The 113,354-nt window shown below is 63.0% G+C and carries 107 protein-coding genes and 1 pseudogene (1 of these 108 cut by a window edge); 60 read left to right on the top strand and 48 right to left on the bottom strand.

Annotated features, from left to right (window positions below; translation table 11 throughout):
• The 3 genes from ASD99_RS01680 to infC form a co-directional block, all read right to left on the bottom strand.
• Positions 1-206 carry the start of a hypothetical protein gene (locus ASD99_RS01680; RefSeq protein ID WP_162256672.1) on the bottom strand. Its footprint begins 529 nt before the window's first position, so the window shows 206 of its 735 coding nt (coding positions 1-206); its start codon is at positions 204-206; the stop codon falls past the left edge of the window.
• Positions 207-324: 118 nt separating this feature from the next.
• Positions 325-951, bottom strand: coding sequence for a methyltransferase family protein (locus ASD99_RS01675; RefSeq protein ID WP_057142509.1), 627 nt, complete (start codon positions 949-951; stop codon positions 325-327).
• Positions 952-1,118: 167 nt separating this feature from the next.
• Positions 1,119-1,655: a translation initiation factor IF-3 gene (gene infC / locus ASD99_RS01670; protein WP_013528312.1), complete on the bottom strand. Its 537-nt coding sequence runs from the start codon at positions 1,653-1,655 to the stop codon at positions 1,119-1,121.
• A 207-nt stretch (positions 1,656-1,862) separates the two neighbouring features.
• Between infC and ASD99_RS01665 the strand changes: the two genes are divergently transcribed.
• The 4 genes from ASD99_RS01665 (at position 1,863) to ASD99_RS01650 (ending at position 5,249) form a co-directional block, all read left to right on the top strand.
• Entirely contained in the window at positions 1,863-2,651 is a 789-nt protein-coding gene (locus ASD99_RS01665) for an alpha/beta hydrolase (RefSeq protein WP_057142508.1), read from the top strand.
• A complete protein-coding gene (locus ASD99_RS01660; RefSeq protein WP_056589363.1) occupies positions 2,651-3,793 on the top strand; it encodes a benzoate/H(+) symporter BenE family transporter in 1,143 nt (380 codons plus the stop codon). Before ASD99_RS01665 ends, ASD99_RS01660 begins: the two co-directional genes overlap by 1 nt.
• Before the next feature lie 117 nt (positions 3,794-3,910).
• Positions 3,911-4,390, top strand: a complete 480-nt coding sequence (locus tag ASD99_RS01655; protein ID WP_057142507.1) for a DUF2852 domain-containing protein — start codon at positions 3,911-3,913, stop codon at positions 4,388-4,390.
• A 100-nt stretch (positions 4,391-4,490) separates the two neighbouring features.
• A complete protein-coding gene (locus ASD99_RS01650) occupies positions 4,491-5,249 on the top strand; it encodes a M48 family metallopeptidase (protein ID WP_056589356.1) in 759 nt (252 codons plus the stop codon).
• A 3-nt stretch (positions 5,250-5,252) separates the two neighbouring features.
• Here the strand turns inward: ASD99_RS01650 and ASD99_RS01645 are convergent, their stop codons facing one another.
• Complete coding sequence (locus ASD99_RS01645; protein ID WP_056589353.1) at positions 5,253-5,471, bottom strand: hypothetical protein; 219 nt, start codon at positions 5,469-5,471, stop codon at positions 5,253-5,255.
• Between the two features lie 112 nt (positions 5,472-5,583).
• On the opposite strand from ASD99_RS01645, the gene ASD99_RS01640 reads away from it, so the two are divergent.
• The 6 genes from ASD99_RS01640 to ASD99_RS01615 all read left to right on the top strand — a co-directional run bounded on the left by ASD99_RS01640 (position 5,584) and on the right by ASD99_RS01615 (position 11,317).
• Positions 5,584-6,243 carry a phosphoribosylanthranilate isomerase gene (locus ASD99_RS01640; RefSeq protein ID WP_057142506.1) on the top strand — a complete coding sequence of 220 codons (660 nt, stop codon included), beginning with the start codon at positions 5,584-5,586 and terminating at the stop codon, positions 6,241-6,243.
• An 89-nt stretch (positions 6,244-6,332) separates the two neighbouring features.
• The gene (gene trpB / locus ASD99_RS01635; protein WP_057142505.1) at positions 6,333-7,553 is read left to right on the top strand and encodes a tryptophan synthase subunit beta; all 1,221 of its coding nucleotides are present in this window, start codon (positions 6,333-6,335) and stop codon (positions 7,551-7,553) included.
• A 2-nt stretch (positions 7,554-7,555) separates the two neighbouring features.
• Positions 7,556-8,395, top strand: coding sequence for a tryptophan synthase subunit alpha (gene trpA / locus ASD99_RS01630; protein WP_056589344.1), 840 nt, complete (start codon positions 7,556-7,558; stop codon positions 8,393-8,395).
• 98 nt (positions 8,396-8,493) lie between these two features.
• Positions 8,494-9,420, top strand: a complete 927-nt coding sequence (accD, locus tag ASD99_RS01625) for an acetyl-CoA carboxylase, carboxyltransferase subunit beta (protein WP_056589341.1) — start codon at positions 8,494-8,496, stop codon at positions 9,418-9,420.
• Between the two features lie 124 nt (positions 9,421-9,544).
• Entirely contained in the window at positions 9,545-10,870 is a 1,326-nt protein-coding gene (locus ASD99_RS01620) for a bifunctional folylpolyglutamate synthase/dihydrofolate synthase (protein ID WP_057142679.1), read from the top strand.
• A 27-nt stretch (positions 10,871-10,897) separates the two neighbouring features.
• Positions 10,898-11,317, top strand: a complete 420-nt coding sequence (locus ASD99_RS01615; protein WP_056589337.1) for a VOC family protein — start codon at positions 10,898-10,900, stop codon at positions 11,315-11,317.
• A gap of 14 nt (positions 11,318-11,331) precedes the next feature.
• On the opposite strand, the gene ASD99_RS01610 is transcribed toward ASD99_RS01615, so the two are convergent.
• The 13 genes from ASD99_RS01610 to ASD99_RS01550 all read right to left on the bottom strand — a co-directional run bounded on the left by ASD99_RS01610 (position 11,332) and on the right by ASD99_RS01550 (position 29,438).
• A complete protein-coding gene (locus ASD99_RS01610) occupies positions 11,332-11,613 on the bottom strand; it encodes a cupin domain-containing protein (RefSeq protein ID WP_013528325.1) in 282 nt (93 codons plus the stop codon).
• A gap of 161 nt (positions 11,614-11,774) precedes the next feature.
• Positions 11,775-12,098 (bottom strand): thioredoxin, encoded by a 324-nt coding sequence (trxA, locus tag ASD99_RS01605; RefSeq protein ID WP_056589334.1) that lies wholly within the window; start codon positions 12,096-12,098, stop codon positions 11,775-11,777.
• Between the two features lie 76 nt (positions 12,099-12,174).
• On the bottom strand, positions 12,175-15,693 hold the full coding sequence (gene addA, locus ASD99_RS01600; RefSeq protein WP_057142504.1) for a double-strand break repair helicase AddA: 3,519 nt from the start codon (positions 15,691-15,693) through the stop codon (positions 12,175-12,177).
• Positions 15,690-18,824, bottom strand: coding sequence for a double-strand break repair protein AddB (addB, locus tag ASD99_RS01595; RefSeq protein WP_057142503.1), 3,135 nt, complete (start codon positions 18,822-18,824; stop codon positions 15,690-15,692). Before addB ends, addA begins: the two co-directional genes overlap by 4 nt.
• The gene (locus tag ASD99_RS01590; protein ID WP_056589324.1) at positions 18,821-19,549 is read right to left on the bottom strand and encodes a nucleotidyltransferase family protein; all 729 of its coding nucleotides are present in this window, start codon (positions 19,547-19,549) and stop codon (positions 18,821-18,823) included. Before ASD99_RS01590 ends, addB begins: the two co-directional genes overlap by 4 nt.
• Complete coding sequence (gene tsaE / locus ASD99_RS01585) at positions 19,546-21,057, bottom strand: tRNA (adenosine(37)-N6)-threonylcarbamoyltransferase complex ATPase subunit type 1 TsaE (protein WP_056589321.1); 1,512 nt, start codon at positions 21,055-21,057, stop codon at positions 19,546-19,548. The genes ASD99_RS01590 and tsaE overlap by 4 nt, the downstream gene beginning before the upstream one ends.
• 8 nt (positions 21,058-21,065) lie before the next feature.
• On the bottom strand, positions 21,066-23,621 hold the full coding sequence (locus ASD99_RS01580; RefSeq protein ID WP_057142502.1) for a sensor histidine kinase: 2,556 nt from the start codon (positions 23,619-23,621) through the stop codon (positions 21,066-21,068).
• 198 nt (positions 23,622-23,819) lie between these two features.
• Positions 23,820-25,220: an adenosylhomocysteinase gene (gene ahcY, locus ASD99_RS01575; protein ID WP_056589315.1), complete on the bottom strand. Its 1,401-nt coding sequence runs from the start codon at positions 25,218-25,220 to the stop codon at positions 23,820-23,822.
• A 180-nt stretch (positions 25,221-25,400) separates the two neighbouring features.
• On the bottom strand, positions 25,401-25,712 hold the full coding sequence (locus ASD99_RS01570; protein WP_056589312.1) for an HPr family phosphocarrier protein: 312 nt from the start codon (positions 25,710-25,712) through the stop codon (positions 25,401-25,403).
• Complete coding sequence (locus ASD99_RS01565) at positions 25,709-26,110, bottom strand: PTS sugar transporter subunit IIA (RefSeq protein ID WP_056589309.1); 402 nt, start codon at positions 26,108-26,110, stop codon at positions 25,709-25,711. Before ASD99_RS01565 ends, ASD99_RS01570 begins: the two co-directional genes overlap by 4 nt.
• Before the next feature lie 164 nt (positions 26,111-26,274).
• Positions 26,275-26,736, bottom strand: coding sequence for an HPr kinase/phosphorylase (locus ASD99_RS01560; RefSeq protein ID WP_056589306.1), 462 nt, complete (start codon positions 26,734-26,736; stop codon positions 26,275-26,277).
• An 89-nt stretch (positions 26,737-26,825) separates the two neighbouring features.
• On the bottom strand, positions 26,826-28,610 hold the full coding sequence (locus ASD99_RS01555; protein WP_056589303.1) for a sensor histidine kinase: 1,785 nt from the start codon (positions 28,608-28,610) through the stop codon (positions 26,826-26,828).
• 126 nt (positions 28,611-28,736) lie between these two features.
• The gene (locus ASD99_RS01550) at positions 28,737-29,438 is read right to left on the bottom strand and encodes a response regulator transcription factor (RefSeq protein WP_013528337.1); all 702 of its coding nucleotides are present in this window, start codon (positions 29,436-29,438) and stop codon (positions 28,737-28,739) included.
• A gap of 343 nt (positions 29,439-29,781) precedes the next feature.
• On the opposite strand from ASD99_RS01550, the gene ASD99_RS01545 reads away from it, so the two are divergent.
• From ASD99_RS01545 to ASD99_RS01535, 3 genes are all read left to right on the top strand, one after another.
• Positions 29,782-31,392, top strand: coding sequence for a phosphoenolpyruvate carboxykinase (locus ASD99_RS01545; RefSeq protein WP_057142501.1), 1,611 nt, complete (start codon positions 29,782-29,784; stop codon positions 31,390-31,392).
• Positions 31,393-31,478: 86 nt separating this feature from the next.
• Complete coding sequence (gene arfB / locus ASD99_RS01540; RefSeq protein ID WP_023810634.1) at positions 31,479-31,916, top strand: alternative ribosome rescue aminoacyl-tRNA hydrolase ArfB; 438 nt, start codon at positions 31,479-31,481, stop codon at positions 31,914-31,916.
• A gap of 99 nt (positions 31,917-32,015) precedes the next feature.
• Positions 32,016-32,645, top strand: coding sequence for an alpha-ketoglutarate-dependent dioxygenase AlkB family protein (locus tag ASD99_RS01535; RefSeq protein ID WP_057142500.1), 630 nt, complete (start codon positions 32,016-32,018; stop codon positions 32,643-32,645).
• Here ASD99_RS01535 and coaA read toward each other — a convergent pair.
• From coaA to hisB, 9 genes are all read right to left on the bottom strand, one after another.
• On the bottom strand, positions 32,632-33,591 hold the full coding sequence (coaA, locus tag ASD99_RS01530) for a type I pantothenate kinase (protein WP_056589294.1): 960 nt from the start codon (positions 33,589-33,591) through the stop codon (positions 32,632-32,634). The genes ASD99_RS01535 and coaA overlap by 14 nt on opposite strands.
• Positions 33,592-33,614: 23 nt before the next feature.
• A complete protein-coding gene (locus ASD99_RS01525; protein ID WP_056589290.1) occupies positions 33,615-33,938 on the bottom strand; it encodes a phosphoribosyl-ATP diphosphatase in 324 nt (107 codons plus the stop codon).
• 9 nt (positions 33,939-33,947) lie between these two features.
• Positions 33,948-34,742, bottom strand: coding sequence for an imidazole glycerol phosphate synthase subunit HisF (gene hisF / locus ASD99_RS01520; protein WP_056590098.1), 795 nt, complete (start codon positions 34,740-34,742; stop codon positions 33,948-33,950).
• The gene (locus ASD99_RS01515; RefSeq protein ID WP_057142678.1) at positions 34,739-35,575 is read right to left on the bottom strand and encodes an arginase family protein; all 837 of its coding nucleotides are present in this window, start codon (positions 35,573-35,575) and stop codon (positions 34,739-34,741) included. The genes hisF and ASD99_RS01515 overlap by 4 nt, the downstream gene beginning before the upstream one ends.
• Positions 35,572-36,321 carry a 1-(5-phosphoribosyl)-5-[(5-phosphoribosylamino)methylideneamino]imidazole-4-carboxamide isomerase gene (gene hisA, locus ASD99_RS01510; protein WP_056589287.1) on the bottom strand — a complete coding sequence of 250 codons (750 nt, stop codon included), beginning with the start codon at positions 36,319-36,321 and terminating at the stop codon, positions 35,572-35,574. The genes ASD99_RS01515 and hisA overlap by 4 nt, the downstream gene beginning before the upstream one ends.
• A gap of 4 nt (positions 36,322-36,325) precedes the next feature.
• A complete protein-coding gene (locus tag ASD99_RS01505; protein ID WP_056589284.1) occupies positions 36,326-36,616 on the bottom strand; it encodes a DUF1330 domain-containing protein in 291 nt (96 codons plus the stop codon).
• An 86-nt stretch (positions 36,617-36,702) separates the two neighbouring features.
• Positions 36,703-37,353: an imidazole glycerol phosphate synthase subunit HisH gene (gene hisH, locus ASD99_RS01500; protein ID WP_057142499.1), complete on the bottom strand. Its 651-nt coding sequence runs from the start codon at positions 37,351-37,353 to the stop codon at positions 36,703-36,705.
• Between the two features lies 1 nt (position 37,354).
• Complete coding sequence (locus tag ASD99_RS01495) at positions 37,355-37,834, bottom strand: DUF2628 domain-containing protein (RefSeq protein ID WP_057142498.1); 480 nt, start codon at positions 37,832-37,834, stop codon at positions 37,355-37,357.
• A 4-nt stretch (positions 37,835-37,838) separates the two neighbouring features.
• Complete coding sequence (gene hisB / locus ASD99_RS01490; protein ID WP_057142497.1) at positions 37,839-38,438, bottom strand: imidazoleglycerol-phosphate dehydratase HisB; 600 nt, start codon at positions 38,436-38,438, stop codon at positions 37,839-37,841.
• A gap of 231 nt (positions 38,439-38,669) precedes the next feature.
• Here hisB and hslV point away from each other — a divergent pair, with 231 nt between their 5' ends.
• The 5 genes from hslV to ASD99_RS01465 all read left to right on the top strand — a co-directional run bounded on the left by hslV (position 38,670) and on the right by ASD99_RS01465 (position 42,950).
• Complete coding sequence (gene hslV, locus ASD99_RS01485) at positions 38,670-39,221, top strand: ATP-dependent protease subunit HslV (protein ID WP_056589273.1); 552 nt, start codon at positions 38,670-38,672, stop codon at positions 39,219-39,221.
• Positions 39,222-39,271: 50 nt separating this feature from the next.
• Entirely contained in the window at positions 39,272-39,835 is a 564-nt protein-coding gene (locus ASD99_RS01480; RefSeq protein ID WP_057142677.1) for a GNAT family N-acetyltransferase, read from the top strand.
• A gap of 4 nt (positions 39,836-39,839) precedes the next feature.
• Positions 39,840-40,439 carry a DUF2585 domain-containing protein gene (locus tag ASD99_RS01475; protein ID WP_056589270.1) on the top strand — a complete coding sequence of 200 codons (600 nt, stop codon included), beginning with the start codon at positions 39,840-39,842 and terminating at the stop codon, positions 40,437-40,439.
• 4 nt (positions 40,440-40,443) lie between these two features.
• Positions 40,444-41,757 carry an ATP-dependent protease ATPase subunit HslU gene (gene hslU, locus ASD99_RS01470; protein ID WP_056589267.1) on the top strand — a complete coding sequence of 438 codons (1,314 nt, stop codon included), beginning with the start codon at positions 40,444-40,446 and terminating at the stop codon, positions 41,755-41,757.
• 233 nt (positions 41,758-41,990) lie between these two features.
• Positions 41,991-42,950 (top strand): DUF1402 family protein, encoded by a 960-nt coding sequence (locus ASD99_RS01465; protein WP_056590089.1) that lies wholly within the window; start codon positions 41,991-41,993, stop codon positions 42,948-42,950.
• 43 nt (positions 42,951-42,993) lie between these two features.
• Here ASD99_RS01465 and ASD99_RS01460 read toward each other — a convergent pair whose 3' ends face one another.
• The 3 genes from ASD99_RS01460 to ASD99_RS01450 are packed head-to-tail and all read right to left on the bottom strand — an operon-like array spanning position 42,994 to position 45,669.
• Positions 42,994-44,232, bottom strand: coding sequence for an NAD(P)/FAD-dependent oxidoreductase (locus tag ASD99_RS01460; RefSeq protein WP_056589264.1), 1,239 nt, complete (start codon positions 44,230-44,232; stop codon positions 42,994-42,996).
• Entirely contained in the window at positions 44,229-44,543 is a 315-nt protein-coding gene (locus tag ASD99_RS01455; protein ID WP_056589261.1) for a MocE family 2Fe-2S type ferredoxin, read from the bottom strand. Before ASD99_RS01455 ends, ASD99_RS01460 begins: the two co-directional genes overlap by 4 nt.
• A gap of 34 nt (positions 44,544-44,577) precedes the next feature.
• Complete coding sequence (locus ASD99_RS01450) at positions 44,578-45,669, bottom strand: fatty acid desaturase family protein (RefSeq protein ID WP_057142496.1); 1,092 nt, start codon at positions 45,667-45,669, stop codon at positions 44,578-44,580.
• A 165-nt stretch (positions 45,670-45,834) separates the two neighbouring features.
• Here ASD99_RS01450 and ASD99_RS01445 point away from each other — a divergent pair, with 165 nt between their 5' ends.
• The 7 genes from ASD99_RS01445 to ASD99_RS01415 all read left to right on the top strand — a co-directional run bounded on the left by ASD99_RS01445 (position 45,835) and on the right by ASD99_RS01415 (position 53,340).
• A complete protein-coding gene (locus ASD99_RS01445; protein ID WP_057142495.1) occupies positions 45,835-46,866 on the top strand; it encodes a LacI family DNA-binding transcriptional regulator in 1,032 nt (343 codons plus the stop codon).
• 337 nt (positions 46,867-47,203) lie between these two features.
• On the top strand, positions 47,204-48,145 hold the full coding sequence (locus ASD99_RS01440; RefSeq protein ID WP_056589252.1) for a sugar ABC transporter substrate-binding protein: 942 nt from the start codon (positions 47,204-47,206) through the stop codon (positions 48,143-48,145).
• A 98-nt stretch (positions 48,146-48,243) separates the two neighbouring features.
• Positions 48,244-49,320: an ABC transporter permease gene (locus ASD99_RS01435; protein ID WP_056589249.1), complete on the top strand. Its 1,077-nt coding sequence runs from the start codon at positions 48,244-48,246 to the stop codon at positions 49,318-49,320.
• A gap of 2 nt (positions 49,321-49,322) precedes the next feature.
• Positions 49,323-50,090 (top strand): ATP-binding cassette domain-containing protein, encoded by a 768-nt coding sequence (locus tag ASD99_RS01430; protein ID WP_056589246.1) that lies wholly within the window; start codon positions 49,323-49,325, stop codon positions 50,088-50,090.
• Positions 50,091-50,199: 109 nt separating this feature from the next.
• Positions 50,200-51,195: an inositol 2-dehydrogenase gene (gene iolG, locus ASD99_RS01425; RefSeq protein ID WP_057142494.1), complete on the top strand. Its 996-nt coding sequence runs from the start codon at positions 50,200-50,202 to the stop codon at positions 51,193-51,195.
• A gap of 33 nt (positions 51,196-51,228) precedes the next feature.
• Positions 51,229-52,023: an SDR family oxidoreductase gene (locus ASD99_RS01420; RefSeq protein ID WP_057142493.1), complete on the top strand. Its 795-nt coding sequence runs from the start codon at positions 51,229-51,231 to the stop codon at positions 52,021-52,023.
• A gap of 225 nt (positions 52,024-52,248) precedes the next feature.
• The gene (locus ASD99_RS01415; protein WP_057142676.1) at positions 52,249-53,340 is read left to right on the top strand and encodes a 3-deoxy-7-phosphoheptulonate synthase; all 1,092 of its coding nucleotides are present in this window, start codon (positions 52,249-52,251) and stop codon (positions 53,338-53,340) included.
• A gap of 38 nt (positions 53,341-53,378) precedes the next feature.
• Here ASD99_RS01415 and ASD99_RS01410 read toward each other — a convergent pair whose 3' ends face one another.
• Entirely contained in the window at positions 53,379-54,014 is a 636-nt protein-coding gene (locus ASD99_RS01410) for a LysE family translocator (protein WP_057142492.1), read from the bottom strand.
• A 128-nt stretch (positions 54,015-54,142) separates the two neighbouring features.
• Between ASD99_RS01410 and ASD99_RS01405 the strand changes: the two genes are divergently transcribed.
• Positions 54,143-54,841: a helix-turn-helix transcriptional regulator gene (locus ASD99_RS01405; RefSeq protein ID WP_057142491.1), complete on the top strand. Its 699-nt coding sequence runs from the start codon at positions 54,143-54,145 to the stop codon at positions 54,839-54,841.
• A 33-nt stretch (positions 54,842-54,874) separates the two neighbouring features.
• Here ASD99_RS01405 and ASD99_RS01400 read toward each other — a convergent pair whose 3' ends face one another.
• Positions 54,875-55,984 (bottom strand): Gfo/Idh/MocA family protein, encoded by a 1,110-nt coding sequence (locus ASD99_RS01400; protein WP_057142675.1) that lies wholly within the window; start codon positions 55,982-55,984, stop codon positions 54,875-54,877.
• A 154-nt stretch (positions 55,985-56,138) separates the two neighbouring features.
• Between ASD99_RS01400 and ASD99_RS01395 the strand changes: the two genes are divergently transcribed.
• From ASD99_RS01395 to ASD99_RS01345, 11 genes are all read left to right on the top strand, one after another.
• Positions 56,139-56,984: a MurR/RpiR family transcriptional regulator gene (locus ASD99_RS01395; protein ID WP_056589225.1), complete on the top strand. Its 846-nt coding sequence runs from the start codon at positions 56,139-56,141 to the stop codon at positions 56,982-56,984.
• A 142-nt stretch (positions 56,985-57,126) separates the two neighbouring features.
• A complete protein-coding gene (locus ASD99_RS01390) occupies positions 57,127-59,061 on the top strand; it encodes a bifunctional 5-dehydro-2-deoxygluconokinase/5-dehydro-2-deoxyphosphogluconate aldolase (protein ID WP_057142490.1) in 1,935 nt (644 codons plus the stop codon).
• Between the two features lie 35 nt (positions 59,062-59,096).
• Positions 59,097-60,947 carry a 3D-(3,5/4)-trihydroxycyclohexane-1,2-dione acylhydrolase (decyclizing) gene (gene iolD / locus ASD99_RS01385; RefSeq protein ID WP_057142489.1) on the top strand — a complete coding sequence of 617 codons (1,851 nt, stop codon included), beginning with the start codon at positions 59,097-59,099 and terminating at the stop codon, positions 60,945-60,947.
• A gap of 145 nt (positions 60,948-61,092) precedes the next feature.
• A complete protein-coding gene (gene iolE / locus ASD99_RS01380; protein ID WP_057142488.1) occupies positions 61,093-62,010 on the top strand; it encodes a myo-inosose-2 dehydratase in 918 nt (305 codons plus the stop codon).
• 58 nt (positions 62,011-62,068) lie between these two features.
• Entirely contained in the window at positions 62,069-62,287 is a 219-nt protein-coding gene (locus tag ASD99_RS01375) for a hypothetical protein (protein WP_056589211.1), read from the top strand.
• A gap of 4 nt (positions 62,288-62,291) precedes the next feature.
• Positions 62,292-63,104: a 5-deoxy-glucuronate isomerase gene (gene iolB / locus ASD99_RS01370; protein ID WP_057142487.1), complete on the top strand. Its 813-nt coding sequence runs from the start codon at positions 62,292-62,294 to the stop codon at positions 63,102-63,104.
• A gap of 152 nt (positions 63,105-63,256) precedes the next feature.
• Positions 63,257-63,964, top strand: a complete 708-nt coding sequence (locus tag ASD99_RS01365) for a DUF1045 domain-containing protein (RefSeq protein ID WP_057142486.1) — start codon at positions 63,257-63,259, stop codon at positions 63,962-63,964.
• Between the two features lie 47 nt (positions 63,965-64,011).
• Complete coding sequence (locus ASD99_RS01360; protein ID WP_056589203.1) at positions 64,012-65,166, top strand: alpha-D-ribose 1-methylphosphonate 5-triphosphate diphosphatase; 1,155 nt, start codon at positions 64,012-64,014, stop codon at positions 65,164-65,166.
• Positions 65,163-65,792, top strand: coding sequence for a phosphonate metabolism protein/1,5-bisphosphokinase (PRPP-forming) PhnN (phnN, locus tag ASD99_RS01355; protein WP_057142485.1), 630 nt, complete (start codon positions 65,163-65,165; stop codon positions 65,790-65,792). Before ASD99_RS01360 ends, phnN begins: the two co-directional genes overlap by 4 nt.
• A 226-nt stretch (positions 65,793-66,018) precedes the next feature.
• Positions 66,019-66,774: a COG4280 domain-containing protein gene (locus tag ASD99_RS01350; protein ID WP_057142484.1), complete on the top strand. Its 756-nt coding sequence runs from the start codon at positions 66,019-66,021 to the stop codon at positions 66,772-66,774.
• Positions 66,771-66,986 (top strand): hypothetical protein, encoded by a 216-nt coding sequence (locus ASD99_RS01345; RefSeq protein ID WP_056589194.1) that lies wholly within the window; start codon positions 66,771-66,773, stop codon positions 66,984-66,986. Before ASD99_RS01350 ends, ASD99_RS01345 begins: the two co-directional genes overlap by 4 nt.
• Before the next feature lie 25 nt (positions 66,987-67,011).
• Here the strand turns inward: ASD99_RS01345 and ASD99_RS01340 are convergent, their stop codons facing one another.
• The 3 genes from ASD99_RS01340 to ASD99_RS01330 all read right to left on the bottom strand — a co-directional run bounded on the left by ASD99_RS01340 (position 67,012) and on the right by ASD99_RS01330 (position 70,697).
• Positions 67,012-68,007 (bottom strand): ABC transporter permease, encoded by a 996-nt coding sequence (locus ASD99_RS01340; RefSeq protein WP_056589192.1) that lies wholly within the window; start codon positions 68,005-68,007, stop codon positions 67,012-67,014.
• Between the two features lie 61 nt (positions 68,008-68,068).
• Positions 68,069-69,613, bottom strand: a complete 1,545-nt coding sequence (locus ASD99_RS01335) for a sugar ABC transporter ATP-binding protein (protein WP_082525559.1) — start codon at positions 69,611-69,613, stop codon at positions 68,069-68,071.
• Between the two features lie 121 nt (positions 69,614-69,734).
• Complete coding sequence (locus ASD99_RS01330; protein ID WP_057142674.1) at positions 69,735-70,697, bottom strand: sugar-binding protein; 963 nt, start codon at positions 70,695-70,697, stop codon at positions 69,735-69,737.
• Between the two features lie 570 nt (positions 70,698-71,267).
• Here ASD99_RS01330 and ASD99_RS01325 point away from each other — a divergent pair.
• A complete protein-coding gene (locus ASD99_RS01325) occupies positions 71,268-72,404 on the top strand; it encodes a LacI family DNA-binding transcriptional regulator (protein WP_056589185.1) in 1,137 nt (378 codons plus the stop codon).
• Between the two features lie 24 nt (positions 72,405-72,428).
• Here the strand turns inward: ASD99_RS01325 and ASD99_RS31695 are convergent.
• The 3 genes and pseudogenes from ASD99_RS31695 to ASD99_RS01310 form a co-directional block, all read right to left on the bottom strand.
• Positions 72,429-72,749: pseudogene (locus ASD99_RS31695) on the bottom strand (ATP-binding cassette domain-containing protein); the annotation flags it as partial.
• A 280-nt stretch (positions 72,750-73,029) separates the two neighbouring features.
• Entirely contained in the window at positions 73,030-73,380 is a 351-nt protein-coding gene (locus ASD99_RS01315) for a DUF1330 domain-containing protein (protein ID WP_056589182.1), read from the bottom strand.
• A gap of 210 nt (positions 73,381-73,590) precedes the next feature.
• Positions 73,591-73,989 (bottom strand): BA14K family protein, encoded by a 399-nt coding sequence (locus ASD99_RS01310; protein WP_156388901.1) that lies wholly within the window; start codon positions 73,987-73,989, stop codon positions 73,591-73,593.
• Positions 73,990-74,529: 540 nt separating this feature from the next.
• On the opposite strand from ASD99_RS01310, the gene ASD99_RS01300 reads away from it, so the two are divergent.
• The 11 genes from ASD99_RS01300 to ASD99_RS01250 all read left to right on the top strand — a co-directional run bounded on the left by ASD99_RS01300 (position 74,530) and on the right by ASD99_RS01250 (position 83,709).
• Positions 74,530-74,802 (top strand): hypothetical protein, encoded by a 273-nt coding sequence (locus ASD99_RS01300; protein WP_056589176.1) that lies wholly within the window; start codon positions 74,530-74,532, stop codon positions 74,800-74,802.
• Between the two features lie 400 nt (positions 74,803-75,202).
• Positions 75,203-76,873 carry a malonate decarboxylase subunit alpha gene (gene mdcA, locus ASD99_RS01295; protein ID WP_057142481.1) on the top strand — a complete coding sequence of 557 codons (1,671 nt, stop codon included), beginning with the start codon at positions 75,203-75,205 and terminating at the stop codon, positions 76,871-76,873.
• An 11-nt stretch (positions 76,874-76,884) separates the two neighbouring features.
• The gene (mdcC, locus tag ASD99_RS01290; protein WP_057142480.1) at positions 76,885-77,202 is read left to right on the top strand and encodes a malonate decarboxylase acyl carrier protein; all 318 of its coding nucleotides are present in this window, start codon (positions 76,885-76,887) and stop codon (positions 77,200-77,202) included.
• Positions 77,195-78,124, top strand: coding sequence for a biotin-independent malonate decarboxylase subunit beta (locus tag ASD99_RS01285; protein WP_056589166.1), 930 nt, complete (start codon positions 77,195-77,197; stop codon positions 78,122-78,124). Before mdcC ends, ASD99_RS01285 begins: the two co-directional genes overlap by 8 nt.
• On the top strand, positions 78,111-78,842 hold the full coding sequence (locus tag ASD99_RS01280; RefSeq protein WP_056589163.1) for a biotin-independent malonate decarboxylase subunit gamma: 732 nt from the start codon (positions 78,111-78,113) through the stop codon (positions 78,840-78,842). Before ASD99_RS01285 ends, ASD99_RS01280 begins: the two co-directional genes overlap by 14 nt.
• Positions 78,835-79,497 carry a malonate decarboxylase holo-[acyl-carrier-protein] synthase gene (mdcG, locus tag ASD99_RS01275; RefSeq protein ID WP_413813916.1) on the top strand — a complete coding sequence of 221 codons (663 nt, stop codon included), beginning with the start codon at positions 78,835-78,837 and terminating at the stop codon, positions 79,495-79,497. The genes ASD99_RS01280 and mdcG overlap by 8 nt, the downstream gene beginning before the upstream one ends.
• Positions 79,473-80,363, top strand: coding sequence for a triphosphoribosyl-dephospho-CoA synthase MdcB (gene mdcB, locus ASD99_RS01270; RefSeq protein ID WP_082583111.1), 891 nt, complete (start codon positions 79,473-79,475; stop codon positions 80,361-80,363). Before mdcG ends, mdcB begins: the two co-directional genes overlap by 25 nt.
• On the top strand, positions 80,360-81,289 hold the full coding sequence (locus tag ASD99_RS01265; protein ID WP_274533676.1) for an acyltransferase domain-containing protein: 930 nt from the start codon (positions 80,360-80,362) through the stop codon (positions 81,287-81,289). Before mdcB ends, ASD99_RS01265 begins: the two co-directional genes overlap by 4 nt.
• Before the next feature lie 48 nt (positions 81,290-81,337).
• Complete coding sequence (locus ASD99_RS01260; RefSeq protein ID WP_057142477.1) at positions 81,338-81,763, top strand: organic hydroperoxide resistance protein; 426 nt, start codon at positions 81,338-81,340, stop codon at positions 81,761-81,763.
• Between the two features lie 202 nt (positions 81,764-81,965).
• The gene (locus ASD99_RS01255; RefSeq protein WP_056589152.1) at positions 81,966-82,808 is read left to right on the top strand and encodes a formate/nitrite transporter family protein; all 843 of its coding nucleotides are present in this window, start codon (positions 81,966-81,968) and stop codon (positions 82,806-82,808) included.
• A 298-nt stretch (positions 82,809-83,106) separates the two neighbouring features.
• Positions 83,107-83,709 (top strand): sigma-70 family RNA polymerase sigma factor, encoded by a 603-nt coding sequence (locus tag ASD99_RS01250; protein WP_244482896.1) that lies wholly within the window; start codon positions 83,107-83,109, stop codon positions 83,707-83,709.
• Between the two features lie 200 nt (positions 83,710-83,909).
• On the opposite strand, the gene ASD99_RS01245 is transcribed toward ASD99_RS01250, so the two are convergent.
• Together ASD99_RS01245 and ASD99_RS01240 are read right to left on the bottom strand one after the other, a co-directional pair.
• Positions 83,910-84,563, bottom strand: coding sequence for a response regulator transcription factor (locus tag ASD99_RS01245; protein ID WP_056589148.1), 654 nt, complete (start codon positions 84,561-84,563; stop codon positions 83,910-83,912).
• Between the two features lie 357 nt (positions 84,564-84,920).
• Complete coding sequence (locus ASD99_RS01240) at positions 84,921-85,295, bottom strand: response regulator transcription factor (RefSeq protein ID WP_057142476.1); 375 nt, start codon at positions 85,293-85,295, stop codon at positions 84,921-84,923.
• Between the two features lie 434 nt (positions 85,296-85,729).
• Between ASD99_RS01240 and ASD99_RS01235 the strand changes: the two genes are divergently transcribed.
• The 6 genes from ASD99_RS01235 (at position 85,730) to ASD99_RS01205 (ending at position 96,372) form a co-directional block, all read left to right on the top strand.
• A complete protein-coding gene (locus ASD99_RS01235; protein ID WP_244497574.1) occupies positions 85,730-86,806 on the top strand; it encodes an AraC family transcriptional regulator in 1,077 nt (358 codons plus the stop codon).
• Between the two features lie 100 nt (positions 86,807-86,906).
• Positions 86,907-89,195, top strand: coding sequence for an FdhF/YdeP family oxidoreductase (locus tag ASD99_RS01230; protein WP_082583110.1), 2,289 nt, complete (start codon positions 86,907-86,909; stop codon positions 89,193-89,195).
• A gap of 1,137 nt (positions 89,196-90,332) precedes the next feature.
• On the top strand, positions 90,333-91,058 hold the full coding sequence (locus tag ASD99_RS01220; RefSeq protein ID WP_057142671.1) for an alpha/beta fold hydrolase: 726 nt from the start codon (positions 90,333-90,335) through the stop codon (positions 91,056-91,058).
• 373 nt (positions 91,059-91,431) lie between these two features.
• Positions 91,432-94,605, top strand: coding sequence for an efflux RND transporter permease subunit (locus tag ASD99_RS01215; protein WP_057142473.1), 3,174 nt, complete (start codon positions 91,432-91,434; stop codon positions 94,603-94,605).
• Positions 94,602-95,852 (top strand): efflux RND transporter periplasmic adaptor subunit, encoded by a 1,251-nt coding sequence (locus ASD99_RS01210; RefSeq protein ID WP_057142472.1) that lies wholly within the window; start codon positions 94,602-94,604, stop codon positions 95,850-95,852. Before ASD99_RS01215 ends, ASD99_RS01210 begins: the two co-directional genes overlap by 4 nt.
• A gap of 283 nt (positions 95,853-96,135) precedes the next feature.
• Complete coding sequence (locus ASD99_RS01205; protein ID WP_056593372.1) at positions 96,136-96,372, top strand: hypothetical protein; 237 nt, start codon at positions 96,136-96,138, stop codon at positions 96,370-96,372.
• A 103-nt stretch (positions 96,373-96,475) separates the two neighbouring features.
• On the opposite strand, the gene ASD99_RS01200 is transcribed toward ASD99_RS01205, so the two are convergent.
• Positions 96,476-97,327, bottom strand: a complete 852-nt coding sequence (locus tag ASD99_RS01200; RefSeq protein WP_056593369.1) for a sensor histidine kinase — start codon at positions 97,325-97,327, stop codon at positions 96,476-96,478.
• A gap of 386 nt (positions 97,328-97,713) precedes the next feature.
• Complete coding sequence (locus tag ASD99_RS01195) at positions 97,714-100,503, bottom strand: ATP-binding protein (RefSeq protein ID WP_162256671.1); 2,790 nt, start codon at positions 100,501-100,503, stop codon at positions 97,714-97,716.
• Between the two features lie 272 nt (positions 100,504-100,775).
• On the opposite strand from ASD99_RS01195, the gene ASD99_RS01190 reads away from it, so the two are divergent.
• On the top strand, positions 100,776-100,994 hold the full coding sequence (locus ASD99_RS01190; protein WP_056593362.1) for a hypothetical protein: 219 nt from the start codon (positions 100,776-100,778) through the stop codon (positions 100,992-100,994).
• 304 nt (positions 100,995-101,298) lie between these two features.
• Here the strand turns inward: ASD99_RS01190 and ASD99_RS01185 are convergent, their stop codons facing one another.
• From ASD99_RS01185 to ASD99_RS01170, 4 genes are read right to left on the bottom strand one after another with little or no spacing between them, the layout of a single operon-like run.
• Complete coding sequence (locus tag ASD99_RS01185; protein ID WP_244497572.1) at positions 101,299-102,036, bottom strand: response regulator transcription factor; 738 nt, start codon at positions 102,034-102,036, stop codon at positions 101,299-101,301.
• Positions 102,037-102,038: 2 nt separating this feature from the next.
• A complete protein-coding gene (locus ASD99_RS01180; protein WP_056593359.1) occupies positions 102,039-102,428 on the bottom strand; it encodes a response regulator in 390 nt (129 codons plus the stop codon).
• The gene (locus tag ASD99_RS01175) at positions 102,425-103,072 is read right to left on the bottom strand and encodes a response regulator transcription factor (protein WP_056593357.1); all 648 of its coding nucleotides are present in this window, start codon (positions 103,070-103,072) and stop codon (positions 102,425-102,427) included. Before ASD99_RS01175 ends, ASD99_RS01180 begins: the two co-directional genes overlap by 4 nt.
• Entirely contained in the window at positions 103,069-105,513 is a 2,445-nt protein-coding gene (locus tag ASD99_RS01170; RefSeq protein ID WP_056593354.1) for a PAS domain-containing protein, read from the bottom strand. The genes ASD99_RS01175 and ASD99_RS01170 overlap by 4 nt, the downstream gene beginning before the upstream one ends.
• A 636-nt stretch (positions 105,514-106,149) precedes the next feature.
• Between ASD99_RS01170 and ASD99_RS33040 the strand changes: the two genes are divergently transcribed.
• The 3 genes from ASD99_RS33040 to ASD99_RS01155 all read left to right on the top strand — a co-directional run bounded on the left by ASD99_RS33040 (position 106,150) and on the right by ASD99_RS01155 (position 109,476).
• Complete coding sequence (locus ASD99_RS33040) at positions 106,150-106,446, top strand: hypothetical protein (RefSeq protein WP_156388900.1); 297 nt, start codon at positions 106,150-106,152, stop codon at positions 106,444-106,446.
• A gap of 267 nt (positions 106,447-106,713) precedes the next feature.
• Complete coding sequence (locus ASD99_RS01160; protein WP_057142468.1) at positions 106,714-108,240, top strand: Do family serine endopeptidase; 1,527 nt, start codon at positions 106,714-106,716, stop codon at positions 108,238-108,240.
• Positions 108,241-108,537: 297 nt separating this feature from the next.
• Complete coding sequence (locus tag ASD99_RS01155) at positions 108,538-109,476, top strand: 2-hydroxyacid dehydrogenase (RefSeq protein WP_056593345.1); 939 nt, start codon at positions 108,538-108,540, stop codon at positions 109,474-109,476.
• Positions 109,477-109,501: 25 nt separating this feature from the next.
• Here ASD99_RS01155 and ASD99_RS01150 read toward each other — a convergent pair whose 3' ends face one another.
• The gene (locus ASD99_RS01150; protein WP_056593343.1) at positions 109,502-110,560 is read right to left on the bottom strand and encodes an AraC family transcriptional regulator; all 1,059 of its coding nucleotides are present in this window, start codon (positions 110,558-110,560) and stop codon (positions 109,502-109,504) included.
• A gap of 271 nt (positions 110,561-110,831) precedes the next feature.
• On the opposite strand from ASD99_RS01150, the gene ASD99_RS01145 reads away from it, so the two are divergent.
• Positions 110,832-111,005, top strand: a complete 174-nt coding sequence (locus ASD99_RS01145; RefSeq protein ID WP_156388899.1) for a hypothetical protein — start codon at positions 110,832-110,834, stop codon at positions 111,003-111,005.
• 410 nt (positions 111,006-111,415) lie between these two features.
• Here the strand turns inward: ASD99_RS01145 and ASD99_RS01140 are convergent, their stop codons facing one another.
• Together ASD99_RS01140 and ASD99_RS01135 are read right to left on the bottom strand one after the other, a co-directional pair.
• Positions 111,416-111,748, bottom strand: coding sequence for a hypothetical protein (locus tag ASD99_RS01140; protein WP_156388898.1), 333 nt, complete (start codon positions 111,746-111,748; stop codon positions 111,416-111,418).
• 237 nt (positions 111,749-111,985) lie between these two features.
• Positions 111,986-112,894, bottom strand: coding sequence for a hypothetical protein (locus ASD99_RS01135; RefSeq protein ID WP_156388897.1), 909 nt, complete (start codon positions 112,892-112,894; stop codon positions 111,986-111,988).
• Positions 112,895-113,354 lie beyond the last annotated feature (460 nt).

The raw sequence follows: 113,354 nt of genomic DNA, 5'->3' as shown, positions 1-113,354 counted from the left end.
CCAGAGACTATCTGGCCGTCAACGAGCACCTCGACCGTCAACTTCTGGTTCCATTCCCATACATCGGCGAAGAGGCCGCAAGAGGTGAGGAACAGCGAAGAGATAAGAGCCAGGATACGCAATAGAGGCCGGGCCAACCGGGCGGCTAATCCACACCTGGAGACATTCGCAGATATAGCAATGCCTGGCCCGGCGTTCGACACCATGAATTTCTCCGCCGCGTTCATTCGCGGCGGTTATCGCTACACGATCTCGGAAGACAAATTATTAAGACATCGAAGACCGCGACCTGCAGAGTGGCACTAGCTGCCTGCCTATCCACGTCTAGGGCAGCGTAAACCACACGGGCAGCATGCCTGACTGCTGGGCGCCATCGATCAGTTCGAAGGCAGGCAGCGCGACCAGGAACACCAGGCCGTCGAGCAGCGTGGTCAGCAGCAGGCGCGGCTTGAAGCTGCCCGTATCGCCCTCCTGGTAAAGCGACAATTTCGGGAAGAAGCGCGGCACCCGCTCCAGATAGGCCTGATATGTGGCACCGAGCGCTTCCTTGAGGAATTTCTCCTCGCGCAGGATGACGATGTGGAAGGCGCCCGCGCACAGAAGCGCGAAGAGAATGATGCCGGTGAACGAGCCGATCTGCGCGCCGACGCCGGCCGCGGCTACGGTCGAGAACACATAGAGCGGGTTGCGGGTGATCGAGTAAGGCCCGCCGGTCACCACCTCGGACGATTTGCGTCCGCCTATGTAGAGTGTCGCCCAGAGGCGCCCGACGATGCCGAGGAAAATCAGCAGCACGCCAAACATTTCGATCGACTCATGCACCGGTGTGTCGGGCGGAAACGTCGATTGGCCAAATAGCAGCGCTGCGAACAGCACGGCCACGAGCCCGGCAAGCACCATCCTGCGCGTATGCTGGTAGTTACCCAGCCCGTATTTGAGTTCTTTGTCCAAGGTGGAATCCGATCGTCGAGGAACTTGGCCAGCGATCGCAGCCTTGGCCAAGAAAACAGGCGTCCCGCCGATCGCCGGGACGCCTTGGAATGTGATTCAGGCGGATTTAAGCGCGACAGCCAAGCCTGACGTCATCGTGATCTCAGGTATGTTGGTGTTCGGCAGCCTTAGCGCGGCGACAGCACCATCATCATCTGGCGGCCTTCGAGCTTCGGTTCCGCCTCGACCTTGGCGATGGTCGCCACTTCCTCGCGGACCTTGTTCAGAAGCTGCATGCCGAGTTCCATATGCGCCATTTCACGGCCACGGAAGCGCAGCGTCAGCTTGACCTTGTCGCCTTCCTCGAAGAAGCGGCGAACCGCCTTCATCTTGGTCTCGTAGTCATGGCTGTCGATGTTCGGGCGCATCTTGATCTCCTTGATCTCGATGACCTTCTGGTTTTTGCGCGCCTCGGCCGCCTTCTTCTGGTTGGCGTATTTCAACTTGCCGAGATCGAGGATCTTGACGACGGGGGGCACCGCATTGGGCGATATCTCGACGAGATCGAGCCCAGCCTCTTCGGCGAGCAGCAATGCGTCGTTGATGGAAACATCGCCGCGGTTCTGGCCTTCGGCGTCGATAAGCTGGACCCGGGGAACCCGGATGTCACGGTTGGAGCGCGGGCCATCCTTGGTCGGCGCCGCTGCTTTGAAAGGTCTGCGAATGGTCGTGGTCTCCTTGGCCGTTTCGTTCAGGGTTTGTCAGTGTTGATGCGTGGACGCGCCAATGTGGTGAGCGCGCGGGCGGAGTCAATAGCACAGCATTGACAGAAAATCACCCTGATCGCTGCCCTGCACCAAACAAAGAAACATCGCGAGCACTTTCCGCCCCGCCGCCGGCTGTGCCACAAGACCGACGTTGAGGAAAAAGCCATGACTGTCACGCCCCCAATCTCTCTGGAAGTCCCAATCTTTCTGGATGTTGGGGGATCGCGCATCGCGGTGCGCCATACGACAGGTGCTGCGCCGGGCATCGTCTGGCTCGGCGGCTACAAGTCGGACATGCTGGGCACGAAGGCCGAGACGCTGTCGGACTGGGCGGCAAGAGAAGGCCGCGCCTTCCTGCGCCATGATTATTCAGGCCATGGCGAATCCGGCGGCGCCTTTGCGGACGGCACGATTTCGACATGGCTTGCGCAGAGCCTTGCCGTGTTCCGGCATTTCACCAAGGGCAAGCAGATCCTGGTCGGCTCCTCGATGGGCGCCTGGATCGCGCTGCGCATGGTGCAAGAGCTGCGCAAGGCAGGCGACAGCAACGTCGCCGGCCTGGTGCTGCTGGCGCCGGCGCCGGATTTTACCGCCGAACTGGTCGAACCGGTGCTGACGCAGGCGCAGAAGCGCGACCTCACGGAGAAAGGCTTCTTCGAGGAACCTTCCGACTATTCCGCCGAGCCTTACATCTACACACGCGCGCTGATCGAGGACGGGCGCGACAACAGGGTGATGACAGGTCCGATCGACACGCATTGCCCGGTGCACATCCTGCAGGGACTGGCCGATGCGGACGTGCCGGCAAGCCACGCGCTGAAGCTGGTCAGTCTGTTGCCAGCCGACGACGTGACCTTGTCGCTGATACCAGACGGCGACCACCGCCTGTCGCGGCCGCAGGATCTCGACATGCTGGTGCGGGCCGTCGACGCGATGGCGCAGCGGGGAAACTGATGCGCCTTTCCATTCCGATACACGCGTTCGTCGCCGCCATCGTCGGCTTCGGCGGCACGCTGGCCATCGTCATCGCCGCCGCCAACGCAGTCGGCGCGACGCAGATCGAGACGGCAAGCTGGGTGACGACGATCTGCCTGGCCATGGCGATCGAGAGCCTGTGGCTGTCCTGGCGCACGAAGATGCCTGTTATCACCGCCTGGTCGACGCCGGGCCTGGCGCTGATCGCGGCATCGAGCGGCTTTTCGATGGGCGAGGCCGTCGCCGCCTTCATCGTCACCGGTATCCTTCTGATCGTCACCGGGCTGTTCCGGCCCCTGACGAAGCTGATCTCGAGGATACCGCCCTCGGTCGCCTCGGGCATGCTGGCAGGCATCGTCGTCACCTTCGCGCTCAATGCGGTGAAGACCATTCCTGTAGACCCGTGGCTGATCCTGCCGTTGATCGCGGCCTTCTTCGTCATCCGGCTCTTCAATCCGGCCCTGTCGGTGCTGGCGGTGCTGATCGGCGGTGGCCTTGCCGCCTTCCTGACCGGCCGTGTCGGCGGACTGCCGACACCGGAACTGTCGACGCTGACGCTGATTGCGCCTGATTTCACCGCCAAGGCGATGATCGGCCTGGCACTGCCGCTCTACCTCGTAACCATGGCTTCGCAGAATCTGTCCGGCCTGGCCGTGCTGCGCGCCGCCGGCTACCATCCAGAGCCAGGCCCGCTGATCGGCGTCACCGGCCTGTTTTCGCTGCTGTCGGCACCGTTCGGCGGCTCGACCACGAATCTGGCGGCGATCTCGGCGGCGATCTGCACCGGGCCGGACGTCCATCCCGATCCCGCCGAGCGCTGGAAGACCGGACCGTTCTATGCGCTCGCTTATCTCGGCTTCGCGATTTTCGGCGCTTCGCTGGTGGCGATCTTCGCTGTGCTGCCGCAGAGCCTGATCGTGCTGGTGGCAGGGCTCGCGCTGATGGCATCGCTCGCCAACGCGCTGTCGATCGCGCTCAAGGACGAGGGCGACCGCATGGCCGCCACGGTCACCTTTGTGGTCACCGCATCAGGGCTGACGCTGTTCGGCGTTGGCGCAGCATTCTGGGGACTTGTTGCCGGCCTGGTCGTGCTTTTCCTTGACAGGCTCAAAAAGCGATAATCATTTCAGATGCTTGTCCGGTTTTGGCGGACATTGTCTTGAATCGCCGTTTTTCTCTTCCCATTTCGATTCCACGCAGCCGGGTTTGGCTGTCTCCAACCGAAGGAATGGGAGAAAATGAACACATCTGCATTGATCCGTCCGGCCTGGACGCCGGCGACCATCGCGTTGATGGTTGTGGGTTTCATGGTGTTCTGGCCACTCGGCTTCGCCATGCTTGCCTATATCATCTGGGGCGACCGCCTCGACGGCTTCAAGCGTGACGTCAACCGCGCGACCGACGGCATTTTCGCCGGCTGCCGCCGCGGTTCCGACAAGGCCGCGCGCTGGGGCAATGGTTCGGCTCGCACCGGCAACGTCGCTTTCGACGACTGGCGCGAAAAGGAACTTGAGCGCCTGAACGAAGAACGCCGCAAGCTCGACGAGATGCTGACCCAGTTCGACGAGTATGCCCGCGAATTGCGCCGCGCCAAGGACCAGGAGGAGTTCGATCGCTTCATGGCTAACCGCAACAAGTCGGCGCCGACGAAGACCGATCCGAGCACTGGAACGACGACCACCAAGCGTGGCAAGGGCTCGAACCTGCTTGACGACTGAGGCCAAGCGACAGGCCACATCGTGAAAAAACGGCGTCGCGCGAGCGGCGCCGTTTCTTTTTTGTTCTATTCGTTTTCCTCGAATCACGTATCGTTGCGCCATGTCATTCGGCTTCTTCCGCAATCTGACAAAGCCCAAGCCCGCGCCAGTCGAAGAGCGCGAGCATGTCGTTGCCGGGCGCTCATTGCCGCTCAAGATCGTCGAGAACGACCGCGCAAGGCGACTGACGCTGCGCATCGATTCCGGTGGCCGCGGCTTGCGCATCACCGTGCCGCCCGGCCTGCGCCGGGGCGAGGTGGAAAAGTTCCTCGACCGCCATCAGGACTGGCTGGAACAGCGGCTGGCCAAGGTTCCGGCGCGGCCGCAGGTGCGGCCGGGCATCAAGATTCCGGTGCGCGGCGTGGCGCACCGCATCGTCCATGAGCCCTCGAAACGCGGCACCGTCACCGTATCGCTCGACGAGCGCGGTCCGCTGCTGATCGTGCATGGCGATCGCATACACCTACCGCGCCGCATCGCCGATTTCCTCAAGCGCGAGGCCAAGCGCGAGATCGAGAAGCTGGTGGTCAAGCACACCGAGGCGCTGGGCAAGCGCGCCAAGGCGATCCGCTTCAAGGACACGTCGAGCCGCTGGGGCTCGTGCACCTCCGACGGCAATCTGTCGTTTTCCTGGCGCATCATGATGGCGCCGTCGCCGGTCATCAATTACCTCGTCGCGCATGAAGTGGCGCATCTCAAGGAGATGAACCACGGTCCGAAATTCTGGAAGCTGTGCGAGCAACTCTGTCCGGACACCGAACGCTGCAAGGCATGGCTGAAGCGCAATGGCGGCGCCCTGCAGGCGATTGCGTTCGAGTAACCCTCAATCATCATTCGCCGCGTTGAGATCCTCCGGACGCAAGCCTTCGTCACCATGATGCGGCCACGGCAAAAAATTGCCGTCGAAGGCATCGCTGCCGAAATAGTCGAGCGCGCGGTGCGCCTCGGCGCCGTTGAAGGCGGCCTTGTCTATCAGGTGCGCAATGACCTCGCGCGCCTGCGTGATTTTCTGCCTGAGTTCGGCAACGGTTCTGTCGGCCATGATCGTGCTCCCGCTTTGCATCCTGTCCATCCATAGGTAGCGCCTTTGGCCTTGCCGGCAAACAGCATGCTTTTTCTCGACTCTTTTCGTTTTTCATGCCAATTCCCGCGCCATGGCACTCGACATCAAGATCTGCGGCTTGAAGACCGACGCGGCAATGGCGGCGGCGCTGTCCGGCGGTGCCAGCCATGTCGGGTTTATTTTCTTCGCCAAAAGCCCTCGCTATGTCGACCCGGCGGAAGCTGGCCGTTTGCGCGAAGCGGCGCGTGGCAAGGCGATGGCGGTCGCCGTCACCGTTGATGCCAGCGACGCCTTCCTGGATGAGATCGTTGCCAAGATGCAGCCTGACATGCTGCAGCTGCACGGCGCGGAAACGCCCGAGCGCGTGGCCGAGGTCAAAGCCCGCTATGGCCTGCCGGTGATGAAGGCGCTGCCGCTCGGCGAGGCTGCCGATCTCGAACGGATAAAACCATTCATCGGCATTGCCGATCGCTTCCTGTTCGACGCCAAGCCGCCGAAAGGCTCGGAACTGCCGGGCGGCAATGGTGTCGCCTTCGACTGGCGCGTTCTTGTCGACCTTGACGGCGGCGTCGATTACATGCTTTCCGGTGGGCTCAACGCCGTCAATATCGGCGATGCCCTTCGGCTTGCCAACCCGCCCGGAATAGACATTTCCTCAGGCGTGGAAAGCGCGACGGGCGTCAAGGATCCGGCGCTGATCGAACAGTTTTTCCGGGCCGTCAGGGCAGCACGCGACAACCGCGCCGCCTGACCGGCTCAAACCAGAGCATGTTCCGGAAAGTGGAATCCGGTTTTCCGACAAGGACATGCTCAAGAAATCAAGATGCCAGGAGATCGGCGATGAACAAGCCGGCGACACCCAATTCCTTCCGCACCGGACCCGACGAACAGGGTATGTTCGGCATTTTCGGCGGTCGTTTCGTTGCCGAAACGCTAATGCCGCTGATCCTCGACCTGGAACGGCATTGGAACGAGGTCAAGAACGATGCGGATTTCAGGGCCGAACTGACTGACCTCTCGACCCACTATGCCGGGCGGCCTTCAAAACTCTATTTCGCCGAGGGGCTGACCAAACATCTCGGTGGCGCAAAGGTCTATTTCAAGCGCGAGGATCTGAACCACACCGGTTCGCACAAGATCAACAACTGCCTCGGCCAGATCCTGCTGGCCAAGCGCATGGGCAAGAAGCGCATCATCGCCGAGACCGGCGCCGGCCAGCATGGCGTGGCGTCGGCCACGGTCGCGGCCCGTTTCGGCTTTCCCTGCGTCGTCTATATGGGCGCCACCGACGTCGCCCGGCAAAGCCCCAACGTCTTCCGCATGAAGCTGCTCGGCGCCGAAGTGCGGCCGGTGACCGCCGGTCACGGCACGCTGAAGGACGCCATGAACGAGGCGTTGCGCGACTGGGTGACCAATGTCGAGGACACTTATTACCTGATCGGCACCGCCGCCGGCCCGCATCCCTATCCGGAACTGGTGCGCGACTTCCAGTCGGTGATCGGCATCGAGGCGCGGGCGCAGATCCTCGAACGGGAAGGCCGGTTGCCGGACACGATCATCGCCGCTGTCGGCGGCGGTTCGAACGCCATCGGCCTGTTCCATCCCTTCCTCGATGACAGGCAAGTTCGCATCATCGGCATCGAGGCCGGCGGACGCGGCCTCGACGGCATCGAGCATTGCGCCTCGATGAATGCAGGAAAACCCGGCGTGCTGCACGGCAACCGCACCTATCTCCTGCAGAATGCCGACGGCCAGATCATGGACGGGCATTCGATCTCGGCCGGCCTCGACTATCCCGGCGTCGGGCCGGAACATTCCTGGCTGCGTGATTCAGGCCGCGTCGAGTATGTGCCGATCCTCGACGACGAGGCGCTGGAGGCCTTCAAGCTGACGACGCGCGTCGAAGGCATCATCCCTGCGCTGGAATCGGCGCATGCCATCGCGCATGCGGTGAAGATCGTGCCTGCCATGGACAAGGACCAGATCGTCATCGTCAACCTGTCCGGCCGTGGCGACAAGGACGTGCACACGGTGGCCAGCATGCTGGGCATGGAGATCTGATCATGGCCACCCGCATCGACCGCCGCATGGCGAAGCTGAAGACCGAGGGCCGCCCGGCGCTCGTCACCTATTTCATGGGCGGCGACCCTGACTACGACACCTCTTTGTCGATCATGAAGGCGCTGCCCGGCGCGGGCTCCGACATCATCGAGCTCGGCATGCCGTTCTCCGATCCGATGGCCGACGGCCCGGCGATCCAGGCAGCGGGCCTCAGGGCGCTGAAAGGCGGCCAGACGCTGGTCAAGACGCTGAAGATGGCGTCGGAGTTCCGCACCGGCGACGATGAGACGCCGATCGTGCTGATGGGCTACTACAATCCGATCTACATCTATGGCGTCGACCGCTTCCTCAAGGACGCTATCGCCAGCGGCATCGACGGGCTGATCGTCGTCGACCTGCCGCCGGAGATGGACGAGGAGCTGTGCATTCCGGCGCTGAAAGCCGGCATCAACTTCATCCGGCTGGCGACACCGACCACCGACGACAAGCGCCTGCCCAAGGTGCTGCAGAACACGTCCGGCTTCGTCTACTACGTGTCGATGACCGGCATCACCGGCTCGGCGCTGGCCGACACCGGCAAGGTGGCGGCGGCGGTCAAGCGCATCAAGGGCCACACCGACCTGCCGGTCTGCGTCGGCTTCGGCGTCAAGACCGCCGAGCAGGCGCGCGTGATCGGCGCCAATGCCGATGGCGTCGTCGTCGGCACCGCGATCGTCAATGCGGTGGCCAATGTGCTTGGGCCGAAGGGTGAGAAGACCGCCGACCCGGCCGAAGCCGTCGCCACACTGGTCAGCGGCCTTGCGCAAGGTGTGCGCTCGGCCCGCCTTGCTGCCGCCGAATAGTTCTCCTACGTCAGCTTTTGCGCATGTCGTTATCCCAAAACCGGTTTCCACTTTTGGGCGACATGCACTAACTCTTCGTCAGGACAGGAGCCGAAGCGATGAACTGGATCACCAATTACGTTCGCCCGAAGATCAATTCGATGCTCGGCCGGCGCACCGACATGCCCGAGAATCTTTGGATCAAGGATCCGGAGACCGGCGAGATGGTGTTCCACAAGGATCTGGAGTCCAACCAGTTCGTCATTCCGTCGTCCGGCCATCACATGAAGATCTCGGCCAAGGAACGGCTGAGATTCTTCTTCGATGACGGCAAATACGAGACCCTGGACAACCCCAAGGTGATGCAGGATCCGCTGAAATTCCGCGACGAGAAGCGCTATATCGACCGGTTGAAGGACGCCAAGGCCAAGACCGGCCTGGAAGACGCGATCATCAATGCGCTTGGAACCGTCGAGGGCCTGCCGGTTGTGGTCACGGTGCAAGATTTCGCCTTCATGGGCGGCTCACTCGGCATGGCCGCCGGTGACGCCATCGTGCATGGTTTCGAAGTCGCCCTGCAGCGCAAGCGGCCGCTGATCCTGTTTGCCGCCTCCGGCGGCGCCCGCATGCAGGAAGGTATTTTGTCCCTCATGCAGCTGCCGAGGACAACGGTCGGCGTCGACAGGCTGAAGGAAGCCGGCCTTCCCTACATCGTCGTGCTCACCAACCCGACCACCGGCGGCGTCACCGCCTCCTACGCCATGCTGGGCGACGTGCACATCGCCGAGCCCGGCGCGCTGATCGGCTTTGCGGGCCCGCGCGTCATCGAACAGACCATCCGGGAAAAACTGCCCGACGGCTTCCAGCGCTCCGAATATCTGATGGAGCACGGCATGGTCGACATGGTGGTGTCGCGGCTGGAGTTGCGCGAAACCATTGCGCGGCTGCTCAAGATGCTGCTCAAGCTGCCGGAAGAGCAAAAGCCGCTCGAGCCGGAAATCCTGCCGCCGGCAACAATTCCGGCCGAGGCACGTCCGCAGGCTTGACGCGACAAGAAGCGCCGCGGACAGCGATTGCGCCATGTCCCTGGCGCGCTGTAGCTTTTTTGAATTGCCATGGCCCTTTGCGAAACCGATTCTGGTTTTCGGGGTCATGGGCCAGGATTGCGCCATGACAACGCTTGCCGCCGACCGCGAAATCGAAGCCCTGATGGCGCTTCACCCGAAAGGCTTCGACCTTTCGCTCGACCGCATTTCGCGGCTCCTGGAGCGGCTTGATAATCCGCAGGACCGGATGCCGCCGGTCATCCACATCGCCGGCACCAATGGCAAGGGTTCGTGCGCTGCCTTTTCACGCGCCCTGCTCGAGGCGGCGGACTACCGGGTCCATGTCCACACCTCGCCGCATCTGGTCAACTGGCACGAGCGCTACCGGTTGGCCGCCGATGGCGGCGGCAGGCTGGTCGAGGACAGGGTTTTCGCCGATGCCATCGCCCGTGTCGCCAGGGCCAATGAAGGCGAGACGATCACCGTCTTCGAGATCCTCACCGCCGTCACCTTCCTCCTGTTTTCCGAACATCAGGCCGATGCCGCGATCATCGAGGTCGGGCTCGGCGGCCGCTTCGACGCGACCAACGTCGTCAAGGAGCCGGCCGTGTCGGTGATCATGCCGGTGTCGCTCGACCACGAGGCCTATCTTGGCGACCGTGTCGAACTGATCGCGGCGGAAAAGGCCGGCATCATCAAGCGTGGCTGCCCGGTGGTCATCGGCGCACAGGAAAGCGAGACGGCGCTGCAGGTGCTGATCGAAACCGCCGAGCGGCTCGAATGCCCGACCTTCGTCTACGGCCAGGATTTCCTTGCCTTCGAGGAAAACGGCCGCATGGTCTATCAGGACGAGGACGGCTTGATGGACCTGCCGCCGCCCAGGCTGCCCGGACGCCACCAGTTCGCCAATGCAGCGGCGGCGATCGCCGCGGTCAAGGCGGCCGGTTTCGAGATCAGCCATCGCGCCGCCGAGAAGGCGATGATCAATGTTACCTGGCCCGGCCGCATGCAGAAACTGGCGCAGGGCCGGCTGGCCGACCTGGCGCCGAAGGGCGCCGACATCTGGCTCGACGGCGGCCACAATCCGGGCGCCGGCGTGGTCGTCGCCGAGGCGCTGGCCGAGCAGGAAGAAAAGAACCCGCGTCCGCTCTTCCTCATCTCGGGCATGATCAATACCAAGGACCAGAGCGGCTATTTCCGTGCCTTCAAGGGCCTCGCCCGGCATGTCTACACGGTGCCGGTGAGCCTGAGCGACGCCGGCGTGCCGAACGACGAACTGGCGGTCCGGGCGACGGAAGCGGGGCTGACGGCCGAGCCGGTGAGTTCCGTTGCCAATGCGCTGATGCTGCTGCGCGACACCTGGGACGGCCCAGCGCCGCGCATCCTGATCGGCGGGTCATTGTACCTGGCCGGCGCGGTGCTGGCCGAGAACGGCACGCCGCCGACCTGAGGTCGGATTTTCTGCGAGGAACCCGTCATGATCAAGGTCAAGCAGCTCGCTCACGCCTGCATCTTCGCGCATGACCTGGAGGCGACGCGAAGCTTCTATCGCGACGTCCTCGGCATGGACACGCAATTCAATTTCCTGCGCGATGGCAGGATTTTCGGATTCTACCTCAATTGCGGCGGTCGCAGCCATATCGAGGTGTTCCAGAAGGACGGAGCTCACTACAGCGACCTGAACCAGATCAATCATTTCTGTCTCGAGGTGGAAAATATTGATGCGGCGATCGCCCATATCAGGTCGAAGGGGATAGACATCACGTCAAAGAAACTGGCCTGCGACGACACCTGGCAGGCCTGGGTTCGCGACCCCAACGACGTGAAGATCGAGCTGTTCGAATATACCGAAGAAAGTGCGCAATTCGCCGGAGGCGATCGCATTGTCGACTGGTAATCGCGCCTGACGGCTTACTTCAATTCGATCTCGATGAAAGCATATTCGCCTTCATTGGCGTTGATGACGTCATGCTCGACGCCCTCCTTGCGGAAATAGGGCGCACCCTTCTTCATCTCGGCAAAGGATTCGCCGTCCTTGGTCAACAGCTTCACCTTGCCGTCCATCAGCGGCACGACGACATAGTCGTGGCCATGTCGGTGCCAGCCGGTGTTCTCGCCCGGCGCGAAGCGGTACTCGGTAACGATGACGCGCTCATTGTCGATGAAGACGGTGGCCTTGGCGGATCCGGTCATGTCGTTTCTCCCTGCTTCTGCTGCCAACAGAAGACATGGAGCGGCCGGACGTCAGGGCCAGAGCGACCCAGCGCATGACCCAAGGACGCGCGGCGCTGGAGGTGGGCGCAACAAAAAGCCCGGCACGAGGCCGGGCCTGATGGTCATGGATTTCAGATGGATCAGGCGAGGTTGCCGTTGATCCAGTGCGACAGCGCGGTCTTGGGCGCCGCACCGACCTTCATGTCGGCCATTTCGCCGCCCTTGAAGATCATCAGCGTCGGGATCGAGCGCACGCCGAACTGGGCGGCAAGCTCTGGATTCTCGTCAATGTTGAGCTTGGCGATCTTGACCTTGGCGCCAAGTTCGGTGGCGATGTCTTCGAGCGCCGGCGCGATCATCTTGCAGGGACCGCACCATTCCGCCCAGAAATCGACGACGACCGGTACGCTGGCGTCAAGCACATCGGTCTGGAAGTTACTCTTGTCGACCTTGACGGTTGCCATATGGAAAAATCCTTTCGAAAGTTTTTGTCCCACCAAATGTGGTGGTGATCGCGCCCTTCTTCAAGCAGGTGTTGTGTCACGCTCCCGTGAGTCGAGCAAGGGCGTCATCCATGGCGCTGGCCGGCAGTTCGATCAGCCGCGGCGCCTCGATGAACAGCAAGGCCGCCTTGACCGTGCGGCCGGGATAGAGCGGTTGCAGCAAGGCGCGATAGAGCGCGAGCTGGAGCAGGTAGGCCGGCGGCACCTCGGCCAAAGTGGCTGGCGCCGGCCGGTTGGTCTTGTAGTCGACGATCGACACCGCATTCGATGTCACGGCCAACCGGTCGATCTTGCCGGAAATCGAGCGCTTTTTGCCCTTTACCTCCAGGCTGCCCATGATCGCCACCTCGGCACGCGACGATGGCGCAAACAGCTGGCCGAAGCCGGGGGCCGCAAGGATTGATGTGACCGACGCCAAGGTCTTTTCACGCTCTAATGGAGGCCAGTCCGCACCCGTCCGTGCGAGATAGCGTTCCGCCGCCGCCTGGCGTTCGGGCTCGGCAATGCCGGGCAACATCTGCAGCAGTTTGTGAAGGGCAAGCCCACGCAGCACCGCAAAGCCCGGCTCGGCATCGGCGTCGAGCACCGGCGACGCCTTGTCGACCAGGGCTTCCTTGCCCTCGTCGATGAGCGTCGAGGCGCCGGATGGCGACAGCGGGCGCGGTAAATCCTCGAAAGGCGGCAGAGGCCGGAACAGGGTCGCCGGCAATGGTCCGAAAGCATCGGCCTGCCGTACCTGCTCAGCGGAGCTTGGCGCGACGGGCGGCAGCTTAGTCACATGGAAACGATGCACCGGCTCGCCGCCGGTGGGATGCGGATGCTGCTCGCTCTCGGGAGCGCCGATCAGCGCGCGGCTGACGATCGAGTGCCAGGTGCCGGCGTTCGGGGCCCGCTTGCCATGATAGCCGCAGACGATCAGCCGGTCCTCGGCACGGGTCATGCCGACATAAAGCAACCGGCGGTATTCGTCGTCGGCAAGTTCTCGTGCCCGCGCTGCCGCTGCCTTGGAAAAGCCGTTGGCGACGTCGCTGGCCGAGCGCCAGAGATAACCCTTGCCTTCCCAGTTTGCGCCCGAGCCATCGAAGGACATCAGGCGCGGCAGATGCTGGTCGCTGAACGGGGCGGAACCACCATCGACCAGGAACACGACCGGCGCTTCCAGGCCCTTGGCGGCATGCACGGTCATGACCCGGACCTCGTCGCGGGTCTGGTCCATCTCGCGCTTGATCTCGGGACCGGCATTTTCCAGCGTCGACAGGAAGGCTTCTAGTCCCGGCAGGCCGGTTCGCTCCTCGGCGAGGCAGAAACTCAGGAACTCGTCGAGAATGTCGCCGGCCTCAGGGCCAAGCCGCGCGATCATCTTCCGGCGCACGCCATCGCGCGCAAGCAGGGCGGCATAGAATTCGAACACCGGTTTGAAGGCGGCCTCGTTCGTCCAGATGTCGACTTGGGCGACGATCTTCGCAAGTCTCTGGCTTTCGCTGGCGTGCTGTCGCAGCGACGCGATCAGCGACAGGCCCGACGGCCGCTCCGCGGCGAGCGTGAAAAGCGTCTCTTCAGGCAGATCGAAGATCGGGCTGCGCAGCACGGCGGCGAGCGACAGGTCGTCCTGCGGCTGGATGAGGAGATGACCGAGCGCGATCAGGTCCTTGACCGCGATGTGTCCGGGCAGGCTCAACCGGTCGGCGCCGGCGATCGGAATGTCGCGGCGTTTGAGCGCCCGGGTCAGCGCATGGACGAAGCGATCGCGCTTGCGCACCAGCACCAGCACGTCGCCTGGCCGCAGTCGCTTGCCGCGGCCTTCGATGATCTCGCCAGCGCCGATCCAGCCGGCAATGGTGGCGGCGACGTTCTCGGCAACGCGTACCGCCGGTGCATGCGCGTGATCGATGGCTTGCGTCCAGTCGTCGGGCTCGTCGACGACGTCGGCGCCGACCGACGGCCACACTTCGACATAGCCCGGCGCATCGGTGCGGATCGCCTGGTGGCGTAGCGGATCGGGATCATGGCTGATACCGCGCCGCACGCTTGCGTCGGCGAAGACGCGGTCGACGGCGGTAAGAACGTCGTCGGTCGAGCGGAACGACCAGGTCAGCTTGAGGTCGGCGAAGGACGCCTCGGCGTCACGCACTCGTCCCGCGAACAACAGCCGGCTGTCGGCGAAGGAGTCCGGGGCGGCACCCTGGAACGAATAGATCGACTGCTTCTCGTCGCCGACGGCAAAGACCGTGCGATGGACCCTATCGCGCGCGCCGAAGCCGGCAAAGAATTCTTCCGCCAGGTGCTTCACCACTTCCCATTGATCCGGGCTGGTGTCCTGCGCCTCGTCGAGCAGGATATGGTCGATGCCCTGGTCGAGCTTGTATTGTACCCAGGGGCCGGCATCGGGCCGTGCCAGAAGGTTGACCGTGCGGGTGATCAGGTCGTTGAAGTCGAGAAATCCACGGCTGCGCTTCAGCACTTCATAACGGGCGATCAGCCAGTCAGCGATGGTCAGCGCGGCGCTTGTGCCTTCCAGCATCCGGAACAAAGCCAGCCGGTCGACTGTTTCGATGATGGCTTTGGTCGCCGAGAGATAACGCTCCGCCAGATCCGGCAGCCGATCGACCAGAGCCTTCTTGAAGGCCTTTGCCGGATCGTAGGCATCGCCATCGGTCTTGAGGAAGGCTCTCGCCAGCAGTTGCAGGCGGCGAATGGGATCGCCCTCGGCGAAAGCCTGGCGCGCATAGGGCAGGATGTTGTTCAGCACCGATCTGGCGTCGGCGGCTTCAGCGGCATGGGCAAAGCCGGCAAAATAGTCGGGCAGGAAGCCCGGCAAAGGCCACACCGAAGCCGCTATGCCTTCGGCGGTCTGGCCGGGGCGAAAATCGAACTCATCGAACAGCGCCTGGAAGCGCGTGCCGTCGCGTCCAACCGCGTCGATGAAATTGCGCAAGCCGTCGCGCTTGCGCACGATCTCGCCCAGCAAGGCGTCGAGCCCCGCTTCGCCGCCACGATCGAGAATGGTGGCAAAGGCTTCGGCCAAATCCGCCTCGCCGGCGGCAGTGCCGGAGATCATGTCGCGGCGCGCGGCGGCAAACAGCGACGCCTCCATCTGGCCATCGAGCATCTCGAAGTGGGCAGGGATGTTGGCCTCCAGCGGGAACTGGTGCAGCACCGATTCGCAGAAGGCATGGATGGTCTGGATCTTCAGCCCACCGGGCGTTTCCAGCGCCTCGGCGAACAGGCGCCGCGCCCGGCGCATGGTCTCGAGATCCGGCCGGCGGCCTTCCAGCGCCTCGACCTTTGCCGCCAGGTCCGCGTCACCGAGGGTGGTCCATTCCGACAGTGTCGAGAACACCCGGTTCGACATGTTGGCGGCGGCGGCGCGCGTGTAGGTCAGGCACAGGATTTTCGACGGGTCAGTACCGCGCAGCAGCAGCCGGATGACGCGCTGGGCGAGCACATGGGTCTTGCCGGAGCCGGCGTTCGCCGACACCCAGGCGGAATTGCCTGGATCGGCGGCGCGGGTCTGGCTGGTCGCGGTGTCGCTGGGGATCGGATAGGCTTTCTTCATGCCTCCCCTCCCTCGTCACCGGCATCGCCGCCTGCCGACCATTCGAGCACGCGGGCAAGATGGTCGTAGTCGCCATCGGTCTCGCCTTCGCGAAACGGCAGCGCGCGCGACAGATAGCCGGTCGCCGGGTCGGCATAGTGGATGAGCAGCTTTTCCAGCCGCGCCCAGGCCTCTTCGGCGAGATCGGTGGCGGTTCGCGGCTGGCGGTTGTGTTCGAGGATCGATTCCTCGAACACCTCGCCATTCGGCTTCAAGCGCACGAAAGCCAGTTGCGAGGGCTCGCGCGCGCCCAAATCCTTGAAAGCGCCGCGCCTGAGCAGCGCGCCCTCCAGCGCCAGTTGCGGCGCCAGCAGCGTGTGCGCCTGCGCCTTGGACGGCGAGGAGCCCGTCTTGTAGTCCAGTATGTCGGCCATGCCGCCGGCCAGAAGATCGACGCGATCGGCGTAGCCGGATAGCGTCACGCCGGACTGACCGACGACGGTCTTGCCGGCGCGCTCCTCGGCATGCCGCCGGATCACCGCGTCGGCGCGTGTGCGCTCCCACTCGATGATGTTTGCGGCGAGCTTTTCGAAACGCGGCCACCACACCGCCTCGACATCGGCCGGGAGTGCGGCTTCGGCAAAACAGGCGCGGCCGGCGGCGATGAGGCCGGCGAGCGCATCGGGTGCGCGCGGATCGGCGACGCGCGCCGAGAAGAGGTGCAGGATGGCGTGAAACAGCGTGCCGCGCTCGGCCGCACCGGGATCGCGAATGACCGGATCGAGCGGCATCAGGCCAAGGATCCGTCTTGCATAGACGGCGTAGGGATCCCGGCGCAGCGTCTCGATCTCGGTGACCGAGAAATGCCCTGGGCGCACTGACAAAGGCGGTTTCGGCTGCGGCCGGGGTGCAAAATCCTGCCTTGGACCGGTATCGAGCGCGCGCGCCCAGGCGAGCAGTTCGTCGCCACGGCGACGGAGTTGCGCTGCCTGGTCGTTGCCGATGAAGGTGAGCAGGCGTTGCAGCCAGCGCGACGGCACGGCGGGGGCGTCGCCGGCGCGTGCCGAGCGGGCCAGCACCACCTTCCTGGCACCCATCGCCATCTGGAAATCATGCGCGGCAAGGCCGATACGCCGCTCCGGCGGTTCGAGGTCGATGCCGGTCTTCATCAGCCGCGACATGAAGCGGTCGCTCTCCGGCTTGCGTGGCCATATGCCCTCGTTGAGCCCGCCGATGACCAGCGTATCGACAGTCTGCAGCCGCGCTTCCAGCGCGCCCCAGATGGCGATGTTCCTGTCAGTGCCTTGCGCCGGCTTGACCGTTTCGGCCGCAATCAGCGCCGCCATCACGTCGGGCCACTCGTTGCCCGCGAACGACAAGGACGCCGAAGCCGCGACCAGCCCGCGCAGCAGTTCGGCAAGCTTCTCACCGGCGTCACCGGCATAGAGCTCGCCAAGGCCGCCATCGGCGGTGCGGCCGAGATTTTCGAGGGCGACGACGCTGGCCCTGACCAGCGCGGCAAGGTCGGCGTCCCCTTGGTCACGGAAAGCCGCGAGCGGCGCCAGAGCTTGTGTGAGGCGTCCAAGAAAATCCCGCGCGCCTTCGATGGCACGCACCGTCAACCGGGAGAACCAGAAGGGCGGCCGGCCGCCGCTGCCGAGGCCGGTGAGGCGGGCCTCGAACAGTTCCGGCAGCGAAACGATGTCGGGGCGGCCTGTGCCACCGCGCAGCGCCACCAGTTCGACAAGTTCCGCCGCGTGGCGCACATCAGCCCGTTCGAGGCCGAGGCCAAGCAGCGGATGTTTGAGCAGCGACAGCAGGCCGACCGGATCGCCTGGCCGGAACAACGCCTCAAGCGCCAGCCTGAGCAGGCTGGCCGCCGGGGTGTTGGCGAGCGGCGTGCCGCCGGAATCGTCGGCAACGACGCCGAAGCGCTGGAGCTCGATCGAGACGCGACGCGCCAGGGCGCGGTCGCCGGTGACGAGAGCCGCCCTTTGGCCGGGCTGTTCGACCGCGCGCTTGAGTGCAACGGCGATGGCGACGGCTTCATCGCGTTCGCTGGCAGCTTCGAGCAAGGTCACTTCGGCGAAGGCGCCGGCAATGTCGGATGCCGAGAAACCGGCGCGTGTCTCGGCCCAGAGTTCGGTGGTCTCGGCCGGCCGCAATGCTTCGCCGACAAGGGCGGCGCGAAGCGCAAGTTGCGATTCGCCCACGCCGATCTCCTCGACATCGTCACGCAGCACGCCGATCTTGGCGATCAACCTGGCGAGGCCATATTGCGGGTGGCCGAGCACGGCCGGACGTGCCCCGGGCGCGGCGATTGCCTGGAACGACGCTTCGTCCAGCGTCCGGTCGAGACCGGGCAGCACGATGGCTCCGCCGGGCAAGCGGGCGATCGCGGCAAGCAGTTCTGCCGTGGCGGGGATCGAGCCGGTGGAACCCGCGGCGATGACCGGCCCAGCAGGCGGATTGCGCTGCAGGCGCGTCGCCTCGGCGCGGATCAGCGCGCTGCGATGCGCGGCCGGATTGGAGCGGTCGCTCTCTTCAAGGAATTTCGGCCAGGCGTCGGTGACGATGCCGAGGAATTCGAGCGTCACCTGCCACCATCCGGCAAGGTTGCCGGTCACCAGATCGGTGAGCTTGGCCCAGTCCGTGCCTTCCGTCTCGATCTCGTCCATCAGCCGGGCGAGATCGCGCGCCAGCCAGATCGCATCGGCGGTGGAGGCCGGGATAACAATCTCCTCGGCAAAAAGGGCAGCGACATGCGCCGGCAGCCGGCGTTTCCAGGCGCGCACCAGCGGCGTCAGCAGCAACAGGCGTTCGGTTGCTGCGATCGGTGGTGCGAGATCGATGGCCGCCGATGCCTCGGTCTCGAATGCCGCCTCATCCTCATCGAACTCGCCAAGTGGCCGGATGACCGGCAGGATCGCCGAACCGCCGCCGCCGCGCGCCGCCAGGCTGTCGACGAAGACACCCCGCAAGGCACGCGCGGCGCGGCGCGTCTGCACATAGATGGTGACATCGGCCAAAGCGAGCGGATCGCCGTCAAAGCGAAACCCCGGAACGAGACGGCCGGCAAGCAGCGCCTCGGCAAGCGTCGGCAGAAACGGCGCTCCGGGCGGAATTGAGAAAACGCGGCTTGAGCCGCTCATTGCGACTCGGTCAGTGCGCCGGCAACCGCCGCTTCCGCGAGCGCAATGGCGTCGGGCGTACCGACGGTGATCCAATGGCCATGCATCGGCATGCCGAACAGGCGCCCTGCGGCGATGGCCGAATCGAAATAGGCATTGAGCGAGTGCGGCCCGGCCGGTGCGCCCTTGAACAGGCGCGGATGGACGATCGCCGCCCCGGCATAGATCAGGCCCGCTGGATCCCCCTTTGAGCGCCGCAAGCCTCCGTCCGGCGCCACCAGGAAATCGGTGCTGCCGCAGTGTCCGGTCGCCTGATGGAGATCCGCCAGCATCAGCAGAATATCCATTTTCGCCGCGTCCCATGCAAGGGCGAGGCGGCCGAGATTGAGGGGACCGTCGTCGATCCAGAATGTATCGGCGTTGAGGATATAGAAGGGCTGCTCGCCCAGTTCCGGCAATGCCTTGACAATACCCCCGGCGGAATCGAGCAGTTGTTTGCTCTCATCGGAAATGACGATCCGTGGCGCGCGGCGCGCGGCGACATGGGCGACGATCTGTTCGGGAAAGTAATGGACGTTGACGACTGCCTTGGTGATACCGGCGGCGGCCAGGCTGTCCAGGCTCCAGTCCAGCAACGTCTTGCCGGCGATCCTGACCAGCGGCTTGGGAATGGTGTCGGTGATCGGCCGCATGCGTTTGCCCAGCCCGGCGGCAAGTACGATGGCGGTGTCCGGTCTTGCTGTCACAGCGTTCGCTCCTCCAGCAAACCGTTGGCATCGTAGAAATCCCGCAGGCTTGCCAGCGCCGGATGAGACAAGGCCCGGCGCAGATAGTCGCGAATGCGCGGCAGGTGTTTCAGATAATAGGGCTTGCCGTCGCGCTTTTCGAGGCGGACGAAGATGCCGAGGATCTTGGAATTCCGCTGCGCCGCCATGATTGCGTAGGATTCCAGGAAGGTTGCTTCGTCGAAAGCACCGGCTGCGTGGCGCGCGGCGACATAGGCATCAAGTGTCTGTTTCTCGATCTCGGGCGACATGGTCACGCGAGCGTCCATGGCGAGCGAGGCGACGTCATAGGCGGACGGGCCGATCAGAGCATCCTGGAAATCGACGATGCCCAGCCGATCATGGCCGGCGCGATCGCCGCGCCAGATGATGTTGGGCGAATGGAAATCACGCAGCATCAGCGTGACTTCGCGGCCTTGCAGCCGGTCGAGAAGCGCGTTCCATTCCCTGCGGTAACCGGCGCGCAAGCTGTCGCTTGCCAGGCTGCCCGATATCGCCGGCACGTACCAGTCGACCAGCAGGTCGGCTTCGATCATCATGGCGTCACGGTCGAAACGCGGCACGTCGTGGAAGCCGCCCGACCCTGTTTCCAGGCGCTGCGGCCAAATCCTGCCGTGCATCATGGCCAGCAGTTCGGCCGCCGCCACGTAGCGCTCGGCCAGAGGCTGGCCATTGCTGCCGAGGAACCCTTCCGAACCGAGATGTTCGAGCAGCAGGAACCCCTGCTCCTGGTCCTCGGCATGGATTTCCGGAACGCTGACGCCGCCGGTTTTCAAGACGCGGTCGATGGCGACGAAGGCGGAGACCGACTGGGCGGTGTGCGCGATCTCGGCATAGGGCTTGCCATCGCGAACCGGCGGGCCGAGCACCAGCCGTGGTGAGTTCATCAACACTTGCGGCTTTCGGTCCGGTAGCGAAACGATCTCATAGGAGCGGGCCGAAGCATCGCCGATGAAATGGCGGCGCTGCGCTTCCCCCCAGCCTGCATTTTCGAGAAAGTCGCGCATGGCCAGCGATCGTGCCGCCCGATCGAAGGCAGCGCCCTGCCCCGACAATCGTGCCAACCGGCCGGCGCCATGCTGGACGAGTTCGATCAGGACCGTGGCTTTCGGCAGATAGGCCTCCGCCCGTTCCGGCCATTCGACCAAAGCAGCGCCTTGCGTCAGTGCTTCGTCGAAACCAAGCTCATCGATCTCGGCCGCCGAGGACAAGCGGTAGAGATCGAAATGATGGACCGGAATGCGCGTGTCGTAGCTCTGCACCAGCGTGAAGGTCGGGCTCGGAACGTCGAGGCCGGCATCATCGGCCAACGCCCTGATCAAGGCCCGTGCCAGCGTCGACTTGCCGGCGCCGAGATCGCCCTTGAGGGCCAGCACATCACCCGGGCGCAGCGACAGCGCCAGATCCTCGCCCAGCCGTGCTGTCTGTGTCTCGTCGGCGAGTGAACGCTCCAGCACCAATCCCGTCATCGAGCGCGCTACTCGGCCGCGACGCGGATGCCCGGCATGTCGGGAAAGGTGCAGATGACGGTCGTGCCCTTGTCCTTGCCGGTTTCGATGCGAACGCTGCCGCCATGCAGCTCGACAAAGCTCTTGACGATCGACAGGCCGAGACCGGCGCCGCGCCGGCGGCCGCCATTGGCGCGCGGCTCGAAACGACGGAACACCGAATCGAGCAGGTCCGGAGGCATGCCGGGGCCGTCGTCATGAACCGAGAATTCCACCCCGTCCGCCAGATGGCGGCAGGTGAGCCGGATGGTGCTGGCTTCCGGCGCGTAATTGGCGGCGTTGCTGAGCAGGTTGTAGAGGATCTGGCGAACGCGGATCTCATCGCCGTGGAACGTCTTCGGTGCAGCGGTGGCGTCGACCTCGAGCCTGATCGAATGCTCTTCCAGCCGGTCGGCCACCAGTTCGGCCGCGGCCGCGATGGTGCGATCGACCTGCACCTCGGAAATGTCGAGCTGCATGATGCCGGCGTCCACCGTCGCCAGGTCGAGGATGTCGTTGACTATGGTGAGCAGGACCGAGGAGGACGAGCTGACATGCTCGACATATTCACGCTGCTTCTGCGTCAGCGGACCGGTCGCCGGCAGCGACAGCAATTCGGTGAAGCCGATGATGTTGGTCAGCGGCGAGCGCAATTCGTAGGAGACGTGCTGGACGAATTCGTTCTTGAGCTGATCGGATTTTTGCAGCGCCTCGTTCTTGTCCTTCAGCGCCCGTTCGACGTTGACGCTGTCGGTGACGTCCACGAAGGTCATCATCACTTGCCCGTTGGGCAATGGGATGATGGCGTAGCTCAGCACATTGCCGTTGTTGAGCTCGGTCTGGCCGTGGCGATCGCGGCGCTCGTCGTCGAAGCCGGTGATGGCGGCAACGAAGCCTGGCCAAGGGCTGTCCGCCGCCTGCCGGTCGCAAAGGTCGCGGATCGTGGAAACGTGGACATTGGGTTTGGCGGCTTCGGCGCTCAACCCCCAGAGTTTGGCAAAAGCCGGGTTCGACAGCCGGAGCTTGCCATCGGAACCGAACACCGCCACGCCTTCGGCAAGATTGTCGAGCGTCTCGCCCTGGACCCGCACCGCGGTATGGTAACGGCTCTCGAGGTCCATCTTCTCGGTCAGGTTCTCGAACACCCAGGTCACGCCGCCCTTGGGCTGCGGGTTGGCGACGACGCGGATGGTCTTGCCGTCCGGCAGATGCCACCAATGTTCCTGCGATTCGACGGCGCGATAGGCGCCGAGCAGGCCTTCCTTCCAGCGGCGCCATTCAGGTTGCTCGGCGATCTTGCCCTCGCTGCGCAACCGGTCGAGCAGCAAGGCGTTGTCGGGAGCGCTGTGCAGGAAGCCTGCGTCGAGACCCCATAGTTTCTGGAAGGCCTGGTTGAAGAACCGCAGCTTCTCGTCGGTGTCGAAAATGGCTACCGCCGTGTTGAGCTGGTCGAGCGTGTCGGCGTGGCTCCTGACGGTCCGTTCGTATTCGCCGCGAACCGCCTCGATGGCGCTGGTGTCGCAAGCAAGGCCGGCCGAGCCGTGGCTGCCGGCGAAATCGGTGACCGCAAACACACGGCGATCACCTTCGATCACGGTGGAAAGCGACTGTTCGAAGACCGGATGCGTCTTGTGCTGGGCGGCAATCGCATCGCGTGCCTGGCCGCCGAGGAACTCTTTTGCCTCCCGAACCGCGGCTTCGGCATTTTCGGCTTCGACCCCATCGGCATAGGCCCGGTTGACCCACTTCAGCCGCCCATCCTCACTGCGAAGCCATGCCGGCATGTTCAGCGCGTCGAGCAGGCCGATCATCGTGTCATGGTCGGCGGCCAGCCGCTGGTTCTCGATCTTCAGCCTGGCCTGGCTGCGCTGCGTCTCCGAGAGCGAGACGAAACGCACGAGCACATGCGCCGCGCTCTTACGGCCATGCACTTCGAGCGGCGCGCCGGCCTGCGATTCGATGACGAGGTCGAAGGGTCTGGCCTTTTCGCGTAATCCCGCAACAGCATGTTCAAGCGCCGCCGCCGAACGCGGCATCAGCCAGCGGCCGAAAGCGAGGAAAGCGGCCCGGTCCTCCGGAGCGCCGCTTTCGACGGGCAACGTGCCGATGAGTTCGGGCTTCTTGTTTTCCGCGGCCCAGACGACCACGCGCTGGTCGCGCAGATTGAGCAGCGCCTCCGAGCGGCGCAGCGCCGCGTTGATGTCGGCGAGGCGGCTCCTGAGTTCGACATTCTCGGACGAGGTGCGGGCTCTTTCGCGGATGAGGACGATGGCCGACAGAAGTGCGGCACCCGTCACGCCGACAAACACGGCAAGCTGCATGACATCGACGGCGCTCACCGACAATCCGGCCACAGCGGCACCAGCGGTTTCGGCATGCGCGGCAGCACTGGCCAAGGGGCCGGCCAGCGCGGAGGTGGCAAGGAAGATTGACGCGCGGACGCGCCACGACAGGCCTCCGCTTTGCAAGGCGGAGCCGGTGATCCCCGAATCGTCATGGCCGCCGGAAACGGCCCGTCCCGCTCTGTGCGGGTGTTGCCCCGGCATGTCTTGGTCCTCTCCGCCGCCTGAATGCAAGACCGCCCTGATGCGCACCTCTCGAGCCCCTCTCGGGATGGAAGCGTCGCGAATCACCTGACAATAACCCCTCGCCGAATCGCCGTGAAGGCTAATGGCGCGCAAAAATAAAGCCGGGCGAAAAGTCAATCGCCCGGCCTCAATATCTGGTAGTAATTTTAGCTTTGGTTAATAGCGGTAGTGTTCCGGCTTGAATGGCCCCTGCGGCGTGACGCCGATATAGGCGGCCTGCTCACCGGACAGTTCGGTCAGGCGGGCGCCGAGTTTGTCGAGATGCAGGCGCGCGACCTTTTCGTCGAGATGCTTGGGCAGGACATAGACCTGATTCTCGTACTGACCGGGCTTGGTGTACAGCTCGATCTGGGCCAGCACCTGGTTGGTGAAGGATGCCGACATGACGAAGCTCGGGTGGCCGGTGGCGTTGCCGAGATTGAGCAGCCGGCCTTCCGACAAGAGGATCATCCGCTTGCCGTCCGGGAAGGTGATCATGTCGACCTGCGGCTTGACGTTGGTCCATTTCAAATTGCGCAGCGACGCCACCTGGATCTCGTTGTCGAAGTGGCCGATGTTGCCGACGATGACCATGTCCTTCATCGAACGCATATGGTCGAGGGTGACGACATCCTTGTTGCCGGTGGTGGTGATGACGATGTCGGCGGTGGGCGCCGCATCTTCCAGCGTGACGACTTCAAAACCGTCCATGGCCGCCTGCAGGGCGCAGATCGGATCGACCTCGGTGACCTTGACGCGGGCGCCGGCGCCCTTGAGCGAGGCCGACGAGCCCTTGCCGACGTCGCCATAGCCGCAGACGACCGCGACCTTGCCGGCCATCATCGTGTCGGTGCCACGGCGGATGCCGTCGACCAGCGATTCCTTGCAGCCATATTTGTTGTCGAACTTCGACTTGGTGACCGAGTCGTTGACGTTGATGGCGGGGAAGGGCAGCAGGCCCTTCTTCTGCAGCTGGTAGAGCCGGTTGACGCCGGTGGTCGTCTCTTCAGTGACGCCGCGGATCGCCGCCTTCTGCTTGCTGAAGAAGCCGGGCGAAGCCTTCAGGCGCTTCTTGACCTGGGCGTAGAAGTATTCCTCTTCCTCGCTCTGCGGGTTGGACAGCACGTCCTCGCCGGCTTCGGCGCGGGCGCCGATCAAGATGTACATGGTGGCGTCGCCGCCATCATCGAGGATCATGTTGGAGGTGCCGCCGTCGGCCCACTGGAAAATCCGGTCGGTATAATCCCAGTACTGCTCGAGGCTCTCGCCCTTGACGGCAAACACCGGGATGCCAGCTTCGGCGATGGCCGCGGCCGCATGGTCCTGGGTCGAGAAGATGTTGCAGGAAGCCCAGCGGATATCGGCACCGAGCGCCTTCAGCGTCTCGATCAGCACCGCTGTCTGGATGGTCATGTGCAGCGAGCCGGTGATGCGCGCGCCCTTGAGCGGCTTCTTGGAACCGAATTCCTCACGGCAGGCCATCAGGCCCGGCATTTCGGTTTCGGCGATCTCGAGTTCCTTGCGGCCCCAGCCGGCAAGCGAGATGTCGGCGACCACATAGTCCTTGCTACCCGTCATGGCAGTGCTCCGATGCAGATGTTGTGCTGCGAATTGGTTGCGGATGCGCCCGCGCCGGTCGGCGCGTCGAAGGGCGCGAATAGGCGGCCTGACTAGCAGATCGGCGCGAAGACGACAATGGGATATAAAGAAATCTTTATCCCTGCATGTCTCTTGGACATCCATTGGCGGTGTAGCGGATCAGCTTTCCTCGCCGAAGCGGGACGCCACCAGCTGCTCCAGCGCGTCGATGACCTGCCGGGCCTCCGGGCCGCTGGCGGTGACGCGGATCGAGTAGCCGGGGCTTGCCGCCAGCATCATCAGGCCCATGATCGACGTGCCGCCGACCTTGACGCCGTCCTTCTCGACATGCACCGAGGCGTCGAAGCCGCTGGCCAGCTGGACGAATTTCGCCGAGGCGCGCGCGTGCAGGCCGCGCTGGTTGATGATGGGAAAGTCCCTGGTGATCGGATCTTTGGCGATATGATCTTTTTCGGGGGACAGCGCGTTCATTTGCTGCTCAAGAGCTGGCTGGCGACGTTGATGTATTTGCGCCCCGCGGCCTGGGCCTCGTCGAGGGCGGCGGCCATATTGTCGCCCTTGCGGATCGAGGAGAGCTTGATCAGCATCGGCAGGTTCATGCCGGCGATCACTTCGGTGCGGCCGGATTCCATCACCGAAATGGCAAGATTGGACGGCGTGCCGCCGAACATGTCGGTCAGCACGATGACGCCCGTCCCGGTATCGACACGGGCAACCGCATCGACGATGTCGCGGCGACGCTGCTCCATATCGTCGTCGGCGCCGATCGCCACGGTTTCGAAATTGTCTTGTGGCCCGACGACATGTTCCACGGCATGTCGAAACTCGGCGGCCAGTTGACCGTGCGTTACAAGCACGAGTCCGATCATTCTTTGGTGGCTCCCGTCATCGCCGCTTCACAGGCGCATTTTATGCTCGCCGGCCATTCCAGGCGGCGGGAGCGCTATCTTGTCGACGCGCGGCCCGTTGACAAGCCCAAAATTGCGCAGGCCCATGCCATTTTGACGCATTGCAGCACAAAAGCCGGGGCGGATCATAGAAAAGGCGCGATCGACAGCCGCGCCATCACGGCGGGCAAGGCCGTGGCGGCGTTACGCTCGGCAAGGTCGATACGCGGCACTGGGCAGCCTGCGACCGGCGCGCTGATTTCCTCTTGGAAACGGGCCATCTCTGCCTTTGGCACCAGGCTCACATGCAGGTCGATCACTCCGCCCGGCTCGAACGGCAGCGGGCGCGGCATGAACCCAGGCACTTCGGCGAGACCGGCGATGGTCGCCGGCACGCGACAGACCAGTCGCCCGGCGCTGGCCGCGGCAAGCAACCTGTCGTCACCGATCAGCCGTGAGAACAGCCCGCGCGCGCGGCAATGGTCCAGGAGTGTCAGCGCCAGCGTCGTCTTGCCGGCGCCGGACGGCCCGGTGATAAGGACGCCGCGCTCGCCGATCAGGATCGCGGTTCCGTGAATGTTTTCAGGCGGCGCAACTGGATCATGCACGATCTTGCCCGATCATGTTTTTGGATGAAGCATGATCTCTGGACGAACGGAACCGTTCGTCCGAGAAAACCGGTTCCCACTTTGCGGGATCATGCTTCGGCCGGCAAGGTCACGACAAACCGCGCGCCCTTGATCTCGCCGGGCTTGGTACCGGGGATATTCTCGGCGGTCAGCGTGCCGCCATGGGCCTCGACGATCTGCCTGGATATCGACAGGCCAAGGCCCGAATTCTGGCCGAATGCCTCGCCGGCGGGACGGTCGGTGTAGAAGCGTTCGAAGATGCGGTCGATGTTGTCGGCGCGGATGCCGGGACCATTGTCGTCGACGGTGACGATATTGAACTTGCCGGCGCGTGCCAGCGACAGGGTGATGTGGCCATGGTCCTCGGGTACGAAGGAACGGGCGTTCTCGATCAAATTGGTGATGACCTGGCCGATGCGCAGATCATGGCCTACGACGACATAGCCTTTGACGCCCTGCGGCAGTTTGGCGACCTTGAACTCGATTTCGACCGCCTTCTTGTTGCGCGTGGCTTCACGCGAAACGGCGATCAGATCGGTGATGAATTTCTTCAGATCGACCGTCCCGGCATCCTCGCGCGCCAGTTCAGCGTCCAGGCGTGAAGCGTCGGAAATATCGGTGATGAGCCGGTCCAGCCGCCTGACATCGTGCTGGATGATGTCCATCAACCGGCCGCGCGAATTGTCGTTCTTGGCCAGCGGCAGGGTTTCCACCGCGCTGCGCAGCGACGTCAGCGGGTTCTTCAGTTCGTGCGACACGTCGGCCGCAAAGCTTTCGATCGCCTCGATGCGGGCGTAGAGCGCGTTGGTCATGTCGCGTATGGCGATCGACAGATTGCCGATCTCGTCCTGACGATCGGAGAAGTCGGGAATCTCCTCACGGCTCTTAACGCCGCGCCGCACCCGCACCGCCGCCGCCGACAGCCGGCGCAGCGGATTGGCAATGGTGGAGGCGAGCAGCATCGACAGGATGGCGGTGACCAGCGCCGCGATGCCGAAGACGCGCAGGATCGCCTTGCGTTCGGCAGCGACGATCTTGTCGATGTCGCCACCTTCGGTCGACAGCATCAGCACGCCGAGAACGGCGCGGAAGCGCTGGATAGGCACGGCCACGGAAACGATCTGCTCGCCCTGTTCCGAGATGCGCACGATGGTCGACGGGCTGCCGGTGAGCGCCTTGACCACTTCCGGGAAAGCGGCGCCATTGCCGCCCGGCTGCTCGTGATAGACCGGCAGCTCGGTGTTGCGGAAGAAGTCGAAGACGAATTTCTGGATGCGCTCGACCAGATCGGGCTCTTCCTCGTCGACCGGCGGCAGGTCGTAGCGCAGGATCTGGCCGCGCGAATAGAGATGGCGCGAATCGAGCAGCAGATTGGCGTCGCGGTCATAGATGCGAGCACGCGTGCGGGTCGGCGATATCAGCCTTCTCAGCACCGGCGCTACGCGCTCCGGGTTGATCGGGAAGTCGAGATTGTCGAGCTGGTCGGAGCCTGGTCCCAGGCTTTCGCCGGCCTGCAGCTCGAGCAGCTTTTCCGGGTCGATGCTGATCGAATCCGTCTCGACCGTCGCCGAGGCGGCGATCGCACCGGCGATGATCTCGCCCTGGGTCATCAGGCTTTCGACGCGGGCGTCGATCAGCCCGTCGCGGAAGGTGTTGAGATAGAGGATGCCGGTCACCAGGACGGCAAGGCCGGCAAGGTTGAGGAAGAGGATACGCCGCGTCAGGCTGGAAAAGATATGATGGCCGAGGAAGCGGCGCATCGGCACCGTGATCTTCGACACGAAGGACGGCATGATCCGCGGCGGCCGCCTCGAGGCGCCCGCCGGTCTTGTTCGCTGTGCCTCGACTGCCATCGAATAGCAGCTCCCGCCTAGTCTTTGGTTAGATGCATGTCGTTGTTTTGGGCGACATGCACTACCTTGTTTTGATGCAAGTCGTTGTCCCAAAACCGGGACCACTTTTGGGCGACATGCATCAACTCACGCCTCGCGGAACCGGTATCCGACTCCGTAAAGGGTTTCGATCATCTCGAAGTCGTCGTCGACGGCCTTGAACTTCTTGCGCAGCCGCTTGATGTGGCTGTCGATGGTGCGGTCGTCGACATAGACCTGTTCATCATAGGCCGAATCCATCAGCGCATCACGGCTTTTTACGACACCGGGACGTTGTGCCAGCGAATGCAGGATCAGGAACTCGGTGACGGTGAGCGTCACCGGCTCGCCCTTCCAGGTGCAGGTGTGGCGCTCCTGGTCCATGACAAGCTGGCCGCGCTCTAGTGAGCGGGCCTGCTGGCTGGGAGTCTTGGCAGCGGCCTCGCGGGCACTGGCACGGCGCAGCACGGCGCGCACCCGCTCGACCAGCAGACGCTGCGAGAACGGTTTGCGGATGAAGTCGTCGGCGCCCATCTTGAGGCCGAACAATTCGTCGATCTCGTCATCCTTGGAGGTCAGGAAGATCACCGGAAGGTCGGACTTCTGGCGCATCCGGCGCAGCAGTTCCATGCCGTCCATGCGCGGCATCTTGATGTCGAGGATGGCAAGATTCGGCGGGCGTGCCGCCAGTCCTTCCAGCGCTGACGCACCATCCGTGTAGGTCTCGACGCGATACCCCTCGGATTCGAGGGCGATCGACACCGATGTCAGAATGTTGCGGTCGTCATCGACAAGCGCGATTGTTGCCATTTCAAGCGGCTCCCTCATGAGCTGTCCCTTCTTTCGTAGAGAAGGGGCTTTTGCAGGACAAATTAGGTACAAAATGTGGCATAGGCCTTGTCCGCTGTCACGCGCGGCATGCCGGCGGCCACAATCCTACCTTGATATGGATTGGACGAACGAACATCGCCAATCCTTTGGGCAACCGCGAAACTTTTTGCACATATAAACGATTTAAACAACTTTCAAAATATTTAAATCGATTAATGATTTGATATCATTTGACTTTTCTGGTTCTGACCATCTCAGCCTGTGGTGCGGGCATGCCGGAAACGTACCGGCAAAGATGCGGCAAATCCAAGAAGGGAAACCCATGTCGGAAGTCGGCAAACGCAATTCCGCCTGCGCGATCGATCATATCGGCCTGAAAACCACCGGCGTGGTGCGCTATAATTTCGGCGCGGCTGCCCTTTATGAGGAATCGATCCGGTGCGGTGAAGCCCGGCTGACCGCCCATGGCGCGCTGGTCGCCGAGACCGGCCAGCACACCGGCCGCTCGCCCAAGGACAAGTTCGTCGTCCGCGACGACGCCACCGAACCGCATATCTGGTGGGACAACAACAAGGCGATGTCGCCGGCCCAGTTCGACACGCTGCTTGCCGATTTCCAGGCGCATGCCGCGGACAAGGATCTTTACGTCCAGGATCTGATCGGCGGCGCCGATGAGAAACTGAAACTGCCCACCAGGGTGATCACCGAACTTGCCTGGCACTCGCTGTTCATCCGCAATCTGCTCATCCGCCCGGATGCCGCCGAACTCGAGCATTTCGTGCCTGACATGACGATCATCGATCTGCCGTCCTTCCGCGCCGATCCCGTCCGCCACGGCAGCCGCACCGAAACGGTGGTCGCCGTGGACCTTTCGCGCAAGATCGTGCTGATCGGCGGCACCTCCTATGCCGGCGAAATGAAGAAGTCGGTGTTCACCATGCTCAACTATCTGTTGCCGGCGAAAAGCGTGATGCCGATGCATTGCTCGGCCAATGAGGGTGCGGCCGGCGACGCCGCCATCTTCTTCGGCCTGTCGGGCACAGGCAAGACAACGCTCTCGGCCGATCCCTCGCGCACGCTGATCGGCGATGACGAGCATGGCTGGGGGCCGCACGGAATCTTCAATTTCGAAGGCGGCTGCTACGCCAAGACGATCAAGCTGTCAGCGGAAGCCGAGCCGGAAATCTTTGCCACCACGCAGCGCTTCGGCACCGTGCTGGAAAATGTCGTGCTCGACGTCGATGGTGTGCCGGATTTCAACGACGCAAGGCTGACTGAGAACACACGCTGCGCCTACCCGCTGGACTTCATCCCCAATGCCAGCAAGACCGGGCGCGCCAATCATCCGAAGAACATCATCATGCTGACAGCCGATGCGTTCGGCGTGATGCCGCCGATCGTGCGGCTGACCCCGGCGCAGGCGATGTATCATTTCCTGTCCGGCTACACCGCCAAGGTGGCCGGAACCGAAAAGGGCGTTACCGAGCCCGAAGCGACGTTTTCGACCTGTTTCGGCGCCCCGTTCATGCCGCGCCATCCATCGGAATACGGCAATCTGCTGCGCGAACTGATTGCCCGCCATGACGCTGATTGCTGGCTGGTCAACACCGGCTGGACCGGCGGCGCCTACGGCACCGGCCAGCGCATGCCGATCAAGGCGACGCGAGCCTTGCTTGCCGCCGCACTCGACGGCTCGCTGAAGACGGCCGAGTTCCGCACCGACCCTCATTTCGGTTTCGAAGTGCCAGTGGCGGTTCGAGGTGTCGACAGCGCCATTCTCGACCCACGGTCGACTTGGGCCGACAAGGCCGGCTATGACCGGCAGGCGGCAAGGCTGGTCGGCATGTTCGCCGTCAACTTCGAGAAATTCGAAAGCCATGTCGACGCCGTGGTGCTGGGTGCGGCCCCGCGCATGCAGGAAGCCGCGGAGTAATCTCGCGATCGGGCTCGGCCTATCGTTGAAGGGCCCGGTTTCGATCGGGCCTTTTCTTTTTTGATCCGCCGCGCCATGACTGCGGCATGGCGAGCGACGACAACATCATCATATCAGGCGATGCGGTGATCCACCCGGGCGACCTGCACGAGGACTTCATCCGCTCGTCGGGTCCCGGCGGCCAGAACGTCAACAAGGTGGCGACGGCGGTGCAGTTGCGCTTCGACGCGGCCAACGCCACGGGTCTGTCGGAGCGCGTGCGCGAGCGCACCATCAAGCTTGCCGGCCAGCGCGCCACCAAGGACGGTGTCATCGTCATCGAAGCGGGCCGCTTCCGCACCCAGGAACAGAACCGGGCGGACGCTCGAGCACGGCTTACGGCACTGGTCGCCAAGGCCGCCGAACCGCCGCCGCCGCCGCGCAAGAAGACACGGCCGTCGAAAGGCGCTGTGGAGCGGCGGCTGAAGAGCAAGGCCGGACGCGGCACGATCAAGAAACTGCGCGGCCGGGTGGAGAACGATTAGCACCACACCAATCGCGCGCACAAAACGACTTCCGGGTCGCCGTTTTCATTTGGCGATGGCATGCTGGGCTTTTGATGAACGGATCAAGCGACCAACCTGATGCTCGTCCTGCCCAAAGGCGTCCGCCACATGCCGGCCTACCTGTCACGCACCGTACAGGAAGCGCTGGTCGAGGAGGTGAGAAGCATCGTGCAGCAGGCGCCGCTGTTCGTACCGGCCATGCCGCGCACGGGCAAGGAGATGAGCGTGCGCATGACCAATTGCGGCCCGCTCGGCTGGGTCACCGACAAGGAACAGGGCTACCGCTACCAGCCGGCGCACCCGGTGACCGGCTCACCATGGCCGCCAATCCCGGAGGCGCTGCTCGATCTGTGGCGGCAAGTCTCGGGCTATCCGCACCCGCCGGAAGCGTGCCTGATCAATTTCTACACGCCGGAGGCAAAAATGGGCCTGCACCAGGACCGCGACGAGGCCGATTTTTCGGCGCCGGTGGTCTCCGTCTCACTGGGCGACGATTGCCTGTTCCGGGTCGGCCAGACGACGCGTGACGGCGCCACGAAGTCGTTCAGGCTGCAAAGCGGTGACGTCGTGGTGCTCGGCGGCGAGGGCCGCCTGTGCTTCCACGGCGTCGATCGAATCTACCCGTCGACCTCGGCGCTGCTGAAAAATGGCGGGCGGATCAATCTGACGCTGCGACGGGTGACGAAGCCGGCCGTCACAGCTTCCTGAGCGCCACTTCCTCGATCAGGTGGTCGGCGCCCTTGCGCAGGATGAGGTCGGCGCGGGCTCGTGTCGGCAGGATGTTCTCGCGCAGATTCTTCAGGTTGATGTTGGTCCACAGACCTTCGGCGATGGCGCGGGCCGAATCCTCCGAAAGCTGCGAGTAACGGTGAAAGAAGGAGTCCGGATTGCGGAAGGCCGTCTCGCGCAGCCGCATGAAGCGGGAAATGTACCACTGGTGGATCAGCTTCTCGTCGGCATCGATGTAGATGGCAAAGTCGAAGAAGTCCGACAGGAAGGGCACGATCTTGCCGTCCTGCGGCAGCTTGCCGGGCTGCAGGACATTGATGCCTTCGAAGATCAGGATGTCAGGCCGGTCGATGGTTACGAACTCGCCGGGAATGACGTCATAGGTCAAATGCGAATAGACCGGCGCGCGGACATTGGGCAGCGCAGACTTGATGCCCGAGAGGAAGCGCAGCAGCGCGCCAACATCGTAGCTGTCCGGAAAACCCTTGCGTTCCATCAGGTTCTCGCGGCGCAGCACCTCGTTGGGCAGCAGGAAACCGTCGGTGGTGATGAGATCGACCTTCGGGCTCGACGGCCAGCGCGCCAATAGTTCCTTCAGCACGCGCGCAGTGGTCGATTTGCCGACCGCGACGGAACCGGCAATGCCGATGATGAAAGGCGTCTTGACGATGTCCACCGCATTGAAGAAGGCCTGGCGCTGTCTGAACAGCAGTTGGCTGGCTTCGACATGCGCGGACAAAAGCCGCGACAGCGACAGATAGATGCGCTTGACCTCTTCGAGGTCGACCGGGTCGTTGAGCGAACGCAGGCGGCGGAACTCATCCGCGCTCAGCGTCAGCGGCGTGTCGGCGCGGAATTGCGACCATTGCTCGGCGGAGAAGAAGCGAAAAGGGGAATATTTCTCGGTTGGCGCGAGCTGATCCATCGAGATACCTGCCCTCCTCGCGGTCAGCCCTTGGGCCGTGAAGCCTTCTCGGCGATGCCCGAACGGCCGGTGCGGCCTTCGAGTTCTCTAAGCACGTCGCTCAGCGGAACCCCAGAGAGGCCGAGAACGACGAGCCAATGATATATAAGATCGGCACTTTCCGAAACGACGGCCTGCTTGTCGCCCTTGACGGCGGCAATCACCGTCTCGACCGCCTCTTCGCCGAGCTTCTGCGCCGCCTTGTCGATGCCGCGCGCAAACAGTTTTGCCGTCCAGGAGTCCGGATCACCGGAATAGGCGCGTTCCCCGACGATTTTTTCCAGATCGGATAGCGAAAACTCGGTCATGGCCGCCGTTTAGGACCGATTACCGAGGGAGTCCAGCCGCATCGGCAGCCCCGCGGCGGCCATATGCGCCTTGGCCTGCGCTATCGTGTAGGTGCCGAAGTGGAAGATGGAGGCCGCCAGCACGGCGCCGGCGTGGCCATCGCGAATGCCTTCGACCATGTGGTCGAGCGTGCCGACGCCGCCGGAAGCGATGACCGGCGCGCGCACCGCATCTGCAATCGCGCGGGTCAGCGCGATGTCGTAGCCGGCCTTGGTGCCGTCACGATCCATCGACGTCAGCAGGATCTCGCCGGCGCCGCGATCGACCATCAGCTGAGCAAACTCGACCGCATCGATGCCGGTCTTCTCGCGCCCGCCATGGGTGAAGATTTCCCAGCGATCGGCCTCGCCGGCGCCGGACACTCTCTTGGCGTCGATGGCGACGACGATGCACTGGTTGCCGAACTTGTCGGCCGCCTCGGCGACGAAGTCCGGATTCTTCACCGCCGCCGTGTTGATCGACACCTTGTCGGCGCCGGCCAGCAGCAGCTTCCTGATGTCGGCGACCTGGCGCACGCCGCCGCCGACGGTCAGCGGCATGAAGCACTGTTCGGCGGTGCGGGCGACGACATCGAAGATGGTCTCGCGATTGTCTGACGAAGCGGTGATGTCGAGGAAGCAGAGCTCGTCGGCACCGGCCGCGTCATAGGCTTTGGCCGCCTCGACCGGATCGCCGGCGTCGATGAGATCTACGAAGTTGACGCCCTTGACGACACGGCCGTTCTTGACGTCGAGACAGGGGATGACACGGGCTTTCAGCATCAGCGGCCCTCTATCGTGGCGATGAGATCGTTGAGCAACTGGCCGACCAGCGGCGGAACATCGGCCTGCCCGTCGAAAGCCGGATCGTAGGCGGATACGGTGATGCCAACGACCGGCACCGCAAGCGCCATGGCGCAAGCCGCGTCTCGCAGTTGTTCAGGGTTTGGCCCGCCCGATGTGACATAACGGTTGGCCTGCAATTCCCGGGGATCGTGCACGTCGAGATCGAGGTGCATGTGCACGCGTTTGGCGCCGGCGATTTTCAGTCGATCGGTCGCCCGGGCCACCCCGGAGCATTCCGTCCGCACGATCGGCAATGTCTCGAGAAGCTGTTTTTCCGATGGATCGAGATCGCGCGCGTTGACGAGCACGCAGCGCGACGGATCGATCGGCTTGAAGCCGGGAATTGCCGCCGCCATCGGCCGCCAGCACAGGCCAAGCACCGTCGCCAGCGCCATGCCGTCGAGAAAGCCATATGTAGATGTCTCGGGCGTGTTGAGGTCGCCATGCTGGTCGGCCCAGATGATCGCATCGGCGGCTTCGCCGGCGACAGCACCGGCACTGGTCAGGCAATTTCCGGCAAGGACGATGGGAAACCGACCGTTGTCGCGAGCAAGGCGAACCTCGGCCGCAACCGCGTTGCAGACGGCAAAGCCGGTGGCGATCTCGCGCTCCTGGATGTCTCCGACCTTGCCGATGTCTTCAATCATAACGTCATGGCCGGCCATGGTCAGGGCGTCGACGAGACCGCCTGATATCAGCGCGTCCGGGCCCTGGCCCATGCCGCCATGGTAGTGACCGCTGTCGTAGGACGCCAGGATGACGGAGATTTTCACGATCGCGTCTCCGCCGCCGGCCTGCCTTGCAGGATCGCCAGAGCCTCCGCTGGATCGATGCGGCCATCATAGAGCGCGCGGCCGGAAATCGCGCCTTCGAGCTTTTGTGCGTCGGGCATGGTCATGCGCACGATGTCGGCGATCGAGGCGAGGCCGCCCGACGCGATGATCGGGATCGACACGGCATCGGCGAGGTCGATGGTGGCGTCCCAGTTGATGCCGGTCAGCACGCCGTCGCGGTCGATGTCGGTGTAGATGATCGCGGCGACGCCGGCGCCCTCGAACTTCTTTGCCAGTTCGATGACGCCGAGGCTTGACGCCTCGGCCCAGCCCTCGACGGCCACCTTGCCGCCCTTGGCGTCGATGCCGACGGCCACCTTGCCCGGGAATGCCTTGCAGGCCTGCTTGACCAGATCGGGATCGCGCACCGCCACCGTGCCGAGGATGACACGGGCCAGCCCGCGATCGAGCCAGTCCTCGATCTGCGCCAGCGTGCGGATGCCGCCGCCAAGTTGAACCGGGTTTTTCGTCGCCTTGAGGATGGCGCCGACCGCCGCACTGTTGACGCTCTGGCCCTGAAACGCGCCGTTGAGGTCGACGACATGCAGCCATTCGAAGCCCTGCTGCTCGAAGGCTTTGGCCTGGGCCGCCGGGTCGTCATTGTAGATGGTGGCGGTGGCCATGTCGCCGTGCTTGAGGCGCACGCATTGGCCGTCCTTGAGGTCGATGGCGGGGAAAAGGATCATCCGTTCAGGCGCCTTCAACGATGACGAAATGGCCTGATGAGGCGGCAAGCCGGAATTTCGAGGCATGCTGATATTCCGGCGAATGATAGCATTCGACCGCCTTGTCGTAGGATTCGAACTCCACCAGCACGTGACGGTTTCCGGTCTGTCCTTCCGGGCTCTCATGGCGGCCGGCCCGCACCGCGAATTTCGCGCCATATTTCGCAAAGGCGACGGCATTCGCCTCGATGTACTGCTTGTAAACCTCGGGATCGCGGACATCGATCATTGCCATCCAATAGCCCTTCTTGCTCATGGTTTATCCCCTTGTTTGAGCATGATCTCTGGACAAACGGGAACCGTTTGTCCGAGAAAACCGGTGTCCACTTTCGGGATCATGCTCTAGGGCCTCCAGCGCAGGAAATTGGTGATCAGCGCCAGGCCCAGCGCCTGGCTCTTTTCGGGATGGAACTGCGTGCCGACGAGATTGTCGCGAGCGACGGTCGCCGTCACCGGGCCACCATAGTCGGCCACCGCCAGAACTTCGTCCGCCTTGCGCGCATCGAGATGATAGGAATGCACGAAATAGGCGTGCAGCCCCTTCGGTCCGGTCGGAATGCCCGCAAACAGCGGATGCTGGCGTTTGAGCTCGATCGTGTTCCAGCCGATCTGCGGGATCTTCAGTGAGGGATCAGCGGGCGTGATCTCCTTGACGTCGCCTGATATCCAGCCGAAGCCGTTGGTAATTGTCTTTTCCAGGCCGCGCTCGGACATCAGCTGCATGCCGACGCAGATACCCAGGAAAGGCCGGCCCTTGTCGATAGCCACCTCCTCGACCGCTTCCCACATGCCTTCGACGGCATGCAGACCGGCCGCGCAGTCGGCATAGGCGCCGACGCCGGGCAGGACGATGCGGTCGGCGGTGCGGACCCTTTCGGCATCTGATGTCAAGTCGATGTCCGCTAATATGCCGGCTTCACGCGCGGCGCGCTCGAAAGCCTTGGTGGCCGAGCGCAGATTGCCCGAGCCGTAGTCGATGATCGCAACCCGCATGTCAGCGTCTTCCCGGGATGTGGGTCAGCCCCAGCGCCATGCCCGGCTGCGCTGGCCGCGCGAGGGCAGCGTCCGGGACCATGCGTTGCACCGGCGGCGCAACCTCATCGGCAAGCGCTTCCGCTTCCAGCGCATAGCGCGTATCGGCATCGTCAAGCCTGCCGGCCTGAACCACGCCCCATTCGTGCCAGCCGCACCGGCGAAGTGCCGCGATGCGCAACCCCTGCCCTTCCAGGCCGACATAGAGCGAAACCAGCAGCGACAGCAGCGAGCCGGCCAGTCCAAGGCCGAGCTTTTCGCCCAGCATCGAAAACAGGCCCATGATGACGAAGGCGAGCGCTGCTTCGATCCACAGCCGATGCCAGGCGAACCATAATGGCGGCACCAGAAAACCCAGCCAGGTGAAGCCATCGCGGACAAAGGCCGTCGTATCGACCTTCTCGCTGCGGCCGGGCGGTTCCATCACGACGTAGATGGCCATAACCTTACCCCTTCAACGATCCCTTGGTGGAAGGAACCGCGTCCGGCTGGCGCGGATCGCGTTCGAGAGCCGCGCGCAGCGCACGCGCCACCGCCTTGAAGCAGGTCTCGGCGATATGGTGGTTGTTGGCGCCGTAATGGTTGGTGACATGCAGCGTGATGCCGGCGTTCTGCGCCAGCGCGTGGAAGAACTCGCGCACCAGTTCGGTGTCGAACGTGCCGATCTTCGGCGACGAGAAGGAAACGTTCCAGACCAGGAACGGACGGCCGGATACGTCGATAGCCGCGCGCGTCAGCGTCTCGTCCATGGCAAGGTCGATCGAGGCATAGCGCATGATGCCGCGCCGCTCGCCGAGCGCCTTGGTCAATGCCTGGCCGAGCGCGATGCCGGTGTCCTCGACCGTGTGATGGTCGTCGATGTGCAGATCGCCCCTGGTCTTGACCGTCATGTCGATCAGGGAGTGGCGCGAGAGCTGGTCCAGCATATGATCGAAGAAGCCGACCCCCGTGGCGATATCCGACTTGCCGGAGCCGTCGACATGGACCGACACGGAGATGTCGGTTTCCTTGGTCTTGCGGCTCGCTTCGGCGGAACGGGGCGGCATCTCTCTATCCTTGTCCCAGAGGTTCACATCGTGACCAGCTCAGAGGCTTCAAGCGCTCGCAGGCTTGAAAACGAAAGCCTTCTAGCAGCATGATCCCGCGATTGCCAGTTGCCATCCCGGACGGTATCGAGCCGTTTGCAATCACCGACCCTATGCATACATATGGCCGATCAAAGTTACTCGTACCGCGCCAATCGCCTTTTTTGGGATGGCGCTGCTCGGAGCCAGGAAATGTCTAATGAATTGACCATGCACGCCACGACCATCGTGACGGTGCGCAAAGGCAATAAGGTGGTGATCGCCGGCGACGGCCAGGTCAGCCTTGGCCAGACCATCATGAAGGGCAACGCCAAAAAGGTGCGCCGCATCGGCAAGGGCGGCAATGTGATCGCCGGTTTCGCCGGCGCCACCGCCGACGCCTTCACGCTGCTGGAGCGGCTCGAGGCCAAGCTCGAACAATATCCCGACCAGTTGACGCGCGCCTGTGTCGAACTCGCCAAGGACTGGCGCACCGACCGCTATCTGCGCCGGCTGGAAGCAATGATGCTGGTTGCCGACAAGTCGGTCTCGCTGGCGCTGACCGGCACCGGCGACGTGCTCGAACCCGAATTTGGCGTCATGGCCATCGGTTCGGGCGGCAATTACGCGCTGGCCGCGGCACGCGCGCTGATGGACAGCGATAAGGACGCCGAGGAGATCGCCCGCAAGGCGATGCAGATAGCGTCCGACATCTGCGTCTACACCAACAACAATTTTGTTGTCGAAACGCTCGATGTCGCCTGAAAAGGCCGATCATGATCCCGAAAAGTGGAAACCGGTTTTCGGAGAAGATCATGGTCAAACAGGAAGATAGAGCCCCATCCCGGTCTCATCGGGATGAATCGGGCTCGCTCTACGATTTTCGGCCGGTGACCGAGAAAGACCTGCCGATGATAGCCGGCTGGTTGGCAGAGCCGCATGTTGCGGAGTGGTGGGACGATCCGGAGACTGAAATCGCTGGGATTCGCCAGCACATCGATAGCATTTCCGTCGAGCCGCTGATCGTCGAGCTCGACGGCAAGCCGATTGCCTATCTGCAAAGCTACGATCCGCATCTGGAAGACGACCATCCCTATGCCGACCAGCCGTTCGGGACGCTCGGCATCGACCTTTCGATCGGCCGGCCGGAGCTGGTCGGGCTCGGCCATGGCTCTGCGATCGTGCGTCAGTTCGTCGAACAGCTTTTCGAGGAAGGCGTCCCGCGCGTCATCATTGACCCGAATCCGGCCAACGGACGGGCCATCCGCGCCTATGAAAAGGCTGGATTCACGCCTATCGACCGCAGGCAATCGATCTATGGCGACGTCGTTCTGATGGCCGTCGATGCCGAAGCGAGCGACGCGGAAGAGGGGAAATGATCCGATGACGACACCGGTCAGGGACGGCAGCTATTCGGCCTATGAAGACAGCTGGCGGATGGGGCTTCTGCTCGTGCTCGCGATGATCATCTTCCAGGCCGGGGCGCTCTACGGCATGGGCCGGACACCGATCTGCACCTGCGGCTACGTCAAGCTCTGGCAGGGTGTCGTGCAGAGTTCGGAGAATTCCCAGCACATTTCGGACTGGTACACCTTTTCGCACCTCATCCACGGCTTCCTGTTTTACGCTCTGGCGCGATTCCTGTTCCCGCGTTCGCCGATCGGGCTCCGGCTGGCCTTCGCCGTCCTCATCGAGGGCGGCTGGGAATTGCTCGAGAACAGCCCGTTCATCATCGACCGGTACCGCGCCGGCACCATCTCGCTCGATTACTACGGCGACAGCGTCATCAATTCGGTGTCCGACACATTGGCCATGGTGCTGGGATTTGTGATGGCGCGAAGGCTACCTATATGGGTGATCGTCAGCCTCGCCATCCTCTTCGAACTCGGTACCGGCTATCTCATCCGGGACAATCTGACACTCAACGTGATCATGCTGCTGCATCCGTTCGAGGCCATCAAGCAGTGGCAAAGTGGAATTTAGTGATATGAGCACATTTTCTCCCCGCGAAATCGTTTCGGAACTCGACCGCTTCATCATTGGCCAGAAGGACGCCAAGCGCGCCGTGGCTATTGCCTTGCGCAACCGCTGGCGCCGCCAGCAGTTGGAAGGCCAGATGCGCGATGAGGTGATGCCGAAGAACATCCTGATGATCGGGCCGACCGGCGTCGGCAAGACCGAGATCTCGCGTCGCCTGGCGCGTCTTGCCGGCGCGCCTTTCGTCAAGGTCGAGGCGACCAAGTTCACCGAAGTCGGCTATGTCGGCCGCGATGTCGAGCAGATTATTCGCGACCTGGTCGAGATCGCCATCGGGCTGGTGCGCGAGAAGATGCGCGAGGACGTCAAGGCGCGCGCCCACGTCAACGCCGAGGAACGCGTGCTGGAAGCGCTTGTCGGCAAGACGGCGAGCCCGGCCACCCGCGATAGCTTCCGCAAGAAATTGCGCGACGGCGAGCTCGACGACAAGGAGATCGAGGTCGAGGTCGCCGACACCGGCAATGGCGGCATGCCCGGCTTCGAAATCCCCGGCATGCCGGGTGCCAATATCGGCGTGCTGAACATCAACGACATGCTGTCGAAGGCGATGGGCGGCAAGAAGACCAAGACGCGCAAGACGACGGTGAAGGAATCCTACGACCTGCTGGTCAATGACGAGTCCGACAAGCTGCTCGACCAGGACGAAGTGGTGCGCCGGGCGCTCGATGCGACGGAGAACGACGGCATCGTCTTCCTCGATGAGATCGACAAGATCGCGTCGCGTGAAGGCGGCATGGGCGCCGGCGTTTCTCGCGAAGGCGTGCAGCGCGACCTGCTGCCGCTGATCGAAGGCACGACGGTGGCCACCAAATACGGACCGTTGAAGACCGACCACATACTCTTCATAGCCTCCGGCGCGTTCCATGTCTCGAAGCCGTCCGACCTGCTGCCGGAATTGCAGGGCCGCCTGCCGATCCGCGTCGAGCTGCGGGCGCTGGAGAAGGACGATTTCGTCCGCATCCTGACCGAGACCGAAGCCAGCCTGATCAAGCAATATATCGCCCTGATGAAGACCGAGGGCGTCGACCTGACCTTCACCGACGATGCCATCGATTCGCTGGCCGGCATCGCTGTCGACCTCAACGCCAGCGTCGAGAACATCGGCGCAAGGCGGCTGCAGACGGTGATGGAGCGGGTGCTGGACGAAATCTCCTACGACGCGCCCGACCGCAACGGAACGAGCGTCACCATCGACGCCGCCTATGTGGAAAAGCATGTCGGCGACCTGTCGCGAAACACGGATTTGTCGCGATTCATCCTTTAAACGACGGCGCCGGGTTGTTCCGGCGCCGGCTCAGGCACATTTTCCGGCAAACAAAATCATGTGTGGCCAGATGGTACCATCTGGCCACCTTTCGTAGTGCCGGGTGAAGGGGTGCTCTCGACTCGACCAAGAGCTTTACCTAGTTTGCGCGACAATTCTCGATCTCTTGGTTTGACGCAATTCCGGACGGAAAACCGTTTCACACTTTCCTGGAATTGCTTGGGCGGCGGCGCATGAAAAAACTGATCCTGATCATTCTCGGCTTGACGCTGGCGGCGACGCTGTTCGCGACTGAGGCGGCAACATTGGTGCCGCCGGGAAACCGCAATGCGGAGCAGCCTGACATTCCCGGCGCCTCCAGCCGGCGCACCCAGGCCACCAACACCACCTTCCAGGCAAAGTACCGCAAGGTTTACGCCCTGCTGCAGAACGACGCCGATCTGCGCGGCAAGATTAAGAAGGCAGCAGCCACCTACGGCATCGATCCGATGCACATAGTCGGCGCCATCGTCGGCGAGCATACCTACAATGTCGACGCTTATGACCGGCTGCAGACCTACTACGTCAAGGCGATCTCCTACCTCTCCAGCAAGCTGTCCTTCGCCTATGACGGCGAGGACATCACGGATTTCGTGCAGCGGCCGGAATTCAAGAAATGCGCCGCAATGTCGGACAGCTATGATCTATGGGAATGCCGCGAGCAGGTGTGGAACCATTCGTTTCGCGGCAAGTCCGTCGGCGGGACAAGCTTTCCCGACGACCGCTTCGGCGCCACCTTCTTCCAGCCATATTATGCCGGCCAGACCTTCGGCCTCGGCCAGCTCAACCCGCTGACGGCCTTGCAGATGAGCGATCTCGTGCACAAGGTTTCGGGCCTGCCGAAGCTTGACGTCGCCGATCCCAATTCGGTCTACAAGACCATCATGGATCCCGACCTGACGCTGCCTTACGTGGCGGCAACGATCAGGAAATCGATCGACGCCTACAAGCGCATTGCCGGCTTCGACATTTCGGGCAATCCGGGGCTGACCGCCACGCTCTACAATGTCGGCAATCCGGAGCAGCGCGCCGATGCGCTAAAGGCGGAGAACGACAGGCGCCGCGCTACCGGCGAGCCGGAAAAGCTGCCCGAGGAGAATTACTATGGCTGGCTGGTCAACGACAAGCTGCCGGAGCTGAAGGCGCTGTTTTAGGGGCTTCGGCTCTCTGTTCCCAGCTGTCGCCGCCTTCGCAAGCTCAGGCCGCCAGCAACGACTTCAGCTTGACGGCCTGCGAACCCAGTGCCTCCGGCGCCGGCTTGGCCCACTTGCCGATCAGCATTTCGGCCAGCCTGATATCGCGGGCGACCGCGTTGCCGGGGCCGATGCCGCTGGCCGCCACCAGCCTGCCGTCCTCGGCCAGGTGAAAGAGAATGAAGGCGCCGTCGTCGAGGTCGCGGCGCACGATGCTGCGGCCTTCGTCGGAAAGCCCGGCAATCTGCAGGGATAGACCATATTGATCCGACCAGAACCACGGCACCGCCGCGTGAGCCTCGCCGGCGCCCAGCATGTTCCTCGCCGCCAGCGCGCCCTGCTCCTGGGCGTTGCGCCAGGCTTCCAGCCGCACGCGGCGGCCACCATAGACGGCGAGCGGAAACGAGCAGCAATCGCCGGCGGCAAAGATGTCGGGATCGCTGCTGCGCAGTTCGGCATCGACAGCGATGCCGTTGTCGATCGTCAGCCCCGCTTCGGCCGCAAGCCCGGTCACCGGCACGGCGCCAATGCCGACGACGGCGAGATCGGCTGATATCTCCTGTCCGCCGGCAAGCGTCACCCGCACCTCTTTGCCATCGTCGGCGATGGACGCGATGCCGTCGCCGCACAGGATCTTCACGCCTTCGGCGACATGCGCCTCATGGATGATCTCGGCGATCTCGGCCGGAACACCGCGCATCAGGATGCGCGGCTGCGCCTCGATGACGGTGACCGCGGCGCCCAGTTTGCGGGCGGCGGCAGCAAGTTCGAGGCCGATGAAGCCGCCGCCGATAACGGCGATACGGTTGCCGGCGGTGAGATGCGCGCGAATGGCGAGCGCGTCAGTGAAGGTTCTGAGATAGACGCAGCGCGGACCCAGCCCCGGCATCGGTAGCTTGCGCGGCGTCGAACCGGTTGCCAGCAGGAGCTTGTCATAAGGCAGGACCGAACCGTCCGACAGGCGCACCGCATGCGCCGCGCGATCGATCGCCACGGCCTGAACGGAATGGATATGCCGGATCGATTTCTCGGCCAGAATTGCGTCGCTGGCGATCGCCTTGATTTCAGGCGCTTCGCTGACCATCGCGTCCTTGGACAGCGGCGGGCGCTCGTAGGGCAGATGCGGCTCATCGCCGACCAGCGTCACCGCCCCGTCATAGCCCAGCTCGCGCAGTGCCAACGCTGCGCGCCCACCGCATTCGCCGGCGCCGATGATGACCATTCCCCGCGCCATATCAGTCATCCGATCTGGATCAGGACTTTGCCGGCGTCGACCTTGACCGGGTAGGTTTTCAGATTGACGCAGACCGGCGCGCCGCGGGCGGCACCCGTCTTGTAGTTGAAGCGGCCATTGTGCTTGGGGCATTCGATGATGTCATCCATCACCAGCCCGTCGGCCAGGTGCACCTTTTCATGCGTGCACAGGCCGTCGGTGGCGAAGAACTCATCGTCCGGGCTGCGATAGATGGCGAAGGTGCGGCCGCCATGGTCGAAGCGCATCACATCCTCCTCGTCGATGTCGCCGGCGGCACAGGCCTCGACCCAGTCGCTCATTAAGTCCTCCCCTGGAAATCGGATAATCACACGATCATTCCGCCGCGGCAGCGGCGGCATTATCGTGGAATTCTTCGCGGTATGGCCTGGCGGTCGGTGGCAGCTCGCGCTTGAGGAAATAGTCCTCGTTGCGCAGTTGGCGCAGGAAGGCCGGGATCATTTCGCGGTAGCCGGCCAGGATCGACGGTGTCGGCGCCGGCAGATCGTGCTTGATCAGTTCGTGCAGCTTCGGCAGCGCATGATAGGGCACCATCGGGAACATGTGATGCTCGACATGGTAGTTCATGTTCCAGTAGATGAAGCGGCTGATCGGGTTCATGTAGACGGTGCGGCTGTTGAGCCGGTGGTCGGTGACGTTGTCAGCCAGGCCGCCATGCTGCAGCAACCCGACCATGACGTGATGCCAGGCGCCATAGAGCCTGGGCAGGCCGACCAGCATCAAGGGCAGGAACGACCCGGTGTAGAACGCCAGCGCGATGGTGGCGGCGTAGATCGCCGTCCAGATGCGGGCGATGCGGATCGCCTTGGGCTGTTCCTGCTCGGGAATGAAGGTTTTTTCCGCCGCGCTGATGTTGCCGGCGGCGTTGCGCAGCATGTCGCTCATCGCATGCCAGGCGTCGAGCAGGCCGACGAAGCCGAGGATGGCTCGAACCAGGTCCGGCGGCCGCATGACCGAGATTTCCGGGTCGCGGCCAACGATGATGGTGTCGGTATGGTGGCGGGTGTGGCTCCAGCGCCAGGTCACCGGATTGCGCATGATCATGAAGCAGGCGATCTGATAGACCACATCATTCATCCACTGCGTGCGGAAGGCGGTGCCATGGCCGCATTCGTGCCAGCGTGAATCCGTCGACGAGCCGTAGAGCACGCCATAGACGAAGAAGAACGGCACGCACCACCAGCTACCCCAGAACCAGGCACCGCCGGCACCGCTGACGATCAGTGCGGCGAACCAGATGATGGTATCGCGGATCGCCGGCCCGTCGGAGCGCTGCATCAGCGCCTTCATCTGCTTGCGCGGAATCTCGGTGTGGTACCATTCGGCCGCCGACAGGCCCGTCTCGACGGCGAGCTTGGCGTCGCGGCCGATCAGGCTGTAGTCACGCCGGGATGGCGCAGCATTCATGGTTGCCTCCCACAGCAAGGCACTCGCCGGAGCGAATGCTGGAATCCCTTCACTTCGAGCCTCAAAATAACGCCGACCGATGATAGACTCAACATCACAAAGATGGTTTCTATCATTTCCTATCATAATGATGTAGGAAACCTCAGGCGATCCAATGAGGCAAGCATGGCGAAACGGCCGACCATATCAGACCTGGCGCGCATCTCCGGTGTCAGCGTCGCCACGGTTGACCGCGTGCTCAACAGCCGCCTGCCGGTCCGCGAGGAAACGGCGCGCCGCGTCTACGAGGCGGCGACCGAGATCGGCTATCACGCGGTCGGCCTGATCAAGCAGCGGATGCGCCATGAATTGCCCGAGTACCGGCTCGGCTTCCTGCTGCTCAAGGGCAATTATGTCTTCTACAGCGAGCTCGCTCGCGAGCTTGAACTTGCCGTGTCGCGATCGTCGCGTTTCCGCGGCGTTGCCACAATCGACTTTGCCGATTCGCTAGCCCCCGACGAGATTGTCGAGCGCGCGCGCAGGCTGGCGGCCAAATGCAGGGCCGTCGCCCTAGTCGGGCCGGATCATCCGACATTGACGGTCGCCGTCGAGGAGATGAAGACGAAAGGGTTGCCGGTGTTTTCCCTGCTGTCCGACTTCGCCGCCGGCATTCGCGAAGGTTATGTCGGCCTCGACAACCGCAAGGTCGGCCGCAGCGCGGCCTGGATGATCTCGAAGGCGGCGAAGCGGCCGGGCAAGGTCGCGCTTTTCGTCGGAAGCCATCGCTTTCACGGTCACGAACTGCGCGAGATCGGCTTTCGCTCTTTCTTTCGCGAGCAGGCGCCGGAATTCACCTTGCTCGAGACATCGGTCAATCTGGAGGCCAACCAGATTACCCAGGACACGCTGCTCGATCTCCTTGGCCGCCACCCTGATCTGGTTGGCTGCTATGTCGCCGGCGGCGGCATGGAAGGCGCTGTCGCGGCGCTCAGGCAGGCAAAGCCGGCCGAGATGCCCGCGGTCATCTGCAACGAGATCAACGCGACATCGCGTTCCGCCCTGGCCGATGGCATCCTGACGATGGTGATCTCCACGCCGCTGGCCGCCCTGTGCCGCGAACTGGTTGACCTGATGGCGCACGCCATCGAGACGGGTGCTGCGAACGCGCCTGGCCAGACCTTCCTGCCGTTCGACATTTATCTGCCCGAAAATATCTAGGCTCTCGAGCTTCGGTTCGGCCGCAGTGCCAGTGACGATGCTGCCAAGCATGGGCTGATCGCCGGCGACCGGCGGCAAGCGCCCGTCATCCGGAAATCGCGCATCGGGTCTTGGAATCTCCCTTGACGTCTCACCGCAAAATGGAATAAATATTTCACCAACTGTGTATTTTGGTTCTTTCGTTCCGGAGCTTCTTTTTCAAACGGATAGCTTGGCGTTCCAGCAAACGGCAAGGCGTCCCCGGAACGAGACGATATTAGGGAGAGATTCCCCGGGGAGATCGGGGATTCCGGATAAATCGGTGAAACCGGACACCAAAATGTGGAGGAGAAACACAATGAAGAAACTGATTTTGGGCCTCGCTTTCGCGGCGCTGATGAGTTCATCCGCCATGGCCGCCAAGATCGGCGTGTCGATGGCCAAATTCGACGACAACTTCCTGACCGTGCTGCGCAACGGCATGATCGAGCAGGCCAAGGGCATGAGCGGCGTGGAACTGCAGGTCGAGGACGCGCAGAATGACGTCGCCAAGCAGCTCGACCAGATCAAGAACTTCGCCGCTTCGGGCGTCGACGCCATCATTGTCAACCCGGTCGACACTTCGGCCACGCAGGCGATGTCGGACGCAGCTGCCGCGGCCAAGATCCCGCTGGTCTACGTGAACCGCGAGCCGGTCAATGTCGACACGCTGCCGGACAACCAGGCATTCGTTGCCTCGAACGAGGCCGATTCCGGCACGCTCGAGACCAAGGAAGTCTGCCGCCTGTTCAAGGAAGCCGGCAAGAAGGAGGCCAATGTCTATGTGATCATGGGCGAGCTCTCCAACCAGGCCGCCGTGCAGCGCACCAAGGACATCGACGACGTGATCGCCACGCCGGATTGCAGCTTCATCAAGATCATCGACAAGCAGACGTCGAACTGGAACCGCGACGAAGCGCAGAACCTGATGACCAACTGGCTGTCGACCGGCAAGCCGTTCGATGGTGTGATCGCCAACAATGACGAAAGCGCCATCGGCGCCATCCAGGCGATGAAGGCCGCCAACATCGACATGAAGACGGTCGTGGTCGGCGGCGTCGACGCCACGCAGGACGCGCTTGCCGCCATGCAGGCGGGCGACCTCGACGCAACCGTGTTCCAGGACGCGGCCGGCCAGGGCGCGGGTGCACTGGACGCGGCGCTCAAGCTCTCCAAGGGCGAGAAGGTCGAGCACAAGGTCTACGTCCCCTTCCAGCTGGTGACGCCAGCGAACATCGACAAGTTCCTGAAGAAGAACTGAGCGGCGGACTACGGAGCGGCGCCCACAGCGCCGCTCCTCTTTCCCTCGGCGCCGGCAAGGCAGCAAGGGGCGACCGCAGCTGACGGAGGACAGAATACGTGGCACAGACATCTCATGGCGTCGGCGGGGCCGGCTATGACGCGAAGAAGCGCGCATGGCCTGCCGAAATCAACGTCTTCCTGGCGCTCGTCATTCTTGTTGTCGTCTTCGAATTGATCGGCCGCATCTTTCTCGGCGACAGTTTCCTGTTCAACACCCGCAGCGACGTCAGCGCGATCTTCAACGAGGCACGCCTGCAGATCATCATCCTGCAGGTGTCGATCGTCGGCATCATCGCCATCGGCGTGACGCAAGTGATCATCACCGGCGGCATCGACCTGTCCTCGGGCTCGATCGTCGGCGCGACCGCGATGATCGCCATGAGCTTCGCCCAAGTGGCGACGGTCAACGGCAACCCCAACCCGAAGGCGATGTTCCTTGCCCAGGGCTGGACCGACCTGCCTGTCATTGTGCCCGTGCTCGTCGCGATCGGCTGCGGCCTGTTTGCCGGCCTGGTCAACGGTGCGTTGATTGCCTACACGCGCATTCCGCCGTTCATCGCCACGCTGGGCATGATGGTCACCGCGCGCGGCATCGCCAAATGGTGGTCCAAGGGTCAGCCTATCTCGTTTCCCACCGAGGGTTTCGCGGCCATCGGCAAGGGCCTGATGCCCGTCATCATCTTCCTGTCGCTGGCCGTGCTGTTCCAGCTGATCATGACCTACACCAGGTACGGCAAGCATTGTTACGCGATCGGCTCCAACGAGGACGCCGCGCGCATGTCCGGCATCAAGATCGCCAACCACAAGATCCTCGTCTACGTCATCGCCGGCGTGCTTGCAGCACTCGCCGCCGTGGTGCTGAGCTCCAAGAACCTGACCGCGCAGTCCGGTATGGGCGTGATGTACGAACTCGACGCGATCGCCATGGCGGTGATCGGCGGCGTCTCCTTGTCGGGCGGCCGCGGCTCGATCATCGGCACAGTGATCGGCTCGCTTATCTTCGGCGTCATCATCTCCGGCTTCACCTTCCTGCGCCTCGACGCCTACTACCAGGAGATGGTCAAGGGCGTGATCATCGTCGGTGCGGTCGTTCTCGACCAGTGGCGCCAACGCCTGCGGGCAATGAGGGCTTGACCATGTCAGACATCGTCCTGAAGACCGAAAACCTGACCAAGCGCTATGGCGGCGTGCATGCGCTGGAAGGCGCCAACTTCGAACTGCGCAAGGGCGAGCATGTCGCCATCATGGGCGACAACGGCGCCGGCAAATCGACCTTCGTGCGCCAGATCACCGCCGTCGAGCAGCGCACCAGCGGCCATATCTGGTTCGACGGCAAGGAAGTGAATTTCACCGGCCCGATCGAGGCCCGCACGGCGGGCATCGAGACCGTGTTCCAGAACCTCGCGCTGGCAGACGATCTCGACGTGCCGTCCAACCTGTTCCTCGGCCGCGAAAAGGTGCTGTTCAACCTCGGGCCATTCTCGATCCTCGACCGCAAGTATATGCGCAAGGCGACCGAAGCGGCGCTGATCCGCACGGCGGTAAAAATCCCCAATCTGTCCAACACCATCCGCCACATGTCTGGCGGCCAGCGCCAGTGCGTGGCGATCGCCCGGACCGCGACCTTCGCCTCCAAGCTGATCATCATGGACGAGCCGACGGCGGCCCTTGGCGTGCAGGAGACAGCGCAGGTCGAAAACATCATCCGTACGCTGAAGGACAATGGCGACCCGCTGATCCTGATCAGCCACAACATGCGCCAGGTGTTCGACCTCTGCGACCGCATCGTCGTGTTCCGGCGCGGCCGCATCGTCGCCAACCTGCGCAAGCAGGACACCGACGGAAACGATATCGTCTCCTACATCACCGGCGCCAAGACTGGCGAGGCCGAACTCGCGGCTTGAGGCCGGGCGCGGAGGCGGTGGTCACCGCCTCCCTGTCGATCTTGTCTTGACCGCAAATCACCCGCGCCGATGACCGGCGCCCCGCTTCGAACCACTCAAAGGACATTCCATGACTCTCCGCTTCGCCCTCCTCGGTGCCGGCCGCATCGGCAAGGTCCACGCCCGCGCCGTCGGCTCCAACCCGCAGGCCAAACTGGTTGCCGTCGCAGATGCGTTCGAGAAGGCGGCAAAGGAACTGGCATCGGCCTATGGCGCCGAAGTGCGCACGATCGACGCCATCGAAAAATCGACGGATATCGACGCCGTCGTCATCTGCACGCCGACCGACACCCATGCCGATTTGATCGAGCGTTTCGCCAAGGCCGGCAAGGCGATCTTCTGCGAGAAGCCGATCGACCTCAACGTCAAGCGCGTCGAGAAGTGCCTGGCCGTGGTCGAGAAAACCAAGGCGACGCTGATGGTCGGCTTCAACCGCCGCTTCGACCCGCATTTCGCCGCCGTGCGCAAGGCGATCGACGACGGCGCCATCGGCACCGTCGAGATGGTCACCATCACCTCGCGTGACCCGGGTGCGCCGCCGATCGACTACATCAAGCGCTCGGGCGGCATTTTTCGCGACATGACCATCCATGATTTCGACATGGCGCGCTTCCTGCTCGGCGAGGAGCCGGTGGCGGTCAGCGCCCATGCCTCGGTGCTGGTCGACAAGAAGATCGGTGCGGCCGGCGATTTCGACAGCGTCAGCGTCATCCTCGAAACCGCTTCCGGCAAGCAAGCCGTCATCTCCAACTCGCGCCGCGCCACCTATGGCTACGACCAGCGCATCGAGGTGCATGGCTCGAAAGGCATGATTGCTGCCGAGAACCAGCGGCCGGTGTCGATCGAACTTGCGAACGAGAAGGGCTACACCCGCCCGCCGCTGCACGACTTCTTCATGACCCGCTATCTCGACGCCTATGCCAACGAGATCGCTGCCTTCATCACCGCAGCGACGTCAGGCAAGAAGGCGGCGCCGAGCGGCACGGACGGGCTGGTGGCGCTGAAGCTGGCGGATGCGGCGCTGAAGTCGGCGACCACAGGCAAGACCGTTCGTCTCGACAAGTAAGAACCCTTAGGAAGAACCCACAGGAGCAGAGCGATGAGCGGAACTGCCGATCGCAATTCAAAAACACGCGCCATCGTCACCGGCGGCGCGCAAGGCATCGGCTTTGCTGTTGCCGAGGCGCTGGCCGACGAAGGCTGCCGGGCGCTGGCGCTCATCGGCCGGTCGCAGGAGAAGGGCGACAGGGCTGTCGCCCATTTCAAGAAATCGGGGGTCGACGCGATCTTCATCAGCGCCGACGTCTCTAATGTCGCCGACTGCAAGCGTGCGGTCGCCACCGCGATCTCGCATTTCGGCACCATCAACGCCCTGGTCAATGCCGCCGCCACGTCGGCGCGCGGTTCATTGGTCGAGACGAGCGAAGAGCTTTTCGATACGATTTTCGACACCAATGTGCGCGGGCCGTTTTTCCTGATGCAGGGCGTGGTGGCGCATCTGCTGGAGAAGAAGGCGCCCGGCTCCATCGTCAACGTGTTGTCGATGTCGGCGCATACCGGCCAGTCGTTCCTGACCCCCTATTCGACCAGCAAGGGGGCGCTGATGACGCTGACCAAGAACGTCGCCAATGCCTATCGCTACAACCGCATCCGCTGCAACGCGGTGCTACCCGGCTGGATGGACACCGAGGGCGAGGACATCGTGCAGAAGAAATGGCACGATGCACCCGACGACTGGCTGGCAAAGGCCGAAGCCGCGCAGCCGATGGGGCAGTTGGTCAAGCCGGACCAGCTTGCGCGGCTGATCAGCTACATGGTCAGCCCGCAGTCGGGCGTCATGACCGGGTCGCTGGTCGACTACGACCAGAGCATTGCGGGGTCGTCACCCGAGTAGCATTAGTTGCGTCGCCCCATCAGGGCCACGTGACAAACGCCTTCGCATCGACTATATGACCCACATGATCAACCTGACCGCCACATATTGGTACTTTAGGAGCTCGCTGGCGGCGGGAGGATTGCGCTCGATCTGAAGATTGCAGCAACAAGATCCGAACAGCCGCCATACCTGGCGGCTTTTTTGTTTTCAGCCGGCAGGTTTCCCAAACAGGAGCAGAAAGCCGTGTTGACCACCACAGATGATCTTCGGGTCAAGGAAATCAGGGAATTGAGTACGCCGGACCAGGTGATGCGGGAGATACCGCGCACGCTGACGGCGACGCGCACCGTCACCGCGTCGCGCAACGCGATCCACGCCATTTTGAACGGCACCGACGATCGGCTGCTCGTCATCGTCGGCCCCTGTTCGATCCACGATCCGGTCGCCGCCGTGGACTATGCCAGCCGTCTGGCAGCGCTGCGCGAGAGCCTGTCGGACCGACTCGAGATCGTGATGCGGGTCTATTTCGAAAAGCCGCGCACGACGGTCGGCTGGAAAGGCCTGATCAACGATCCCGACCTCGACGGCAGCTTCAACATCGACAAGGGACTGAGGATGGCGCGCAACGTGCTCTCCGCCGTCAACAATCTCGGCCTGCCGGCAGCGACTGAATTCCTCGACATGACCACGCCGCAATACATTGTCGACCTCGTCGCCTGGGGCGCGATCGGCGCGCGCACGACCGAGAGCCAGATCCACCGCGAGCTTGCTTCCGGCCTGTCCTGCCCGGTCGGCTTCAAGAACGGCACCGACGGCAATCTGCGGATCGCCGCCGAGGCGGTAAAATCCGCCGCCCAGCCGCATCATTTCATGGCGGTGACCAAGGGCGGACGCAGCGGCATCGCGACGACCACCGGCAATGAGGACTGCCACGTCATCCTGCGCGGCGGCGTTCAGCCGAACTATGACGCGGCGAGCGTCGAGGCGGCCTCGGCGGAGCTTGCCCGCATCGGTGTCGCGCCCCGTTTGATGATCGATGTCAGCCACGCCAATTCAGCCAAGAAGCCCGAGAACCAGCCCAAGGTAGCGGCCGATGTCGCCGGCCAGGTCGCGGTGGGCGACGAGCGCATCATCGGTGTCATGATCGAGAGCAACCTCGTCGCCGGCCGGCAGGACGTGGTACCCGGCAAGCCGCTCGTCTATGGCCAGAGCATCACCGATGGCTGCATCGACTGGGCGACCACCGAGACGGTGTTGCACGGCCTTGCCGGCGCCGTCGAGTGGCGCCGCTCAGCGCGCCGCGCCATGATCGAGAGCCGCCAGGGAGCAGCCTGATACGGATGGCGGCATGGAAAGGGCGGCGCGTGCAAGGATCACGCCGCCCTTAGCCCCTCCCACGCAGTGAGCACGGAAACCGCAACCAGAAGCAGCCCCGCCGCCCGGCCGGCAAATGCGGTCGCTCGGGGATTGGCGACCAGCAGATTTCGGCTGCGGCCGGCTGACATGGCAAGTCCGCCGTAGACGGCAAACTGCATGGCGATGGTCATCAATCCCATGATGGAAGCCTGGATCCAGATCGGACCGTAGTCCGGCTTCAGAAATTGCGGATAGACCGCGAAGACGAAGAGATAGGCTTTTGGATTGATCAGGCAGATCACCAGCCCCTGGCGAAACGCCTTCCATGCGGAGCGGCTGCCGGCAGGTCCATCATGGCCAACCTTGATCGAACTGCGCATCAGCGTCAGGCCGATAAAGGCCATGTAGGCGGCACCGGCAATCAGCAGCGGATTGTAGAGGATCGGCACGAAATGCATCAGCAGGCCGACGCCAAGCGCGCCGTTCAGCGTGTGCACCATGCCGCCCAGCATGATGCCGCCGGTCGCGGCAAGTCCCCTGATGCCGCCACCGGTCAGCGCATTGGCAAGCACGAAAAGCATATCCATGCCGGGCACGATGATGATGCCGAAGAGGAGGAGACAGAAGAGCCAGAGATTTTCCGCGTAGTCCATGTCAGTTGCCTGTCGCCCTCGCTCGGCCAGGCCGCAGCGGAATGTGTTGATTCTCAACTCGATAGGCGCTCCTATAGGTCAGCCCAACTGACGATGGTGTGTCAGTTGCGATTGGAATCCCGGGAAAAATGCGCAAGGCGTCACGCCTGTTCGAGATCATCCAGATCGTGCGGCTGGCGCGGCAGCCGGTGACGGCGGCAACGATTGCCGAGCGGCTGGAAGTGACGGTGCGCTCGATCTATCGCGACATCGCAGCACTGCAGGCGATGCGCGTGCCGATTGAAGGCGGGCGCGGCATCGGCTACATCCTGCGTCCCGGCTTCGACCTGCCACCGCTGATGTTTTCGATCGAGGAGATGGAGGCGATCGTCCTGTCTCTCGCGCTGCTGGAGCGCACGGGAGACAGCGAGCTCAAGCAGGCGGCCAAGCGCGTCAGTGCCAAGATCGCCGGCGCGGTGCCGCCGCCCTTGCGCCAGGCATTCGACGCCAATGCGCTGCATGCGTGGGGGTTCGCCGCGCCCTCGACCGGCGCGATCGACCTGGCGCTGGTGCGCCGCGCCATCCGCGACGAGGAGAAGCTCGACCTCTCCTATCGCGACGAAATGGGCCGCGCCTCCGAGCGCCTCGTCCGGCCGATCGCCCTGATCTACTACGCCGAAACCGCCAACATCGTCGCCTGGTGCGAGCTGCGCCAGGCGATCCGCAATTTCCGCAGCGACCGGATCGAGGATTGCCAGGCGACGGGGCTGCGCTTCAAGGGCGAAGGCGACCGCTTGCGGCAGGTCTGGGTCAACGGCTGGGAGACGAATGTCGTTGCCGCCGTCTGAAGCCACCTTCGCGGAGCGAAAACCGGGGCGGGACTACCTCACATCGACCCAGCGCTTCTCCTCGAAGGAGCGCGCCATCGCGTGCACGGTGCGCTCAATCTCCAGCCCTTCGGCGAATTCGATGAGCCGCGCCGGCTTGCCGGCAAGCCGCGTCAGCAATTCGTGGCACTCGATGATCTTGAGGTCGTTGAAGCCGAGGCCATGGCCTGGCGCCGGCACGAAGAGGTCATAGGGCTTGTGGTGCGGAGCCACCAGGATGGTGCGGTAGCCCTGCTCGGTCGGGCGATCTGATGTGACATAGAGCTGGATTTCGTTCATCCGCTCCTGGTCGAACAGGATCGAGCCCTTCGAGCCGAAAATCTGGATGGCAATGCGGCCCTTGCGGCCCCAGGCGGAACGATTGACCAGCAGCGTGCCGGCAATGCCGTTTTCCAGGTGCATCAGCACGCTGGCGATGTCGTAGGTCTCCACCGCGCGACGGCCGCCGCTGGCCACCTTGCGGTCGGCATAGGGTTTGGCCATGTCGCAGATGACGCTGGCGACGCGGCCGAACAGGGCGGAAACCAGCGACAGCGGATGCACGGCGAAATCGTCGAGCGCGCCATAGCCGGAAGCAGCCTCGTGCTTCCAGAAGAACAGCGCTTCGGGATCGGCCATGAAGTCCTCGTCCATCTCGATGCGCAGATGGTTGACCTCGCCGATGATCTTCTCGTCGAGCAGCGCGCCGATATGGCGGATGGCCGGGCTCTGGATGTAGTTGTAGCCAAGGGCTGCGACCTTGCCGGACTTTTTCGCGGCGGCTGCCATCGCCTCGGCCTCAGTAAAGCTCGGCGCCATCGGCTTTTCGCACCACAGATGCTTGCCGGCCTCGAGGACGGCGATGGCCATTTCCGGATGGAACTGGTTGGGCGTGGTCAGCGAGACGATATCGACATCCGGATCGTTGACGACGGCGCGCCAGTCGCCGGACGCCTTGGTGAAGCCGAACTCGCCTGCCTTGCGTTGGGCGAGATCCTCAGTGACCTCGCCGAGATGCACAAGCCGTGGCTTGGCCACGTCGGGGAAGACAGCGCCAACGGCACTCCATGCGATGGCGTGACACTTGCCCATGAAACCCGTGCCGATGAGACCGACGCCGACCATTTTCCGTTTCTCCACTGCCTGAAGCATCAGGTGGATGAATTAGTCCATTTCTTCCTGGAATGGAATGTCTGCCTCATTTTTTATGGCGTTCTTGCGCAGGCTCGGTATGATGAGGCAGAGAGGGTGCCGGCAAATGAACCTGAGCAGACCGACGATGGACGAACGGGTACCTCGCGACTTCGAGACGCTGCGCGCAACGATCCTCGATCGGCGCGAAAGCCTGCCGAAGCGCATTGCCCAGATCGCCGCCTATGCGCTCGACAATCCCGACGACATCGCCTTCGGCACCGCCGCCAGCATCGCCGCTTCGGCCGGCGTGCAGCCGTCGACCTTGATCCGCTTTGCCCAGCAGCTTGGCTTCGACGGATTCACCAGCCTGCAGCAGGTGTTTCGCGAGCGGCTACGCGAGCGCAACTCATCCTATGACGAAAGATTGCAGGCGCTGCGCGCCAAGGCCGAGGGCGGCGCAGGCCACCGGGCGATCTTCGACGGCTTCGTCGCCGCCGCCAGCACCTCGCTCAACGACATTTCGCGCACGCTGGACGAAGCGCATCTGGAAGACGCGATCACCCTGCTGGCGAAGGCAGAGACTATCTATGTGCTGGCCAAGCGCCGCTCCTATCCGGTGGCGTCCTACATCGCCTATGCACTGGGCAAGCTCAAGATCCGAAACCAGTTGATCGAATCGGCGGCCGGGCTGAATGCCGAGATGATCGGCTTCGCCACGCCAGCGGATGCCGTCATCGCCATCTCGTTTTCGCCCTACGCGCCCGCCACCATCGAGGAGGCGCGCGGCATTTCGGAGCAGGGCGTGCCGATCGTCGCCATCACCGACAGCTCGTTTTCGCCGCTCGCCCAGTTCGCCAAGGTCTGGTTCGAGGTTGCCGAGGCGGATTTCGCCGGCTTCCGCTCGCTGTCGGCAACGATGGCGCTGGCCATGGCGCTGACCGTCGGCGTCGGTGAGAAGCGACGGGACACGAGCCGCAAGCGCAAGGCCTGATCCGCCGCCAGAAAAGACACTTTCCATCAAAGGAATGCTCATTCCATATTGACTATGGATTGGAATTATTATTTCATATTCCCGGCGCCACGCTGCCGCTCGCGCGTGTACCCAAAAACAACAAGGCCGACGGGAGGTTCCAATGAGCGAAGCCGTGGACGCGAAACAGGCGCCGCTCGACGTCATCACCATCGGTCGCGCTTCCGTTGACCTTTATGGCCAGCAGATCGGCTCGCGGCTGGAGGACATCACCTCCTTCGCCAAGTCGGTCGGCGGCTGCCCGGCCAACATTTCGGTCGGCACGGCGAGGCTCGGCCTGCGCTCGGCGCTGCTCACCCGCGTCGGTGACGAGCAGATGGGCCGCTTTATCCGCGAGCAGCTGACGCGTGAAGGCGTCAATGTCGACGGGCTAAAGACCGACAAGGAGCGGCTGACCGCTTTGGTGCTGCTGTCGGTAGAGGACGAAGGCGTCTCGCCGATGATCTTCTACCGCTCGGACTGCGCCGACATGGCGCTGGCGCCGGAAGAGATCAACGAGGCCTTCATCGCCTCGGCGCGGTCAATCGTCGTCACCGGCACGCATTTTTCCCGCCCCAACAGCGATGCCGCGCAGCGCAAGGCGATCCGCATCATGAAGGCCAAGGGCGGCAAGGTGGTGTTCGACATCGACTATCGGCCCAATTTATGGGGTCTCGCCGGCCATGCCGAAGGGTTCGAGCGCTATGTGAAATCGGACCGGGTCTCGGCCCAGCTGAAGACGGTGCTGCCCGATTGCGACCTGATCGTCGGTACCGAGGAAGAGATCATGATCGCGTCGGGCGCCGACGATTGCCTGAGCGCGCTGAAGACGATCCGCTCGCTGTCGTCCGCCACCATCGTCTTGAAGCGCGGCGCCATGGGCTGCATCGTCTATGACGGGCCGATCAGCGACGACCTCGAAGACGGTGTCGTCGGCAAGGGCTTTCCGATCGAGATCTACAATGTGCTCGGCGCCGGCGACGCCTTCATGTCCGGCTTCCTGCGCGGCTGGCTGGGCGGCGAAGACCATGCGACTGCCGCGACCTGGGCCAATGCCTGCGGCGCCTTCGCCGTGTCACGGCTGCTCTGCGCGCCGGAATATCCGACCTTCGAAGAGTTGCAGTTCTTCCTCAAGCACGGCAGCAAGCACCTCGCTTTGCGCAAGGACGAAGCGATCAATCACATCCATTGGGCAACGACGCGCCGGCGTGACATTCCCTCGCTGATGGCGCTCGCCTGCGACCACCGCGTGCAGCTCGAGGATGTGGCTGCGAAGGCCGGCGCCGATCCCGCCCGCATCCGTGATTTCAAGGTGCTGGCGGTCAAGGCCGCCGCGAAGGTCGCCAACGGCCGCGACGGTTACGGCATGCTGATCGACGAGAAACATGGCCGCAAGGCGATGTTCGAGTTCGCCCGTCATCCCTTCGCCTGGCTTGGCCGGCCGGTGGAGCTGCCGGGCTCGCGGCCGCTGCGCTTCGAATTCTCGCAGGACATCGGCTCGCAGCTCACCGAATGGCCTGTCGATCACTGCATCAAGTGCCTGTGCTTCTATCATCCCGACGATCCGGCGGCACTGAAGGAAGAGCAGCAGCAGAAGCTGCGCGCGCTGTTCGAAGGCGCTCGGAAAGTAGGCAGAGAACTTCTCGTCGAGATCATCGCCGGCAAGCATGGCAAGCTCGACGACACGACGATCCCGCGCGCGCTGGAGGAGCTCTATGCGCTCGGCATCAAGCCGGACTGGTGGAAGCTCGAGCCACAGGCGTCGAGCGGCGCCTGGGCGAAGATCGAAGCCGTCATCCTGAAGCACGATCCATGGTGCCGGGGCGTCGTGCTGCTTGGCCTGGAGGCGCCGCAGGACGAGCTGGAAGCGGCTTTCGCCGCCACCGCCAAGGCACCCATCGTCAAGGGCTTTGCCGTCGGCCGCACCATCTTCGTCCATGCAGCAGAACAATGGCTGGCCGGCAAGATATCGGATGATGAGGCTATCGCCGACATGGCTTCGCGCTTCGAACAGCTGACCGAAGCGTGGCTTGCCGCGCGCGGCCGCAAGGCGGCATAAGAAGGCGCGGAATAGGGACTGCGGAGGAACACACCATGAGCAAGACAATCCGCCTGACGATGGCGCAGGCGCTGACCCGCTTTCTCAGCAGGCAAATGACCGAGGTCGACAGCAGACAAGTCCCGATCTTCGGCGGCGTCTGGGCGATCTTCGGCCACGGCAATGTCGCGGGCATCGGCGAGGCGCTCTACCAGGTGCGCGACGAATTGCCGACCTTCCGCGCCCACAATGAACAGGCGATGGCGCATGCGGCGATCGCCTATGCCAAGGCCAATTTCCGCCGCCGCTTCATGGCCGCGACCTCTTCGATCGGCCCCGGCGCGCTCAACATGGTGACGGCGGCGGCGCTTGCGCATGTAAACAGGTTGCCCGTCCTGTTTCTGCCCGGCGATGTCTTCGCCAACCGCATCCCCGATCCGGTGCTGCAGCAGGCCGAGGATTTCTCCGACGGCACGGCGACGGTCAATGACTGCTTCCGTCCTGTGTCGCGCTATTTCGACCGCATCACCCGGCCCGAGCAGATCATTCCAGCGCTGAGCCGCGCCATGCAGGTGCTGACCGATCCGGCTGATTGCGGCCCGGTGACGCTGTCGCTCTGCCAGGACGTCCAGGCCGAGGCCTATGACTATCCCGAGAGCTTCTTTGCCGAGCGGGTCTGGCACCAGCGCCGGCCGCGCCCGGACCGCCATGAGCTTGCCGCCGCGGTAGCGGCGCTGAAGGGGGCGAAGAAGCCGCTGGTGATCGCCGGCGGCGGTGTCCTCTATTCGCAGGCCTCGGACGAACTGGCGAAATTCGCCGAGGGCGCCGGCATTCCGGTCTGCGAGACGCAAGGCGGAAAATCCTCGCTGCCGGACGACCATCCGCTCAACATGGCGGCGGTCGGCGTCACCGGCACTGCTGCCGCCAACCGGTTGGCCGAGGAAGCCGATGTCGTGCTTGCCATCGGAACACGCCTGCAGGACTTCACCACCGGCTCGTGGGCGCTGTTCAAGAATTCGGGCAAGACCATTATCGGGCTGAACGTGCAGCCCTTCGACGCCGGCAAGCACCGGGCGCTGGCACTGGTCACTGACGCGGCCGAGGGTCTGGCTGAACTGGGTGCTGCGCTAAAGGGCTGGAAGGCACCTTCCACCTGGACCGAGAATGCAGCCACCGGCAAGAAGGCCTGGCAGACCGAGGCTGCCAAGGTGACGGCGTCGACCAATGCCGCCTATCCGTCCGATGCGCAGGTGATCGGCGCCGTGCAGCGCGCCATGGGCTCCGGTGTGACGCTGCTGCATGCCGCAGGCGGCCTTCCGGGCGAACTGCACAAATTATGGCAAGCAGGCGCGCCCGGTTCCTATCACGCCGAATACGGCTTCTCGACCATGGGTTACGAGATCGCCGGCGGGCTCGGTACCAAGATGGCCAAGCCAAACGAGGAGGTCGTCGTCATGATCGGCGACGGCTCCTATCTGATGCTGAATTCCGAGATCGCCACTTCGGTGATGCTCGGGCTCAAGCTCACCATCGTGCTGCTCGATAACAGGGGCTATGGCTGTATCAACCGGCTGCAGATGGCGACCGGCGGCGCCAACTTCAACAATCTGCTGAAGGACTCGCGCCACGAGGTCCTGCCCGACATCGACTTCGCCGCGCATGCGGCGAGCATGGGCGCGATTGCCGAAAAGGTGCCGTCGATTACCGGGCTGGAAAATGCCCTGGCACAAGCCAAGAAGAACACGCGCACAACGGTGCTGGTCATCGACACCGACCCGCTGATTTCTACCGATGCCGGAGGCCACTGGTGGGATGTGGCGGTGCCGGAAGTGTCGGCACGACCACAGGTCAACGCGGCGCGCAAGGCGTATGACGAGAAGCGGAAGATGCAGACCGTCGGCAATTGATATAGGCGTCGCCAAGCCCCTACCTCCCCCTTGTGGGGAGGTCGGACCGAAGGTCCGGGTGGGGGTCCGGCGCCACCCCCACCCCGCTGCTTCGCAGCGACCCTCCCCACAAGGGGGAGGGTGAACAAGAAACCGGAGTGACGACTTGAAAGCCAAACTGGGCATGTCCCCCATTGCGTGGTGGAACGACGATCTTGCGGAGCTCAGCGATGATGTCTCGCTGGAGGAATGCTTGCACCAGTCGCGCTCGGCCGGTTTCACCGGCATGGAGATGGGCCGGCGTTTTCCCAATGATCCCGATGTCATGCTGCCGATCCTGAAGGCAGCCGACGTGACGCTGTGCGGTGGCTGGTTTTCGGGCACGCTGGTCGATGGGGAAATGGCCGACAACAAGGATCGCATCCAGCCGATGATCGACCTGTTCAAGGCCGTGAACGCGCCTTGCATCGTCTATGGCGAGGTCGGCCGCTCGATCCAGGGCGACCGCTCCAAACCGCTGGCCACCAAGCCGAAGCTATCGGATGACGAGATGAAGGCCTATGCCAAGCGCCTCACCGCGTTTGGCGAATGGTGCGTCGAGCAAGGCATGCCGCTCTCCTATCACCACCATATGGCGGCGGTGGTCGAGACCGAGCCGGAACTCGATGCTTTCATGCGCTATTCCGGAGCCGGCATTCCGTTGCTGCTCGATGCCGGCCATCTGGCCTTCGCCGGCGGCGACGTTCTGCGCGCCATCGACAACCATCACACCCGCATCAGCCATGTGCATGTGAAGGACGTGCGCATGGGCGTGATCGACAGGCTCGACCGCACGAAACAGTCCTTCCTCGACGCCGTGGCGCTGGGCGCGTTCACAGTGCCGGGCGACGGCTCGCTGGATTTCGGCGCCATCGTGCAGCGCTTTGCCGACCATGGCTACGAGGGCTGGTTCGTGGTCGAGGCCGAGCAGGATCCGAAGAAGAACCCGCCGCTCAGGATGGCTCAGGTCGGCTACAAGGAATTGATGCGCGTCATGACCGCCGCGGGCTACACGGTCGAGACGCAAGGCTTTCCCAATGTCTGATCAAGGGGGGCCTGATGCGGTGGTTCTCGGCGAAGCCGGGTTGCTGTAGGTTGGTCGGATGAAAGATTCCGAGCACCCCTTCTTCCGGCCTTTGTGGCGGCGTGTCGCCGTCGTCGCGGTCTGCGTCATCTGGTCGATCATCGAATTCGCCACCGGCACGCCGTTCTGGGGCATGATCGCGCTCGGCTTCGCCGGCTACGCCGTCTGGCAGTTCTTCTATCTTTACAAGCCGGCCGAAGAGGGCAAGGCAACGGTCGAGCCCGAACCGAAGGAGTAACCCGATGTCGAAGCTGCTGGTGAAGGCCGACAAGGGCCATGGCCTCGTCGCCCATGTGACGCCGCAAATCGCGGGCTGGACATATGTCGGTTTCGACCTGCATCGGCTCAAGCCCGGTGAGACGGCCTCCGGAAAAACGAATGATCGCGAAGTCTGCTTGGTGTTCGTCACCGGCAAGGGCAATGCGTCAGCCGGCGGCAAGGACCTCGGCCAGCTCGGCGAGCGCATGTCGCCCTTCGAGGGCAAGCCCTGGTCGGTCTACGTCCCTGAGGGATCGGACTGGTCGGTGACAGCAGACACCGAGCTGGAACTCGCGGTCTGCTCGGCGCCGGGCCTTGGCGGCGGTCTGCCGGTGCGGGTGATCGCACCGGACGATCTCGGCCAGGAGGTACGCGGCAAAGGCACCAACACGCGCTACGTCACCAACATCCTGCCGGAGGGCAAGCCAGCCGATTCGCTGCTGGTGGTCGAGGTCATCACGCCCGGCGGCCACACGTCGAGCTATCCGCCGCACAAGCACGACCAGGACAATCTGCCCGCCGAATCCTATCTTGAGGAAACCTACTATCACCGCCTCAATCCGCCGCAGGGCTTTGCTTTCCAGCGCGTCTACACCGACGCCGACAAAAATGGCCATCGCGCGCTGGATGAGGCGATGGCGATCGAGGACGGCGATGTCGTGCTGGTGCCCAAGGGCTATCACCCCTGCGCCGCCTGCCACGGCTATGACCTCTATTATCTCAACGTGATGGCCGGACCGAAGCGGACGTGGAAATTCCACAATGCACCCGAGCACGAATGGCTGATGAAGGCCTGACCGGTTCGTTCAGCCTTCGCGACAACTGGTCCAGCACGAAAAAATCGCCGGCTAATGACCCGGCCGCACCGTTTTGTTACCTGAATGCCTGCAAGGCTTCGTCAATCCGTCATGGAAATCACCTATGGCAGCGGAGCTGACGAGGACTTTCCATGCGCTACGCCCTCTATTTCACCCCCCGGCAGGACGAACCGCTGGCGCGGATCGCCGCCAACTGGCTCGGCCGCGACCCGTTTGGTGCCGCGACAAAGCCGGTCGAGGCGGTGGCCGACCTGTCGGCGGCTGAAGTCGCCTTCCACACCGCTTCGGCGCGCCGCTACGGTTTCCACGCGACGCTGAAAGCCCCCTTCCGCCTGGCTGCCAACGAGACGGAAGCCTCGCTACGCGCCGCACTCGACCATTTTGCCGAGGCAACGCCGGTGGTGACCATACCGCGTCTCGTCATCAGCCAGATCGACGGCTTCTTCGCACTGGTCCCGGAAGGGCCGCTGCCGGCGCTCAATCGCTTCGCCGATGACGTGGTGCTCGGCTTCGACCGGTTTCGCGCGCCGCTGACCGAGGCGGAAATCGAGCGGCGCAGCCCGGATTCGCTGAAGCCGGCCGAGTTCCGCAATCTCTGCCAATGGGGCTATCCCTATGTCTTCGAAACCTTCCGCTTCCACATGACGCTGTCCGGCCGGACAGCGTCACAGGAAAGCCCTCGTTTGCGCGCAGCAATCGACAGTCTGTTCGCGGACATTCTGCGACAGCCGGTTCTGGTGGATGCGCTGACATTGTTTGTCGAAACCGAACCGGGCGCACCGTTCATGGTGCTCTCGCATCACGCACTCGGGCGCCGCTCCGCCAGAAAAACTGCCTGACACCCTGCCGGAACAAGCACAGCCTGAACAACCAAGGACTGCCTGAAATGACCGCCGAGACTGTTCTCCACAACGCCCGCATCGTGCTTGCCGACGAGATCGTCGAGGGTTCGCTGGTGCTGCGCGACGGCTTTATCGCCGGCATAGAAGCGGGTGCCAGCCAAACCAGTGGAAGCATGGCCGGCGAGGATATGGGCGGCGACTATATCATTCCCGGGCTGGTCGAACTCCATACGGACCATCTCGAAGGCCATTACGCGCCGCGGCCCAAGGTGCGCTGGAATCCGATCGCCGCCGTGCTCGCCCATGACGCGCAGGTGGCGACCGCCGGCATCACCACCGTGCTCGACGCCCTGCGCGTCGGCATGGACGAAGACGCTGACCTGACGTCGACAGACATCCGCAAGCTGGCCGATGCGATCGAGGACAGCGTCCAGCAGGATCGTCTGCGCGCCGACCATTTCATCCATCTGCGTTGCGAGGTTTCGGCGCCGGACTGCCTCGGGGCATTCGCCAATTTCGACGGCGACGAGCGGGTCAAGCTGGCATCGCTGATGGACCATGCGCCCGGCCAGCGCCAGTTCGTCAATCTCGAAACCTATGCCTATTATTACCAGCGCAAGCTGAAGCTGACCGATCGCGACTTCAAGGTGTTCTGCGAAAAGCGGATGGGGGAATCGGCGCGCAATTCGGCACCTAACCGGGCGGTGATCGCCGCCGCCTGCCATGAGCGCGGCATCGTGCTGGCCAGCCATGACGACGCCACCCTTGGCCATGTCGGCGAGGCGATCGAACAGGGCGTGCGCGTCGCCGAGTTCCCGACCACGGAGGAGGCCGCCAGGGCCTCGAAAGAGGCCGGGCTCGGCGTGCTGATGGGTGCGCCCAACGTCATGCGCGGCGCCTCGCATTCGGGCAACGTCTCGGCCCGCACGCTGGCCAGCGACGGCCTGCTCGACATCCTGTCATCCGACTACATTCCCTTCAGCCTGATCCAGTCGGCATTCTTCCTTGGCGATGTCGTCGAAGGCATTTCCCTGCCGCAGGCGGTCGCCATGGTCTCGAAGAACCCGGCCGAAGCGGTTGGCCTGACCGACCGCGGTGTCATCGAACAGGGCCGCCGCGCCGATCTGGTGCGCGTGCGCGTAGACGACCATGTCCCGGTCGTGCGCACCGTCTGGCGGCAGGGACGCCGGGTGGCATGATGGTGTCGGCGCTGATCGAGCGGGAATTGTCCGCCGAGACGTTTCCGATCCGCGATGGCGTCTTCGTCGCCGTGGTCGGACCGAGTGGCGCCGGCAAGGACACGGTGATCGGCTACGCCCGCGCCCGCTTCGCCGACGAAACAAGGCTGGAGTTCGTCCGCCGCGTCATCACGCGGCCCAGCGATGCCGCCAGCGAGGACCACGACACGCTGGCTGACGCCGCCTTCGTCGAAGCCGAAGCGGATGGCGCCTTCGCCATCTCCTGGGAGGCGCACGGCTTGCGCTATGGCATCCCGGCCGATGTCGACTGGGCGGTCGCCAATGGCCATGTCGCCGTCGCCAACGTGTCGCGCGCGATCATCCCCTCCTTGCGCGAACGCTATGCCAATCTGGCCATCGTCGAGATCACTGCCTCGCCGGAGGTTCTGGCCGAGCGGCTGGCAATGCGGGGACGTGAATCGCGCGGCGAAGTTCTGGCCCGGCTGGCGCGCAGCGCCAGTGTGACCTTGTCGGGCCCTGGCGTCACCTCGATCGACAACAGCGGCCCGCGCGAAGCCGCCGGCGAGCGTTTCGCCGAGGTGCTGCGCAAGGCCATGGCCTTCTCCGACATGTCGGGCCTGATCTAGGCTTCCAGCGTTTATCGAGCGCATTCCAGGGCCGATGCTGGTGGCTGGTGGTCGATCTCGAGCCGCTGCGCGTGCGGCTCGACTCCGCCGGTTGGTGCTTCGCTTGCTTTTTCCCTGCCAGCGGAGCGCTGTGTGGCGCTGACGGCATGGTGATCCTGGACCGCGACCCTGGGGAAGCGACCTTTCAAACAGATCATGGTAGAACGACACAATACAGGAAGCCTCGATGCACAGCCTGACACCCATCCTTTCGACGATCACCGCCTCATTTCTGGCGTCGTTCGTCGAGGTCGTCGAGGCCTTCACCATCGTGCTCGCGGTGGGGGTGACGCGCGGCTGGCGCCCGGCATTGACCGGCGCGGCCCTGGCGCTGGCGCTGCTGGCGGCCCTGGTGCTGGCGTTTGGCCCGCTGCTGGCGCTCGTACCCATCACCACGCTGCAATTCGTCGTCGGGGTGCTGCTGATCCTGTTCGGCATGCGCTGGCTGCGAAAAGCCATCCTGCGCAGTATCGGCGTCATCGCCCTGCATGACGAGGAGGCGGCCTTCTCCAAGGAAACCGCCGTCTTGCACCAGCAGGCCAACGGCCGCCGCGCCGACTACCTCGCCGGGCTGGCATCCTTCAAAGCGGTGCTGCTCGAAGGCGTCGAGGTGGTGTTCATCGTCGTTGCCGTCGGCGCGGCACACGGGCAGACGCTTTACGCCAGCCTCGGCGCGCTGGCGGCGTTCATCCTGGTGATGCTGATCGGACTCGCGGTCCACCGGCCATTGACGCGCGTGCCTGAGAATGCACTCAAATTCGTCGTCGGGCTGATGCTGACCAGCTTCGGCATCTTCTGGACCGGCGAAGGCTTAGGCGCCGACTGGCCGGGCGCCGATCTCGCTCTGCTCGCCATCTTCGCCATCGTCGCGCTGGCGTCCTTTGTCATGGTGCGCTGGCTGCGCGGTGCCTACCCCACACTCTCCGGAGGGCTTGCCCGATGAACGTCATTCGTCTCGCGGCCAAGGAATTCCTCGGCATGTTCGTCGATGACGGCAGTCTGGCGCTGCTGGCGCTGGTGCTGGTGGCCGTTGTCGCGGCGGCGGTGAAACTGCTGGCGCTGCCGCCGCTGCTCGGCGGCGGCTTGCTGCTGATCGGCTGCCTCGCGATCCTGTTGCAAAGCGTTCGCCGCGCCGCGCGCGCGACCAACCGGTAGCGCTCGATATCGGCGCGGCCGGCGTCTATTCCGCGGCCGCGCCGGCGGCGCTCTTGCGGGTCGCGTCGACCATCAGCCGCCGTGCCCGGAACACGCCCCATTGCTGGTCGACCAGAACGCCGATGAGGATGACGCCGCCCATCACCGCGAAGTTGAGCGAGGACGGGATGCCGAGCAGGTTGACAAGGTTCTGCAGTTCCTGCAGCAGCACCGTGCCGAGGATGACGCCGATCAGCGAGCCCTCGCCGCCGCGCAGCGAAAAGCCGCCGAGCACCGCCGCGGCGATGGCGTAGAGCTCGTAGAACTGGCCGTGGCTGGCTGGCGAAATCGAGCGCGTGTACATGGCGAAATAGATCGCCGACAGCGCCGTCAGCACGCCGCAGATGACGTAAGCCGCCATGACGACGCGGCCGGTGCGGATGCCCGAATATTTCGCCGCCTCCTCGTTCTTGCCGATGGCGTAGAGATAGCGACCGAACACCGAGCGGTGCAGCACCACCCACATGACGATGGCAATGACGATCAGCGCGATGAAGCTGTTGGGAACGCCATAGGAGCGTCCGGCGGTGAGGAATTCGAGGTCGGGAAAATTCTGGCCAAAGGCGAAGCCGGCGGTGCCGTCGGCGGTGTAGAAGCGGGCGACGCCGCGGTAGATCAGGAGGCCGCATAGCGTGACGACGAAAGGCTGCAATTTCAGCCTTGTGATCAGCCAGCCATGCACCAGGCCGATGATGGCGCCGAGCACGAGGATCAGCACGAAGGCCAGCGGCCACTCCATCTCGCGCACGGCGATGAAGTCGATGAACAGCGTTCCCAGCAGCGCGACCACCGAGCCGACCGACAGTTCGATGCCGCCGGTGATGATGACGAAGGCCTGGCCGATCGACAGGATGCCGAATAGTCCGATCAGATTCGAGGTGTTGGCCAGGTTGATCGGCAGCAGGAAGCGCGGATTGATGATCGCAACGATGGCGCCGACCACCAGAATCAGGATCAGCAGGCCGAGATCTTTCTTGCTCATCGTCTTCTCCCCAATGCCTGCCCGAGCGGGATCGCGCTTGCGCGAAATGCGAGGCAAAAACCTATTTCGGCAGCTTGCCCACCGCCAGCAGCAGCACGTTTTCCTGGCTGAACCGGTCCTTGTCCAGAATGCCCGAGATCTGGCCCTCATGCATGACGGCGATGCGGTCGGACACACCGATTACCTCTTCCATGTCGGAGGAGATCATCAGCACGGCGACGCCGGCATCGGCGAGCGCCCGCATCAGCCCGTAGATTTCCGCCTTGGCGCCAATGTCGATGCCGCGCGTCGGCTCGTCCAGGATCATCACCTTCGGATTCATGGCCAGCCATTTGCCGAGCACGACCTTCTGCTGGTTGCCACCCGACAGCGTGCCGGTGCGCGTCTGCACCGACGGCGCCTTGATGCCGAGATCTTTCTTTTGCTTCTCGGCGGTGGCGGTCTCGGCGCTTGTCGACACCAGGGAGCGGCGCGCATGCGCCGGCAGATTGGGCAGCGAAATGTTCTGGGCGATCGACAGGTCGAGCAGGATGCCGGTCAGCTTGCGGTCTTCCGGCACCAGGAAGATGCCATGCGCGACGGCGTCCGCCGCCGAGCCCAGCGCAAGCGGTTTGCCGTCGAGTTCGAGCGCGCCGCCAAGGCTTGAGTCGATGCCGAAGAACACCCGCGCCAGTTCGGTGCGGCCGGAGCCGACAAGCCCGGCAAGGCCGAGGATTTCGCCGCGCCTGACGTCGAGATCGACGGGCCGGGCGGGATAGGCGGGGGTGCGGATGGCCTTGGCGGAAAGGGCTGTGGCGCCGGGCGCACGCGCCGCCTCGGAGGCTTTTTCGCGCTCCTTCAGCATGCGGCCGATCATCAGCTTGACCATCTGGTCGTGGCCGATGTCGTGCTTGCCCAGCGTGCCGGCCAGCATGCCGTCGCGCAGCACGACGACGCGGTCGGCGACGCGCTCGACCTCGTGCAGCCGGTGCGAAATGAAGATGACGCTGATGCCGTCCGCCTTCAGCGCCTTGATGACGTCGAGCAATTTGTCGGTTTCGGCGAGCGGCAGGCTCGATGTCGGCTCGTCGAGGATGACCAGCCTTGCCTCGATCGACAGCGCCTTGGCGATCTCGACCATCTGCTGCTGGGCCAGCGACAGGGTCGCGACCGGCGTGTCGGCGGAAAAATTGGCGCCGACGCGCTTCAACAGCGGCGCCACCATGGTGCGCAGTTTTGCGCGGTCGACGAGCTTGAGCGGCCCGGCGCGCAACGGCTCGCGGCCGAAGAAGATATTGGCGGCGACATCGAGATTGTCGAACAGGTTGAGTTCCTGGTGGACGAAGGCGATGCCCGATCCCAGGCTGCCTTCGACGGTCAGCCCCTTGTGGGCGGTGCCGTCGACGGTGATCGTGCCGGTGTCCGGCGTGGTGACGCCGCCGAGGATCTTCATCAAGGTCGATTTGCCGGCGCCGTTTTCGCCGACGAGGCCGATGACCTCGCCCGGCCTGACCTCCATGGAGAAGCCATCGAGCGCGACGACGCCCGGATATGTCTTGCGCACGTTCTCGAGGCTCAGGAATGGAGCAACCGTGGACGCAACGATGGATGTGTCGGAATAATTCATCATGCCTGACAGCAGCCGGTGGGCCGTTTTTGGTCCATCTTCAGACTGACGATCCACGCGCGGTTCGTCAATGCGAGCAGCCGGCCCAAGCGACGTTGAGCCGGCTGAACTGCGTCAAGTCTTACTTTCCGGCCATCGCCTTCAAATTGGCGGCATAGGCGTCGACGTCATCCTTGCCGATGATCTTGGTCGGGATGATGATGAGACCGCCGGCCGGGATGCCCGACTTGTCGCCCTTGAGATAGGCAGCCATCAGCTTCATGCCCTGATAGGCCCATTCGAAGGGCTGCTGCACGACGGTCGCGGCAATGGTGCCTTCCTTGACGCCGCCCAGCGTGATCGGATCGTCATCGAAACCGACGACGGTGATCGAGCCGAGCTTGCCGGCATCGCGCAGCGCTTCATAGATGCGCGGCGTGTTGTAGGAATAGAAGCCGACCATGCAGGTGACGTCGGGGCTGGCGACCAGCGCGTCCTCGACGTTCTTCTTGGCGCGAGCCTGGTCGATGTCGTCGCCGCGCACGTCGATCAGCTCGATCTTGGTGCCGGCCAGGCCGTCCTTCATGCCCTGGATGCGCTCCTTGGCATTGTCGGCGCCGAGCAGGCCGACGAAGCCGAGGCATTTTCCGCCATTGGGCATCGCCTTCTTGGCGATTTCGGCGGCCTGCTTGCCGGCATCGACGTTGGACGAGCCGATATAGGCGACACGCTTGGTCTGCGGGGCGTCCGAGTCGGTGGTGAACAGCGCCGTTTCCGAAGCGATCTTGTTGAGACCATCGGTCGAGGTCTTCGGATCAACCGCCGAGACCATGATGCCCTTCACGCCGGCCGTCACCAGATCGTCCATGAGCCGCTGCTGGATGGCGACCGAGGACTGCTCGGGATATTTGAGCTCGAGATTGTAGTCCGGCAGTTCGCCCTGCGCCTTCTTGACGCCGGCTTCGGCGGCCTTCCAGAAATCGGAAGCGCCGTTGACGACGAAGGCCAGCGTCGGCTTGTCGTCGGCGCGCGCGATTGCCGTGGCCGACAGGCCAAGCAGCAGCGCCGTGGCGGCTACGGATGCATTTCGTATCAAGGATTTCATGTTCAACCTCCCGTTTGGTTCAGTCGTCAGACTGACCGATCTTGCACTGACCTGATTTTGCCGTTTGCAGCTTGGACGCCCTCCTCCTCAAAGGGGTTCGCGGCACCGAAAGAATGGCGCCGTTCCAGCCACGATCATGGACCTTAGAGACTCATCCTTCGTTCGTAAATAGTCCGATTTGTCTGACATATCACATATCCGAGACAAGGCTTGCGGAGGTAAGATCCGCCCGCCTTCGAGCCATTTGCGTACACTCCCGCCACCCCGAACCCAACCGGCCGGACGCGACAGATTGACGGTACAGCGCATTTTTGTATTAGTAAACAGTATTAGTTTCGAGGCGATGTCCGTGGGTATGGTTGCGGTTTCAGGCAGCCCGGACGCGCCAAAGCCCAGGTCCTATGGCGCTCGCGCTCCGGGCTGTATGGAGCCGCATGGCGGATGGACGTTGAAGGTACTAATAGATATAAATGCTCGTGACGACCTATAACGATGCGGCGTCACGCCATCTTGCCGGCCTGACAGGCTGCCGCTAGACAGACCGGAATTTGGGGGTGCTTTGGGGGTGCCATGAGCGAGACGACGGACCCGACCATCGATACGGCGAGGCGACGCAAGACGGCGGCGAAGAGCGCCAGGGGTCGCGTCACCATGACCGACATCGCCAGGGCCGCCGGCTGCTCGCAGGCAACCGTTTCCTTCGTGCTCAACAATTCACCCGGCATCCGGCTGTCGCAGCAGACCCGCGAACGAGTGATCGAGGCCGCGCGGGCGCTCGGCTATTCGCCGCCGGCCTTCTCGGCCTTGCAAAAACCTCCCACCGCCTTCGAAGGACTGGACGGGGTGATCGGCTTCGCCGTCGACCAGCTCGCCACCAGCCCGGAAGCCGTGGTCGCCATCGAGGGCGCGCGGCAGGCCTCGTGGAATGCCGGCAACGTGCTTCTGGTGGCGCAGACGCTTGGCGATTCCGTCATGGAGCCGCGCGCCATCGCAGCGCTCACCAAGCGAGGCATTTCGGCGCTGATCTACATGACCATCTTCACCCGCGAGATCACTGCGCCCGACTATCTCTACGGCCTCGACATTCCGGTGATCCTGCTCAACTGCTATACGGCGGACTACGCCTTCCCGGCCGTGGTGCCGAGCGAGATCGCCGGCGGCCAGAACTCGACCCGCCATCTGATCAGCCACGGCCACCGCCGCATCGCCACCATCACCGGCGAACCGTGGATGCAGGCCGCTCAAGACAGGCTGAAGGGCTATCGCCGCGCGCTCGCCACCGCCGACATCCCGTTCGATCCCGAACTGGTTGTCGAGGGCGACTGGTCGGCAAGTGCGGGCTATGCCGCGACCGTCAAGCTGCTGGCGCTGAAAGACCGCCCGACCGCCATCTTCTGCCAGAACGACCGCACCGCGATCGGCTGCTATGAGGCGCTGAAGGAAGCAGGCCTGCACATCCCGCAGGACATTTCCGTCGTCGGCTACGACGATGAAGAAATCGCCCGCCACCTCTTCCCGCCGCTGACGACCTCGATCCTGCCGCACATGGCGATGGGCCAATGGGCAATCGAGCAGCTCGAAGCGCCGGCGCCGCCTGGACGGGGGCGGTACCCGATTACCAAGCTGGAGTGCCCGCTGGTGGAGCGAGAGAGCGTACGGGCTGTGGTCGGCTCGTCCGCGAGTTCGAGCGAAGCGTCGGTGAGTTAAAGCGTCCGCTCGCGGGCCGGCGCCTTATCCGCCAACCATCGGCTTGACGACTTCGTCGTGGTTGGTTTCCGAGATCTTGCGCTCGCCGGCCTGGGACGCCGCGCCGCAGCACGACGATGCGATCCGAAACCGCGAAGATGTCCTGCAGATTGTGCGGGATGAAGATCACGCCGCGCCCTTGCGCCTTGAGCTGGTGGATGAGCGAAATCACCTTGCGTTGCTCGGGACGCCAAGTGCCGCTGTCGGCTCGTCCATGATCAGGACCTGCGCGTCCCAGTAAACGGCGCGGCCGATGGCGACAGCCTGCCGTTGGCCACCGGAGAAATTGCTGACCGGGGCATCGACTGCAAACAGGGCCAAGCAGCGCAGCTAGGACAGACGGGCGCCGCCACTTGCCCACGGGCATTGACTCGCCGGGGCTTTCATCGTGCCAGGTTTCCCTAATCGCGTGCGACCCCGCACGAGCGAACATCAGGATGCGACGCGATTCATCAAGATCTGCGGACTTGAGCAGGCTGCCTATCGCCCTCGAACATCAGAGTTGACGTCGATAACGCGCACGCGCCTGGAAACTCTGTGATGGCGCCAGCACGTCGCTCGGACCAATCGAGACAAAGCAAACGTTTCAGGCTCTTTTGAGCGCCCGACGGATGTCCTTGGCGAATTCGTTGATCGTGAAGCCCTCGGGGAGCGAGTCGATCAGGACGAGGTCGGAGATGGCGTTGCGGACACGCAAAGGCGCGATCGCCTGATACGCGGCTGAATTGTACCAAGCGCTCGCAGTATCCCGGCTTGGGAACTCCATCAGCACGACCGAGCCCGGCCAGGCTCCCTCGAGCACGTCGACTGATCCCTGCGCCAGCCACTTACCGCCATAGGGTGCAACGGTAGCCTCAACCTGCTCGAGATAAGACAGACCTTCATCGTTGGGTACATCGCCAGGGATTCGCAGGTGGTTGATTAGATAGGTCGACATGGAAAATCCTCGATGGAACACATGGTGCCGCGGCAAGGAAGAAGGGGAGGGCGTGCGACATAGCCCCCGCGCCGCTTGCAGATCAGTCAGGGGCTTGCACCGGAGGGGGTGCGACGCGATGCTTTGCAACTGGATGGTCTGTCTCGGAGTCGCTATGGGCTCGAGCTCGAAATCTGTCGCTGCCAGGAGCAGCCGGATCCGAGGACGGCCTTACGAACAATAGTGCAGGCGTCCATCGCTGCCGATATAGGCGCCCGTATAGGGATTGTAGGTGGAATGGATGCGCGCGCAGTAAGAACTGTAGTAATCGTAGGCGGAATCGTCATCATTTTCGTAAGATGGAGAATATGGGAAGTATGGACGGTACCCGCCGCCGTGATAAAAATGGGGATGGGAGTAGCCACCAAAATGATCTCCATAGGACATGTCGGAGCCTCCAAATCCTCCGCCGTGCATCGCGAACGGCATTCCGCCAGAATGGCCGCTGCCAAAGCCGCCATCCCCACCGCCGTGGCCGCCGCCATGCGCGGCCAGACCCGCGGTTGCCGAGCCGGCCACGACCGCCGCACCCAAGACAATAGTAGCTAACATTGTTCCTGCCGGTTTCATGTTATTCTCCTCTCGAACGACAACCTCTATGCGTTCTGGCAGAGCAGCGTGCCCCCGGTCCACGTTAAACGAAACTATACTTTGGTTTACATCGGACTATATCTAATGCGGCCGAATGATCACCCATTGTGTGCAAGCAGGTCGATCCGGCGCCGGCGAGAAGTCAGAGAGCCGCCAGCATTAAATCAATCCGAGAGCGGCTTTGGAAGCACGTTCAAGAGCACGCCGAGTTGGCGCTAGGGAGCATGAAGCGGCTAGCGACGCAGCGGATGGTGAAGCCGGTTTTGATCGGCCGTGTGAGGCACCTGCGCGGCAAAGAAAGATCTGCGCCATCCATTCTGCGGGACTTCAGTGAGGAAGGCTGAAGAGACTCTTGAACGCGGCCGCAGCACTCGTCATGGCACGGCCAATCAGCAACAGTCTTTCAGACAAAAACTAGTGGTTGGAGAAAATACACCAGTCGGGTTGGGGGTTATTCCTCTACCCATCAACGCAGTTTGTCGTTGGTACCACCTTTGAACCAGGGAAGGACCATGCCCCATGAACATCAAAGCTATCTGCCTCGGTGCCGCAATTGCGCTTTTCCCGTCTGGCGGCATTGCATTTGCCGGCACTCTAGGTGAGCCGGACACTATGAAACCGTTCTTTACGGATGCCAGCATGAAAACCATGAAGCCGCTGAAGGAATTCAAGAAAGTTTTCATGGCTATGCCTGCCGAAAAGCAAGAAGCGATGAAGAACGAGTGCGCGGGCATGAGGCAGCCGTACACCGACTTCTGCGCGAATGTGAATACGCTCGGCGGCCATAACTAAGACCTAGTCAGTCACGCTCAACACCGGCCGCCGCGGCGTGGAAGACCAAGCCGAGTTGGGACATCGTCGCCGGCAACGACTAAACCATCAACCTCGAGCGCTTCCACCATGAGCGCCTAATGCATATCGCCCAAAAGTGACCTCAGTTTTGGGAGAACGACATGCATAAAGGCAAGGACTTAAAGCGGGCCGCTTGAATCCGTTCAGACGCGACACGCTTTAGGCACCCTTCATCGTCGTGACAGGTGTCAACCACTCGGTCTACGAAGCTCATCCCGCGCAGGTTGCCACCCTCATCGAGGAGGCCGCCCACAGGGCCGGCGAGGCGACCGAATGGGAAAGACGCAAGCCGTCGCGCGCGAAGGCGCGGCGCTCCCTTCCCGGCGCATGAGGTTCGTCCATGAATGCCCGATCGAGCGGTCCATCGCAACGCGCTTGGGATACGGCCCGACAATCGCGCGAGCAGCGCCTGGCCGCCGCCGCCCGCTACGCCAGGGACAAGCTGGTCTTCCACGAGGACGTGACGAAGCTGCTGGAGGCCTTGGTCCGTTCCGGTGACCGGGTCTGCCTCGAAGGCGATAACCAGAAGCAGGCCGACTTCCTCGCCGCCCGGCTCGCCGAGGTCGACCCCGTCGTGGTGAAGGACCTGCACATCGTGCAGTCGGGCGTGGTGCTGGCCGAGCACCTCGACCTGTTCGAAGCCGGCATCGCGAAGAGGCTCGACTTCTCCTATTCCGGCCCGCAGGGAGCCGCGATCGCGCGCGCGCTCAAGGCCAGCAAGATCGAGCTCGGCGCGGTTCATACCTATCTCGAGTTGTTCTCGCGCTACTTCGTCGATCTGACCCCGCATGTCGCGCTCACCGTGGCGCGCTGTGCGGATCGCGAGGGCAATCTCTACATGGGCCCGAACACCGAGGATTCGCCCGTCGTTATCGAGGCGACCGCGTTCAAGCAAGGCATCGTCATTGCGCAGGTCAACGAGTTGGTCGACAAGGTGCCGCGCGTCGACGTACCGGGCGACCGGGTCGATTTCGTCGTGGTGGCACCGTCGAATTTCTATGTCGAGCCTCTGTTCACCCGCGACCCGGCGCAGATCACCGAGACGCAGATCCTCACTGCCATGCTGGCGATCAAGGGCATCTACGAACCCTATGGCGTGAAGCGGCTGAACCACGGCATCGGCTTCAATACTGCCGCCATCGAGCTGATCCTGCCGACCTATGCCGAGCGGCTCGGCTTGAAGGGCAGGATCGCGACCCATTTCGCGTTGAACCCGCACCCGACCCTGATCCCGGCCATCGAGAGCGGCTGGGTCGAACAGGTCTACAGCTTCGGCTCGGAAGTAGGGATGGACGACTACATGCGCGCTCGGCCGGACATATTCTTCACCGGCCGCGACGGCTCCATGGCCTCGAACCGCATGTACTGCCAGTCTGCGGGGCTCTACGCCACCGACTTGTTCATCGGCTCGACCCTGCAGATTGACCTCGCAGGCAATTCCTCGACCTTTACAAAGGACCGCATCGCTGGCTTCGGCGGCGCGCCGAACATGGGCTCCGATCCGCGCGGCCGCCGCCATGCGAGCGATGCCTGGCTGAAGGCGGGCCGCGAGGCCGCGGGCGAACCGACGCGTCTGCCGCGCGGGCGAAAACTCGTGGTGCAGATCGTCGAGACCTTCGGCGAGAAGCTCAGCCCGACCTTCGTCGAGGGCCTCGACAGCATCGAGCTGGCGAAGTCGCTCGATCTCGCTCTCCCCCCGGTGATGATCTACGGCGACGACGTCAGCCACATCGTGACGGAGGAAGGCATCGCCAATCTCCTGCTCTGCCGCACGCCCGCCGAGCGCGAGCAGGCGATCCGGGGCGTTGCCGGCTACACGGATGTCGGCCGCGCTCGCGACGCCAGGGCTGTGGAGGAACTGCGCGCCCGCAAGGTGATCCAGTGCCCCGAGGACCTCGGCATCAACCCTCTCGACGCCAACAGGAGCCTTCTGGCCGCCCGCTCCATCAAGGAGCTGATGCGCTGGTCGGGCAATCTCTACGATCCGCCCCGCAAGTTTCGCAACTGGTGAGACCGCAGCCCATGGAAAACCTCAAGCTTCGCTTCACGACACGCGGCCCGGCCCCCGGCACGGCGTGCTCGGCGATCGTCGGCGTCGTCGCGTCTGGCAATCTCGAGGTCCTGCTGGAGCGCGTGCTCGCACAGAACGAGTGCGCCGTGGAGATCACCACGCCGGTGCGCGGCTATGACGAGGTGTGGAAGGCCGTCGTCGCCGATTTCGTCGAGCGCGCCTCGCCGGGTGGCATGCGCATCTCGATCAACGACGGCGGAGCCCGGCCGGATACGGTCGCGCTCCGTCTCATGCAGGGCGTGCGGACCATGGAGATCGACGATGAGTGAGACCGGCCGTCCCTTCGGCGCGTCCGCGAGCTGGTTCCTTTCCACCGCGCGAGAGCGCCTCGCAAAACTGCTCGACGCGGGCAGCTTCACGGAGTTCGTGCCGCCGTCGGAACGCGCGCAGAGCCCGCATCTCGCCTCGTTCGACCTGCCCGCCGCCTTCGACGATGGCATGATCGTCGGGTGCGGGCGCCTCGACGGGAACAGCGTTCTGGTTGCCGCGCAGGAAGGCCAGTTCATGGGCGGAACTTTTGCCGAGGTGAGCGGCGCCAAGCTGCTCGGCCTGATCCGCGCCGCGCGCGATGACGAGAAGCTGCCGCGCAGTATACTCCTGCTGCTCGACAGCGGTGGAGTGCGGCTGCAGGAAGCCAATGCCGGCGAGCTCGCCGTCGCCGAGGTGATGCGGGCGATCGTCGAGGCACGCGCCGCCGGCGTGGCGGTCATCGCCCTTGTCGGCGGACGCGCCGGGGCGTTCGGCGGCGCTGGGCTCATCGCCGCGACCTGCTCGGCGATCGTGATCTCTGAACAGGGGCGTACCGGCGTGACGGGGCCAGAGGTCATCGAGACCAACAAGGGCGTCGAGGAGTTCGACTCGCGAGACAAGGCGCTGGTCTGGGGCGTCACCGGCGGTCGCACGAGGCGCCTTATCGGCGGCGCTGACGCCTATGCCGAGGACACGGCGGCGAGCTTCCGCGAGGCCACCCTCGCGCTCATGGGCAAAGCGCGCCCCTTCGATCTCGCCACGCTTCGCGCCGAGCAGGCACGTTTGGCCGGGCGGGTCGGGCGGCTCGGCGGCTGCGACCGCGCGGCCGCTATGTGGAAAGCGCTCGGCGTCGCCGACCCGCGGGCGGCCGGAGACATGGACGACCCGGTGTTCGTCGCCCTCGTCGCGGATGTGAAGGGAGCCGGCGATGACGCTCGATGAGATACTGGCCGGTCTGTTCCCCTCCGGCCACGACGTCGTCGTCGGGCCCGGCAAGCTGCTGCTCGGCACCGGCAGGCGCGTTTGCGGCCGTGCGGTCGAGGTGATCGGCATCGCGGAGGGCGAGCCGCTCGGCATCGACGGCGTCCTGCCGCTCGCCGAGCGCGTGCTCGACATCGCCGCCGCCGGCGGGGACGCGCCGATGCTCGTCGTCGTCGACACGCAGGGCCAGCGCATGGCGCGGCGCGACGAGATGTTGGGGCTCAACGAATATCTCGCCCATCTGGCGAAATGCCTACTGCTGGCGAGCCGCAGCGGTCATCCCACCATCGGGCTTAACTACGGCAGGGCAGCAGCCGGCGCGTTCCTCGCCACCGCGCTCGCCACCGACGTCCTCGTCGCCCTTCCCGGAGCCGAGCCGGCGGTGATGGACCTGCCCTCCATGGCGCGCGTGACCAAGCTGCCGCTGGAGAAGCTCGAGGCCCTGGCGAAGACCACCCCGGTCTTCGCGCCGGGGTTGGATTCGATGACCAAGGTCGGCGCGATCGCGCAGGTCTGGGACCCAGCGAAGCCGCTCGACGTCCAGATCGAGACGACGCTCGCGACCATCCCGGCGCACGATGTGCGCGACGCACTGGGTGCCGAGCGCGGCGGGCGGCTCCTCGCCACCGGCATCGCCTGGCGCGTGGCGGACCAGGCGAGCCGATACCGCCGTGTATAGCCGCCACCAACTCCTGTGCATCCGGCCGGAGGCATGGTCGAGCGTGCTCGACCATGCCTCCGTCATCTGGGAGCTTGCGAGCGATGAGCGGGAGCTTCTCGTCGGCTGGGCGGAGCGTGGCTGGCCGGTGATCGTGCGCCGTCCGGCGCCGGGCGAGGCGCGCGGTATCGCGGTTGGCCTGGCCATGCCCCCCGCGCTCGGCAAGCGGCGCGTCGGTCTCACGGTCCCGGTCCCGGCCGTCGCGCGGACGCTGCCCCTGGTCGCACTGGAGGACGCCACCGCATCGGCGGCGCCCAGGCTGCGGCCCCAGATCGACGCAGTCCTTGCGCTCGGTCGGCACCTGGCGCTGCGGCCGGCCGTGTTCGGTGCGCTGCTCTGGCAGCACCTGACCGGGCTTTCCTATCTGCGGCCCGCCTCCGACCTCGACCTGCTCTGGCCGGCACCGGACCGCGACATCCAACCCGATCTGCTGGCCGGACTCGCGCGGATCGACAGGCACGGCCCCGCCCGGCTCGACGGCGAGGTTCTGTTCTCCGGCGGGGCAGGGGTGAACTGGCGCGAACTCCATGCCGAAATCGGCCGGCCCGCAGGCGCGGTCCTTGTGAAATCCATGAAGGGAACGGAACTGAGATGCGCGCGCACCCTCTTCACCTGACCGCTCCCACCACTGGCCCGGCCGGCCCCGAGCCGGTTCGCGAGGCCGCCTTCGCATGGATCGGCGAGGCGGCGGCACAGGCGCTGACCGACGAGCTGGAAACCTGGCCGAAGCCCGGCCTCGTCAGCCTCGTCGATGCCGGCAGCCATGATAACATGGATGCTGGCACCTTCCGGCGCAGCATCGCCGCGCTTCGGCCGTTCTATGTCGAACTCGCGCGGGCCGGTGCGGCAGGCGCAGGCATGGACGCGCTGCGGTGGACGGGGCTGCGGGCGGAAGCGGCCATGCTAGCCGCGACCGGCGGGGTGAATACTCATCGGGGGGCCATCTTCGCGCTCGGCCTGCTCTGCGCCGCAGCGGGTGCAACCCTTGTGGAATGTGCAGCCGGCCTGACAGCGGCGCGGCTCACCTCCATGGTTCGCGACAGATGGGCCGCAGCGATCCTGCGCGGCCCGATTCCATTGAACAGTCATGGCAGCGGCGCGCTACGCCGGTTCGGGGCCGGTGGCGCGCGTACCGAGGCCGCGAACGGCTTCCCGCACGCCGTGCGGGTCGGACTGCCTGCCCTTCACGCCGGGCGGAGCCTCTCCGGGAATGAGGAGGCGGCGCGCGTGCACGCCTTCTTCGCGCTGCTGGCGACGATGGAGGACACCAACCTGCTGCATCGCGGCGGCGCGAAGGGCCTCGGGGATGCCCGCGAGGCGGCGCGCGACTTCCTCCTCGGCGGCGGCGTCGGCCGGGCGGGCTGGCTCGCCCATGCCGTCGCGGTGCATCGCCGGTTCGTCGCGCGGCGCCTCAGCCCGGGCGGCTCGGCCGACCTGCTGGCCGCGACGATCTTCCTCGATCGCCTAGGGAACGGGCCGTGAGCACCGCCATATTGTGCTCAGGCCAAGGCCGCCAGAACCCTGAGATGTTCGACCTCGTCGCCTTCGAGCCGGCGGCGGCGGCGATCTTCGCCGCGGCCGCCCGAGCGCTCGGCGGGCGGGACGCGCGCGACCTCGTGCGGGAGGGCGGCAGCAACATCCAACGCAACGACGTCGCCCAGGTACTGTGCTGCACGGCGGCGCTAGCCACCTGGGCCATTATAGAGCCATCAACTCCACGCCCGCTGATCATCGCCGGCTACAGCGCGGGCGAAGTGCCAGCCTGGGCTGTCGCCGGCGTCATCGACGCGTCGATCGCCTTCGACCTCGTGACGCGCCGCGCCGCACTCATGGACGAGGCGACGCGTGAGCCCTCTGGGCTCGCCGCCGTCGTCGGCTTGCAGCGCGATGTCGTCGACGGACTTTGCCGCGCCTATGGGCTCGACGTCGCCATCGTCAACGGTCCGCTGCACGTCATCGTCGGCGGGCGCGCGACGGGGCTCCGACAGGCACTCACGGACGCCGCGGCACGCGGCGCCATCCGCGCGGCTATACTGCCGATCCACGTCGCCTCGCACACGCCGGCTCTTGAGGCCGCGGCCGGGCGGTTCGGCGGGCTGCTGAGGGAAACCGTCGCGGACGCCCGTTTGCCGCGCGAGGTGCGGCTGATCAGCGGGATCGACGGGACGCCGGTTCGCCGGATCGCCGATGGTCTCGACAAGCTCGCTGCGCAGATCGCGACAACCATCGACTGGGCGACCTGTATGGATGCCTGTTGCGCCTCCCGTCCCGCCCGCGTGCTCGAACTCGGGCCTGGCGATGCCCTGGCGGGGATCATGGCCGAGTTCGAGCCCGGGATACCAGCACGCAGCGCCGCCGATTTCCGCTCCGTCGCTGGCCTGCGCCGGTGGATGGAAATGGCGTCCTAAACACCCCCACAGACGCGAGACCAAACCGCTCATGAAGGAAGAAAACGCATGACTATTCTCTACTCGACCAAGGTCACCGCAACGGGCGGCCGCAAGGGAACGATCCGCAGCGAGGACGGCATTCTCGATCTCAAGCTTGCCATCCCCAAGGAACTGGGTGGCATGGGCGGCGGCACCAATCCCGAACAGCTCTTTGCCGGCGGCTATGCCGCGTGTTTTGAGAACGCGCTGTTGCGCGTTGCTCGGCAGTCGGGGCATCGCTTCGCCGATGGCGATGTCGATGTGGTCGCCGAGATCGGACTCAGCCGCAACGTGGCCGACGCCTTCGTGCTGCACGCGACGCTCGCGGTCAGCATCGCCGGCGTCGACCAGGCGACCGCCGAGCAACTGGTGCGCGACGCCGATGCGATCTGCCCCTATTCCAATGCGATCCGCGGGAACGTCGATGTCGCCAGGACGGTCGTTGCACTGTGACATTGATGAGATTGGACCAGCCAGCTCCCACGACCGGCACCCGGCCTGATCGCGGCCGACAAAGCATACCAAGGAATGTCTGGACCTAAATCAAGCGCTTAGTCTGGTTGCCCTGCGTAGAATGTCGCAGCGAAATGCCGTCGGCTATCCAGTCCTGGTTGGCGACGCACGGAGACGTGCCTGACCCGGAAGGACAGTGATCATGAACGACAGCCTCTCACCGCTCGAAATCGCGCGGGCAATGGTGGATCTCGGCGCCGCCAAAGCCGCTCACGGCGTTCTCGATCTTTTGATCCGCGGCATGCTTTCCGGCGCACTCCTCGCCTTCGCGACGAGTCTGGCCCTGCAGGGTGCGCTTCAGACAAATGTCGCGCTTGTCGGCGCTCTCATCTTCCCGGTGGGATTTGCCATCATCATCATCCTTGGCCTCGAACTCCTGACCGGGAATTTTGGACTGGTACCACTGGCCGTCCTGGCTCGCCGCACGACGGTCGGCCGGATGTTGGCCAACTGGTTCTGGGTTTTTGTCGGCAACATGCTCGGCTCGCTCGCCTTTGCCGGGCTGTTCTATGTCATCCTGACCGATGTCGGCAATGTCGGGGCGGGTGCGCTCGGAGATCATCTGCGCGCGCTCGCCGAAGCCAAGACGATCGCCTATGAGCCGTATGGATATGATGGACTGGTGACCGGTTTCGTCAAGGCCATGCTCTGCAACTGGATGGTCTGCCTCGGCGTCGTCATGGGAACGAGTTCGAAATCCGCCGTCGGCAGGATCGTCGGATGCTGGTTGCCAATATTCGCCTTCTTCGCGCTCGGATTCGAGCACTGCGTCGTCAACATGTTCGTCATTCCCATGGGGATGATGCTCGGGGCCAAGATCAGCTTCGCAGACTGGTGGTACTGGAACCAGATACCCGTGACCTTGGGCAACATTGCTGGCGGATTCCTGTTCACGGGGCTTCCCCTTTATTGGACCTATCTGAGGGGCGGCGCAGAAGGCATGCCCGCCCCCGCGGCGAGGATGTCATTCGGCCCGGCCGAGTGATCTGCCTGGCACTCCCGCGAACACCTCCTTCCTCAACATCGAGCCGCCCACATTGCATCGTGAAAGAATGTAGTCGTTTCGAAAAGAAGCCCTCTGTCCGGTCCGCCATGATAGCGCCGACGGCATCCCAGCAGACAGCGTCGATTGGATGCAGCAAAAGCCAGGAGAGGCAGGCGCACATGTATTGGAGACCAGACATGCAGTGTCGAACTAGCGGATGGTTGTGGCTGTCCGGTTCGTGCCCGACCGGCTTCAGTCCGGATGGCGAGTTGCAGTCGCCGCCATTGCGCACCGCCTGATGACCATGAACACGACCCATCTCGAACTTCCGCCCGGTGTTTCGCTGCAGCCGCATTTCCGCTCGGTTGACGCGGCAAGTGTCGCGGAGACCGAAATCGCCGACGAACGCAGGCGAGCGATCGTCGACGAGATTCCACGGCTGCGCGGCTATGCGCGCGCGCTGCTGCGGGACCGCGATGCCGCCGATGACCTTGTGCAGGACAGCCTCGAACGGGCGCTGTCGAGGATGGCAAATTGGACGGCAGGCGATACGCCGCGCCGTTGGCTGCTCACGATCATGCACAATTTGTTCATCGACCAGTTGCGGCGCGCCAAACGCCATGCCCGGGCAGTGGCCACGATCTCAGAAACGATAGATGTGATCGCGACGTCGCCACAGGCCGACAGGCTGGTATCGGTCGATGTATTCTCGGCGCTTCAGCAGATCAATCCCGAACGGCGCGCAGCACTCGTGCTTGTCGCGGTCGAAGGCCTCTCCTACGACGATGCCGGGAAGGCGCTGGGCATTCCAGCGGGCACGCTGACGTCGCGGATCGCCAGAGGCAGGGAGGAGTTGCGATCGATCCTCGAAGGTGTCTCGCGGCCAGGACGACCAGGGTGAGCGAAGAATGAACCGGGGCCGTTTTCATGACGAGCCCAAGGCACCGGCCGTCCACGCCGGCGCGGCGTCCCCGGGGTCATATCCGGCGAACGGCGGAGACAGTGTTTGGCCGGACCGCGGCAACCGCATCGAGAACTGCTGGAGCGAGCGGGCGGGATCGAAATATTTTCGCACGATACCGGATGACGACTTTGCCATCGCTAGTCGCTTCTGAGGCCCAACCGTTCAGCAATCCGTACTAGGTCGGGCAAGGTTCGGACCGCCATCTTGCGCATGAGATGCCCGCGATGGATCTTGACCGTAATTTCGCTGAGGCCCATCTCGCCCGCGATCTGCTTGTTCATCAAGCCCTTGGTCACGAAAAACATGACCTCCTTTTCGCGAGAAGTCAGTGTTTGGTAGAGGGCTGATATCGTTGCCGCTTCCCGGTCGGATTCCCACCTTATGCGGTCGTTCTCGAGTGCGCCGAAGACCGCATCAAGCATGTCCTGGTCCCGGAACGGTTTGGTCAGAAAATCGATCGCCCCGGCTTTCATCGCGCGCACCGACATCGAGACATCGCCGTGTCCGGTCATGAAGACAACCGGCATTTGAATGTTCGACTTTGCAAGATGAGCCTGGAAATCAAGGCCGCTTACGCCGGGCAACCGGATATCGAGCACGAGGCAGCTTGGCGTTTCCGGCAGTTTGCCCTGCAGGAATTGGCTGGCGGAGGCGAACAGCTCGACATGCAGCCCCACAGATCTGAACAAGCCGCTCAGGGCATCCCGCACAGCGTTGTCATCATCGATGACATAGACGGTCGACGCAAAAGCGGTCGACGCGGTTCGGCCTGGATTGGAACCTGCTGTCACGATAGCGGTACGCCTCTCACGATTCCTGCTGCGGGATGGCACAGCGCCATCTTAGCATATTAATTCGGCAACGAGGCCCACCAGGGCGAGACTGTCGGCAATGCCGAGGGAGATCGGACCGCTTCCGCCATGGTTCGTTCAAATACACCATCAACACCACCGATCCACCGCGCCGATGCTCCACAGTCGCGCCCCTTGCGCAGCAATGCCAGACAGGCGATCACCGAAACCTGCTTGGAATTCAACCGCACAGGTTGGCGGCAATCTACCCGGAACGAACGCAAGTGCCTATTTGGAACGCACGCGACTTTGCTCCAAGAGCATGGAGGTGGCAGCGCTCGGATTACCACGAAGAGGTCATTCCGGCTTGTTCTCGCGTGGCCAGTTCAGCGCATCGGCGATGCACCGGATCATGGCGGCGGCGTCAAAAGGCTTGTAGAAGAAGCCTGCGGCCCCCGCAGCGAGGGCATTTTGCCGGGTGCGTTCGTCAGGATAGGCTGTGATAAGGATCACCGGAACGGTGTGGCCACGTGCCAGGAGCAACGTCTGCAATTCCAAACCGTTCATTCCCGGCATCTGCACATCGGTGATGACACAGCAGACGTCGGCGAGCCGGGGCGAATGCAAGAGTTCCTCGCCCGAGGCAAACAGGTTCGCGGCAAAGCCGAAGGAACGCATCAGATTCGCGGTGGACGTGCGGATCGCCTCGTCGTCGTCAACAATGGCAACCATCGGAATTTTCGGCACCTCGGTGTCCCCCCGGAGACTGTATCGCCCGGCGTCGCCCCGGCCCGATGTCATCTCGGCACCAGCATACAGCGTAGGACCAGGACCGAAACTATACAGAGGTTTGAGCTAGATGAGGTTCACAGGCAGCGATGCCGTGACCTGGCGACCGGTCGTAAAACCGTACGGTTACGCCGCGGCGTCGCGGTTCAATTGCACCGTGAGATATCATTATCGCCCGGCGCCGGCGGCCTCCCTGCCCAAGGTTGCTGTCATCGCCAGAGCCCAAGCCGCCGTCGCCAATAGTAGATACCATCGTATATGCCGCATAGCAGATGATATGATCCATTCAGACTGCCATTCAATGGAGCAGGTTTCCCACCCGTGTACCTTGACCCAGCAAGCAGAAGAAAATTCTGAGGGCAGAGGAGCATGGTCCAATGCAGTTCCACTCATTGTCTGTATACGAATATTACGATCGGCAGCCGGGAGAGGATCGGCCCGTCCTCCCTCGACGCGACGGCACGGCCCGACCGATGCACGCCGCCGGCCCGCCGCGAACGCCTGAATTCGGCTCGTCATTGTTCGACCCGTTCGACGCAAGCCGCGGCACCTACCCGGTGGCGCCAGATTCCGGCATGATTTCGATCCCCCTCACTCATATGAATGTCGTTCTCTCGATGTCCGCGACAGCGATGCTGCAACCCCGTCGCGGCGGTCTGACGATGCATGCAAATGCAGCGGCAGACCCTGAGCCCGCAGCGGTGCCCAGAGGGACCATGGCGCAATTCGCCGAAGCAGGCCAAATCGCGATCGACGGGCTGAACATCTTGCACGCGCCTCGGGACCTCGGCCTTGCCGAACTGGTCCCGGAACGGCACTCCTCCGATCCGGTCGTCGAGCGTCTTTCCAGGGCGCTCGAGGCGGCCGAAAGCAGTCATGATGGATTTGGCAACCTCTATGCCGACGCAGTCCGCCTTGCCATCGTAACCCGCTTGCTCACGCTGCGCTCAGATCCGGAGCCAGATCTGGATGAGCCGACAGCACGTGCCACGGCCGCCCTGCCGAGATGGCGATGGAAGCGCGTCGTCGAATACGTCGATTCACATCTCGATGAGAAGATTGCACTCGCCGACATGGCAGCAGTGGCGGGGCTCAGCCGAATGTATTTCGCTGCACAGTTCCGGGCGGCCACCGGCATTCGCCCGCATGTATTCCTACTGCGGCGACGGATTGACCGCGCCAAGCAGATGCTCATCGAGACCGAGATGACCCTGGTCGATGTGGCGCTGAGCGTTGGCTTCCAGAACCAAGCCCATTTCACCACGGTCTTCAGACGTTTTGTTGGCGAGACCCCCTATCGCTGGCGTTGCGGCAATCGCACGGATGTCGCGGATCGCCCTTCCGACAGCGATCCCGCCTGTTGGCGCTACCCGTCTCGTGGGTCGGATACGCGGCCCATTCAGCTGGCATCTCCGGGAGAGTTGTCGCCCCGCAGCGCTGCCGCCGCAACATAGTCGACATCGCCGGCAGCACCACTGCCATGGAAAGATGTTGCTTCCCGGAATGCTCCCTTGCCTAGGGAGGATTCCTCCGCTCTCCGTAAAGGCATATCCGATGGCCAATGATATCCGTCCCTACAATGCCCCGGCCGGCGGATGGGGAGCACTCAAGGCGCTGGGCGAACACCTTGTCGAGCAAGGAATCCCGATCAAGGGGGCGGCCACTCTGGGGCGCATGAACCAACCGGAGGGATTTGATTGCCCCGGCTGCGCCTGGCCGGACCCCAAGCACACTTCATCCTTCGAGTTTTGCGAGAACGGAGGCAAGGCGGTTGCCTGGGAAGCCACGGCGAAACGCTGCACGCCGGAGTTTTTCGCCGTCCATACCGTTGCCGAGCTTTCAAGCTGGAGCGATTTCGATCTCGAGATGGTTGGGCGACTGACCCATCCGATGGCCTACGACGCCGCATCTGACCACTACGTGCCGGTCGGTTGGGACGAGGCCTTTGCAATCGTTGCCCGCCACCTCAACGGATTGCCGTCTCCCAACATGGCCGAGTTCTACACATCCGGCCGCACCTCGAACGAGGCAGCGTTCCTCTACCAGCTCTTCGTGCGCGAGTTCGGCACCAACAATTTCCCTGATTGCTCGAACATGTGCCACGAGGCCACCAGCGTCGGCCTGCCGCACTCGCTCGGCGTCGGCAAGGGTACCTGCCTGCTTTCCGATTTCGACAAGACGGACTGCATCTTCATCTTCGGACAGAATCCGGGAACGAACAGCCCTCGCATGATGACGAGCCTGCGCAACGCCTCGCGGCGCGGCGCAACCATCATGTCCTTCAATCCGTTCCGCGAGCGCGCTCTAGAGCGATTCCAGTCGCCCCAGAGCCCGATCGAAATGGCAACGCTTACGTCGACGCCGATCAGCGCCAAGCTTTATCAGGTGCGTGTCGGCGGCGACGTCGCGGTCGTCAAGGGACTCATGAAAGTTCTCATTGAGGCAGACGATGCGGCGCGCGCAGACGAACTGCCGGCGATCCTCGACTGGGATTTCATCAAGGGCCATACGACGGGTATCGAAGCTCTCACCGCCGACCTGCGGGCGACGCGATGGGAAGACATCGTGTCTCAGTCAGGACTCGCTCGCGACGACATCGAATACGCCGCTCGCGCCTATATGCAGGCCGAACGAGCGATCATTGTCTATGGCATGGGCATCACGCAGCACCGGCGGGGCGCACAAAGCGTGCAGCAGCTGGCGAATCTCTCGCTGCTGCGCGGTCATATCGGCCGTGAGGGCGCCGGGCTTTGCCCCGTACGCGGCCACTCCAACGTCCAGGGCGATCGCACAGTCGGCATCACCGAAACGCCGACAAGGGAATTTCTCGATCGGCTTGAGCGCCGCTTCGGCTTCGAGCCGCCGTCCCAGCACGGCCACAACGTCGTGACCGCGCTGGAGGCCATGAAAGACGGCAAGGTGAAAGTGTTCTTCGCCTTAGGTGGCAACTTCGTGTCCGCAATCCCCGACTGGGAAGTGACACGCGCTGCCTGGCGCAAGCTCGACCTGACGGTCCAAGTGTCGACCAAGCTCAATCGCAGCCATCTGGTACACGGGCGCGACGCGTTGATCCTGCCTTGCCTCGGGCGCACCGAAGTCGACGTCCAGGCAACAGGGCCGCAGTCGATCACGGTCGAGGATTCGATGTCGATGGTGCACGCGTCGGCGGGCCGCAATGTTCCGGCGTCAGAGCACCTGAGGAGCGAACCTGCAATCGTCGCAGGCATTGCGCGGGCAACAATGGGTGCACGTTCCGTCGTCGACTGGGAAAGCTTTACCGCCGACTACGACCTTATCCGCGACGCGATCGAAGACGTGTTCCCGATCTTCCAGGGCTACAATGCCCGCATTCGCATCCCGGGCGGCTTCCATCTGACATCAAACGCGCGCGAACGCATCTGGGCGACAGCTTCTGGCAAGGCGAATTTCCTTGTCTTCGACGGCCTCGGCGAGGATCCGCGCCAGGACAGTCTCGACGTACTATGGCTGACGACGGTGCGCAGTCATGATCAGTACAACACCACGATATATTCGATGTCCGACCGCTATCGCGGTGTCTTCGGTCAGCGCGACGTGGTCTTCCTCAATGAACAGGAGATGGAAAGGCGTGGCCTCCAGGCCGACGACCGCGTCGACTTGATCACTCTGTCCACCGACGGCGTTGAACGCCGCCTGTCCAATTTTCGGGTCGTCCCGTATTCGTTCCCGAATGGCAGCTGTGCTGCCTACTATCCCGAGGCAAACCCTCTCGTGCCGCTCTATTCGCACGATCCGATGAGCTTCACGCCCTCCTACAAAGCTATTCCGATTCGCATTTCGCGTTCGCGTACCGAGGCGGGCTGATCATAGGTGCGAGCTCGCGTGCCTTCGGTTCACCCCTCACGATGAACTTTTTCCCTGCCGCTTCGAGATCGTGCGCATCTTTCCGGCGAACGTTCCTTCACAAAAGCGAACGGGCCCAATGGCAATACTTTTCGAGGTGTTGGTCGTTCACTGACGTCCACAAGATTTGCTTCGAAAGGAAATCGGAGTGGCAAAAATGAGTTCCCATGACCAATGCCGGGCCTACCCTTGGCGGCTCGACCGCGGAGATCTTCGAGCTGCGTCGCGCTGGGTCGCAGCCAAGTGGTTGGACGGGCTCGGCCGCGGCCCCGAAAGCGCGAGCGGCGGTGACGAGCTGGCACAGTTTGGGATTCTGGAACCCTATCTTGCCGAAGCGGTGGTGCTTGAGCGGGGAGCCGACTTCATGTTTGCGAGGTGGGGCGCGGCGCTGGACGCGCTTTGTGGGGGGGACCGGAGTGGTCACAGACTGTCTGCGCTCCCCCAACCAAGCCGCGGGCAGCTGCGCCGGCTGTGCGTGCGGGCCGCGGCGGAGCAGTTGCCGCAAGCGCGACACGCGACCTGGGCGTTCGATGGACGGATTTGGGAGTGTGCGATGCTGGCGCTGCCGACGGCCGGCGACGAGCTTTCCGCCACGCGACTTCTCGTCGCCCTGTTCTTTGCCCCTCACCCAATGTTTGCCGCCCAACCTCTTCCACGCGGCGAAGCGTTGCGTTGGAGGCGAAGCTCCCGCGCACGCCGCGCACGCGCCATTCTGCCGAACACCTGAGGCGCCCGTCCGCTCCTCCCGCGGGCGCCCGAACTGGCGGTGGATCGCACCAGCGATCCGCCGCCCTTTTGGTGGTTTCGGTCGCTGCGGACGCGCGCCCGTCACGTTCGCCACCGGACCTGTCCGTGCGTGGCGAGAAAGGCAGGGGCGTTTCTGAAAGACGCCGAACCGCGAAATCGAGATTGTCGCAACGAGCTGCCTCCGCAAACGCCTCGGCAACGGGGCCGCCCGCAGGATTTTCTACCGCATCGTCGGCCCTCATATCGGTCATCGGCGCGTTCGATTGTTTGCAAAAAGTAAAGGAAGAGACCGTGCGCGAGATCATCAATGCCATCGCAATTGCCATCACTCTCGGCCTGTCGGGAGTCGCCGTGGCGGACGCGGCCGAAAATCCCAAGCCCGCGCCCAAGCCCGCGCATACCGTGGCGCGCAACGTCGTGCTCGTGCACGGAGCATGGGCGGACGGATCGAGCTGGGCCGAGGTAATCCCGCTCCTTCAGGCAGCCGGCCTGAGCGTAACCGCAGTGCAGAATCCACTGACATCGCTGGCAGACTCGGTCGCGGAGACGCGCCGGGCGCTGGCGCTGCAGGATGGACCAACCGTGCTGGTAGCTCATTCCTGGGGCGGCACCGTCATCAGCGAAGCGGGGGCTGATCCCAAGGTCACATCGCTGGTCTATGTGGCCGCGCGAGCACCGGATGCCGGTGAGGATTTCGTCGCTCTCTCCGCAGAATTTCCCGCAGGACCCGTCCGGGCCGGCATCCAGGTGAACGATGGTTTCTCCAGATTGTCCGAAGATTCATTCCTGAAATACTTCGCGAACGGTGTCGCGCCCAGGCAAGCGAAGATCTTGTATGCGGTTCAGGAGCCCACCGCAGCGACTATCTTCGGCGGACGAACCAGCGAAGCTGCATGGCATTCCAAGCCATCGTTCTATGCGGTGTCGAAGCAGGACAAGACGATCAACCCTGACCTCGAGCGGTTTCTCGCGAAACGCATGCACGCGACAACGGTGGAGATCGATGCGGGCCACCTGTCGTTGGTTTCCCATCCCAAGGAGGTGGCTGACCTCATTCTGGCTGCCGCGGGCCGATGACATTGGATTTGAAACTGCCCCGGCGAAGCGATGCGGACGGGCCTGACGGCCTGGGCGGGCCGTCCCGGCGACGACCCGCCTGCTGCGCGCTGCATCCACATGCTGGCAGGATTGGTCTCGCTCGCCGCACTGATGTGCCCAAACCAGTTCGTCCCCAGCAAAGCTGACGATGACTGACCGGTCGCGCTGGCCATGGGGCGGATTGCGCCCGGTCATGAGCCTGGCGGCGTCACAGGGCAACGCTCGGCGCCGGACATTCAAAGCAATGGGCGCAAAGTCATTTCGGAGACACTCACCAAAATCCGGCAATACGGCGACGTTCATCGCTCGAGCCGTTCCGACTAATGTCGCCAGGAAGGTCGTCGGCTGAGACATGGGCATCGTTCGGTTCGCGCTTCGATTTCCGCACACGTTCTATGTGCTGGCTGCCTTGATTCTCTTTCTCGGCGCCGTCGCAAGTCGCGAGATGCGATTGGACGTCTTTCCGGAAATCAACATTCCGGTGGTGACTGTAATCTGGAGCTATAGCGGCCTCAGCACGCCGGAGATGGAACAGCGCGTCACCACGTACAGCCAGTATGCGATCAGCTCCAACGTCAATGGCATCAAGAACATCGAGGCGCAGACCCTGGGGGGACTGTCGGTCCAGAAGATCTATTTTCAGCAGGATGTGAATCTCGATCTCGCTATCGCGCAGATCGTTTCGGCGACAAACGCCATTCGCGCCCTCCTGCCACCGGGAATCCAGGCACCGCTCGTGGTGCAGTTCAACGCCTCCAGCGTGCCGGTCCTGCAGATCAGCCTGAGCTCCGACACCCTCAACGAACAGCAGCTCTACGACTACGGCATCTATCGGATCCGCCAGCAACTGGCCCCTATCCCAGGTGTCACGCTGCCAACACCCGCGGGCGGGAAATATCGCCAGATCATGGTCGACCTCGACCCGTCGAAGCTCCTGGCCAAGGGCCTGACGCCGCTCGACGTCGTCGGCGCGGTCAACGCCCAGAACCTGACCTTGCCGTCGGGCACCGCCAAGATCGGCAACACGCAGTATGTCGTGCGCACCAACGCCACGCCGGCAACCATCGACGAGCTCAACAACATTCCGGTCAAGGTCGTGAATGGCGCCACGGTGTTCGTCAAGGATGTCGGCCAGGTTCATGACGGATGGCTCGTTCAGCAGAACATCGTTCGCGAGAACGGCCGGCATTCGGTTCTGCTCAGCATCATCAAGAACGGCAATGCCTCGACGCTGGAGGTGGTCGATGCCGTTCGGGATGCCTTGAAGACGGCGCGTGCCGCGGCGCCTCCCGGCATGGAAATCAGAGAGCTCTTCGACCAGTCGGTGTTCGTCAAGCAATCGATCGCCGGCGTGCTGCGTGAGGGCGTGCTCGCGGCCGCGCTCACCGCCCTGATGATCCTGCTGTTTCTCGGATCGTGGCGATCGACGCTGGTCGTCATGATCTCGATCCCGCTTGCGATCCTGTCGTCGGTCGTGGCGCTGTATTTCCTGGGCGAAACGCTCAATACGATGACGCTGGGGGGCCTGGCGCTGGCAATTGGCATCCTCGTCGACGATTCGACGGTGACGCTCGAGAACACCCATCGCCTGCTCACCGAGGAAGGACAGATGCTGCCGCAGGCGACGCTGCATGGAGCAGCCGGCATCGCCGTGCCGACCCTGGTGTCGACGCTGGCGATAAGCTGCGTGTTCACATCGGTGGTCTTTCTGGAAGGTCCGGCAAAATATCTGTTCACGCCGCTCGGTCTTGCCGTCGTGTTCGCGATGCTCGCATCCTATGGACTTTCGAGGACGCTCACTCCAATCACCATCGGGTTGCTGCTCAAAAGGGAGCGCCACGGCGCCTCGACGGGCTGGTTCGGCAGGTTTCACGCCAGGTTCGAACGTGGTTTCGAGGCCATGCGCCTGCACTATGCCGAGTTGCTGGCCGTACTCCTCAGGCGCCGGTTCATCGTTCCCGTCATTGCAGCCGTGGTGCTCGTGTTGGGCGCCGTGCTGTCGACGCTCGTCGGTCGCGATTTCTTTCCCGCGATCGACGGCGGCCAGATCCAACTCCATGTGCGGGCTCCCGCGGGAACCCGGATCGAGGAGACGGAGAAGATCTTCCAGGCTGTCGAGGACAAGATCCGCGAGATCGTTCCCGATCGCGACCTCCAGCTTGTCGTCGACAATATCGGCCTGCCGGCGCGTGCCTACAATTTGGCGTTCACCGATGGATCGACCATCGGCGTGAATGACGGTGTGATCCTGGTCGCATTGAAAGACGGCCACGCGCCGACTGCCGACTATGTGCGCAAGTTGCGCGCGGCGCTGCCCAGCGCCTTTCCAGACGTTCTGTTCTACTTCCAGTCGGCCGACATCGTCACGCAGATCCTCAATTTCGGACTGCCGGCGCAGATCGATGTCCGTACGGTCGGCTATGACCGCGCTACCAATCTGCGGATCGCGATGGAACTGCGGCGCCGCATCGCAGCCATTCCCGGTGTTGTCGACGCACACCTGCAGCAGGAAGTCGACGCGCCGGCGTTCTATGCCGATATCGACCGCACGCGGGCGGCGCAGCTCGGTCTCAATGCCAGCACGATCGCCAACAACATCAATGTGAGCCTGAGTTCCTCCGAGCAGGTGTCGCCGAACTTCTGGACCGACCCGACCACGGGCATTCCCTACTATCTTGCCGTTCAGACGCCGGAAAACAAGATCGCGTCACTGAACGACCTCGGCAACACGCCCGTTTCCTCGACTATCAATACCGCAGGTGCACAGGTTCCTGGGCAGCTCAGCAACGTCGCTACGTTCAAGCGCGACAGTCTCCCGACCAACGCCAACCAGGCGAACGTCCAGCCGGTCTACGAAGTCTATGCAAGCGTCCAGGGTCGCGATCTGGGAAGTATCTCCAGCCAGATCAGCGCGGTCGTTGCCGACCTGCAGAAGCAGCTTTCGCCTGGGAACAACATTCAGGTCATAGGCCAGATCCAGAGCATGAACGATGCCTTCTGGGACCTCGGCATCGGCATCCTGTTCGCCGCCGTGTTCGTCTACTTGCTGATGGTCGTGAACTATCAGAACTTCGGCGACCCCTTTGTCGTCATCCTTGCGTTGCCGGCGACCTTGTGCGGCATCGTGACGATGCTGTTCATCACGGGCACGACGCTCAACGTGCCTTCCCTGATGGGGGCGATCATGGCGGTCGGGGTCGCTTCGGCCAATTCCATCCTGCTCGTGACCTTCGCCCGCGACCAGCAATTGGCGGGCAAGCCTGCGTTCGACGCGGCGATCGAAGCCGGTCATACCCGGATCAGGCCCGTGCTCATGACCGCGGCCGCGATGATCGTCGGCATGGTCCCCATGGCGATCGGCGGAGTGGGCGAAGAGCAGAATGCCGCGCTGGCGCGCGCGGTTATCGGGGGGCTTTTGTTTGCAACGCCCACGACGCTCCTCGTCGTGCCGTACCTGTTCGCGATGCTGCGCAGCAGGCAGGACGGCAAGACGGCTCACGGCGTCTTCGACGAGGAAATCGCATGAAACCGAGGGATCATCTGGATCAGCGCGACGATACGGTGACGGATGGCGCAACGGAGCGGCCGCCGCGCCGAGCCAGAGGCTGGCTGCTTGCATTGGGCGCGCTGACCCTGCTGACGACTGGACTGGCCTATGGCGTCCAGGGATACTATTCGCGCAGCCGCGAACTCGCGGCGGCCGCCGGACAGGCACGTGACTTCATCCCGCAGGTGCGTGTTGCAGCGGTAAGGCCGAGCGACGACATCATGCAAGTCAGTCTGCCCGCCACCACAACTGCCTACGATGTCGCGGACATCTTCGCACGAGCCAGCGGCTATATCGAGACGCGTGAGGTCGATATCGGAGACAGGGTCAAGAAGGGACAGTTGCTGGCCAAAATTGCCGTACCGGAACTCGATGACCAGATTTTGCAGGCCCAGGCAACCTTAGGACAGCTCAAGGCGGCGCTGCAACAAGCACAAGCCAATCTCGATCTCGCCAAGGTGACGTGGCAACGCGACAAACCCCTGGTGGACCAGGGCTGGATCACCAAGCAGCAGGGTACGATCGACGTCCAAAGCGTCAAGGCACAGGAGGCGGCTGTCGGCGTTGCGCAGGCCAATGTGAATGCGCAGCAGGACCAGCTGCGCGTGCTCGACCAGCAACAGGCCTACCAGCAGGTGGTCGCCCCGTTCGACGGCGTCATCACTCAACGCAACGTCGATATCGGCAGCCTGGTGCAGGCCGACACGACCAACAGCACTTTCCTGTTCGCCATCATGCAAGGGGATGTGATCCGTGCCCAGGTCTACGTCCCTCAGGACCAGGCCTTTGGACTGACCCCGGGGGTCAAGGCTGTGCTTCGGATTCCCGAAATCCCCGACCGTACCTTCCCCGGCACGGTGACGCGGATTGCCGATGCGCTGGCACCGGGCACACGGACCTTGCTGACCGAAATCGACATTCCGAACCCCGACGGTGTTCTCGCGCCCGGCACCTATTGCACTGTCGAGCTCCAGATCCCGCGCAAGACACCCAGCTTTTCCGTGTCGGCAGATGCGATCATCTTCAACGCAGATGGTTTGCAGGTTGCCGTGGTCCAGAACGGCATCGCGCATATCCGGAAAATATCGGTGGCGCGCGATCTCGGAAAGGAGGTCGAGGTCCGTGACGGCGTCAAACAGGGTGACCTGGTAATCCTGAATCCGCCGGTCGAACTTGCCGAAGGCAGCAAGGTGCAGATCAGTCCTGCAGCCGTCCCAACACCCTAGTTCGTTCACCCTGGTTCAGTTCAAGGGCGCCCGGTGTGAAAATCGAGCCCCCCGTCCTCAGCGCCCCACACGGGCCGAACACCGACACTCCATACTACCTTATATATACATGCATTATACCCTTATATACTGTTTGTTACTTCCGACGTTTGCTAGATAATTGGCACAGGACGAGAACAACAGAGGCGAGACGAACATCGTAACTCGAAGGTTCCCGAGTGCCTGTAGCTGGAATGCGCGGTAGACGAAAGGCCGCCTTCCTCAACAAAAAGGAGAGTTAATCATGCGTTCTATCCCTCTGAAGGCGGCGCTTGCCGCGATGCTCGTCGCCATCCCACTCACTGGGGCCTTTGCCGCCTCGTCGCACGGCGGCCACGACGGCGATCACGGCCGTAACGGTGGGCATGGCAGCAGCGAATACGGCGACTTCTCGCAGAATGGATGGTTTGACGGCATCAACTCGTTCAAAGCCCACCCGACTGCGAACAGGAACCTCCTCCAGCAGTTAATGGGTGAATGAGAAGGCCCCATCGTCTCGCCGCAGCCCCGCCGTCTCTCAGGAACGGCGGGTCTGCAGCATGAAGTCTACGGCGCAGAGACCAGCCGCCTGCAGGAAAGCCTGGCTACCTGGAGTATTCCTCAGGCATGTTCGCCTTCTCATGCCGCCGAACGAGATCTGAAGATGCAGCGCCGCCAACAAACCTCTCGACCTGGCGGTTCGTTCGCATCGTCTGCCGGCGTCGACTTGGCGCGACTGTTTTTGACCCAACCGTGCTTGGCCCAACCGTGCTTGGGACGATGAACCGGAAAATGCTGCCGTGCGGAAGATTGGGCGTGGCCCACAGCCGGCCGCCGTGGGCCGTGACGATAGAGCGGCATATCCACAGTCCCAAACCCATGCCCTCGCATTTGGTCGTGAACAGGGGATCGAAGATGCGGTCGACAAGCGCCGGATCGAGCCCCGTGCCCGTGTCCTCGACGGCCACCAGCACATCCCCATTTTTATCGAGCCGGGTGCTGATCCGCAACTTCCGTTGTCGATCCTGCACCGTGCTCATCGCCTCGATGCCGTTCGAGACCAGGTTGGCGACGACCCGTTCCAATTGACCGTGATCGCCTCTGATCGGCTCCAGGTTCTCAGCGAGTTCGACCTCGACCGCGATGCGGTGAAGGCGCAGATCGAGGCTGACGAGACTGAGCAGGTCCGTAATCAAGTCGTTGATGTCGAGGTTAGCCGCTATGGGCGGGGATTTTCGGACCAGATCGCGAACACCTCTGACGACATCGGCGGCGCGAAGGGTATTGCCGATGATCCGTTCGATGGCCTGTTTCGCCTCATCGAGATTCACCGGATCTCTCGTCAGCCATTGCAGGGCGGTTTCCGCGTTGGTCAGAATGGCGGTAAGCGGTTGGTTCACTTCGTGCGCGATGCACACCGCGCGCTTGCTTATTGCTGTCGATTGGGTGCCATGCATGAGGTACGGGCTCCTACGGCAAGAGGGTGCGATTTGGTCGTGGGCGGCGCCGAAGGCTGCAGAAGATCATTCAGCCTGACCTTGCGAATGGGGGCGATGGGACTATTCCACTGCCGGGGAGGAAATCCTCCGGAGCGTTCGGTGTGATGAAGCTATACGAATGTCCACATCATCACCCCTCCAGCTTGGCGATTGCCTGGAATTTCATGTCATGGATTATCCGCCCTATGAGCTGCGATGCGAGTTTAGCGTTGCAAATAGCTGTAAATATTCGCGCCCAGGACAGACCTTGAATAAGCACATGCGTGGAGGATCGCTCCAAACGCCTGGCGGTAGACGTGAAAGAGCCATGGGATTGAAGGCGAACCGCGACTGGACTGCCGAGCTCAGTCGGTCGAACTCAGCTCTTCGAGAAATCGGCGCGCGGTAACGAGATCTCGCGTTTCAAATCCCTCTGTAAATCGCCGATAGATGTCTTCGAGCACAGAGCGGGCGTCCTTGCCCCGGCCGTGCTCCTTCCACATGCGCGCCAGCGGGATTGCGGCTTTCAGCTGCCAGCTCAAGGCCGATTGCTTGTGGGCACAATCGAGGGAGCGAAGCAGTATACGCTCAGCCGTCGCAAGGTCAGGTCGCGGCTGCATCAGTAGGATTTCGCCTTGGGCCCGCAGCAAGTCGGGCAGCCACAATATCTCGCCAACCTGCTCAGCACGCGCCACAGCCTCGACTATCGTGGCCAACGCTTCGTCCGACTGTCCGGAATGGGCCAGTCCTTCAGCCAAGGCGCGCCGCGTCGGCAGCGTCACGATCCGGTACTGATCGGCATCCATCGCCTTCAAGGCCGCCCGCAAGGTCGCAACGCCGGACGACGCTTCGCCGTGCGCGACCATGAGTTCACCTTTCAGCGCGAGGCCGACAGCGCGATAGGGAGCAAGGGAGTATTTGGTAGCCTGCTCGATTACGATTTCAGTATACTCCTGCGCTGCTCTAAAGTCGCCACTCCAGTGGAAAACAGGGACGAGATAGATGAGGGAAATGCAACTTGAGACCGGGTGATCGTGGCTCTGCGCCGTTTTGATTCCCTGACGGGCGACTTTGCAACCCTGATCCGGGAAGCCACACAGCCACAAGGACCTTGCGAGCGTCGCGAGCCCCGATACATGGTGGTCGTGGCCAAAGAAGCTCACCCTCCCCAGCCTGAAATCCGACGCCAGCTTCGAGCCTTGCTTGCAGTGTCGTAGCGCTGCCGCCTGATTGCCGGTCAGGTGATATGATCCACCTAACATCCATTCCGTCATTGCGTTTTCGATCGGGCCTCCGCTGGCCTTGGCAACGGCAGCGTTCCGTTTGGCGGCCGCCAACGCGCCGCTGAACTCCCCCTGGCGCATGAGGAAGATGTAGAGTCCGGAAAGTAGCTGGAGTTGATGCCTTCCATCCTGCAAGATTTCGGAGAGTTCCAGGCCGCGCTCGATCCCGGCCCTGACTTCCAGGCTGTTGCCGCGGGAGTACATGGATGACATCGCCAGTGCCCCCTGGAGTTCCAGTTCCCATCGCGTCCCGTGATCCGCTTCCCGCAGCGCGCACAGGGCTCGCCGGCACCATTGCTGACACTCATCCAGCAGTGAAAGTCCCAGAAATAGCGGGACTGCGAGGGCAGCCAGCTCAATGGCGAGGGACCGGTCATCCAAGCTCGAAAAACTCCATGCGAGCGCTTTGCGAACGTTATCGATGTGGGGAGCGTGAACGGCAACGTTGTGGCCATCAAAAGCCGAGCCTTTGGCCATGCCCTGCTTGAGAAGGCCGGTGAAGTAGCTTGCGTGACCTCGTTCGGCAGCTACCGCTTGCCCGTCTTCGGCGAGCTTGGCCGCAGCATAAGCGCGTGTCGTATCCAGTAATCGGTAATGAGTAAGTCCGCTCGTCGGCACGACCCGCATGAGTGACTTGTCGACCAGGCTGGCGATCGCGGAGGTCACCGTCTGTATCTTACCCCCGGCGACCGCATGCGCCGCCGCCAGCGTGAAATTGCCAACGAACACGGACAGCCTGCAGAGAACTCTCTGCTCGTCCGTCGACAGGAGCCTGAAACTCCAGTCGAACATGGCCTGCAACGTTTGATGCCGAGGCACTGCACTACGCCAGCCTGGCAGGAGCAGCCCAGCCCCGCTCTCCAGGAGTCCGGCGGTTCCTTGAATACCGTGGGTACCCACACGGCTGGCGACAAGCTCTATTGCCAAAGCGATCCCGTCTAGCCGACGGCAGATCTTCGCAACAATTGGAGCATCGGTGTCGCTGAGCTGGGCATGGTGCCCGCTCGCTGCCGCCCGCTCCATGAAGAGCTGCACGGCGGGCGAGGCCAGAGCTTGAACGGCAGTTGGCGTTTCGTCAGGCGGACTGTCGAGAGGCATCAGCAACTGCACATGCTCGCCCTCAACACGCAACGCCTCGCGACTGGTCGCCAACAAGTGCACCGATGGCGCCGCGTGAAAGAGGCGTGCGCAGAGCTGGGCGGCCGTCTCGATCACATGCTCGCAATTGTCGAGAACGATGAGAATCCGCTTGTCAGCCAGGAAGGCTCGTATGTACGGCTCGTGATCCGGGCCCTGGACAAAGCAGCCGAGTGCCGAAGCCACGGCACTGGGTACGTCAGCCGGGTCGGTGAGCGACCCAAGGTCGACAAAGCAAACCGCGTCGTCGCCGAATTCCTGGCGCAGTGCGTTGCCGACCGCCACAGCGACGGTCGTCTTGCCTATCCCACCTGGTCCGATCACACTGACAAAGCGCCGAGACAAGAGCAGCGAGGACATTGTGGCGACGGTCTCGGTGCGGCCGACCAGCAGCTGCAATGGCGTCGGGAAATTCGGAGATCGCGCCGTGCTTGCAGGAGCAGCAATTGAGGCAGTGCCGCCGCCCGCGCCGGAGCGCCGGACCGGCGCAACGAAGGTGTAGCCCCGGCCGGGAACATTGACGACGTAGCGGACATTATCCTTGCCGTCCCCCAGCACCTTGCGAAGGGCGGCGATGTGCACGCGAAGATTGGCTTCCTCGACGAAGACGCCCGGCCAAACGAGATCGATCAGTTCTCGCCCGCTCACGACCTCACCCGCCCGGCCGGTCAACGCAATCAGAACGTCGAGAGCGCGGCCGCCGATGGCGACGGGTTTGCCATCCCTGACGAGCACCCGAGTTGCCCCGATCAACCGAAAAGGGCCGAAAAATAGGATTTCACCGGTCTCTGTTTGGTCGCTACTTGTGACGACAGCCGAACCGGTTCCCGGCACTCTGATGCTCAAAGATCCGGTCGGCCTTGTTTGCATCTTTTCACGACCTTTAGCTTGTCAAGACCCGCCATGCGGGGTCAGGTCGAGCGGCGTCGGAAGGAAGTAGCGAACGAGAGCCACCAACCGGGGCTGCGCCGCGCGACGCGAAGAAACTACAATTCGTAGGCGGCAAAATGGAATCCATGCGCGAGTGCTTGTTGATGAGGCTTGGCACCGAGGTCCGTTCAAAGCTGAAAGGCGAGGTCGAAGGTAAGAGATTTTGCTCGCGCAAATCCGTATTGCATTTGACGCTGGCAAGCCTCTTTCTGATCGTCGCATTGGAAATGCTCCTGTGGCAGTTGGGAGCGGACCGCCCGCTCAAACTCGCCGTAGCGCTTCTTGAAACGCGCTAAATCGATTTCGATATCGAGAAAATACGGAAAGTGTGTTCGGGTAGCCTTGCGCGCTGGAGACAGCCACGGCCGAGCAAACCGGATGAGCGAATGACAACGAACGGCAATCTTCTTCAGCTACGATCCAGTCGAGAATGCCCTGCAACTCCGACATCGATGCCCCCGCTCTAAGCCCCCTTCGACAGCGATCGATTACAATGTCGTTCCACGCGCTGCTGCGGAGAAAACGCAAGGATAAAGGAAGCATGTCCGAGTCTCCATTGTGGCTTGGTGCAGATTCGTGTCCGATCGGCGGGTTGGTCTACTACTTAGGTCTATCCAGAATAGCACTGAGACTGGTTATGGGAGCAGGCGCAGAGCGCATCAGTTCGGCCATCCTGACCAGGTCTGCCAGGGATTGCGCGCCCATCCTTCTCATGACTTGAGCACGATAAATCTTGACCGTGGATTCTACCACGCCAATCCTTCCGGCAACCTGCTTGTTCATCAATCCTGCCGTCACGAGATCCATGACCTCGCGTTCGCGCTCGCTTAGCGTCTGAAACCGGGTGAATGTCTCGATCGCCTGTCGACTGCGATCGAGGCGCATGCCGTCCAGCTCGATGGCTCTTGTGACGGCATCCAGCATTTCCTGTTCGCGAAACGGCTTCGTCAGAAAGTCGACGGCACCTGCCTTCATGGCTCTCACCGCCATCGGAACGTCGGCGTGGCCGGTCATGAATATGATCGGAATATGGACGCCGGCTGCGACAAGGCGGGCCTGAAAGTCGAGACCGCTGATGCCGGGCATACGAATGTCCAGCACGAAGCAGCTCGCAAGGTCGGGCAATTCCATGTTCAACAGCTCGGTCGGAGACGAGAACGCCTCGCTCTGCAAACCGACGGATTCCAACAAATCGACCAGCCCTTCGCGCATCGAAACATCGTCTTCAACGATGAAGACGAACGCATTTTGGGGAGTCCGAGCATAGATGGGGGCAGCCACTGACTGCGTCGGCCGCAGCAGGCGTTCATATTTTCGGATCATCAGATCACTTGTCATCATCACTCCCCTCGGGATGAGGCCAAAACGGCCAGGGCGACCGCCGCAAGCAGTGCTGAAGCATCGAAGGGCTTTCGAAAGAAACCGTGATGACTTTCAGCAGCCGCGCGCCTTTGGTCTGCGGCTTCATGGCGCGCCGTAATAAAAATGACGGGCAAGTCGGGCCGCACATTTCGCGCTCGCCGGCGAAGCTCGAAGCCGTCGACAACTGGCATGCCGATATCGGCAATCAGGCAATCTATCTTACGCAACACGTCGCGTTCGAGGAGAGACTGAGGGGATGAGAACAAACGAACCGAGTGCCCCGCCGACTCCAGGAGGTCCTCGATCGACTCGAGGACCCGAACGTCGTCATCGACAACCGCGATCGTTGATTTCCGAGCAGCATTCATTTCGAAGATGTTCCCGCGCGCCGAGAATGGGTTACTGGTACTTGCAGCCTTTCGGCGATCCTCACGAGATCGGCCAGCGATGCTGCCTGCATCTTGTGCATGATCTTGCCGCGGTGGATTTGCAGCGTCACCTCACTGATCCCAAGTTCCGCGGCCGCCTGCTTGTTGAGCAGACCGCTGACGACCAGCGGCAGAACCTGGCGTTCGCGAGAGGTCAGGGAGGAAAGGCGGCGCTGTAGCGTCACAAGCTCGGCCCGCTCCAGGCGGACGCCGCAATCCCGATCGATCGCCGTGTGTACGGACTTCATCAACTCGGTTTCGCTGAACGGTTTGGTGAGGAAGTCCACGGCACCGCGCTGGATGGCGCGTACAGAAGATGGAATATCGCCGTGTCCGGTGATGAAGACGATAGGCGGATGTTGCTCTCGGTCGGTCTGTTTCTGGAATTCCAGCCCGTTGATGTCCGGGAGTTCGACATCAAGGATCAGGCAACCGGACAGGTCCGGCCGGGGAAAAGCCAGATAGTCGGCAATCGAGTTGAAGGCGACGGAAGCCAGACCTCTTGCCGCCAGAAGCTCGCACAGCGCCTCGCATATGCGCTGGTCGTCATCAACGATGAAAACGATACAGTCGTCCTGGGTCATGCGGCGTCGCCCGATTGGATCGGCAGCGTAAACGAGAACACCGTTCCCCTTGGTTCGATGCTCTCTGCCCAAAGCCGGCCGTCGTGTGATTCCAGTATCGAGCGACAGATTGCCAGGCCCATACCCATCCCCCCCGCCTTCGTCGTGAAGAACGGTTCGAAAATTCGTTCTGGTTCGGCAATTCCGTCGCCGTTGTCGCGGACGTAGACCAGGATCGCATTCTCTCCATAGCGGTGTGATCCAAACTTCAGTGATTTCGACACGTCGATTGTCGACTTCATTGCGTCGATCCCGTTGCGGACCAGATTGACCAGCACCTGCTGCATCTGCACGCGGTCCGCGAGCACTGGCGGCAGGCCCGCATCGAGATCCGCCTCAACGAAGATGCCCTGCGAGATTATTTCATCGAACATCAACTGACGCACCTCGCCGATCACCTCGTTGAGATTGATTGAAGTTCTGGACGAAGCGGTCTGTTTGAAGAGTGCTCGTATTCGGTCGACAACCTCGGCAGCTGCCATGGAATCGCGAACCATTCGCTCCGCGGTAATGCGTGCCCGCTGGAGGTTTGGAGGATCCGCCGACAACCAGCGTTGGCAGGCATGACTGTTGGTGATGACAGCCGCCAAGGGCTGATTGACCTCATGCGCGATCGATGCCGACAGCTCGGCGAGGCTCGCAAGCTGCGAAGCGCGCGAAAGCTTGTCCTGCGTCGCACGAACGACATCATGTGCTCTCATCTCGTCATCGATGTCGATGATGACGCCATACCATTTCACGATGCGGCCATCGTCGTCCCGTAGGGGCTGGGCGCGGTTATCAACCCAACGATAGACGCCATCGCCCCGGCGGTTGCGGTACCGCATGGCGAAAGGCTCCCCGGTCTTCAGTGATTGCATCAGGTTTCCCTTTACAGCTTCCACGTCATCGGGATGCATAAGTCGTCCAAGTGCCCCGTCCAGCTTGGAGCCTTCCTTGGGCTGACTGTGGTCAATCTTGCGGCCATAGTAGGTCTCCAGCTGCTTGTTGATGTAGGCTGGTTCACCTTCGGGAGTGACCGACCAGACGAGTGTCGGTATGGTGTCGACAAGCTGCTGGAGTTCATACTGTCTGGCTCGCAATGCCTCTTCGGCCCGCTTGCGATCGTCGATGTCGGTGTTGCTCCCAAACCAGTGGATCACAGTGCCGGAGGCATCGCGCACTGGTTCGGCCTGGAAAAGGAACCAGCGGTACTGGCCATCGAAGCGGCGCAGCCGTGCCTCGATCTCGCCCGGCGCACCAGCCGCCAGGAGAGATCGCCAGTATTCCACAAGCCGGCCTCGATCGTCCGAATGTATGACGGCAGTCCAATTCCAATCCGTTGCCTGCTCCTGCGACAGCCCCGTGTATTCGAGCCATCTCCGGTTCAGGAATTCGGTGGACCCGTCTGTGTGGGCGGACCAGACCAGTGTCGGAAGAGCGTCGATCAGCCGCTGGAGCTGAAACTCTTTGATCTCCGAAGCCCGTTCCACTCTCTTCAAATCATCGATGTCGGTGAACAGGCCGCACCAGCATACGACTTTGCCATCTTCGTCGAAGATTGGTTCGACGCGCGCATGGAACCAGCGGTATACGCCATCGTATCGCCGCATGCGGTACGCGCGGTCCATCGGCTCGCCGGTTTGAATGCTACGGACCCGCGCTGCCGCAACGCCGTCGCGTTCGTCGGGATGAATGATGCTGAGGAAACCCAGCCCACTCAGATCGAAGAGATCCGGTCCAAAATAGTCCCTTTGCGTCTTGTTGGCGTAGTCCTGATTGCCTTCGGAGTCAGCGGTTATGATCAGCCCCGGGATGTTGTCGAGTATTGACCGGAGACTGTGCTCGGTCGCGCGCAGGGCTTCCTCCGCGACCTTCTGGTCATCAATATCGAGCAGGATTCCACACCACCCGATGAACTCGCCGTCCCGATCGTGCCTGGGGCAAGCCGCGACACGGAACCAGCGATAGGTGCCATCGTGGCGACGAAGCCGGTACGCGCCATGAAATTGCTGGCCATTCTCCAGGCATTGCGACATGAGGCCTTCAGTTCGGTCGAAGTCCTCCGGATGAATAACCTGTCGGCAATGGAGATTGCTGGTGTCGACGGCGCCGAGATAATCCCGAAGGCTCGTGTTCCCCTTGGTCAACCGGCCTTCCGTGTCGACGATCCATGCCAGTCCGGGAATGCCCTCCAAGAACTCACGCGCGTCATACCCAGTGCGATCCAACGCACCTTGCCTTTGCGGCCCTTGAATGAAAACCCCGGTCAAGATCGCCGTTGCGGCGAGGAGAGCCGAACGCACATAAACACTCGGTCCGGCGGTCGCTGCCAGTTCGCTGGACAGCCAGAACACCAACAAGCCAGCGCCGGAAATGGCTATTGTCGAGCCATACTTCCGCAGCGGCGGCATTGCTTTCATTTTTGGACACCTCCCGGCGCGGCCACTGCTGCCGCGCCAAGCGGCATCAGGGCCTCGCCTCGCAAGAAGACAACACAATCGGTCCCCCGAGATGTCGGACTTCTACCACACTATATCAGAACTGAATGCCGCCCAGGCATAATGGAAAGATGTGATAGACAGCCGGTCGCCCGCCGCTGCCGTAGCACCGTACTGGGCGGACAGCACCAGATGACGCTCAGATACGTGGATCCCCGGCACCGGCCGAACTGACACCGGTCTGCCGAGCATCCCTCGGGACCGACAGACCCGGACTGGACACGCAGCATCCACCGATAGGTCACTCTGCGACCAGGGTGATAACCGCAAGGAAGCGCCAGTAGCCGCAAAGCAGACAAAGCCGTTCCACAAACCAGCCCGTAGGCTGCTGTCGATCATGATGGAAGGCGCCCAATCGAAGACGGCCCGAGTGGCAAGCAGATGAATGTCGGGCAGATGAACGTCGTATCCGTCGGCTTGGGGACAAAGCCGCTGGCGGGTAGCGAACCTGTTGGAGTCGGTCACATCGTGACCGCCTACGACGCACGGCTTCCAAGGTCGAAGCCATTGATTTTCCGCGGAAGCGGTTGCCGGGGAAATATGACGAGGAGACTACAAATGGGCTGTAATCGAGCGCTGTTGCGGATTTCATCCATTGGCGCCGGCGTTTTTTTGTCGATCTGTCTCGCCGGTACTGTAGCGACCGCCACAGCCAAGGACGAGGACACCGTGACTGCTGTCGTTGCCGACCAAGTGCGAAGCCAGGGCTTCCCTTGCAAAAATCCGAGTTCTGCGGATCGCATTGAGGCCGAGTCCGTCCCAAATCAGACCGCTTACCTGCTCAAGTGCGAGGGCACGACCTACCGGGTGCTCTTGATCCCAGATCAGGCAGCTGAAGTGGCCAAAATTGACTGAAGCCCAATGCGGACTCCAGCGAGGAGACACTTCCAAAATCGAAATGGCCGATCTTTCTAGAAAGAAACCGCGTCGTCCCGCAAGTGACGGCCAGTCTTGCAAACAAGAAGACAACCCGGAGGCAACCGGCACCAGCTCAAGTAAATCGGCGCGATCGGAAGTTCATCAGCGAGGCTAGCGCATCCGATCGGCCATACGCCGGATAGACGGTTCCGCACGAGGAACACGCCACGGCGCCAGAACCAAGGCCTCGCACGGATCGCGATCATGTCAACTTTCAACATCCCCCGCAGGCACCGCGCCGTGCTGCTTTTCTCCGCCGTCTTCGTAGCGCCGCTCGCCGCTGGGGTCGCTCTGAACGCGAGTTTGGCCGATACACAAGCGGGCTCGTCCCCGGTTGCCTCCGCCATTGGCGCCTCGGCCACCTCCTATGCTCCGATCGTGGCGGCCGACAAGCCGGCGGTTGTGACGATCACATCGATCATGAAAACGTCATCGGCGCCCGATGATCAAACTCAACCCTCAGACAGCGGTCTGTCGTCCGATGAGCGGTTGCCGCAATTCTTCGGCAATCGGAGAATCCCGGCACCCAAGGCTCCACCGCAAGGAGCGACGCAACTGGCAGAGGCCCTTGGTTCCGGCTTCATCGTCAGCTCAGACGGCACCATCGTCACCAACAACCATGTCATCGACGGAGCTTCGGATATCATGGTGACGCTTGATAATGGAACCGAGCTGCCGGCGACCCTTGTCGGCCACGACGCAAAGTCGGACCTTGCGGTCCTGAAAGTAAAGGCTGGGAAGCCCCTTCCCACTGTAGCCTGGGGTAATTCCGACGGACTCAGGGCAGGCGACCCGATTCTGGCGATTGGCAATCCGTTCGGCATCGGAACGACAGTCACTGCGGGAATCGTTTCCGCCCGCGGGCGTGACCTCAACAGTGGTCCCTACGACGATTTCCTTCAGATCGACGCGCCGATCAACCACGGCAATTCGGGTGGGCCTCTTGTCGACATCAGCGGCGCTGTCGTGGGTATCAACACCGCGATCTACTCACCCAATGGCGGCAGCGTCGGCGTCGGATTTGCGATCCCTTCCAATGAGGCCAGACAGATCGTCGCCAAGCTGGTGAAGAACGGTTCGATCGAACATGGCCTGCTCGGCATCGAGATGCAGCCGATTACAACCGACCTCGCCAGCGCCCTCGGTCTGCCGACGCCTGAGGGTGCTTTGGTCGCTCATGTCGGCGATGGATCGCCCGCCGCTCATGCGGGCATCGAGACCGGCGACGTCATCACCGGATTTGCCGGTCAAACCATCAAGGAGCCCAAGACCCTGTCTCGAGCCGTGGCGGATCTCTTGCCGGGGAAAAGGGAGGCGATGTCCGTTTGGCGCAATGGGAAGATAGTTGCGTTGTCGGTGGTCGTCGGCGGCAATGACGACAGCGTCAAACAGGTGGCCGCGATCAACTCTTCCCAGCCGCTGCATTCCAGTTTTCCAACACTCGGTCTGGCGCTTGGTGACCTCGATCAAACCGTCCGCCAGGCCCTGAATGTGCCTTCGCAGGTGCGCGGCGCCGTGGTCGAGGGTATCGATCCGGACGAGCCGGCAGCCACCTCCGGCATTGAATTGGGCGACATCGTCGTCTCGGTCAATCGCGTGCCGGTACAGACTGCCAAGGAGACGAGCCAGGCCATTAGTGCCGCAACAAAATCCAGCAAGAAGTCGGTGCTGCTGCTGATCAAGCGTGGCGAACGGCAGACCTTCATCGCTGTGCCGTCCGGTAACGGCTGAGATGACGTGCCAAAAACCGCCGGGACGACGGTATTGCCAGGCGGGCCTAGGGCGCCGTCGAGAACGAGGATGCGCTCGCGTGCAGCAGCCGTCGGCGCCGTAAGAACTCCGAGCCGTCGGCTTTCGCGGCTACCCGGCCCGAACAGCGCATAGAGCGATGACAGCGCCTAATCCATGGGTATGGGCCTGATCCATCTGATGTATCCTTCGGCCAGCGCTCCAAGATTATTCGCAGATCGGTCAAGATCAGCCAAACTTGCCGACGCTTGGAGATCCCCAATCGGAGGCGAGTCTGTGATGGAAAAGGAGTTGGTGGCTCTGGCGCACCCATATCTCGCGCCGTTTCTACGCGACATGCTCGGAGCCAAGTATCAAATCGTCGAGCTTGCCTCTCCCATTTCGGAGGCTGGCTCGTGTTCCGCCCGTGCCGTGATCGTCGACGGAAGCCGTCCATTTGATACGAACTTTCTGCAGGTCCTGCCGAACCTTGCCCTGATAGCCTGCTTCAACACGGGTTATGACGGAATAGATGTGGACTGGGCCCGAGAGCACGGCATCATTGTGACGCATGCCCAGAACGTCAACCACGAGGACGTGGCCGACTTTGCGATCGCGCAGATATTGAACATCTACAGGAGTATCTCCACCGGCGATCGCTGGGTTCGCGCCGGCGAATGGCGATCAGGCCGGAAGATGATAACGCGTTCCGTCGCGGGGCTCCGGCTCGGCATCGTTGGACTGGGCAGCATCGGACGTGCGATCGCTCATAGGGCGGATGTGCTGCGGATGGTGACTTCGTGGTGGGGGCCACATGACAAGCCTGGCACCCCTTGGCCGAAGGCAGCGAGCATTCTCGGACTTGCACAGGCAAGTGATGTGCTGGTGGTCGCCGCGCCCGCCAAGAAGGGCAACCGCGGACTGATTTCGGCGAGCGTGCTGCAGGCGCTTGGCTCCCAAGGCGCCATCGTCAATGTGGCCCGAGGATCGCTAGTCGACGAGAGTGCGCTGATCGATGCGCTCACGCGCGGTGCGCTGCGAGCTGCCGCGCTGGACGTCTACCAGGATGAGCCGGCCTCACCCAGGCGCTGGGCTGACATTCCCAACCTGTTTCTATCGCCACACATTGCCGGCGTTACCGATTTGGCCCTGAGCCGCATGGGGACGCTCGTGCGTGCAAACCTCGACGCCTTCTTTGATGGAGAGCCCGTGCTAACCCCCGTTGAGGCCGCAGCCTGATCCCAAGGCGTCCTGTGGTCTAGACTTAGACTAGGCTCCGCTGGTAGGCGCTCGGCGTCAGGCCGGTCGCCTTGCGAAAAGCGGCCGTGAATGAGCTGGTCTCGCTATATCCGACAGTCAATCCGATGTCCGTCACCGAATGAGCGCGCGTCGCAAGGAGACCTTTGGCATGCTCGATTCGACGGCTGGTAAGATACCGATGCGGAGGCATCCCAAAAGACAGCTTGAAGGCACGGCAAAAATAGCATGGGCTCAACCTGGCAAGCTGCGCGAGAGTGGCGAGCGGTACCGGTTCGCCCAAATGCGCCTCGATATGCGCCGTGACCACCCGCTGCTGCCAAGCCGCAAGCCCGCCTCGAAGCTGAGGTTCGGCTCTCGGCGTCCCCTCGTGGAAACGGATCAGCTCATGAGCCAGGACGATGCCCAGTGCTTCCAGGTAGCACCGGCTCTCCGGGGTTGGATTTTCTAGCGACCTCATCAGTTTGAGGGCCGTGCCCAAAAGCGTTGCGTCCTCAAAGAAAAGCTTCGCCGCGAACGTCACATCTGTCATGCCAGCGTTGAACGGAACTTGCAGCTTGGCAGGATCAAGATAGACAAACATGAGACGCGCAAACGTCCGCGGCGCATGCCATTCAAGATATTCGCAACCGGCGGGCACCAAGGTAAGCCGGCGACCAAAATCCCGCAGTTTCGATCGGGGCAAACCTTCGACGAAGGTATCACCATCTCGCCGCGTCCCCTGCTCGTAGACCACCAGCAAGTGCATGGGCGCGCGAAACCGGAATTCGAATTTGTCATGGCCGGCGGCCTGGACCACCTCGGCAACTATCCCATCCGAAATCGCCGTGCGACTACTCACGGCGTCGGCTGAAGATATCTCGACACGGTAGTCGGCCCCATCGGCACTCCGGCGCCAAAACTGCGCATGCGCCACGGAGTTGGTACGGTGTGCCTTTCCGCCGTTGAACGGAGCACGCCAATCCGCCGACAGGAATGGTCCCCTTTGCTCCGGCCGCCGAGCATTGGCCGCGAAGGCAGCAATCGCGAGTGTATCGATGTCGCTGGAGGCAGGATTCATCAACATGGCTTGGCGCACATCCTTCGGGTTATCCCATTTGATGTCAGCCTAAGGCGCCGGCGATGATTTATCCCATCCTACATCCGTCGGCGGTAATAGAGTATTGGTTTGAACCACTCATACTTTGGTTTGTGATTGGACATCGCGATCGATAGTAATGGTGCTTGTGCCGCGCGGACCAATTGGCCGGTTCTTTAATCCCGGCCGATCCCAGGTGATTGGTCGATTTTGCGCTACTGGACGTCACGTCTTGATGACCCTGAACGAGGATCCCTGCATGGCCTGGACTTTTGACGTTCCGCGCGAAATCCGCAAGCTGGATGCAAAGCCGGCAAGAACGACGAAGCACCGGCAGCAAGAAGCGCTAGGCTTCAAGTCGGCGCTGCGATCGGTGGTTTCGATCCCATTTCCGTCCACCATCGTGGCAGCGCTCCAACTCGTGCCAGATTGATCCTGCGGGCCTCTCCCCTCCCTCGCCCGCCGATCGATTGTGAAGGCGCTCTTCCCCCCAGGAGCGTTTCTCACCGCTCGAGTTCTTGGGCCGATGACATGCTGTCATCGGCCCATTTTTCTCCTGCCTCCCGAGCAGAGCCGATTTACGGTCGATCGCCGAAGTGTTGCCGGCGTCGACACCTTCGGCGATGCGACCTGCTTGCGGCGCGATGTGTCGCGCGATTTCGAAGACAGGTATCCGACGTCGCCACGGGCGCTCGACCGCCTCTTAGCGACGTCCCGGACAGGAAGGAATGGACAGCGCTGTCGGCAGTTCGCCAAGCTCTGTCACAGATGGGGCCAACTCAAGTCGACGGCGCGGTCAAGGCAGCCTCAGCCGCAATCACCACGTCGCGTGACGCCTTCGCATCAAAACCCGTTCATGCCCGAAAAGAGGCCGGAATCGGTCGAGGGATACTTGTCCCCGTCGTTATCGAGCTGCGATACGGGCTTCTTGGCCGATCTGCTTGTCGGTTCTTGAACGGGCCGCGGCAACGATGAGTGGTTGCTGTTCGTTTTTCGTTCGGCGTGATTGAACTTCACCTGCGTTTGTCCCGGAGGCGAACCTGCGGCGGCGGCCCAAGCGGTCGACAGGAGGACTGCCGCTAATGCAGCCGCGATTGGAAGAGAGCTCATGTGTTTCACCTGTTGTTCTGTTGCGCAGCCGGCGAAACTCGAATTTTCGACAGAATTGTCGCTCATGCCGGTGACGTTTACATAGGTTTTGAAACGCGTCTCGCGGCAGTATACGAAACACATCCGACGTGGCTGTAATTGTTTATCTTCATAGCATTGGAGTATAATTCGACCAACAAGAAGTGATGCGGGGCATAAGACCAGGGCGCCCCTCGTCGTCGGATTGATCCGAGGCCCTCGTATGGCGGCCTGGCCTCTGGCCGCTGAGGATCCTGGTCTGTTCATACACAACGCGGCGCGCGATCAGTCGAAGATCGGCTTTCCGATCGCGTTCGAAAAGATGTTGCCTAGATAGAAGTGGAGTTGTGCACGCACGCCGATGTCGCGGCCCGAGCTCTCATTGATCGGAATGATCGCCTCTACCCCGAGTTGGGCGTACTCGCCCACCCAGATGACGCCAGGATTGATCGTGCCCGTGGTCTCTCCGGCCGACGGTCCGTTCAGCGGCGTCTGCATCGCAAATTCCACCAGCGGCACCAAACCCTCGGCGAAGCGATGAGCATTCCCCTTGCCTGCGGAATGTGAATTGGTGAGCAGGCTGTACTCCAGGGCAAAGCCCCATTGCAGGATGTCTGGGTTGTCGACCGAGGTGGTGCCGGTCACGGTGGCGGATTCGGTTGGCAGTGCGACTCCGAGGGTCGCGGTGACATTGACCGGTCGCAGCCACGCCATAGAATCCGACAGATCGCCGAAGCCCTTGCCCACGTATACGGTCGGCGTCAGCACGGAGAACGACTTGGCACCGATGTCGGACGATCCGGTGCCGCCCAGCGCCAGCGTGCCGCCTGCCGAGAGCACGAACTCATGCTCGGCACTGGAATAGAGTTCGTACTGTGTGCCGAGCACCAGATCGTCGAAGCCCGCCCGTGCGCTCCCCTTCTGATCGATCATGCGGTAGTTCGCGGTGAACGAGACCGACCAATCCGGGGTGATGAGCTTGCTGTAGGAGAAAGGAAAATCGACCTCGCGCGAGGCGGTGTCAGGCAACTGCGTCAATTGGGGAAAATTGACGAAATCGGCCGGGGTGGGAACGACGGTCGCCAGAGTCGAGGGTAAGAAGCGGTCCCCAACGTAGGACGCCGATGCTTCCGAACTTGCAACGAGAGACAATAAAAAGCTGGGCACCGTCAGGTGCCAGGCCCGGTTAGCCATCCCACTCTCCTACCGAAAAATTGACCCGTCAGGCCAGGCGCTCGCAATCGAGGGCGACGGTGATCCAGGATTCGGCCTCGATCACCTCCTCGATCACCTCGAAGCGCCCGATGCCGAGCGCTTCGTCGTCCATGGGTTTCGCTTACATCCACTGACTGCAGGAATTGGGGACGATCCCCTTGGCCCTGCACGGATCGGACCGTCCGGCAGGGGCGCGCACGAGACAGGGGCGGTTCAGTCTGGACATCGTCTTTCTCTACAAACCAAAGCAAGGCGATCAGCGCATCCGAATAGATGGCGAGGCAAACCAAAAACGATCTGGCACCCGCGTCCGTGGTGCTGCCCGCGAGCACGGCGAAAAGACAGGGCGGTGCCATCATGGCAAAGAGTTCGAACCAGCGCGACTTACCGAGACGCTCGTGCCATGACAGCGCGTCGATGACCGGCGAGTCGAGCGGGC

It is taken from the genome of Mesorhizobium sp. Root695 (assembly GCF_001428185.1).
Lineage (GTDB): Bacteria > Pseudomonadota > Alphaproteobacteria > Rhizobiales > Rhizobiaceae > Mesorhizobium.
The sequence above is the reverse complement of the archived record's forward strand: the minus strand, read 5'-3'. Positions and strand labels throughout refer to the sequence as shown.

What these genes read in the sequence shown, in the direction of transcription:
- ASD99_RS01665 (WP_057142508.1), top strand. Translation starts at nt 1,863, where the DNA reads ATGACTGTCACGCCCCCAATCTCTCTGGAAGTCCCAATCTTTCTGGAT.
- ASD99_RS01660 (WP_056589363.1), top strand. Translation starts at nt 2,651, where the DNA reads ATGCGCCTTTCCATTCCGATACACGCGTTCGTCGCCGCCATCGTCGGC.
- ASD99_RS01655 (WP_057142507.1), top strand. Translation starts at nt 3,911, where the DNA reads ATGAACACATCTGCATTGATCCGTCCGGCCTGGACGCCGGCGACCATC.
- ASD99_RS01650 (WP_056589356.1), top strand. Translation starts at nt 4,491, where the DNA reads ATGTCATTCGGCTTCTTCCGCAATCTGACAAAGCCCAAGCCCGCGCCA.
- ASD99_RS01645 (WP_056589353.1), bottom strand. Translation starts at nt 5,471, where the DNA reads ATGGCCGACAGAACCGTTGCCGAACTCAGGCAGAAAATCACGCAGGCG.
- ASD99_RS01640 (WP_057142506.1), top strand. Translation starts at nt 5,584, where the DNA reads ATGGCACTCGACATCAAGATCTGCGGCTTGAAGACCGACGCGGCAATG.
- trpB (WP_057142505.1), top strand. Translation starts at nt 6,333, where the DNA reads ATGAACAAGCCGGCGACACCCAATTCCTTCCGCACCGGACCCGACGAA.
- trpA (WP_056589344.1), top strand. Translation starts at nt 7,556, where the DNA reads ATGGCCACCCGCATCGACCGCCGCATGGCGAAGCTGAAGACCGAGGGC.
- accD (WP_056589341.1), top strand. Translation starts at nt 8,494, where the DNA reads ATGAACTGGATCACCAATTACGTTCGCCCGAAGATCAATTCGATGCTC.
- ASD99_RS01620 (WP_057142679.1), top strand. Translation starts at nt 9,545, where the DNA reads ATGACAACGCTTGCCGCCGACCGCGAAATCGAAGCCCTGATGGCGCTT.
- ASD99_RS01615 (WP_056589337.1), top strand. Translation starts at nt 10,898, where the DNA reads ATGATCAAGGTCAAGCAGCTCGCTCACGCCTGCATCTTCGCGCATGAC.
- ASD99_RS01610 (WP_013528325.1), bottom strand. Translation starts at nt 11,613, where the DNA reads ATGACCGGATCCGCCAAGGCCACCGTCTTCATCGACAATGAGCGCGTC.
- trxA (WP_056589334.1), bottom strand. Translation starts at nt 12,098, where the DNA reads ATGGCAACCGTCAAGGTCGACAAGAGTAACTTCCAGACCGATGTGCTT.
- addA (WP_057142504.1), bottom strand. Translation starts at nt 15,693, where the DNA reads ATGAAGAAAGCCTATCCGATCCCCAGCGACACCGCGACCAGCCAGACC.
- addB (WP_057142503.1), bottom strand. Translation starts at nt 18,824, where the DNA reads ATGAGCGGCTCAAGCCGCGTTTTCTCAATTCCGCCCGGAGCGCCGTTT.
- tsaE (WP_056589321.1), bottom strand. Translation starts at nt 21,057, where the DNA reads ATGACGGGATTGGTGCTGGAGCGTTCACTCGCCGACGAGACACAGACA.
- ASD99_RS01580 (WP_057142502.1), bottom strand. Translation starts at nt 23,621, where the DNA reads ATGCCGGGGCAACACCCGCACAGAGCGGGACGGGCCGTTTCCGGCGGC.
- ahcY (WP_056589315.1), bottom strand. Translation starts at nt 25,220, where the DNA reads ATGACGGGTAGCAAGGACTATGTGGTCGCCGACATCTCGCTTGCCGGC.
- ASD99_RS01570 (WP_056589312.1), bottom strand. Translation starts at nt 25,712, where the DNA reads ATGAACGCGCTGTCCCCCGAAAAAGATCATATCGCCAAAGATCCGATC.
- ASD99_RS01565 (WP_056589309.1), bottom strand. Translation starts at nt 26,110, where the DNA reads ATGATCGGACTCGTGCTTGTAACGCACGGTCAACTGGCCGCCGAGTTT.
- ASD99_RS01555 (WP_056589303.1), bottom strand. Translation starts at nt 28,610, where the DNA reads ATGGCAGTCGAGGCACAGCGAACAAGACCGGCGGGCGCCTCGAGGCGG.
- ASD99_RS01550 (WP_013528337.1), bottom strand. Translation starts at nt 29,438, where the DNA reads ATGGCAACAATCGCGCTTGTCGATGACGACCGCAACATTCTGACATCG.
- ASD99_RS01545 (WP_057142501.1), top strand. Translation starts at nt 29,782, where the DNA reads ATGTCGGAAGTCGGCAAACGCAATTCCGCCTGCGCGATCGATCATATC.
- arfB (WP_023810634.1), top strand. Translation starts at nt 31,479, where the DNA reads ATGGCGAGCGACGACAACATCATCATATCAGGCGATGCGGTGATCCAC.
- ASD99_RS01535 (WP_057142500.1), top strand. Translation starts at nt 32,016, where the DNA reads ATGCTCGTCCTGCCCAAAGGCGTCCGCCACATGCCGGCCTACCTGTCA.
- coaA (WP_056589294.1), bottom strand. Translation starts at nt 33,591, where the DNA reads ATGGATCAGCTCGCGCCAACCGAGAAATATTCCCCTTTTCGCTTCTTC.
- ASD99_RS01525 (WP_056589290.1), bottom strand. Translation starts at nt 33,938, where the DNA reads ATGACCGAGTTTTCGCTATCCGATCTGGAAAAAATCGTCGGGGAACGC.
- hisA (WP_056589287.1), bottom strand. Translation starts at nt 36,321, where the DNA reads ATGATCCTTTTCCCCGCCATCGACCTCAAGGACGGCCAATGCGTGCGC.
- ASD99_RS01505 (WP_056589284.1), bottom strand. Translation starts at nt 36,616, where the DNA reads ATGAGCAAGAAGGGCTATTGGATGGCAATGATCGATGTCCGCGATCCC.
- hisH (WP_057142499.1), bottom strand. Translation starts at nt 37,353, where the DNA reads ATGCGGGTTGCGATCATCGACTACGGCTCGGGCAATCTGCGCTCGGCC.
- ASD99_RS01495 (WP_057142498.1), bottom strand. Translation starts at nt 37,834, where the DNA reads ATGGCCATCTACGTCGTGATGGAACCGCCCGGCCGCAGCGAGAAGGTC.
- hisB (WP_057142497.1), bottom strand. Translation starts at nt 38,438, where the DNA reads ATGCCGCCCCGTTCCGCCGAAGCGAGCCGCAAGACCAAGGAAACCGAC.
- hslV (WP_056589273.1), top strand. Translation starts at nt 38,670, where the DNA reads ATGTCTAATGAATTGACCATGCACGCCACGACCATCGTGACGGTGCGC.
- ASD99_RS01480 (WP_057142677.1), top strand. Translation starts at nt 39,272, where the DNA reads ATGGTCAAACAGGAAGATAGAGCCCCATCCCGGTCTCATCGGGATGAA.
- ASD99_RS01475 (WP_056589270.1), top strand. Translation starts at nt 39,840, where the DNA reads ATGACGACACCGGTCAGGGACGGCAGCTATTCGGCCTATGAAGACAGC.
- hslU (WP_056589267.1), top strand. Translation starts at nt 40,444, where the DNA reads ATGAGCACATTTTCTCCCCGCGAAATCGTTTCGGAACTCGACCGCTTC.
- ASD99_RS01465 (WP_056590089.1), top strand. Translation starts at nt 41,991, where the DNA reads ATGAAAAAACTGATCCTGATCATTCTCGGCTTGACGCTGGCGGCGACG.
- ASD99_RS01460 (WP_056589264.1), bottom strand. Translation starts at nt 44,232, where the DNA reads ATGACTGATATGGCGCGGGGAATGGTCATCATCGGCGCCGGCGAATGC.
- ASD99_RS01455 (WP_056589261.1), bottom strand. Translation starts at nt 44,543, where the DNA reads ATGAGCGACTGGGTCGAGGCCTGTGCCGCCGGCGACATCGACGAGGAG.
- ASD99_RS01450 (WP_057142496.1), bottom strand. Translation starts at nt 45,669, where the DNA reads ATGAATGCTGCGCCATCCCGGCGTGACTACAGCCTGATCGGCCGCGAC.
- ASD99_RS01445 (WP_057142495.1), top strand. Translation starts at nt 45,835, where the DNA reads ATGGCGAAACGGCCGACCATATCAGACCTGGCGCGCATCTCCGGTGTC.
- ASD99_RS01440 (WP_056589252.1), top strand. Translation starts at nt 47,204, where the DNA reads ATGAAGAAACTGATTTTGGGCCTCGCTTTCGCGGCGCTGATGAGTTCA.
- ASD99_RS01430 (WP_056589246.1), top strand. Translation starts at nt 49,323, where the DNA reads ATGTCAGACATCGTCCTGAAGACCGAAAACCTGACCAAGCGCTATGGC.
- iolG (WP_057142494.1), top strand. Translation starts at nt 50,200, where the DNA reads ATGACTCTCCGCTTCGCCCTCCTCGGTGCCGGCCGCATCGGCAAGGTC.
- ASD99_RS01420 (WP_057142493.1), top strand. Translation starts at nt 51,229, where the DNA reads ATGAGCGGAACTGCCGATCGCAATTCAAAAACACGCGCCATCGTCACC.
- ASD99_RS01410 (WP_057142492.1), bottom strand. Translation starts at nt 54,014, where the DNA reads ATGGACTACGCGGAAAATCTCTGGCTCTTCTGTCTCCTCCTCTTCGGC.
- ASD99_RS01405 (WP_057142491.1), top strand. Translation starts at nt 54,143, where the DNA reads ATGCGCAAGGCGTCACGCCTGTTCGAGATCATCCAGATCGTGCGGCTG.
- ASD99_RS01400 (WP_057142675.1), bottom strand. Translation starts at nt 55,984, where the DNA reads ATGGTCGGCGTCGGTCTCATCGGCACGGGTTTCATGGGCAAGTGTCAC.
- ASD99_RS01395 (WP_056589225.1), top strand. Translation starts at nt 56,139, where the DNA reads ATGGACGAACGGGTACCTCGCGACTTCGAGACGCTGCGCGCAACGATC.
- ASD99_RS01390 (WP_057142490.1), top strand. Translation starts at nt 57,127, where the DNA reads ATGAGCGAAGCCGTGGACGCGAAACAGGCGCCGCTCGACGTCATCACC.
- iolD (WP_057142489.1), top strand. Translation starts at nt 59,097, where the DNA reads ATGAGCAAGACAATCCGCCTGACGATGGCGCAGGCGCTGACCCGCTTT.
- ASD99_RS01375 (WP_056589211.1), top strand. Translation starts at nt 62,069, where the DNA reads ATGAAAGATTCCGAGCACCCCTTCTTCCGGCCTTTGTGGCGGCGTGTC.
- iolB (WP_057142487.1), top strand. Translation starts at nt 62,292, where the DNA reads ATGTCGAAGCTGCTGGTGAAGGCCGACAAGGGCCATGGCCTCGTCGCC.
- ASD99_RS01365 (WP_057142486.1), top strand. Translation starts at nt 63,257, where the DNA reads ATGCGCTACGCCCTCTATTTCACCCCCCGGCAGGACGAACCGCTGGCG.
- ASD99_RS01360 (WP_056589203.1), top strand. Translation starts at nt 64,012, where the DNA reads ATGACCGCCGAGACTGTTCTCCACAACGCCCGCATCGTGCTTGCCGAC.
- phnN (WP_057142485.1), top strand. Translation starts at nt 65,163, where the DNA reads ATGATGGTGTCGGCGCTGATCGAGCGGGAATTGTCCGCCGAGACGTTT.
- ASD99_RS01350 (WP_057142484.1), top strand. Translation starts at nt 66,019, where the DNA reads ATGCACAGCCTGACACCCATCCTTTCGACGATCACCGCCTCATTTCTG.
- ASD99_RS01345 (WP_056589194.1), top strand. Translation starts at nt 66,771, where the DNA reads ATGAACGTCATTCGTCTCGCGGCCAAGGAATTCCTCGGCATGTTCGTC.
- ASD99_RS01340 (WP_056589192.1), bottom strand. Translation starts at nt 68,007, where the DNA reads ATGAGCAAGAAAGATCTCGGCCTGCTGATCCTGATTCTGGTGGTCGGC.
- ASD99_RS01335 (WP_082525559.1), bottom strand. Translation starts at nt 69,613, where the DNA reads ATGAATTATTCCGACACATCCATCGTTGCGTCCACGGTTGCTCCATTC.
- ASD99_RS01330 (WP_057142674.1), bottom strand. Translation starts at nt 70,697, where the DNA reads ATGAAATCCTTGATACGAAATGCATCCGTAGCCGCCACGGCGCTGCTG.
- ASD99_RS01325 (WP_056589185.1), top strand. Translation starts at nt 71,268, where the DNA reads ATGAGCGAGACGACGGACCCGACCATCGATACGGCGAGGCGACGCAAG.
- ASD99_RS01315 (WP_056589182.1), bottom strand. Translation starts at nt 73,380, where the DNA reads ATGTCGACCTATCTAATCAACCACCTGCGAATCCCTGGCGATGTACCC.
- ASD99_RS01310 (WP_156388901.1), bottom strand. Translation starts at nt 73,989, where the DNA reads ATGAAACCGGCAGGAACAATGTTAGCTACTATTGTCTTGGGTGCGGCG.
- ASD99_RS01300 (WP_056589176.1), top strand. Translation starts at nt 74,530, where the DNA reads ATGAACATCAAAGCTATCTGCCTCGGTGCCGCAATTGCGCTTTTCCCG.
- mdcA (WP_057142481.1), top strand. Translation starts at nt 75,203, where the DNA reads ATGAATGCCCGATCGAGCGGTCCATCGCAACGCGCTTGGGATACGGCC.
- mdcC (WP_057142480.1), top strand. Translation starts at nt 76,885, where the DNA reads ATGGAAAACCTCAAGCTTCGCTTCACGACACGCGGCCCGGCCCCCGGC.
- ASD99_RS01285 (WP_056589166.1), top strand. Translation starts at nt 77,195, where the DNA reads ATGAGTGAGACCGGCCGTCCCTTCGGCGCGTCCGCGAGCTGGTTCCTT.
- ASD99_RS01280 (WP_056589163.1), top strand. Translation starts at nt 78,111, where the DNA reads ATGACGCTCGATGAGATACTGGCCGGTCTGTTCCCCTCCGGCCACGAC.
- mdcB (WP_082583111.1), top strand. Translation starts at nt 79,473, where the DNA reads ATGCGCGCGCACCCTCTTCACCTGACCGCTCCCACCACTGGCCCGGCC.
- ASD99_RS01260 (WP_057142477.1), top strand. Translation starts at nt 81,338, where the DNA reads ATGACTATTCTCTACTCGACCAAGGTCACCGCAACGGGCGGCCGCAAG.
- ASD99_RS01255 (WP_056589152.1), top strand. Translation starts at nt 81,966, where the DNA reads ATGAACGACAGCCTCTCACCGCTCGAAATCGCGCGGGCAATGGTGGAT.
- ASD99_RS01250 (WP_244482896.1), top strand. Translation starts at nt 83,107, where the DNA reads ATGACCATGAACACGACCCATCTCGAACTTCCGCCCGGTGTTTCGCTG.
- ASD99_RS01240 (WP_057142476.1), bottom strand. Translation starts at nt 85,295, where the DNA reads ATGGTTGCCATTGTTGACGACGACGAGGCGATCCGCACGTCCACCGCG.
- ASD99_RS01235 (WP_244497574.1), top strand. Translation starts at nt 85,730, where the DNA reads ATGCAGTTCCACTCATTGTCTGTATACGAATATTACGATCGGCAGCCG.
- ASD99_RS01230 (WP_082583110.1), top strand. Translation starts at nt 86,907, where the DNA reads ATGGCCAATGATATCCGTCCCTACAATGCCCCGGCCGGCGGATGGGGA.
- ASD99_RS01215 (WP_057142473.1), top strand. Translation starts at nt 91,432, where the DNA reads ATGGGCATCGTTCGGTTCGCGCTTCGATTTCCGCACACGTTCTATGTG.
- ASD99_RS01210 (WP_057142472.1), top strand. Translation starts at nt 94,602, where the DNA reads ATGAAACCGAGGGATCATCTGGATCAGCGCGACGATACGGTGACGGAT.
- ASD99_RS01205 (WP_056593372.1), top strand. Translation starts at nt 96,136, where the DNA reads ATGCGTTCTATCCCTCTGAAGGCGGCGCTTGCCGCGATGCTCGTCGCC.
- ASD99_RS01200 (WP_056593369.1), bottom strand. Translation starts at nt 97,327, where the DNA reads ATGCATGGCACCCAATCGACAGCAATAAGCAAGCGCGCGGTGTGCATC.
- ASD99_RS01190 (WP_056593362.1), top strand. Translation starts at nt 100,776, where the DNA reads ATGGAATCCATGCGCGAGTGCTTGTTGATGAGGCTTGGCACCGAGGTC.
- ASD99_RS01185 (WP_244497572.1), bottom strand. Translation starts at nt 102,036, where the DNA reads ATGACAAGTGATCTGATGATCCGAAAATATGAACGCCTGCTGCGGCCG.
- ASD99_RS01180 (WP_056593359.1), bottom strand. Translation starts at nt 102,428, where the DNA reads ATGAATGCTGCTCGGAAATCAACGATCGCGGTTGTCGATGACGACGTT.
- ASD99_RS01175 (WP_056593357.1), bottom strand. Translation starts at nt 103,072, where the DNA reads ATGACCCAGGACGACTGTATCGTTTTCATCGTTGATGACGACCAGCGC.
- ASD99_RS01170 (WP_056593354.1), bottom strand. Translation starts at nt 105,513, where the DNA reads ATGAAAGCAATGCCGCCGCTGCGGAAGTATGGCTCGACAATAGCCATT.
- ASD99_RS33040 (WP_156388900.1), top strand. Translation starts at nt 106,150, where the DNA reads ATGGGCTGTAATCGAGCGCTGTTGCGGATTTCATCCATTGGCGCCGGC.
- ASD99_RS01160 (WP_057142468.1), top strand. Translation starts at nt 106,714, where the DNA reads ATGTCAACTTTCAACATCCCCCGCAGGCACCGCGCCGTGCTGCTTTTC.
- ASD99_RS01155 (WP_056593345.1), top strand. Translation starts at nt 108,538, where the DNA reads ATGGAAAAGGAGTTGGTGGCTCTGGCGCACCCATATCTCGCGCCGTTT.
- ASD99_RS01150 (WP_056593343.1), bottom strand. Translation starts at nt 110,560, where the DNA reads ATGTTGATGAATCCTGCCTCCAGCGACATCGATACACTCGCGATTGCT.
- ASD99_RS01145 (WP_156388899.1), top strand. Translation starts at nt 110,832, where the DNA reads ATGGCCTGGACTTTTGACGTTCCGCGCGAAATCCGCAAGCTGGATGCA.
- ASD99_RS01140 (WP_156388898.1), bottom strand. Translation starts at nt 111,748, where the DNA reads ATGAGCGACAATTCTGTCGAAAATTCGAGTTTCGCCGGCTGCGCAACA.
- ASD99_RS01135 (WP_156388897.1), bottom strand. Translation starts at nt 112,894, where the DNA reads ATGGCTAACCGGGCCTGGCACCTGACGGTGCCCAGCTTTTTATTGTCT.